This is a genomic window from Aquibacillus salsiterrae (assembly GCF_028416595.1).
GTDB lineage: Bacteria > Bacillota > Bacilli > Bacillales > Amphibacillaceae > Aquibacillus_A > Aquibacillus_A salsiterrae.
The window spans coordinates 115343-230685 of record NZ_JAMQKC010000001.1 but is presented as its reverse complement, the minus strand read 5'-3'; the positions used below and the strand labels follow the sequence as shown (position 1 = coordinate 230685).

The window sequence follows — 115343 nt, the reverse complement described above, 5'->3', positions numbered from 1 at the left end:
CATTACAATCTATCAAGCCGCATTGATGTCAGAAAAGGTAATGGCTTAGCTATATTGAAAGAAAGTGAAGTAGAGCAAATCGTTATTGCTGGTATGGGTGGTAGTCTTATTACAACAATATTGGAAGAAGGAAAAGCGAAACTTGATAAGGTTAACCGTATAATTACACAGCCTAACGTTGATGCAAGTTCAATACGAACTTGGTTTTATCAAAACGGGTTTGATTTAGTCAAAGAGCGGATCGTTAAAGAAGACGGTCACATTTACGAAGTATTAGTTGCGGATAGGGGTAATGCCAATTCCAACTATCACCCAACCTTAGTAAAAAAACAATTACTATTCGGTCCATTATTGTTACAAGAAAAATCTGAACCTTTTATAGAGAAATGGCAAGTAGAGAAAGATAGAAAAGAACGCGCAGTTAAACAAATGATGCAGGCTAAAGAATTGGATCATGCTAAACTAGATTGTTTTAAGGAAGAAATACAAATGATAAAGGAAGTGCTATCGTGAGTGAAATCCAAGGTAAACGGTTAGTTCAGATATTCGAAGCTTGGGCACCAAAATCGCTAGCATACCAATGGGACAGCGTAGGACTTCAAATTGGGTCTTTGGACCGAACAGTTCAAAAAGTGATGGTCACACTTGATGTAATAGAAAGTGTGGTAGATGAAGCAGTTGAAAAAAACGTGGATCTGATCATTGCGCACCATCCTATTTTATTTAGTCCATTGAAACAGATCAATGTGGAAGATCCAAAAGGGCGTACAATTGAAAAACTTATCAAAAATAATATTACTGTTTACGCAGCGCATACGAATTTGGATATAACATCTGGTGGTGTAAGTGATATTATCATGGATAAACTCTCGATTCATCCGACCAAAGTGTTAGTTAAGTCCGCAACTATGAAATTATTTAAATTGATTGTGTATGTCCCTGAGTCTCATGCGTCTAACCTTATTGAAAAGTTAGGAAATGCCGGGGCAGGACACCTTGGTAACTATAGTCATTGCTCCTTTACGTCTAAAGGTGTAGGTGCATTTAAACCATTAAAAGGTAGTAACCCTCATTTAGGTGAGATAGACAGTCTCAAAAAGGTGAACGAGGTTAAAGTTGAAACGATTATTAGAGAAGATCAAATTTCCCATTTGCTTACTGTCATTACCGATGTTCATCCTTACGAAGAAGTGGCATACGACCTTATTCCACTATGGAACAAAGGGAATGATATTGGGGCCGGCCGCATTGGGCAATTAAAGGAACCGATTAGCTTAAAAGAGTTTTGTCAATTTGTAAAGGATCGTTTAGACTTACCAGCAGTCCGTGTAATAGGTGATTTGCATGAAACAGTCAAAAAAATTGCTGTGCTTGGTGGAAGTGGAGAAGATTTTATTGAAACTGCAATTAGTCATGATGTAGATGTCTATCTAACGGGTGATTTAACATTCCACGATGCACAAGATGGATGGCAAGCAGGGCTAAAGATGATTGATGTAGGCCATTATGTGGAAAATCATCTAACACATGCAGTTAAGCACTATTTAGAAGAAAAATTAAATGGTGAAGGGGAAACGATCGAAATTATTGTTTCTTCGGTTAACACTGATCCTTTTCAATTTTTATAGGAGTCTAGGAAAGCTTGCATTTTAAAGCATAGGAAAAGCGCAGGCGCACGGAGCTAGACAACTCTTGGATCTTTTTATACTTTCTTATCTTTTAAAAATGATTGCCCACACCTATTCTGTAAGTTGGTGGTGGGCAATTTTTTGTCAACGTTTAGGCTAATTGTTACTTTTTCACCTTAACTTTTGGTAAAATTTTTCTTCTATCAACTTTTGATGTCGTATCCCAAGAAGTCTCATCCTGGTCATTATAAGCTTCAATAAACGTTATCACTTCTTTAGTAATAGGTGTAGGTGTAGAGGCACCTGCAGTAATAGCAACCTTGTTTACCCCTTTTAACCAATCAAGTTTAATTGCAGAAACATCGGCAATTCGGTAAGCTTTTGTGCCAGCAATTTCCTCAGATACCTGTGCAAGCCGGTTGGAATTGTTACTTCTTGGGTCGCCAACAACTAAAGTTAAATCAGCCTCTTTCGCTTGTTCTGCAACGGCTTCTTGTCGAACTTGTGTTGCCATACAAATTTCTTGGATCATTTCTGTTTGAGGATATTTTTCTTTTACTGTCTGCATCACATCATAAACATCCCATTGACTCATTGTCGTTTGGTTCGTTACAAGTATTTTTTCATTGGTTAAGTTTAATTTTTTCACGTCTGCCTCTGTTTGGACTAAATGAACATGACCAGGGGCAACACCAACGGCGCCTTCTGGTTCAGGATGTCCTTTTTTTCCAATATAGACGATTTCATAATTTTCTTTTACTTTGTCTCTTATTAAGTCATGGGTTCTTGTTACATCGGGACAAGTTGCATCTAGTACAGTAAGTCCCTTTTGTTTTGCGCGTTCCTTCACTTGTGGTGATACACCATGAGCGGTGAAAATAACTGTTCCCTCATTTATTTCTTCTAGTAATTCTTCTCTATTTTTACCATCAAGTGTAATGACACCTTCGTTTTTAAATGCATCTGTTACATGAGAGTTATGGACAATCATTCCTAAAATATAGATCGGTCTAGGCAAGTTTTTATCTTTGATTGCATTTTGAGCAATTACCATCGCGTCAACTACGCCGTAACAATAGCCTCTCGGTGCAATTTTGATAACTTCCATTGTAATTCCCCCTTTGGTGATGGTGAAAGTTTAGAGTTTGCAATGTTTAGGCATTAGTTTCATTATAAAGGTAAAACTATTAGTTGACAAAGATAATTAATTAGCTGGATGTGCAATTTATGTGTTTCTAACCTATAATAGAAAATGGACCATGTCTATAGAGGAAAAAGGAGTATTATAATGAATAATCATCAATTTAAACAGTACGCATTAACATCTACGATAAATCAGGTTATTGACCAATTAGGTTTTCATGAACCAACACCTATACAGCAAAAAGTTATCCCTGCTGCACTTCGAGGTGAAAGTATTATTGGTCAATCCCAAACAGGCTCAGGTAAAACCCATGCCTATCTTTTACCGTTATTGAATTCGTTAGATGAATCTAAGAAGGAAGTTCAATTTGTTGTAACTGCACCTACGCGAGAATTAGCTACACAAATTTACAACGAGGTTAAAAAAATTATTGAATTTGCAAAAAAAGAACAAGAGTGGCATGCAAAGCTTTTTATTGGTGGAACCGACAAAAAAAGAACAATTGAGAAATTAAAGGAGCAACCACAAATTGTAATTGCAACGCCCGGACGGTTGTTAGACCTAGTCCAGGAAGGTGCTCTTGATTTATTTTCTGCTAAGGCCTTTGTTATTGATGAAACAGACCTCATGCTTGACTTAGGATTAATCAAGGAAGTTGATCAAACATTAGTTAAAATGAATCATGATGTTCAAGTTATGGTGTTTTCTGCAACGATTCCAGAACGTTTGCAACCTTTTTTAAAGAAATACCTTGAACAACCTACGTATATTAAAATAGAAGACCATTTATCTCCGGAAACAATGGAGCATCGATTAGTTCCACTCAGACATAAATCCGTGTCACAGGTTGTATTCAACATTACTCAGACCATCCAACCATATTTAGCTATCATTTTTACGAATGGTAAAGAACTGGCTAATGAACTAGCTGCTGAATTAAACGAAAAGGGCTTAGAAGTGGGGTTGATCCATGGTGGATTGACACCAAGAGAAAGAAAGCGCGTCTTAAAAGATATTCAAGCTCTTAAGTATCAGTTTATTGTTGCAACTGATTTGGCAGCAAGGGGTATTGATATAAAGGGAGTTAGTCATGTAATTAACGCTCAATTACCTAAAGAGGAAGAATTCTATATTCATCGTGTTGGTAGAACTGCACGTGCTGGCGCAGAAGGTACAGCGATTAGTGTCTATAAGGATGAAGATATAAGGCTGATTGAAAAGTTAGAAACAAAAGGTCTCTCCTTTGAAAGTTATGATATTAAAAATGGGGAATGGGTTGAATCGAAGGCTTGGAACGAAAGAAACTTGCGATTGAAAAAAGATAATGAAGTCGATAAGGAAGCATGGAAAAAAGTCAAAAAACCAAAAAAGGTTAAACCTGGATATAAGAAAAAAATGAAATTTCAGCAGGAAAAAATCAAGAAACGTTTACAAAAAAATGTTAAACACAAAAAATAATAATTTGTATGTTATAATTATTATCATAAGATAGAAAGAGGTGTTATCAATTGAAAATTGGATCACATGTTTCCATGAGTGGTAAAAAAATGCTACTTGGCTCTAGTGAGGAAGCAAAAACATACGGAGCGAATGTTTTTATGATTTATACAGGAGCACCTCAAAATACGAGGAGAAAACCAATCGAAGAACTCAATATCGAAGAAGGTATAAAACATATGAAGAACAACGGATTGGAAGAAATTGTTGTTCATGCACCTTACATTATTAATATTGGAAATACAAATAAAAAGGAAACCTTTGAATTAGGTGTGAATTTTTTACGTAGTGAGATTGAACGTTCAGAAGCAATTGGTGCCAATCAGATTGTTTTACATCCAGGCTCACATGTTGGGGAAGGTTCTGATAAAGGTATCGCTAAAATTATTGAAGGATTAAATGAAGTGTTAGAATCAAATCAGAATATCCAAATTGCTCTGGAAACTATGGCTGGAAAAGGTTCTGAGATTGGAAGGTCCTTTGAGGAATTAGCTGAGATTATAAATGGAGTGACGAACAATGACCGTTTATCTATTTGTTTAGATACGTGCCATATTCATGATGCTGGCTATGATATAATCAATGATTTCGATGGGGTTTTAGATCAATTTGATCGTATTATTGGGATTGATCGGCTTAAAGTTATTCACGTTAATGATAGTAAGAATGAACGTGGTGCACATAAAGACCGACATGAAAACATTGGCTTTGGTCATATAGGGTATGATGCGTTAAGGTATATTGTTCATCATCCACAATTAAAGGAATTACCTAAAATATTAGAAACCCCATATGTTGGTGAAGACAAGAAAAACAAAAAACCTCCATATCGGTTTGAAATTGAGATGCTTCAGGGAGAAGCCTTTGTTTCAGATTTGAAAGATCGAATTCTTAGTCAATAACGTAATTTTATTTGTGTTCTAAGCAATCACGGCTATTTACCCAGCACGGTCCTAAGGCAAGCTTCTTCAAGAGGGGCTTGCCTTAGGTTTGCTAGCGACAAGGAACACTTCCAAGAATCTACACTGTGCTTTTCTTATTTAAACCACGATTCGACTCCGTATTCCTTGACCAATTTTGCAAAGAGTTTTTGTGCTTTTTGTGCTGTTTTCAGGTCAGTAATTTGAGCAAGTTTTTTGAATAATTTTAAACGATCCTTTTCTTCCATTGGATTTAGTTTTGTCTTACTTAAGTAATTAGTAATTTCTTCAGCCTGTTGTTTAGTAATCGAAATTCCGTATTCTTTACTGTAGCCTAAAAGCTCATTAGGCGTAATGCTTCTTAATTTTTTGATAACCATCTGTTTAACAATATTACTCATTTGAAAACTCCCCGTTACCTGATTTATCAGTACTGAATGGACATATTTAGTCTATGCTCCAATTTGCTAAATTGTTCTTAATAGTTACTTTTTTTATAAGATAAGAAAAAATGAAGCTTGTCGGGGGTGGGCACTAAGGAACACTTCTAAGAATAGACATCGCAGAAACAAGTGGTTTGCTTGTTTCGAAGGCGCGACTTGCGCTTTTCTTATATAAAATGGATGAATGTTCCTTGTAATATTTTTAAATAATTCCATAAGATAATAGTGCACCTCGAAAAAAGAAAGTGAGGGTTCTAACTATGGACGAATCGTATCGTAAGGAACGAAGCGCCGAAATAGAAGAAGCCCCAAAAATTGGGGAAGAAGAACCTACTGTCGCTACATCTAGGCAGGATGAAGAAGTATATTCTTTAGATGAAGCCTATAAGCGTAAGCGTGATACAGAAATAGCACAAGAAATGACTGCTACCGAATTTGACCGCCCTATTGAAGCGACCGATCAAGAAACGGAAATGAAATCAGAAGTAAAAACTGGTTTCGGTTGGCTTGCGCTGATCCTTTCCGTATTATCTTTCTTTGTAGCTCCAATCTTATTGGGTGCAGCAGGTATCATTTTCGGGTTTATTTCAAAAAATAGAGGTGCAGATACTCTTGGTAACACAGCTATTACAGCAGGTGCGATTTCCATTATTATCACTTTGTTTATTGCTCCATTTGTATAAAGAAAAAGAGCCTGGCATATGCTAGGCTCTTTTTCTTATTCGCTAATTTTTTCGTAATATTCTTGTGCAATTTTATCTACTTCTTTTTTCAGTTCATCTACCATGGTTTCTTCCGGTACTTTACGGATTATTTCCCCATGTCTAAAAAGTAAACCTTCACCACGTGCTCCCGCAATACCGATGTCGGCCTCGCGAGCTTCACCAGGTCCATTAACCGCACAGCCGAGGACAGCTACTTTTATGGGGGCCTTGATTGTTGAGATGTATTCTTCCACCTCGTTGGCAATTTTGATTAAATCAATTTCGATACGACCACATGTTGGACAAGAAATTAATGTGGCGGCATTGGAGGCTAGGCCAAATGTTTTTAACAGCTCACGTGCAACCTTCACTTCCTCGACAGGGTCTGCACTTAGTGAGATTCGCATTGTACTTCCAATTCCTTTGCTTAGTATCGCACCCATCCCAGCAGCACTTTTTATACTACCTGCAAATAATGTGCCTGACTCCGTAATACCTAAATGAAGTGGATAATTTATCACCTCAGCTGCTTTTTCATAAGCTTCGATAGCGAGTCTAACATCTGATGCCTTTAATGATACAATAATGTCATGAAAATCCAAGTCTTCTAGAATTTTGATGTGATGTAAAGCACTTTCCACCATGCCTGCTGCTGTTGGATATCCGTATTTTTCTAAAATATGTCGTTCTAGGGAACCAGCATTTACACCGATTCGAATAGGGATTCCTTTGGCCTTTGCTGCATTGACGACTGCTTCAACCTTATCACGTTTACCGATATTTCCCGGATTAATTCTAATTTTGTCTGCTCCGCCTTCAATTGCTTTAAGTGCTAATTTATAATTAAAATGAATATCAACAACTAAAGGAATATTTATTCTCTTTTTTATTTCTGGGATTGCGTTTGCTGCACGTTCATCTGGACATGCTACTCGAACAACTTGGCATCCAGCTTCTTCCAATCGTTTAATTTCTGCAACTGTTGCTTCTACATCATGTGTCTTGGTGGTTGTCATCGATTGAATCACGACTTCATCGCGCCCACCAATGATGAGGTTACCTACTTTAACAGGTCTCGTATCTTTTCTATGGGTTAACGCCATTCTCTATATCGCTCCTTTATAAATCGCGAATAATCTATCCGTAGTTGCCACTGTCCATTATAAAGCTAATGGATTAAAATTAGAAGTGACAAACACTATTTTTTTACAAGATACAAAAGTGAAAAAGATCCAAGAGCTGTCTACTCCTCTCCTTAGCCCCTCGGGTCTTGAGCAAGGCGCTTTCGCTTTTCTTAGTTATCATAGATGGGAAACAAGTAGGATTCATTCGGTATAATTTGATGCGGATTGACACCAGGGTTTAATGTTTTGAAATCTTCAATTAATTGAGTTATCTCCATAGAGGGGATATTCGGATTAATTGTTTCAATAATGGTTAAGACAGTATCTCCTGGTTGTATCATTATCCTTGTTACTGTATATCGGTCGGATATGGCTTGCTCATCTGGGAAAGAATTCTCAGTCTTTTCTTCGTTATCCTTATTATCCATTTCCTTGTCGCGGGGCATATTGTCCTGAACAGATACGGATTCAGATGGTTGGATAATCGTCCCGACGGTTAAATCTTTAAATATGCTAATAACAAACAGAATAAGAGCAAGTGTTAGCACTACTTTTTTTATGAATTCCAACGTGAAATTCCTCCTTAAGGCACCCTTTAAATAGCCGTGCTGTCCTTAGCTGGAGCATTTTTTTAAACTTAGGCTTAACAAGGTGTCTTTTAGCTTTCTTAAATATTAGTTCTACATGATTTGCAATATCCTTTTTTTATTATGCAATTTTTGAAACGGTTTAGCTATTGTTATCGTATATACCATTATAGAGAGGGGCAAATAAAATGCTGTTAGCTGCAGATTGGCTCAGTTTTGTTATTGTTGGTTTTGGGACGTTATTTTTAATTGGTGAGCTATTCGTTAACATGAAAGGCTTTTTTGGCTTACTAGGAATTGCCTTTATTTCCGTTTACTTTTTATCTTATTTAGACCCAAGTATGTTTTTCATGATGATTCTTCTTTATTTTTTAGGAATCCTGTTTATTGTTATCGACGGAAAATTATTAAATGATGGAACGTTAGCAACTATAGGAGCTTTATGTATGATTGTTTCTGTTGGGATAACTGCCCCTAGTTGGGTTTCAGGAACGTACGCAGTTATAGGAGTTCTAATAGGAGGTATAACTTCATTAGTCTTTTTAAAAGTCTTTCCTAAAAGACGAATGTGGACCAAGTTAGCGCTGTTAGATAGGTTAACGAAAGAAGCAGGGTACAGTACAATGAATCAAACCTATGAAGCATTAACTAACAAAATTGGGATAGCAGTAACTGATATGCATCCTGTTGGGACAATTACTATTGATGGAACAGATTATAGTGCCATTTCTGGTGGCCAGTGGATTCCGAAAAATTCAACAGTAATTGTAAAACAGGTAGATGGCACAAAAATTCTTGTATCAAAAGTTGAAAGTTAATTAATTAATCGTTAAAAGTATTACTCATTTATAGGAGTAATACTTTTTTTCAAAATATAAGAAGGTATAAAAAAATCCAAGAGCTGTCTAGCAAGGCTCGACTTGCGCTTTTCTTATTTTCAGGTAAAAAGAGAACGAAAGAGTGGAATGGTTGGCTTGTTTTTAAGATGATGCTTATAAAAATATTGTAATAAATTAGCGAAAATTCTTTACAAACTCTTCACATTTCATTAATAATGAAAAAGGTGTTTTATTTTAATTTTTCAAAAAGACTTTTTAAACTGGGGTGAACATATGACTGAAGTAGATATTCAAACGATTGTTTTTGAATTTATCGGTGGTTTAGGTATATTTCTGTTTGGAATAAAATACATGGGTGACGGTTTACAGAAAACAGCCGGTGATCGATTAAGGGAGACTTTAGACAAATTTACTGGCAGTCCTCTCAAAGGTGTCTTAGCAGGTACATTGATCACGGCACTCGTACAAAGTAGTTCAACTACTACGGTATTAACTGTTGGATTGGTAAATGCTGGTTTCATGACCTTTAGACAAGCAATTGGTGTAATTATGGGGGCAAACATTGGTACAACCATGACAGCATTCATCATTGGGGTTGATGTAAAAGAGTATGCTTTACCAATTATTGCGCTAGGTTCCTTCTTAATTTTCTTCTTTAAAAACAAACGAGTTACCTATTTCGGACAAACTGTTTTTGGTTTAGGTTCATTGTTTTTAGGTCTTGAGATCATGGATGGTGGACTTAAACCATTAAGAGGATTAGAGGCATTTTCTGATCTCACCTTAAGTATGAGTGAAAACCCAATTTTAGGTGTAGTTATTGGTGCTGTTTTTACTGTTATTGTTCAAAGCTCTAGTGCAACGATTGGCATTTTACAAAGTTTGTATGGTGAGGGCTTACTGGAATTAAATGCAGCCTTACCAGTTCTATTTGGTGACAATATTGGAACAACGATAACTGCTGTACTAGCAGCAATCGGTACGAGTATAGCTGCTAGGCGTGCTGCTTTTGTTCACGTCACATTTAATGTGTTGGGTGCTACTATTTTCCTGTTTCTGTTAAAGCCTTATACCCTCTACGTAGTTTATTTACAAGACAAGCTTAATCTCGATAACGAAATGACGATTGCTTTTGCGCACGGCAGTTTCAACATTGCTAATACAGTCATCCAATTTCCGTTTATTGCACTACTGGCTTACTTAGTTACTAAATTGATTCCGGGTGAAGATACAATTGTTGAATATAAACCAAAGCACTTAGACCCGATATTCATTGAACAGTCTCCGAGTGTTGCTTTAGAACAGGCAAAAGAAGAAGTGATAAGAATGGGAGACTACGCGTATCAAGGTCTTGAGGCAACAGGTCAGTATTTGAATAATCGGCAAAGGAAAGACGCTGATTATGCATTACAAATCGAAGGGGCATTAAATAACCTCGATAAGGAAATTACCAATTACTTGGTTAAGTTGTCTGGAACTTCTTTCTCGGACTTTGAAAGTACAAAACATTCTGCACTGATGGATTCTGTTCGTGATATTGAGCGAATTGGTGATCATTTCGAAAATATCGTTGAACTTGTTGATTATCAAATTACAAATAAAGTAGATATTACAGAACAGGCACTTGAAGATTTGAATGAAATGTTTGATTTAACGCTTGTTACGGTAAAGCAAGCAATTGATGCATTGAATACAATGGATAGGGAGTCTGCATTAGCAGTTGTGCAGAAGGAAAACCAAATTGACCAGATGGAACGCACCTATCGTAAAAAACATATTATCCGCTTAAATGAAGGTGCATGCTCTGGAACTGCTGGTATCGTATTCGTGGATATCATTAGTAATTTAGAGCGTATCGGTGACCATGCCGTAAATATTGCAGAAGAAGTACTAGGTGAAAAACAGCCATAAAATATAACAGAGAAAGAGCATGAAACTTCACTCTTAGATTTATGCTCTTTCACTTTTTTGTCAGTTATTTAGTCCAGTAATGTATATTAAGTAAAGGTATGGAAAAAGCTTGAAACAAGCACGCTAAAGTGATATAGTGTTTTTGTTCCAAGATAAGAAAGTAAAAAAACAAGAGCTGTCTAGCTCCGACCGCCTCCCCCCGAGGTCTTAAGCAAATAAATAAATTTTTTGCTTAAGCTGGCGTTAGGGTGGGCAAGGCTAAATTTATACTTTCCTTATTCACTTTTGTTTGAACATTTTGTTGACAATTCGAATAGTACGTGTTATATTGTTATTCGTCGCTTGAATTATTTTCAAGAACTGTTCCACAGTAGCTCAGTGGTAGAGCAATCGGCTGTTAACCGATCGGTCGTAGGTTCGAATCCTACCTGTGGAGCCATGGCGGTGTAGCTCAGCTGGCTAGAGCGTACGGTTCATACCCGTAAGGTCGTGGGTTCGATTCCCTCCGCCGCTATATTTTTTCTTGGCGATCGTGGCGAAGTGGTTAACGCACCGGATTGTGGTTCCGGCATGCGTGGGTTCAATTCCCACCGGTCGCCCCAATGTAAGGACCCTTAGCTCAGTTGGTTAGAGCTATCGGCTCATAACCGATCGGTCGCAGGTTCGAATCCTGCAGGGTCCACTTTTATTAATGGAGGAGTACCCAAGTCCGGCTGAAGGGATCGGTCTTGAAAACCGACAGGGGCTTCACGGCTCGCGGGGGTTCGAATCCCTCCTCCTCCGCCATAATTACATATTTCTTTTAAGGAAGAGATTAAGGCTCGGTAGCTCAGTCGGTAGAGCAACGGACTGAAAATCCGTGTGTCGGCGGTTCGATTCCGTCCCGAGCCACTTTTTGAAAAAAACAAGCGATAAACGCTTGTTTTTTTATTTTTGTTAAATTCGACAACTAGTATTTAGCTATTAAATGAAAAAACTAAATCATTAAAAAAGTATAATTTTGGATGCATAACAGTTGCATCCAACCATCCGCTTTGATAATCTTGCCTTAATAGATAGTCAGCTAATGTAGTTGACTTCTTAAATAAATAATCAAAGGAGGAATTATACATGGCAAAATTTGAATTACCAGAATTACCTTATGCATATGATGCATTAGAACCTCATATTGATAAGGAAACGATGAATATCCATCATACTAAACACCACAATACGTATGTGACTAAACTTAACGGAGCTCTAGAGGGGAAAGCAGATCTTGAAAACAAATCACTTGAAGAGTTGCTTTCTAACCTTAACGGTGTTCCCGAAGATATTCGTACTGCAGTAAGAAATAATGGTGGTGGACATGCTAACCACAGTCTATTTTGGACAATTCTTTCTCCAAACGGTGGAGGTTCGCCATCAGGAGAATTAGCAGATAAGATTAATGCAAAGTTTGGTAGTTTCGATAAGTTTAAAGACGAATTTGCAGCAGCAGCAGCTGGTCGCTTTGGTTCTGGTTGGGCTTGGTTAATTGTTGATAATGGTGAATTAGCAATTACAAGCACACCTAACCAAGATACACCGCTCATGGACGGTAAGACTCCTGTGTTAGGTCTTGATGTTTGGGAGCATGCCTATTATTTAAATTACCAAAACAGACGCCCGGATTATATTTCAGCGTTTTGGAATGTAGTAAACTGGGAAGAGGTTTCTAGGCGCTACGAAGCAGCAAAGTAAGCCAATCCTATTGTGAAAAAGCCTTTGACTTATAGTCAAAGGCTTTTTTTAAGATAAGAAAGTATAAAAAATTCCAAAAGCTGTCTAGCAAGGCGCCCTGCGCTTTTCTTAGCAATCCAGGAAATTATATCCACTTGTTGTAATATATGTAAAATCAGATGCTTTTATTCCTTTCATAAAACATTTGCCTGTCTTCTGAATAAGTCTACGACATCCTGAAAAGACTAAAGAATAGACTTAAAAAGGAGACAGGAGATATGAAAAAATTACAGTCAATGCTTGGAGATATTGAGATAGATCGTGATTTAAAGCTCTTGTTAACAATAGGAGGCTTGTATGCATTAGCAACATTCCTTTCTAACACATTTGTCAATATATTTCTTTGGAAGCAATCTGGACAATATGTTGATATTGCTTTGTATAATATTTCCGTCTATATCATGCAACCATTAGTTTTTATATTAGCAGGACGCTGGGCAAAAAAAGTAGACCGTGTCATCGTATTACGTCTAGGGGTAATATTTTTTGCAGTATTTTATTTGACGGTGTTGTTAGTTGGTGAACAAGCTTCCACCTATAATATTATGTTAGGTGCTTTATTAGGGATAGGATCTGGCTTTTACTGGCTTGCCTTTAATGTTTTGACCTTTGAGGTGACTGAGCCAGAGACAAGAGACTTTTTTAATGGGTTTCTTGGGTTAATGCAATCTTTTGGTGGGATGATAGGACCGATTTTGGCTGGCTACGTTATTTCACGTATGGATAATTTTCAAGGATATACGATAATTTTCACTATTTCCTTTTTTCTTTTTGCGTTGGCAGTTGTAAGTTCTATGTTCTTAAAAAGAAGGTCTGCAGAGGGAAGTTTTTCGTTTAGAAGAATATTAATGGAGAGAAAAAATAACCATGATTGGCGAAAAATGCTCTATGCACACACCTTTCAAGGTTTAAGGGAAGGGGTTTTCTTCTTTGTCATTTCAGTTTGGATTTTTATTGCAACCCAAAGTGAATTTGCTTTAGGAACATTTAACCTTATATTTTCTGGTTGTTCATTAATAGTGTATTTTCTAGCAACAAGGTTAATAAAGCCACACATGCGAAAATGGGCAATCTTTATTGGAGGATTATCCCTTTATATGGCTATCTACTTAATCTTGATCCATACAAGTTATACGACACTGTTGATATATGGTGCAATCATCGGGATTTCTTATCCAATTTTTACTGTGCCATATGTATCAATGACTTTTGATGTAATTGGAAATGCATGGAAGGCAGGAGAGATGCGCATTGAATACATTGTCGTCAGGGAGTTGTTCGTTAATATGGGGAGGGTGGCGTCCATAGCTATCTTCTTAATTTCGGTGAATTTGTTTCCGGCAGAAACAGCTATCCCGTATTTACTTATGGTACTTGGGGCTGGACACTTCATTGTCTATTTCTTTGTTAAGGATATTAAATTACACGGTGTTACATCAAAGAGCATTAATGAAACCAATTCTGTAAAGGAACTCGCTGATCAGGAAAACAGATGATTGTTGCTTAAATAGGTGTTATAATAAAACAAAAGCAGCATACACTGCTTTTGTTTTATTATGGGGGAAAATACATATGGAAAAGAAAAAAAAATCATCACTTCCATTTCGATTAAACATTTTATTTATAGTAGTATTTGGATTGTTCTGTTTACTTATTTTACAGTTGGGAGTTGTGCAGATCTTAAATGGAGAGGAAGCACAAGAAGAAATTAACAAGACTGTTAACACAACAACAAAGCTATCAGTACCTAGAGGCAAAATGTTTGACAGGTATGGCAGAATTATTTTAGACAATGAACCTGTTAGTGCGATTACGTACACACCGCCAAAGGGTGGAGATACAGCAAAAGAGCGGTTAGACTTAGCAGAAAAATTAGCAGAGTATATCACAATGGATAAAACCGAGGTTCTAAAAGAGGTTGTCACTAGCAGAGATCGGAAAGAATATTGGTATTTGTTAAATGCGGATGAGGCTGCAAGCAGATTGACCGCTAAAGATAAAGAAAAAAGTAATGCCGAACAATATCAAATTATGCTTGACAAAATTACTCAACAAGATTTAGATACCATTAATTGGACGGGATCACGTCTCAATATTATTGCCATTAAAAAGGAATTAGATAAAGCGTATGAGTTGTCACCGTACGTAGTGAAAAAAGAAAATGTAACAGATGAAGAATTTGCCAAAGTTGCTGCTCATTTATATGAGTTACCAGGAATTGATGCCACGAAAGACTGGGATAGACTAAATGTTTACGGCAATACTTTTGGTAGTTTTATCGGAGGAATTACATCTTCAGAAGAAGGAATTCCTAGTGAAAACAGAGATTTTTATTTAACGAGAGGATATAGTCGGAATGACCGGGTGGGTGAAAGTGGTTTAGAACAACAATATGAGAGTATTTTACGAGGTACAAAGGAAGAAATCCAATACACTACTGATAAGTCTGGGAATATTGTGGGAACAGCAGAAACAGTTAAGGACGGAAAGCGCGGAAGTGACTTAGTATTAACGGTTGATATCGAATTCCAACAAGCTGTTGACCAAATTGTAAAAGAAGAATTAGAAACTGCAATTAAAAAAAATCCAGAAACAAACAAATATTTGACTGATGCTCTTGTGGCAGTCATGAATCCTAAAACGGGTGAGGTATTGGCACTCTCAGGGATTCGTTATGATCGTGATGAAGATCAATATAATGATGAGTCTTTTCGGGTCATCTTTGATGCAAATCGTCCAGGCTCAGCAGTCAAAGGAGCATCGGTGTTATCTGGACTTCAATCGGGTGTGATTAAACCAGGAGAAACAATAGAAGACAAATGTATAAGAATTGCTGCAACACAGCCAAAGTGTTCGTGGAAAAACTTAGGAGTATTAAACGATATTGATGCATTAAAACGCTCATCGAACGTGTACATGTTTCAAATCGCAATGCGAATTGGAGAAGCAATTTATCGACCGGAAAAAAGTTTAGTTGGTTATGATCCAAGCAATTTTCAAAAGATGAGAAATTATTTCAGTCAGTTTGGTTTGGGTGTTGAAACAGGTATCGACTTACCTTATGAGGAAAACGGATTTAAAGGAAGTAATTTAAATGCTGGTTTTCTAATGGACTTTGCCATCGGCCAATATGATACCTATACAACGTTGCAACTAGCACAGTACGTGTCAACCATTGCTAATGATGGATACCGTGTAAAGCCGTATTTAGTTAAACAAATTCGTCAACCTGTAGCAGCCAAAAATGACTTAGGCCAAGTTCAAAAGGCGTATAATCCGGAAGTATTAAACAAAATTGTCATGAATGATAGCTATCTAAGCCGTGTCCAAGAAGGATTTAGACGAGTAATGCAAGAACCACAAGGTACTGGTCAAGCATACTTTGGTGATGCTCCCTACAAGCCTGCAGGTAAAACGGGAACTGCCCAAAACGAAATATATGAAGATGGAAAGCTCATTGCAGAAACAGAGAACCTTACCTTAGTCGGCTATGCACCATATGATAATCCAGAAGTTGCTTTTGCTGTTATGGTGCCTAACACAGGAATTGTTTCGTCAGGCACTAAATACCCAATCAATCACATGATTGGTAGAAGAGTACTTGATAAATACTTTGAGTTAAAAAAACAAAGAGGCTTAAACGGTATAAATACGAATCTTGAAAAGGATAATAAAGAAGAAATTCTTCGTAAGGAAGACGTTATAGTAGAAGAAAACATGAACGAGCAAGAAATCGATTAGTGCAAATCCTTTAGCCTTAATTAGGCTAGAGGATTCTTTATTGTAAAGGAATTATAACATCCGCTCGACGTGGTTAACACTAGGCTTGTCTCATGCTTTTCTTATTGACACTACCTTTTTCGACAAAAAAACAAAAAATTTACAAAAAGTTAACATTAATTTAACAATAAATTTAAAAAAAGACGTTAGACTATACATATAGAAATAAATGATAAACAGGGGGGCAAAACTAATGAAAAAAATAGTAACATTCCTTCTAATTGTTTTAACAATTGGATTGGTAACTGCTTGTGGAGCTAATAATCAAGAGGGTGGTGGGGATAATGGTGGAAATAACACTGTTTTAATCTCTGGATCAAGTGCTATGCAACCACTTGTTGCTGGTGCGGCTGAAGAATTTATGGCGCAAAACCCTGATGCGGATATTCAAGTAAATGCTGGCGGGTCTGGAACTGGGCTAAGTGAAGTAGATAGTGGAGCAGTAGATATAGGTAATTCTGATGTGTTTGCTGAGGAAAAAGAAGGTATAGCTGCAGAAGAATTAGTTGACCATAAAGTGGCAGTCGTAGGAATGACGGCGGCAGTGAGTAGTAATATTGGGATAACAGATATTTCAAAGCAAGATTTAATAAAAGTATTTACTGGTGAAATTACTAATTGGTCAGAATTAGGTGGCAAAGACCAAGAAATAACTCTTGTTAATCGACCGGACTCATCTGGTACTCGTGCAACATTTGTCCAATTTGGTTTAGACGGAGCAACTCCAGCAGAAGGGATTACCGAAGACTCTTCCAACCGAGTGAAACAAATCATTGAGGAAACTCCAGGGACAATAGGATACTTAGCATTCTCTTATTTTACAGATGATGGTGCTGTCATCCCTCTTGCAATCGACGGAGTTGAAGCAACTGATGAAAATGTTATTTCTGGTGAGTTCCCGATTTGGGCATATGAGCATTCCTATACAAAGGGTGAACCTACAGGTGCTGTCAAAGATTTCCTTGATTTTCTACTAAGTGATGACATTCAAAAAGGCTTACTTATTGAACAAGGATATATTCCTGCAACTGATATGAAAGTAGAACGAGACGCAGAAGGAAATCAAACTAATTTATAAAAAAATTTCAAGAGTGGAAAATAGTGGCAGGGTAAGAGCTTCTTATGCTCTTTACCCTGTATCCTTTTTTAGGGGTGTAATTGATGGAAAAGCAAACAACACTATCAGCAAAACAACGATTAATAAGATCATCAAGTAAAAATCCGGGTGAGACACGTGGGAAAATCCTCGTTAGTCTATGTGCGTTAATTATCATTATTGCTACCTTGTCCATCACCTTGTTTTTAGCGATAAAAGGGTTGCAATCTTTTATTGTCAATGGGTTAAATCCGTTAGAATTCTTGTTTAGTTCTGAATGGAATCCAACCAGTAGCGATCCTCAGTACGGGGCACTTCCGTTTATTCTTGGATCACTTGCTGTAACATTGTTATCAGCCTTAATTGCCGGACCTTTAGGAATTGGTTGTGCTATTTTCATGACAGAAATTTCGACATCGATAGGTAAAAAAGTGTTACAACCGGTAATAGAACTGTTAGTTGGTATTCCGTCTGTTGTTTACGGATTTATCGGCTTAACGGTGTTAGTTCCTTTTATTAGAAATACCTTTTCAGGGTCTGCTACAGGGTTTAGTCTTCTAACCGGTACAATTGTATTATCTGTGATGATTTTACCAACTGTTACAACGATTGCAACAGATGCAATGAGTTCTTTACCGAATAGTTTACGGGAAGGGTCTTTAGCATTAGGTGCAACTAGGTGGCAGACAATTAAGAAAGTGTTAATTCCAGCAGCACTGCCATCGTTAATGACGGCTATTGTACTTGGCATGGCCCGGGCGTTTGGAGAGGCGTTAGCTGTTCAAATGGTAATCGGAAATGTTAGGGATCTACCAGGTTCTTTACTCGACCCATCGGCAACACTGACAACGATTATCACACTAAATATGGGTTATACAACATATGGAAGCGTGGATAATAACACTCTATGGTCCATGGGATTAATTTTGCTCATTATCTCGTTTATTTTTATCCTAATCATAAGGTATCTATCGGCTAGGAGGAAGATTTAATGAATAGTAAGGTTGCTGATCGAATTGCAACAGGCGTTTTTATCGCAATTGCAACGATCATTGTATTGGTATTAATAGGTTTATTTTCGTTTATTTTATTCCGAGGTGTTCCGCAAATTTCTTGGGATTTTATTACTACAACTTCTAGCACCGTTCGTGAAGGTGGTGGAATAAGGGACCAGCTTTTTAATTCCTTTTATATTCTGTTTATTACGATGTTAATCACGGTTCCTTTAGGTGTATTAGGTGGAGTATATATGGCGGAGTATGCAAAACCAGGTAAAATCACCAATTTCATTCGTTCTTGTATTGAATTGCTTGCCTCCCTTCCATCAATTGTTGTTGGTATGTTTGGACTACTTATATTTGTTAATTCAACTGGTTGGGGGTACACCATCATTGGTGGTGCATTAGCGTTAACCATTTTTAACATTCCTGTTATGGTGAGAGTAAGTGAAGATGCAATTAGATCTGTTCCAAACGTTCAGAAAGAAGCAAGTCTTGCTTTAGGAATTAATCACTGGCATACGATAAAAACAGTCATTTTGCCATCAGCTTTTCCAGGAATTCTTACTGGTGCCATATTGGCGTCAGGTCGTGTTTTTGGAGAGGCAGCTGCATTACTTTTTACGGCTGGACTATCGACGCCGCGACTTGATTATATGAACTGGAATCCATTTTCTACTACGTCACCACTTAATATTTTTAGACCTGCTGAAACATTATCTGTTCACATTTGGGCTGTAAATACAAATGGAATCATGCCAGATGTTGAAGCAATTGCAGACGGATCTTCGGCCATCTTGGTGTTATCTGTACTTTTTTTTAATTTAACAGCGCGATTTGTTGGGAGTGCAGTTCATAGAAAAATAACTGCAAGTAAATAAGAGGAGGCATGCTCGGTGGGAATGCTTAAAGAAAAGGTTGATAAAAGTAAACAAAAGACAAGTGATAAAAAAGAAGAGAAGGATCAATCAGAACTAATCCTACGTGTTAATGATTTAAGTATTTATTATGGCTCCAATCAGGCCGTCAAAAATATTTCTTTCGACATTGAAAAAAATTCTATCACTGCATTAATCGGACCATCAGGTTGTGGGAAATCTACTTTTTTACGAAGTGTAAATCGGATGAACGACTTAATTCCAATTTCTCATAATCAAGGAGAAATCATTTATGAGGACTTAAACATATTGGATAAAAACATAGATGTCATAGCCTTAAGGAAAGAAATCGGGATGGTTTTTCAAAAGCCAAATCCATTTCCAAAGTCCATTTATAACAATATTACGCATGCACTTCGTTTTTACGGCATAAAAGGAAAGAAAAGATTAGATGCGATTGTTGAGGAAAGCTTAAGGAAGGCAGCACTATGGGATGAGGTGAAAGACAGGCTAGATCAATCAGCCTTTGCACTATCTGGTGGACAACAGCAACGACTTTGTATCGCTCGTACACTTGCCATGCAACCAAATATTTTGTTATTGGATGAACCTGCTTCAGCACTCGACCCTGTATCAAATGCAAAGATTGAAGAATTAATATTTGAATTAAAGAAGGATTATACGATTGTGATTGTTACGCATAATATGCAACAAGCTTCTAGAGTTTCAGACAAAACCGCTTTTTTCCTTAACGGGAGAATTGTGGAATATGATGATACGGAAACAATCTTTACCAATCCATCGGTAAAAGAGACAGAAGATTATATTTCCGGTCGATTTGGCTAGAGGGGGTTTTAGGGATGCAACAACAAATGGTAGAAAAAAGAAATTCGATATTTGATGTAGTTGATTTAAATTTGTGGTATGACGATTTTCACGCCTTAAAAAACATAAATTTAGAGATGAACGAGAAGGAAGTAACAGCGATTATCGGTCCCTCAGGCTGTGGAAAATCAACTTTTATCAAGACAATGAATTTAATGATTCAGATGATACCTACTGTAAAAATGTCCGGGCAAATTAATTTTGAAGGTTCGAACATCATCGAAGGAAAAGTAGATCTTGTTTCTTTACGTAAGCATGTAGGTATGATATTCCAAAAAGGGAACCCTTTTCCACAATCAATTTTTGATAACATCGCTTATGGGCCAAGAATACACGGGATAAAAGATAAAAAGAAGTTAAACGAAATTGTTGAGTCCAGTTTAAAGGATGTTGCTTTATGGGATGAGGTAAAAGACCGGTTAAACAGTAGTGCAATAGGGTTGTCTGGCGGACAACAACAACGGTTATGTATTGCAAGAACATTAGCGACCAAGCCAGAAGTAATTTTAATGGATGAACCGACTTCAGCATTAGATCCAATCTCAACATTGAAAATTGAGGAACTAATTACAGAATTAAAAAGTAAATATACAATTGTAATTGTTACACATAACATGCAGCAGGCAGCGAGGATATCTGACAAAACAGCTTTCTTCCTTAATGGAGAAGTAATTGAGTATGACCAAACCGACATCATTTTTTCGAATCCTAAAGATAGACGAACAGAAGATTATATAACAGGAAGATTCGGATAAATTGTAATTTTAGAATAGGCGGCTATCTCTAGTGAAATTGTGTGTTAGATCTATCGATAGTTATGGCAGTTAAACCCTTCCTACATTTTTTTTGTTTCTACAGCTTTGTTGTTGGGACCCGCTGTCAGTTATCTCGGGACAAAATCAGAGAAATGAGGAATGTAAATGGTTAGAAGAGAACAGTTTCATGTTGAATTGGATAAAATTAAGGAAAAAATAATTGAAATGGGCTATGGCGCAGAAAAGTTGCTGAGCCAAGCTGTAGATGCATTGTACAACTGTGATGTTACGTTTGCAAAACAATTAATCCAGGATGATAAATGGTTGGATAAAAAAGATATGGAAATTAATGATGCTGCAATCCTTCTCATAGCTAAACAGCAACCCGTTGCATCCGATTTACGACGGTTAATTGTAGCGATCCGGATTGCAACAGATTTAGAGCGTATGGGAGATAATGCAAAGAATATTGCAAAGGCAACACTACATCTTGGTGAAGACCACGGGATTAAAGTCCATCCCGTACTGAATGATATGAAAGATATAGCATCAAAAATGCTTGACTTATCGATTAAGGCTTTTGATAACGAGGATATAACGTTAGCGCGAAAACTAGCTGAATTAGACGACCAAGTAGATGAAATGTACGGGAAGGTTGTTAGAGAATTATTGGAGGAGACAGCAACGAACCCACAAATGATTCAACATATCATGCAAATGGCTTTTAGTGCTAGATATATTGAACGCTTTGCTGATCATACGACAAACATTGGAGAAAGCATCCTTTATTTGGTCAAGGGAGAGTCGTTTGACCTTAATAGTTAAACGAATAGTGGTGTAAGTAGTCAATTCCTTTAAGAAAGAAGTCCGATACAATTAGTATCGGACTTCTTTCTGCCTTTTTATCCATTTGTTATAGTCTCAACGATTTGTTGAACGGACATGTCACTAGTCAACTGGTATTCACCGATTTGGATAGACGAGTGAAGGTTATAGTCGTCTAGGAAATCGTTAAATGCTTTGGCATCACTAATTATTTTTGTTTCAAGGAGAATGGAACCAACTTCATCGGAAGTCATTCCAGGCTCAATTATGAGTGTATAAACGATTGTTTCTTGCTCAGGGGAACGTTTTGGACTTTCCGTTTCCTCTGGGTCCTGATTATGTTCATTCACAGCATTCGGCCATTCAACTACATATCCTATTGATTCAAGATAGTTTATCTTGGTTTGAATGGATTCGTCTGTTTTAGGTTGTGTTGTCTCCTCAATACTTATATAGAAAACAATAGCAAATATACTAGTTGCAGTTAACATACCAAGTGAAAAAGCTTGAACAATTTGTCTCATCCAATCCCTAACTTTCCTTGTTAAATTGATTTAGAACCGAACGAATATCATATTCACTTAAGTTTGTTTCGTTAGCAATGGTTTGGATAGAAGCTCCGCTTTGAGAAAGATGAATTATTTTTCTTAGTAGTGGTGTCTGAACAGTTGTTTTGGTAAAATCAGTTTCCATTACATCATCGGTTAGCAGTTCCTCTTCTAAAATCTTTATTTTTTTCTTTAGTTGGTAGCTCTCCTGCATTGTAGACAAGGATAGTTGTTCAATCTGTTCTTCCATAACTTTAAATTTATTGGACATGAAAAAAGAAAGAGTAAACAGCAAAATTCCAATGGATGTTAAGATTATTATTGCTTCAGTCATAAGCAATCCTCCAATAAAGTGTTGATGCTTCTTCAGTATTCAAATAATATGCTAAAGCTTTGAAACATTCTACTTTATAGTTATAACACAGGTGAATGAGTTAAGAAAACATTCTTTGGATGATATCTTTGAAAAGTTCACTAATGGATGCTTGAAATGAACCTATTTTTTTGGTAATATTATAAAGTCTGATGATGAGAACATTCGTGAACCAAAATCTTGGTCCACCTGATGAAAATTTTTTGTGTAGAAAGACTGGAGGGATAAACATGCGTGTTAATATTACACTAGCTTGTACAGAAACTGGCGATCGTAATTATATTACTACTAAAAATAAACGTAAACACCCAGAGCGTTTAGAATTAAAGAAATACAGCCCACGTCTAAAAAGACATACCGTACACCGTGAAACAAAATAATCAAGTCATTTAACTCTTACCTATTACGGTAAGAGTTTTTATTTATAGAGAAAAATAAAAAATCCATGCGAATAGCATCCACTCCCAGTTTCACCGCTTTTGTTCAAGGATGAGAAAGTATAAAAAGATCCAAGAGCTGTCTAGCTCCGGGCGCCTACCCTCTCGGGGGCATAAATCTAGCAAGGCGCGCTGCGCTTTTCTTAGCTGTTAAGGGCTATGTACTAATTATTATAGTGAAGGAGAGATATTGTTTGAATAAGGCTACACAAAGGGAACAGTATAGGGCCTTGCTTAGGAAGATGGATAGTCAAAGCAGGGGACAAATAGAACGGAAGATCCAAACCAATCTAATCCGGTCTTCCTACTGGGAGAAAGCACAAGTCATTGGCGTAACAATTTCCGGAACATATGAAATAGACACAAAACCAATTATTGAACTAGGCTGGTCCCAAGGAAAGACGATTTGCGTACCAAAATGCTATCCTAAAGATAACATGTTAGTATTTTATCGACTCATCTCTTATGAGCAATTGGAGAAGGTGTATTCTAACTTACTAGAGCCAAGACCAATCAAGGAGATGATCGTTAAAAAAAGTGACATGGATTTGTTAATTGTTCCTGGTATGGTGTTCGATCGTAAAGGCTATAGAATTGGATTTGGCGGTGGATATTATGACCGATTTCTGAAAGGATTTAGCGGGATTAGCCTTTCTCTGGCCATGAATGAGCAAATAGTTGATTGTATTGAAAGGGAACCACATGATCTAGCTGTCGACCACATCCTTACCGAAACAGGTCTGATTTTGTAAATAAATGTTGTGATTGTGGTTAAGCTAACTACATACTTGGAATAAGGAGTGATTTTTTGTGAAATTAATTCTAGGTATCAGTTCTTTCGTGTTAGGACTTAGCCTTGTTTTTAAAAAGCGTTATCAAGTTCTAAATACTTTGTTAGCTGTTAGGGTTATTCGCAAATTACTCGTTGCCGTAACCATGAAATTGCCTAATGTTAGACAAAAAATATTACCAAGTATTCTAGGACGTTCAGCTTCTTAAAGCTGAACGTTTTGTTCTAGATAAGAAAGCATAAAAACCTAAGAGCTGTCTAGATCCGGGCGCCTACCTCGCCTGAGGTCTTAAGTCTGGGCAAGTGCTTTTCTTAGCTTGAGATAAATTACCTAGCTTTTTTTAACGGGGGTATAGTTGGACTAATTGTTCTTTTTGACCTTTTTCATTTTCAAACAGTACCATCAGCTGTTCTCCTTCCTTGTCAAATAATACTAATGGTACGAAGCTCTTTACTGGTTTCTTGTTACTAGATAGTGGAATAATGTAATTTTTGTAGATACCCTCCCACAATTGACCAATTACTCGATCTGTCTGTTGTTGATTCAAGGTTGGAATTGGTGTTTGCTGGTATTTACCGATGTCGGTTAAAGGGACAAATTCATACTTGTTTTCAGGGATTTGAAAATAGTCTATTAGTTGTTTCCAGTAATAACGAAGCTGCTGATTGGTTGCTCGATCTAACGTATTTTTCCATTCTTTTTGAGAATAGTTTGTAGGCTGATCAAATGATTCGAGTGCACTGTATGGTGAATCTATCACGTATAGTTCATCTGAAGACATGGCTTGTATACTTTTTATTTTATCATCAGGATAATGCAGTTCACCATGATGAAAGGTAATTGTCTGGTAATGACTGCTGTCCTCCCCGTGGACCATCGATTGAAGTTTGATGTTTTGTTCATTTTCTTTCCACTTACTTAATATTCCCATCAAACGACCATCAGCATAGAGAAGTGATACGTCTTGCCTTAAGTAAACCGGTTTATCGAGCAAGGAATAGCTTGACCATTTTATATCATATTCATCTTGATCTGTTTGACGTAGCATATTCAGTTCCGTTCCGTAACTAGTAAAAGATACAGTTTCATCAATCGGGAAGTATTTTAACACGCTCGTTTGTTTATCTTCTAGGAACCATTGTGCCACAAAAAACGAACTAAATATTAGAATGACACTTATTACATAGATCTTTTTCAAGTGACTTCCCTCCTTACTGATTCATTACTAGACTATATGAGGCTTGTTCGACTTATATGAAGAAGTAACATTAAATTTATCTGTAGATTGTGAATGGAAATTAGGTAATGGCACAAACTAGTTGTCAGAACAAATGTAAGGGTGAGAAGATGGAAAATCAGTCTAAACAACCTGTTTTTCAAAATTACGATCGTAATATTGATTTCATGAAAAATCAACTGGGCGTGGACAAAAGCTTTGACATTGTCCAATTGGATTTAGAGTATGCTGGTCGAAAAATGGCTTTATTTATGATTGACGGATTTGTTAAAGACGATATTTTACATCTGTTAATGAAGTTTCTTGCTAAACTAAAGCCTGAACAGCTTGAACCTGAACCATTGGAAAAACTCTTAAAGACATATATCCCTTATGTTGAACTAGAAAGTGTCGATGACTTAGAAGAGGCGTCACAGGCTGTTTTAGCCGGTCCTACGGCATTAGTCGTTGAAGGTATCGATAAAGTCATTATGATTGATGCCAGAACCTATCCGGCAAGAGGACCAGAAGAACCAGATTTGGAGAAAGTGGTACGAGGTTCTCGGGATGGGTATGTAGAAACGCTTGTCTTTAATACGGCTTTGACAAGACGAAGAATCCGAGATCGGTCGTTAAGGATGGAATATTCATCAATTGGAAGAAGGTCTAAAACAGACATCTGTGTATGTTACCTAGAAGAATTAGCCGATCCTGAGAAAGTAAAAACGCTCAAACAACATTTGGAAAAAATTGACACGGATGGTTTACCAATGGCCGAAAAAACAGTAGAAGAATTTTTAGCTGGACGTCATTGGAATCCCTACCCAACCATCCGGTATACCGAAAGACCGGATACAGCTGCTGCACACTTATATGAAGGTCATATTATTATTATGATTGACGGGTCTCCAAGTGTGATGATTACACCAGCAACTTATTGGCATCATATGCAGCATGCGGAAGAGTATCGGCAAAAACCATTAGTTGGGGCATATCTACGGTTTGTACGATATATCGCAGTTATAGCGTCCTTGTTTATTTTGCCACTGTATTATTTACTTTCTGTTAATCAAGATCTTTTGCCAAGCCAATTGGAGTTTATCGGACCAGCAGATGCGGGGTCTATTCCTTTAATCCTACAGTTTTTAATTGCTGAGATTGGAATAGATATGCTAAGAATGGCTGCCATTCACACTCCCACAACACTCGCAACGGCTCTCGGCCTTGTTGCAGCCATCTTAATGGGGCAGGTTGCTGTTGAAGTGGGGTTATTTTCCAATGAGGTCGTATTATACTTGTCCATTGCTGCAATTGGCACATTTGCTACACCAAGTTATGAAATGAGTCTGGCTAATCGGATTGTTAGAATTGTTCTGTTAATAGTAACAGCTAGTTTCGGTGTTGTCGGTTATGTTGTTGGTATTACTGCTTGGGTGTTTTATTTAATGAGAATGGAATCATTTAAAACAGGCTATTTGTGGCCATTTATTCCGTTTGATCCTGGTGCATTTAAAGATATATTAATCCGTACACCTGTACCACTTAAAAGATATAGACCGACATTTCTTGACCCGCAAGATCCTGATCGTTAGTACTGATCAGGATCTTTCCTTAATTAAAGGGGCAGGAGAAAGATGTTACAATACATTCTACTTCAAATAGTTATCTTTTTCTTTATTTTTGTTCAGACATTGGTATAATAAACTTGGTGATAGAAAATGAAAACAATTTATGATGTACAACAGCTTTTGAAAAAATTTGGAACAGTTATTTATATTGGAGACAGACTTGCTGATCTTGAATTAATGGAGGAAGAGATAAAAGAATTGTATCAATCCCAGTGTATCTCTTCCTATGATTACCAAATGGCAATTTTATTACTTAGACAAGAAGCGTCTAAGAATAGAAAGAGTATAGAGACTTCCAATTAATTCTGTTGCAAGGAAAACTAGTAAAAATGGGTAAATGTGAGTAATAATTACATTGTGTTGTTTATTGCTATCAACTATAATGAATAGTGCTCATGCTTTCTTCAGTGAAGATATAATAAAATCTTGAGAAATAAATCCTTACCTTATAGTGTTGTTCAACAGAGGATAAGAAGGACCGAGAAGTTCGAGATAGCGAAACTTTTAGGAGCAAAAACGTGTGCGGGTAATACGTAAGCAAGACTCCATCACCGAAATCCTTCTTTGTGGCCTTGCACCGAGGAATTAACTTCCCCGAATGAACGTGAGACACAGGTGCACAAGAACTTCGGAAAAGTAAGCTAACGAAGAAATTCAATGTGTCATTTTTACCTGACTTTTTTGAACAACCTCTTATAGGGTTTATTTTTTTTGAATAGATAAGCGTTAAATGAAACATAATCTGATTATAAACGTCTAAGTTAAATAGAAAGTGAGGTTAGTTGTTTAATTATTATTCTTAGTGGAATAAATAACTATAATAACGTTTTTGTAAAGGTTGAGAGTAGAATGGAGGAAACACCCTGTGAAGGATAGATCATACAACGTACCACTTTATTTGCTAGCAAGTATTCTGTTTGGGATAAAGACCTATATTGTTTACCGGTTTATGTTCAATATTTCGTTAGATAACATAATGCAAGAGTTTATCTTGTTTATCAATCCGTTTGTGTCCTCGTTTGCGTTTTTTGGGATTGCTGTTTGGTTTCAAAAAAAGCGACAAACGAAATTTTTGCGTTATTTTTCATTGTTAGGAACACTTATTTTGTATTTTAATCTTATTTTTTATCGTAACTTCACAGATTTTCTAACTATCCCTGTCTTGTTTCAAGGGAGTAATGCATCAGATTTAGGGTCGAGTATTCTTGCGTTAATTCATCTTCCTGATTTATTATTATTAGCCGACGTAGCAATTATTTGGTTTCTAAGTAGCAAATACCAAGATACTGTAATTGTTAATTACAGAAGACGATCAAAGTCATTAGTTCTAACGCTATCTGTTGCCTTGTTACTTGGTAATTATATATTAGCTGAAATCGAAAGACCCCAATTACTACAGCGTACATTTGATCGCGAATATTTGGTTAAGAATTTAGGACTTTTTAATTATCATATTTATGATGTTGTCCTCCAATCAAAAACAAAGGCACAACGTGTATTTGCAGATGGAAATGAAATGCCAGAAATTGAAAGCTATATTCAAGAAAACAGACCTAGTAAACTATCTGAACTGTTTGGAATAGCAAAGAATAAGAATGTAATCTTTATTTCGATGGAGTCGTTACAAAGCTTTGTCATTAACAATACCGTTAATGGGGAAGAGATTACACCTTTTCTGAACGATCTAATCGATGAAAGCTATTATTTTAATAATTTTTACCACCAAACTGCCCAAGGTAAGACATCAGACTCTGAATTCTTGGTTGAGAATTCTTTATATCCACTACCGAGTGGTGCTGTTTTCTTTACTAATGGACAAAATGAATATAATGCAACTCCTGAAATTTTGAAAGAGAAGGGGTATTATTCAGCAGTATTTCATGCTAATAATAAGAGTTTTTGGAACCGTGATGTAATGTATGACAATATTGGTTATGATAACTTTTTTGACCAAACTGCTTTTCAAATTACAGAAGAAAATTCAATTGGATGGGGCTTAAAAGATAAGCCATTTTTTGAACAATCAATCAAATACTTGCAATCTTTACCACAGCCGTTTTATACAAAATTTATTACGTTAACGAATCACTATCCATTCGAACTTGGTGAAGAAGATGCATCGATTGATCCATACAATTCTAATTCAAAAACGCTTAATCAGTATTTTCCAACAGTTCGTTACGCAGATGAAGCATTAAAATTATTTTTTGATCAATTAAAACAAGCGGGTCTGTATGAGGATTCCATCATTGTTTTAATGGGGGATCACTATGGAATAAGTGATTTTCATGATAAAGCAATGAGTATGTATTTAGATAAAGAAGAAATAACACCATATGATCATATTCAATTACAGCGAGTACCATTTATTGTTCACATACCTGGTGAAAAAGGCAAGGTCATTTCAAATATTGGTGGACAAATAGACGTGAAACCGACGTTACTTAGTTTGTTAGGTGTCGATACATCAGATGATATTGCATTTGGTACAGACTTGTTTGCAGACGATCGAAAAGATTTTGTTGCATTAAGAGACGGAAGCTTTGTTAGTGATCAGTACATCTATACGAAAGAGCAGTGTTATGACAGAGAAACAGGAGAATTACTTTATCCATTAAGCAATTCCGTCATTGAACCAGATGTGACGAATAGTGATGGTGAAGAAAATGTGTGTAAACCAATAAAGTCAGCAGTAGAAAATGAGTTAGCCTATTCTGATAAAATCATCTACGGCGATTTATTACGCTTCTATAACCAAAGTAATGATAATGAGGAATAGTTGTTTCTATAAGGAAGGTTGTCGACTTTAAAAGAGTCGACAACCTTTTTTAACAGATAAGAAAACCACGATGGCTTTCTGCAGCCACCGATTGTATTTATTAATTTTCGAATTTTTGTTTCATAAAAAAAATCCCTTGAATGAACAAGGGATTTAAACATTCCAAAAAGGTTAAAACAATTCTGACATAATTGTCATTACTGAAAACCAACCAAAAACAAGTGTTGAAATACCAGCAAAGGCAACTGCAAATAGATTTTTTGTTTTAAGTTCTCTAAACACAGCAGTTGCACACAAAATTGCAACTAACAATAACATAATTGCTAATTCCATTATCACTTAACCTCCTTGTTATTCAGGACCTGTTGAATAGGATATCTTATTATACTAATATGTAATAGACAGATTCTTCTCATACATTCTAAAACAAAAAGAATGTTTTGTCGAGGTAATTATCACTATTTTAGCAAATTATCGGGAGGTAGCAAAATGAATATAAGCAGCTTGTCTTTGGGTCCACTTGGCACGAATTGTTATATCGTCGATCAAGACAGTAAGGCAATCATATTTGACCCTGGTGGGGACAGTGAAGAGCTATTGGCGTGGTTAACAAGAAAGAACCTTCAACCATTAGCTATCTGTTTGACGCATGCCCATTTTGATCATATCGGTGCAGTTGACGCAATTAGAAATCAATATCATATTCCGGTTTATCTTCATCAATTTGAATCAAGTTGGCTTAGCGAGCCTAAGTTAAATGGATCCGCTCTTTTTCCTGGCCCGCGTATATCAATAAAAGAGGCAGACTATACCCTTAATCCTGGGAAGCTAAAGATAGACATCTTTGATTTCGAGGTGGCTCATACACCTGGTCATTCTCCTGGTGGGGTATGCTTTGTGTTTTTCGATCATCAACTAGTAATTGGTGGAGATAGTTTATTCTATGAGGGGATAGGCAGGACAGATTTACCCGGTGGTGATAGTCAGCAACTAATCAATAGCATTAAAACAACTTTTTTCTCTTTACCTGATCAGTTTGTTGTCTATCCTGGCCATGGTAATTCAACGACAATAGGTCATGAGAAAAAGTCTAACCCGTTTGTATCAGAATAAGAAGAGCGATCGGAGCTAGACAATTTAGAAAAGCGAAAGAAGCCTTGCCACCCTGAATAGCGTGAGACAAGCCGCGAATTGGTCAGCCTAAGGTAAGCTTAATTTTAAAAAAAAGACCCTTCTGACATAGAAGGGTCCCTTATGGGGGATGTGCTCTGCTTTTTGGTTAGGGATAAAAGTTAAGCTACTAATTAGTATGATACATTCATGGAGAAATGTTGTCAATATAAAAATCTGAAAATAAAAAATATTCATCCAATTTCATAAATTGCCTGAAAGGACTTTATTTTCATAACATTTCGAACGTGTATCACAGCTTTTGTGTTCTTGTTAAAAAGACTTTGATCTTAAGTAAGATCAAAGTCTTTTTAACTACTCTCCAAAACCAGGGACTAAAATGAAATTTGAATAGTAAGTGAATCCAATAAAAAACACCGTACAATAGGCACCAAATAAGTACATATACATGCGTTCGGATAGATTCAAAAATCCAACTCCTAGGAAAAAGACAGTCTGTGCTAAAAATAGAAAAGCAAGACTGTAGATTTCTCCGACATAAAACATGACGGTAAAAATACCAGTCCAAAACGAAAGCACTCGAAACATTCTGCCCATTTTTTCCCCTCCTTTGTGAAAGGTATGTATCAACGTTATTATATACGAGGAATGTTAGATTGTAAATTATTCTTATCACAATTTATAGTCTGATAAAGGTAAATGATAATATCTTCTAATATGTTTTTATCTTTATAAAAATGACTGGGCTAGCTGGATTCGAACCAGCGAATGACGGAATCAAAATCCGCTGCCTTACCGCTTGGCTATAGCCCATTTACACTAATTAGAATGAACAGATAATGTCTGTTTTATACATGGTTTTTAGAGAAATTTTCAATTAATTAAGTCAGTTATAATTGCTAATTGACTATTTTGATCTGTAATAGCTCTTAAGACGATTAAATTGTTTGGTTGCACCGATACGGAAACTTTTCCATACGGGTAGTAATAGGATTTTGTTTGTTCGGAAACTGGATATTCTTCACGAAATTGGGCTTTTGCCATTTGGATTAATGTCTCAAGTCTAAGTTGTTCTGTTTCTAATTTTGTTATTTCTAGATGATTTTGATATACGGAAATACTCGCAGTTACGGACATCAAACCAACTAGTAAAATAAACATAAAATAAGGGAGAAGGATTCCTTGTTGGTTTGTTATGTGCTTCCTATAAACTAAATGTTTTCTCATAAGTATTTCCCTCCACCGTAGTAACTGATAATTTAAAACCATACTGTATTGTTGTATATCGATTGGTTTTAATGTCTCTAATTAGGATTTCATGACCTTTTCCCGACACTTGTCTTCTCACTACGTCATTATATTGTTCAATTATAACTTGCTCACCAGTTAATTGGTTGAACACTAATTGATTGCCGCTTATGCTAAATGATTTGGAACGGTAAATCTCTGACTGAATAAAATGAAAATATTGCTGTACAGATAATTGCTCTGAATAGTCAGAGGGAATAAAAGAAGTATAGATGATTGGTATCATCGGTAAGGTAATAAATAGTATGGAAAAGACGAGTAGAAGGGAGATAAGAGTGTAGCCACCCTTATTTACTAGGGTATCCATAGAGACAGGTCCTTTTTGTTGTTTTGTCCTCATTTTGCCACTCCACACACCCTTCCAATAGGTTGTCCCTTTGGTTTATTGTAAAATATGCTTCTTTCATTTTGACTTTTTTACTAATCGTGATTGGCAACGTAATATCACGATATGCCCAAAGGTAATATTGTAATTGGTCATGAAGCTCTAATTCTATTTCCCTTTTTAAGCTTAGCTGATATTCATCCATTCGTACTTGTTTAATAATAGGAATAAGTGTGAAAATAATAATCGAAAATATGCTAAGGCAGACGAGAACCTCTGTTAATAAAAACCCTTTACAATCAAACTTCAACAACATAACACCTTCCTTTACCAAAAGGAAAGTAAAGTTTGTACGATTTATTAGCAGCTTTAATTGTCATCACTCCTGGATTCTTTATCGTACCATTGGTTGTGAATGCAATTGGCATTGCTAAGGTATTTAACTGTATTTCCCAGTCGGTGGGTAATTGTCGTGTTATCAAGATTTTCCCTAACCCTCCTTGTTTGATCTCGTAGGTTTTCGTCTGGGGATAAATATACATTTGGATATTTTCATTCTTTACAATCGAGCGTTTTTGCAATAAAAGTATGTCGTCTTGGAGTAGGCTTAGTGCATGTTCGGTTTGATATTTACCAATTAATTGGTGTTGAAATAATCCGAAAATGGATAGCATTACTGAAAATATACTTAATACAATTACCAGTTCAATCATTGTGAAGCCTGCTTGTTTATGGTTGTGTAGCAGCATCAACTTTGACACCTTCTGTAGTTAAAGTTATTTTTTTCGTATTGTTTGCGCACTTATCTGTTTTTAAATAATTGCCATCAATTAAAGCTTGAATGGTAAGGGGACTAGAGCCAGTGTCGATTTTATAGGCTTGAATTTGGCTTTCAGCTAACTGTAATAATGCGTCACATCCTTTTGTTTGCATGGCAGTATTTTTATCGGCTAGATTTGGAATAAGTAAGATCAGTAGGGTACTAATGACGGTCAACACGATTAGCATTTCAATTAAGGTGAAACCATTTTGTTTTTTCATAGTAAATTGCCTCTTTTCCTTTTATAAATGATTGATTAACTGAAACATCGGTAACATTAATGATAAGTAAACCAATATAATCAAGACACCGATGATGATAAAGAATACTGGTTGAACATAATTTATTAGCCTTTTTATTTTAGCTTCCATAGACTCAATTAAAAATTCAGCAAAAATAGTTAAATCTTTCGCTAGTGCTTCATTGGATGAGTTTTTTGTGAAAATAGCTGTAAATTGTGGAGAGAGAAGGGAACAATTCTTTAATGCTTGTGGAATGGAATGTCCTCTTTCTAACTGGTTAACAAGGATGTATGTGTTATAGGAAATAATAGGTAGATGTGCTTGTCGATTTAAAATACTCAAACTTTCTCTTAACGAAATTCCAGTTTTAAGTAATGAACTAAGGTGAAGGGCAAATAAGAATGAGTTATTAACAATAATGACAGAACGTATAATTGGGACTCGATTGTAAAAAGAGACTAAGGTTGGGATCGGGATTTTTTTTCTTATTAATAGCCAACCAGTGAGAAGGATTGCCACGAACACAATTAGGAAAATGGATGTCTTAAACAATATATCGATTGAAGTAATAGCAACCATTGTTATTTGTAGTGTATCAGCAGTGGATTCAAATAATTGGAGGAATGAGGGATACACCGAAGTCTTAATAAACAATAGCAATGTCAGGAAAAATAAGAAGAGTAATAACGGATAGCGAGTAGTAACTTTTAACTTATTTCCCAACGTAATTTGTTGATTTAACATTAAACAGCAATGATTTAGAGCAGATGGTATATCTCCATCTGCCATTGCAAAAAACATAAAGGAGATAACGGTTTTATGGAATTTAGCATTTTCTAACGCTACGTCTAAGCGTTGACCATTTTTTAATGTCTCTGAAATAACTTGTACATGTGGCTTCCATTTGTTATCCCATCCAAGCATCTCAAGTGCATCGAGTAATGGATACCCTCCTTCGATCAGACGTGCTAATTTCTTTAAAAACTCCATTTGTTGGATTTGTGATAGTTTCGGTTTAGAATCGGTCAAAAATCGTTTGGTCAGTATAGCCGTATGCAAATGCCTTCCTCCTTAGTTGTTCAAATGAATATAAGTGGTTCTTGACAGTGTCAGAATTACCTTGAATAACATCCTTTAACAGTTTACCATCCAGCAGTTCTAGGATAGCAGCTCTTGATTTCATTTGGTAATTCATATTAATTGGAATTAACTGAAGGGATGCAACGGCAATTAGACATTGGTCAAGCTCTGTTTCTTTAATCCCCATTTCAATTAGTCGATGGATTGTTCCAATGGCATTTTTTGCATGTAAGGTACTTAATACCAGATGGCCGGTCAATGAGGCTTGGAATGCAAAGTGGGCTGTTTCTTGATCGCGAATTTCTCCAACCATGAGTATATCGGGGTCATGTCTTAGCGCTGCTTTCAAGCCAACATTATAGGTGATTCCAGCTTTTTCGTTAACTTGAACTTGTAATATGTTACCCATCTCTTTCTCGATAGGATCTTCAAGGGTAATGGCTTGGAATGAATGATCGATTAATAACGATTGCAATAATGCGTAGAGAGTAGTGGTTTTCCCACTTCCGGTTGGACCGGTGAACAGTATTATTCCAGAGCGATGTGAGATCCATTGTTTGATTTTGTTTAACTGGTTGGGAAATAGAAATAAATGCTCTAAGGAAGGTGATTGATTTTGAGGCAATATACGGATAGCTAAGCTCTCTAGTTTATTGACAGGGAGTGTTGATAAGCGTAAGGAATATTTCTGGTGTTGGAATTGGTAATGGATAGTCCCATGTTGAGGTTTTCTTGTTTCACCGATATCCATTCCAGATGTGAATTTGTAATAAGTCAAGAGTGTTTCATATTCCTCGTGCGAGATAAATTGATGGAATACTCGTGTTCCTTGAATTCTGAAAAAAATTTCAGCATTTGAAAGGGAAGGGCAAAGATGAATGTCGGATGCGGACTTTTGGATAGCAGAGAACAGGAGACTACCTGAAAGTTGTGCTGCTGTATTCAAAGACGAACTCACCTCACTAGTTATTATGTTGTTTAGTAAATTCGACAAATTTTGCTGTTCTCCTGCTATGTTTTAAAAATTTTTTATAAAATATGTCGCGGTGGATACACTAGTAAGGAGAGGTGAGCGTTATGTCTGGTAATGATTATGTCAAATTTATGACTCAAGAAATTGTTAAGTATATGGATATGCCCCAAGAAGAGAGGAAAAAGCGAAAGCAAAATCGAACTGAGCAGGAATATCATCTGTCAAACAAATGGTTTGGTATCCTCCCGTTTGCTTTTAAACTTCTTGTTAAAAAGAAAAGTAGCAGCTCAAGTTAGCTGCTACTTATTTTTATGGTTTAAATAATAATCCGGTTCGATTTTAATTGTGATAAGTAAAAGAGCCCGCCATTAATTACTTCTATATTAATATGTGGTTTAAATCTTGCTTCTAGGTCCTTTAGTTCGTGTTCAAATCTGTTTTCAAACTCACTGTCTTCCGATTCAAAATAAAATCTTTCCAGTAATATCTTTTCTTCTTCTAGGTGATCCCACGATTCCCGAGCCCACGAATGATCAACGGTTTCGAGATAGTTAGCAAGGTAATTATTAATGCGCTGAAAACCACTTCTTAGCCGAATAATTGGGGTCAACGTATAACAAAAATCTGAAATAGAATTTTGAAATGGAATGTTTGTTAGCTCATCCATCATTTTTGTATGCATCGCCCCATTAATTAGCTGGAGCCCAATGGAGATTACTTCGTCTTTTTTATGCTTGCCGTTATAGCTTATTTTCACATTAACGACTAACCAAGGAATCATTGCCGTGCGCTGTCCACCTGTTACTTTTTCAAATAACTTGGTGAATTTTCCTTGGCTGGTTAGTGTGTTAAAGATTTGATGAATTCTTGGACTTCCGAAATGAATCCATTCACCATCTTCTTCTGTTCGTTCGGGATTAGTAATAAATGTGACCTTCATCGGTTCACCAGGGTAGCCTAATTTTTTCACATATTGCCAATAAAATGGACGGTTCATTAACAACTCATCCATTTTATCTGTTAATTGAATAAGTAACTTCCCGTTTTGATTTTCGATAATTTCACATTGATTAGCTGTAAAATAATCAGTTAAGAAATCATGAAGATTCTCGATTGCCATCCCAATTCTCCTCTCCATAATTCTGTTGTGCGTAAGAGATAACTGATGATAGGTTTTCAAGCTTTATCTTTGCTTCACCAACGCTACCGGATTCTTTAAAAATAGACTGAATTTCTTCTTCAACGTCATCTATTTTAAGGTCTGCCAAAATAGCATCGAGATTTCCGACGACACGTTCGAATAATTCGATCTTCTCATATAATAGGTTTAGGACATGTTCTTCCATCGTGTTTTTAATGGCAAAATTAAATATATTAACATCTTCCTCTTGACCAAAACGATGAATTCTTCCGATTCGTTGCTCGAGCCTCATTGGATTCCATGGTAGGTCATAATTAATCATGTTATTACAAAATTGTAAGTTAATTCCTTCACCGCCTGCTTCAGTAGCAATAAGCACTTGAACATTGTTTTGAAAGAGCTGTCGCATCCAATCCTTTTTCCCTCGCTTAAACCCACCTCTAAATGGTACAGATGTGATTCCATGCTGTTGTAAGTACCATTGTAGGTAAAGTTGGCTCGCCCGGTATTCGGTGAAAATGATAAACTTTTCATCCTTGTCCTTAATTAAATCAACTACTTTTTCCGCTTTTGCATGATGGGGGAGTTGTTCTATCGTTTTAAGAAACTCTATATAGTCGTCTTTGTTTTGAATATTTTCGTTTTCAGCAATCAATTTTTTAAGTGATAAATAACAAGCTTCACGTGAGGAACAAAGTTCTCGTGTGAAGGTGATTGATGAGAAGTTAGACGTATCGCTAGTAATCTGATTTAATTGATGATAGGCCTCTAGTTCTTTCTCGGAAAACTCAATCCAGACTGTTTGTACATTTCGTTTGGTCCACTCAATGCCTGTATCTTGTCTTCTGTTTCTAACCATGACTTTTTGGATGAGTTGTTTTAAATGGGCATCGTTAAATAGTTTCTTCCGGTCTCTGCCAAATTGCGTGGTAAATTCGTCATAATTACCTAGATAACCAGGCTTTAAAATCGAGACTAGATTAAAAATATCAGTTAATTTATTTTGAACAGGTGTTGCTGTTAGGAGTAAACAATATTTTTTCTTGAGAGACCTAACAAATTGATAGTTCTTTGTTTTATGGTTTTTTAGTTTGTGAGCCTCATCAATTAACACGAAGTCATACTCTTGTTCTAGGATAATGTCACTGTGTTGTGGTCGCTTCGCTGTATCAATCGATGTAATGACAATATTGTTTTGATCCCAGACAGGCCGTTTGCGATGAGAGATGGCTGGAATATAAAACTTTTCTCTGAGCTCTTTGACCCACTGGTTCACTAAGGAGGCTGGAACGAGGATGAGTGCTTTTTTGACTAATCCTCTTATCATATATTCTTTTAAAATGAGTCCGGCTTCAATCGTTTTACCAAGGCCTACTTCATCTGCAAGTATTGCTCTGCCACTCATTTCTTCGACTACTTGTTGAGCACATTCTAATTGGTGATCTAAGAAATTGACATGTGGAAGTCTATCCGGCGCGGTTAATCCCTTGAATTCAGTTGTAACTGTTGCAAGACACGACTGATAAGACATTTTAAATAAATCCCAAGAGCTAAAAGGGCCATCCTGGTTTAGTTTTTCATCTAATTCGTTAATAAATTGTTCGTCGTAGTTTAGTTGGATGTTCACTTTTTAACCACCTTTCTGTAAGCAGTTGTAATCAAGATTTATATTTAAAAAAGTTGTTTTAAATGGGAAAAGATATGGATTGTTTTTCGCTATAGGTGCTAGCTAGTATACCCACATTTTCTTTAATTAAAAGGAAAATAAGTGGATATACAAAGGGGAAAGCGAATTACTCGCCGGACGTGGTTGTCGCTGAATGTTATCCATGCTTGGATTTTTTTATACTTACTTATCTTTCAAAAAAAAGAGAAGGCGTTTTGCCTTCTCCCATCGACTTAATATTGTAATTTTTTTTCTTTCTTAATTTTTCCGCCCCATTTTTTAAAGCCACCTTTAAGGTGATAAAGTTGCTTGTATCCTTTTTTGTGAAGAACCATAGCAGCACGAGCAGACCTCGTTCCACTTTGACAATAAAGGTAAACAGGCTGGTCTTTTCTTAATTCAATAAGCCTTTGGCGCAATTGTGTTACTGGAATGTTGCGCGCACCTAGAATGTGCCCACCTTCGTATTCTTTTGGTTCTCTAACGTCAATTAGTTGTGCTTTTCGATAACCTTCACGAAATTGTTCTTCTGTTAATGTCTTTAATATTTTTGTCTGTTTGATGTACCTGTAGACACTAAATATAATGAAGGCAGCAACGATTGCTAATAAGAAAATTAAATCCATGATAACTCCCCCGCTCTTTATTTTGTCTTTACGTGTAAGTATATGATGATTATAGCATCTTTAGTAGGTTTAGAAAATAATAAGCTAGTTTCGAGTTATTCTTTGTATGTCGAATTGTGTCGGTGACTACGCTTAGGAAGTGATCTGTCTGCAAACGTGAAAAAAATCGTTTTTGAAAACATATTGTCATTTATCCTTTATTTATCTTTCGAAATCATAGTTTTTCAAAGGATTTTATTATTGACAAAACGTGATGATGTTGTTCTTTTTACAAGATGTAGTATTATTTCTTTTTTTGAATACAATATATTGTTATATTCTGTCCGAGTGTGGTAAATTAGATACTATCAACTAACAATGATATTACATAGATATAATATCTATTTTTTAAGGGAGAGATGTTTTGATGGGAGCCGTGACTGAAATCCAAATGGAGATTAATGTCGAAAAATTGAACAAGGATATTGGCTTATTCCCGCAGGTTCACCCAATAACTAGTGATATGAAACTGACGCATAAAGGTGTTTCAAGACTAGTCATGCTTGATCGATATTCCTTTAAAGATACTGAAAAAACAACCCTTTCTGAAGGTGACTTCGTTGTATTGACAGTAAAAGCAGATCCGAAATTCCCTGCAAGAGGTCTAGGGTTTATTCAATCGATTGACTGGGTTAATAAAAAGGCAGATGTTCAAGTAGATAAGGAATTTATATCCGTATTAGACAATGCCAAAGAGGCGGAAACAGGGATCATTACCCGTTCACTAGATGTAATAGAGAAGCCATTAGAAGTATTTTATGAACAAATCGCGATGCGTAATGCAACGGGACTTGCTGAAGTTGAAAAAGATGATGAAAAGAAACAAACATGGTTTAAAAAATTCTATGACGAGTTATCAAGCTTAAACTTTATTCCTGCAGGGAGAGTACTATATGGAGCGGGGTCTGGTACAGAAGTAACTTACTTTAATTGTTACGTGATGCCTTTTGTTAAAGATTCTAGAGAAGGTATCTCAGAACACCGGAAACAAGTTATGGAAATCATGAGTCGTGGTGGTGGTGTTGGCACCAATGGTTCGACACTACGCCCTAGAAATACACTTGCTCGTGGAGTAAATGGGAAATCTTCCGGCTCTGTCTCGTGGTTGGACGACATTGCTAAATTAACACATCTTGTTGAACAAGGTGGCTCAAGACGTGGAGCGCAAATGATTATGTTAGCCGATTGGCATCCGGACATTATTGAATTTATAATTTCTAAAATGCAGAATCCACGTATTTTGCGCTTTTTAATTGAAAATACCAAAGATGAACAGATTAAAACGCTAGCTAAAGAAAAATTAAAATTCACACCATTAACAGAGACTGAACGAGATCTATATCAAGGTGTTGTTAATTACAAAAATATGCCAGGTTTAGGTGGGTTCCCGGAAAAAGCAATTCAGGAAGCAGAAGAAAAATTAATAACTGGTGGAACGTATAGTGTCCATAATCCTGAATTTTTAACGGGTGCAAACATCTCTGTATGTTTAACAAAAGAATTTATGCAAGCTGTTGAGAATGATGAAGAGTACGAGCTTCGTTTTCCGGATGTTGAAAACTATACGACTCACGAAATGAAGGCCTATAACGAAAATTGGCATGAATATGGCGATGTTCGTTCGTGGGAGAAAGAAGGATATGGAGTTCGAGTTTATCGTAGAGTAAAAGCGAAAGAACTTTGGAATTTAATTAATATTTGTGCGACCTACTCTGCCGAACCGGGTATTTTCTTTATTGACAATGCTAATGATATGACTAATGCCAAAGCGTATGGCCAACAAGTAGTAGCGACAAATCCGTGCGGGGAACAACCACTTGCACCATATTCTGTTTGTAATTTAGCGGCAGTAAACCTAGCTTCTGTAGCTGATAAGGCGAATAAAAAGGTTGACTTTGAAAAGCTAAAGCAAACAGTTGAAACTGGTGTGCGTATGCAAGACAACGTAATTGATGCAACACCATATTTCCTAGAGGCGAACAAAAAGCAAGCATTAGGTGAACGTCGCGTTGGACTAGGGGTAATGGGGTTACATGATTTGTTAATTTATTGTGAAACGGAATATGGTTCAAAAGAAGGAAATGAACTCGTTGATCAGATCTTCGAAACGATTGCAACGACTGCATATCGTGCATCGATTGAACTAGCGAAAGAAAAGGGGAGCTTTCCTTTCCTTGTTGGAGAAACAGATGAAGAAACAAACCAACTGCGTGAACGCTTTATTAGTACAGGCTACATGAAAAAAATGCCGGAAGATATCCGTCAAGGAATACGTAAATATGGTATTAGGAATTCACACTTATTGACGGTTGCGCCTACGGGGAGTACAGGTACAATGGTTGGTGTCTCAACCGGATTAGAACCTTATTTCTCCTTCTCTTACTATCGAAGTGGCAGATTAGGCAAATTTATTGAAGTGAAAGCAGAAATTGTTCAAGAATACTTGGTTCAACATCCAGAACAAGACCCGAACAATCTACCAAAATGGTTTGTAACAGCAATGGAATTAGCACCAGAAGCACATGCGGATACACAATGTGTCATTCAACATTGGGTTGACAGTTCTATTTCAAAAACTGTAAATGCGCCAAAAGGCTATTCTGTTGAACAAGTGGAAAATGTATACCAACGCTTGTACAAAGGTGGGGCTAAGGGCGGAACCGTCTATGTTGATGGTAGCCGTGATTCACAAGTGCTAACACTAAAAGCTGAAGAGAATAGCTTTGATCAAGAAGAAATAAAAGCGAACCACTCGAATAAGCCACACGTCGTTTTATTAGATACAGTTCAAGAACTTAAGCAGACAAAAGTGACGATTGGCTCTGAAGTTGGCGACACATGTCCTGTATGTCGAAAAGGTACGGTTGAAGATATTGGTGGCTGTAATACATGTACAAACTGTAATGCCCAATTAAGGTGTGGATTGTAATCAGTCGACAATGGGGCGTTTGAGGACATCTTTAGATTACTTATTTTTCTCGTTAAAAAAGCGACTAACTTAGTCGCTTTTTTAAATGCCTTTAAATCGTAATTGGCTTGTTTCATACTACAAACTGGTGTATTCTTTTTATGATAGTATTTTACTGCCTTAAGAAATGGAGGAATACAATGCCTACACCTAGCATGGAAGACTATATCGAGCAAATATATATATTAATTGAAGCAAAAGGGTATGCGCGTGTATCCGATATAGCTGAAGCACTGCAAGTTCATCCATCCTCCGTAACAAAAATGGTTCAGAAATTAGATAAAGATGATTATTTGAATTATGAAAAGTATAGGGGATTGATTCTTACGCCTAAGGGGAAGAAGATAGGTAAACGATTAGTTTACCGCCACGAACTACTGGAACAATTTCTTGAAATTATCGGTGTTGACAAAGAAAACATATATACAGATGTAGAAGGAATTGAGCATCACTTAAGCTGGAACTCGATTGACCGGATTGGTGACTTAGTTCAGTATTTTGAAGAAGAACCAAAACGAATTGCAGAATTAAAAGAATCCCAACAGAGTAACTAATTTCTCTAGTAAACACTCTTATACATAAGAAACCCGGCTCTAGGCTAGTTAGAGAGGCGTTTTTGCGCCTTTATGAGATGGAGTGAACTTCGCATGACCACATTTGACAGAGAACCAATAAACCTTGCAAAGCAAAAGGCAGGGTTTATTTTTATAGTTCTAATTTATTTCTGCTTCACTTATAGTATTATAGCTTCTTGTTTTTTGGGGGGGTACTTGTGAAAATAGATGCTGTGTTTTCTGGTGGTGGTGTGAAAGCTTTTGCCTTGTTAGGTGCACTGATTAAACTCGAAGAGAAACAATACTCATATGAAAGAGTTGCAGGAACATCGGCGGGAGCAATTATAGCAGGACTCCTTGCTTCGGGTTATACGAGTAAAGAAATGGAGCGCTTGTTTTTAGACTTAGACCTAGAGAAATTTAAAGATAGCTCAAAGTATGGTAAATATTTTCCATTTATTAAATGGTTTAAGCTTTATTTTACTATGGGGCTTTATAAAGGGGATTATTTAGAAAGATGGCTAGATGACCTTTTAGTGAAAAAAGGTGTATTCACCTTTGCGGATCTACCTGTAGGTACTCTAAAGGTAGTTACGACCGACTTGACCCTTGGAAAAGTGGTCGTGCTTCCAGATGATTTAAAGGAATTTTACGATATTGATCCAGCCACTTTTCCTGTTGCTAGAGCTATCAGAATGAGTGTCGGGATTCCTTTGTTTTTTAGACCATTAAAGTTAAGAAATAAGCAAAATACAAGTAGTGTATTAGTAGACGGGGCATTAGTTAGTAATTTCCCTATTTGGGTTTTTAATGAAACAAATAAAAAGAAAAAGAGGCCGACCATCGGCTTAGAATTAACCGAAGCACCAGCTCCACCTCCTTCAATGAAAATTATAAATACGTTAGATTTATTAGGTGCGGTGATTGATACATTAACGAAGACGTATGAATCAGCCTATACTTCTAACAATAACAAAGAAATCCTCTCCATCCCAGTAAACGGTGTTGATGCAACAAGTTTTGATCTAGATCACGAAAAAAAAGTGGAATTAATCCGCAATGGCTACAAACAGGCAGAAGCTTTTCTGAAGCGCTGGCCATAACAACAAAAGGTAGAAAGTGCTAGACACCCTCACTTTCTAATTTCGGCAAAAAAAATCGAGCAATCTTAAAAGGATGCTCGATTTTTTCTTTTATGCTTATTTCCTTCAATTACTCGCAAGTGGGTCGCCCGGTTTTTCATGCCTTTTTGTTTACTGATCACGGGTGATTGTTTCTTGGTTGCCTGGGATAATGATTTATGGACCTGATCTTGTTTGTATTTCATTTTTGATTGTTTTACTGCTTTTTTATACTTTTTAATATCATTTGGGGTTCTTTTATTCAGGAAGAAATAGTAAAAAACACCATAAATGACAGCGCCTAAGGCAACCATAATTAGAAAGTTAGCAAGAAGTGAAGCCGTGTTGTTGAAAAGTTGGAATCCAAATCCCAATAATGCAAGGCCAAACAACAAATAAATAAATGGTGATAACTTGCTTCGGAACATAGACAAAATCCTCCTTTCCCTACCTATCGCTAGAATCGTAAACTAACAACTTACCCCAATAGTACCATCCTAATATTTTTATGTCTTTATAAAGGATATTTTGAGTAAGCTTCTCATGTGTCTCTAAAAGGTTAAACAATAATTAATCATTCATCGTTACACTAAAAATTATTTCCAGTCCAAACAAAATTATTCAGTGGAAGATTTTTTTTACAAGATAAGAAACCACCATGGCTTTCTGCAGCCGCCATCTATGATGAAAAAGGATAGTATTTATTAATTTTTGAGTATACTGTAATTTTTTGGGTATACTTATTAATTTATACGCTGCTTACAATGCCTTTTTTCATACAAAAGTATAAAAAAATCCAAGAGCGCCGTCTAGCTTATAGGCGCCTTCCGCTTTTTTACAGACATAAAAATATGCTAATTGTTCTTACTTATCATTTTACTAAAAAAATCTTTATTTCACTAGCAAATAATTAAAAGATAACAGAGAATATATCGTTGGAAAAATTAATGGGGATGGATGGAATCATTCGTAGTTGGATATTCTATTGGTGGAGGTGTCTTGATGGAAAAGGATAAAAGTTTAGAGCAAAATCAACGCGCAAAACCTACATCTCTGATAGGTAATACGATTATAACAGGTCTTGTAGGTGGTCTATTGTGGAGTTTCTTTGGTTTTTTGTCATCCTTTTTTAATTTTTCCAAAGTTTCCCCAGCATCCTTTATTTTAAGACCTTGGCTTGTGACTGGTTGGTCGGACGGTTTCTTAGGTCAATTAATCTCGATAGTTGTTATTGGTATATTGTCGATCGCAATTGCGATCATTTATTATTTGCTATTTAAGCATCTAAAAGGGATATGGCCAAGTGCTGTGTTTGGAATCGCCTTATGGTTTATTGTCTTTTATTTATTACAACCAATTTTCCCTAATATTCCACACATGACGAAACTAGATAGTGATACAGTAGTTACAACGATTTGTTTATACTTATTGTATGGTACGTTTATCGGGTATTCGATATCGTATGCCTACCTTGACAAAAAAAGGATGAAAATATATAATTTTCGGTCTATAAAGAGTAAAAATTAACCAACTATGATAAACTTAAAACAGGTGAGATTTAGGGTGAGGAGTCTCTATCTTTTTATGTTTTTTAAGGAATATATACTTTGGAAAGGATGGTTATAATGGGGAAACTAACTCAACTCCGGGAGTCTTTAAAGGAAAATGGATTGGACGGCCTACTTATTACTAGTACCGTCAACCGCCAATACATAACAGGATTTACAGGTACTGCTGGGGTTGTTCTTATAACGGAAAAAGAAGCCCTACTGATAACAGATTTCAGATACATAGAACAAGCAACTGAGCAGGCAAAAAGCTTTAAAATTATCGAACATAAACAGCCAATTGGGCTTGAGATTAGTGATCAAGTAAAAAAGCTATCGATTAGTCGCTTAGGGTTTGAAAAAAATGACATAACCTATGCCACCTATGAACAATATAAGGAAGAGATCCCTACTGAACTTATCCCTACTAGTGGAATAGTTGAAAAAATACGCTTGATAAAGAAGGAAGATGAGATTAATATATTAAAGGATGCAGCAAAGATAGCAGATGCTGCTTTTGATTATATTCTTACTTTTATTAAACCGGGTGTAAAGGAAATTGAAGTTTCAAATGAGCTAGAGTTTTATATGAGAAAACAGGGTGCAACCTCATCAAGCTTTGACATTATTGTTGCATCTGGTCATCGCTCTGCGTTACCGCATGGTGTCGCATCTGATAAAGAGATAAAATCGGGTGAACTTGTAACCCTTGATTTCGGAGCCTTATATAAAGGGTATTGTTCAGATATTACTCGAACGGTTGCAGTTGGTAAAATCGATGAGCAGCTTCTAACCATCTATCAAACCGTTTTAGAGGCCCAGATGAAGGGTATGGCTGGTATAAAGGCAGGAATAAGTGCAAAGGAAGCAGATGCATTAACTCGTGACCATATTGAGGAAAAGGGTTTCGGACAGTATTTCGGGCACTCGACAGGCCATGGAATTGGTTTGGAAGTACACGAAGGTCCTGGCCTTTCCTATCGTTCAAATCAATTGTTAGAACCGGGTATGGTTGTTACTGTTGAACCAGGAATTTATATCCCAGGTGTTGGTGGATGTCGGATCGAAGATGATACGGTTGTAACAAAAGATGGTAATGAGAAGCTTACTTTCTCACCAAAAGAACTTATTACATTGTAGGACAATGGAGAAGGAGGACTACTAAATGATATCAGTAAACGATTTTAGAACAGGCTTAACCATTGAAGTCGATAATGGGATTTGGCAAGTAATCGACTTCCAACACGTAAAACCAGGGAAAGGTGCTGCGTTTGTTCGTTCTAAACTGCGAAACCTTAGAAACGGTAGTATTCAAGAAAAAACGTTCCGAGCTGGTGAAAAAGTTAATCGTGCCCATATCGAAAATAGAAAAATGCAGTACCTTTATGGTTCTGGTGATACCCATACTTTCATGGACAATGAATCTTTTGAACAGATCGAATTACAAACGAGTCAGATTGAAAATGAACTAAATTACTTAAAAGAAAATATGGAAGTAAATATTATCACTTACCAAGGTGAAACATTAGGGGTAGACCTACCAAATAATGTTGAGCTTACAGTAACAGAAACAGAACCTGGCATTAAAGGTGATACTGCAAGTGGCGGCACAAAACCTGCAACGGTAGAAACAGGACTTACTGTTCAAGTTCCTTTCTTTGTCAACGTTGGTGATGTACTGGTCATTAGTACTAGTGACGGTAAATATGTATCTCGAGCTTAATGAACAAACAACTAGCAAAAAAAGTGTGTTAGCGTCTTCTTTCATGAAGACCTAACACGCTTTTTTTTTGGGGATACCATCTAGCGGCAGCCACGTCCAGCGCAGGCGACTTGCGCTTTTTCTTATTGTCTATGTCCATACTGGTGCGAAAGAGTAAACCACATTCATGACTCTCACTGTTTTAGAACACCACTTTTTACTATCCTCTAGCACAGTCTATTAAATTATTCAGTTACTAGTCATATAAGAGTCAGACAAGCATACATATACATTAGATGTTTTTATAAAGAAGTGGATAGGAAGATGTGATGTATGGATGAAATATTAAGACTGTTCTCACCGAACTTAAAAAAAGAAATAGAAGCTTCACTCGCAAATAAATGGACTACCCTTCAAGAGATTAGAGTAAGGTTAGCACAGCCAATCGAGTTAATATTTGATGACCATGAGACATGGTTAACAAATCTAATCCCAACAGAAGAAGATGGAATGTATCTATTAAATCAATTAAGTCAATTTTCACTTTACCGGCTCGAGGACGAGTTACGGGAAGGGTTTATCACGATTGAAGGTGGGCATCGAGTCGGGCTTGCTGGTAAGGTAAATACGTTAAACGGTTCTGTCAAAGCAATTAAACATATTTCCTTTTTTAATATTAGAATTGCTAAAGAAAAGGTTGGAATATCAAGAAGGTATATTCAATACCTATATAAGTCGTCTTATTTAAATACGTTAATAATTGGTCCACCACAAACGGGAAAAACGACGCTATTGAGGGATTTTGCGAGAATTATTTCAACTGGGTGGCAAGACGTAAAACCATTAAAAACTGGAATAGTCGATGAAAGGTCAGAAATCGGGGGAAGTATTAATGGGATTCCCCAACACCAGTTAGGTCTAAGAACAGATCTTATGGATGCTTGCCCTAAAGCTGAAGGATTGATGATGATGATTCGCTCGATGTCACCAGATGTATTAGTTGTCGATGAGATTGGAAATTCCGATGATGTTAACGCCTTAATGGAGGCGATGCATGCAGGAGTACGAATTTTGTGTTCTGTTCACGGGGAATCACTAGAGCAACTGAGGAAACGGCCTTCCTTAAAAGTTTTATTTGATCATGAGGTGTTTGACAGATTTGTTATTCTTTCACGAACAAAGAGGCCTGGAATGATTGAAAAAATTGTTACAAAGGAAGGGCAAAATATCTTTAAGAAACCGAGGTGCGAATCAAATGAAATGGATCGGAGCACTTCTATTATTAAGCGCCACCACGTGGGTGGGGTTTGAATTAGCTAGCAAATTAAATGAACGACCAAAGCAGATTAGACAATTAAAGAGTGCGTTACAAATATTAGAAGCAGAAATTCTATACGGACAAGCACCATTAATAGAGGCTTGTATCAATGTTTCTAAACAATTACCACATCCAATTTCATGGTTTTTTAAAGCAGTAGGTGACGACTTAGCGAGGCAATCAGGTCATTTATTCGATGTTTGGGAAAAGAATTTAAATCTATTTTGGCCATTAGTCGCATTAGGGAAAAATGAAAAAGAAATTTTGCGCCAATTCGGCCGAACTTTGGGACAACATGATTTCACACACCAACAGAAACATATTCAATTAGCCTTAACACACTTAGAAAGGGAATTACAAGAAGCCCAAGATTATCAATTCCGGTACAGCAAGATGGTAAAAAGTTTGGGCTTTTTAACAGGACTTCTTTTGATACTACTCTTGATTTAGAAAGGAGTAAGTTAAATGCTCGGCGATGCATCAGTTATCTTTCAAATTGCTGGTATAGGGATTGTGGTTGCTATGATTCATACCATCCTCAAACAAATGGGGAAAGAAGAATATGCCCAATTCGCAAGTTTAGTAGGTTTTATCATTGTGTTGATCTTTGTCATAAATGGAATTTCAGATTTATTCCAACAAATTAAATCAGTCTTTTTGTTCCAGGGGTAGAGATATGGAGATTATTCAAATTGTTAGCATCGGCATTGTTTCCAGTTTGCTTGTTTTAATTTTAAAAGAACAAAAGCCATCCTTTACATTTTTTATTATTTTATTAACAGGTATCTATATATTCTCATTTATTGTTAAAAACATTGGGGATATATTTCAGTTAATTAACTATTTGGGGAACAAGGCAAATGTGGATGGAGTATATGTCGATACTATTTTACAAATAATTGGGATTGCTTACATCGCTGAATTTGGAGCCCATATAACAAGAGATGCTGGCTTAGGATCTGTTGCAGCTAAAATTGAACTCGCTGGCAAAATCCTTATCCTAGTCCTTGCTGTGCCGATTTTAACTGCTGTCATCGAAACTATCGTAGGGTTGATCCCCGCCTGAGCTTAAGAAAGGAGAATGGTTTAGTGAATGAGCCAACTATTAAAATATTTAATGATGATAACCATATTAAGCGTAATCACCTATTTTTCCTTTCCAGTAACAGCTACGGCTAGCCCTGACAATTCAAGTCAAACCGCTTACGAGGCGCTTGACTTGGAAAAGATCTCTTTTGATGAAGTAAAAGGCTATTGGGATGAGGTTGTAACAGAGTATGGTGGTTACCTACCAGGAATTGAGAAAACAACTTTCATAGAATTTTTAAAGAACCGCGGAGAAGTTTCTGTTAAAGAATGGGTTGTTGGATTGTTTGAGTTTTTACTTTTTGAATTAGTAATGAACGGGAAATTGTTAGGGACATTAATCATGTTAACGCTTTTCTGTACAATTCTTCAATCGTTGCAATCTGCTTTTGAGAAACAGGCTGTCAGTAGAGTCGCTTATGCCGTTGTATATCTGGTCTTAATGATCATTGCCTTTAATAGTTTTCAGCTAGCATCAAGTTATATTAATGAGACTATTTCAACGATGAGTAGTTTTATGGTTGCCTTATTACCACTCATGCTTGGGTTAATGGCTTCATTTGGTAATCTAGTTGCTGTTAGTTTCTTTCATCCAGTAATCGTGTTTCTTATTCATACGAGTGTACTTGTTGTGTCGAATGTAGTTATTCCATTATTTTTTCTATCGGCATTATTGAGCATTGTCAGTACTTTGCATGACAATTTTAAAGTAACGCAGCTCGCTAATCTATTGAAAAACATTGGACTAGCAATATTGGGTACCTTTCTGACAATTTTTCTTGGTGTCATTTCAGTCCAAGGGGCAGCAAGCGCAATTCAGGATGGCGTAGCAATGAAAACGGCAAAATTTGTGACAGGTAACTTTATTCCGGTTGTTGGGAGAATGTTTACGGATGCAGCTGATACCGTAATGAGCGCATCGTTGCTGTTAAAAAATGCAGTTGGGATTGTTGGTGTAGTTATTTTACTTGCAATCGTTCTATTCCCAGCGATGAAAATTTTTGTAATATCGATCATTTACAAACTAACGTCAGCCTTACTTCAGCCTATTGGTGATGGCCCAATTATAAAATGTATGGATATTATTAGTAAACATATTTTGTACATATTTGCTGCTCTATTAGTTGTTTCATTTATGTTCTTTCTAGCTATCGTAATTATAGTTGCATCAAGTAATCTAGCACTCATGTTACGATAAGTTGCTGACAGATTGGGGGGACATTTGACAATGGGGTTTCTTATCGATTGGGTTACCCAAATTATTTTATTTTTGTTATTAGCAATGATTATTGATCTTCTTTTACCTAACTCTTCGATGAAGAAGTACATCAACATGGTAGTTGGCCTATTGTTGATTCTCATTTTCTTACAACCCTTGTTTCAATTATTTCAAATTGATGTCCAAGAGATAGTAAGTGAAGTGACGCCAGCGCTTGACACCTCCATCGACGAAAAAAATATGAAAAATTCAATAGAATTGCAGAAAAATGAAATACAAGCCCAACAAGATGCATACATTTTAGAAGAGATGGCTGTCCAAATGAAAAATGATGTGAAAGAGGGGTTGAGAGAAGACTATGATGTGCAAATAACTAATATCTCCTTTACTTTCAGTGAGGGAAACGAGATGTCTTTAGATTCACTTGAAGAAATTGATGTAAATCTAGTGGATTACACCGAAGAGGAAAAGCGGGGCGTAGTAGAAGAAGTAGTCATTGATGTTTCAGGAGAAGAGAATGCTGAAGAAAACAGTGAAACGAACCCTGAGACAGAAAAAATAAAAAAATATTTGTATGATATGTGGCAGCTAGATGATCAAAAAATAAACCTTAGGTGGGAGGGAGGGGTATAGTGGAAAACCCATTAAAGAAACTTTTATCGTATTTACACTTAGAAACAGGTGAAGGTAAAAAACCGACCAAAATGGGATATGTTCTCGTCATTGCATTAGTTGGGATCCTTATTTTAATTACAAGTAGTATGTTCAGTGAAAGTAAAGATAATAATCAAATGGTTATCAAAGAAGACACAGAGAATGGAGTGGACGCAGATGAGGCTGTCTCCTTTACTTCTAAGGATGAAAATAAAGATTCAGCATTGAAGGATACCGAGGATCAATTTGAAAAGGATCTCGCTCAATTACTCGAAAAGATCACTGGGGTGTCAGAAGTAGAAGTAATGGTCAACATAGACTCTTCTAAACAAAAAGTCTATGAAAAGAATTTAATCATTGGTGAACAATCTACTGAAGAAACTGATCAAAATGGCGGTGAACGTTACGTGAAAGATACAACCAAAGAACAACAAGTCGTCATTGTAAGACAAGGTGATAAGGAAGTTCCATTGGTTGTTGAAACGAAAAAACCCGATGTAAGAGGTGTTTTAGTTGTCGCAAAGGGAGTTGATCATGCACAGGTCAAGCAGTGGGTAGTTGAAGCGGTATCAAGGGTCTTGGATGTCCCATCATATAAAATTTCAGTAATGCCAAAAAACTAAGAGGAGGATTCTTATGTTAAAAAAACAAACAGTTTGGTTACTTACCATGTTAAGTCTAATGATTGTGTTAAGTGTGTATTATATGAGCTCGCCGAATGGTGATGAATTAGCCTTTGTGAACGATCAGTCAGTCGATGGGGAACAGTTACCAACTAGTGAAATGTCTTCAGACGTTGAGGTAACGGAAGCAGAGGGAACGAGTGATGCAGAAGGTGAAGCAGTTTCATCATCAACTTTTTCCTCTGATGAACTTTTCGCTACTATCCGGATGGAAATGGAAGACGAAAGAAGTAAGCGCCTAGATCAATTAGATGATATTGTTGCATCAAGCTCTGCTTCTACAGATGACATTAACAAAGCATATGATGAGATGAAGGAAATTGAAAGTGTATCAACAAAAGAAAGTATTTTAGAAGAAAACATAAAAGCAGAGAATGGTTTTCCAGATGTCTTGGTACGCAATACAGGTGGAGATGTAGTCGTTACTGTTAAAGCTGATGAGTTATCACAAACAGTTGCAAATAATATTATGCAAATGGTTAGCGATGAATTCGGTAGAGTACAAGTTGAGGTGAAATATCAACCAGTATCCAAGTAACTGGTATAGTTAGGTAGTACAATCTACTGACTCTTAGGTAAGCCAAAAGAGTCAGTTTTTTCTTTTCTACTTTTTTGTAAAAGTAAATGGTAAGATGAAAGGAAAGAGGAAATTTGCTTTCAGTAATACTATAAAGACTTGCAGATTCTTATTCGTTTTCGTAGAATGTTAAAAGGAGTTATTAGTACCTGATAATATTTTTTGAAAATTCAAAGGGGTGCAAAACATGTTAAAAATCGAAGAAATCCATGAATTAATTAAACGGATTGATGAATCATCGATCGATGAATTTACGTTTGAGTCAAATGGAACGAAAGTGTCTGTAAAGAAAAATAAACAAGAAGCTACACTGGCAAGTCCTGTACAAGTTCAAGCACAGGCACCTGTTCCAACACAAGTCCAAGAACAACCAGTAACAAAACCACAAGAAACGAACAATCAAGTTGACGAAAATGTGAACTCAGAGCAGCAAGTAAATTATGACTATGAAATTGTATCCCCGATGGTAGGAACATTTTATAGTGCACCATCTCCTGATAAAGATGATTATGTCAAGATTGGAGATAAAGTAAGTGCTGATACTGTTGTTTGTATTGTAGAAGCAATGAAGTTATTTAATGAAATTGAAGCAGATGTAAATGGAGAAGTTGTAGAAGTACTTGTGGAAAGCGGAGAACTAGTAGAATATGGACAACCACTATACCGAGTTAAGAAAATGTAAGGGGATGACAACGTGATTAAGAAGCTCTTAATTGCTAACAGAGGAGAAATCGCAGTAAGAATTATTCGTGCGTGTAAAGAATTGGGTATCGAAACCGTAGCGGTATTTTCAGAAGCTGACCGTGACGCACTACATGTTCAATTAGCGGACGAAGCTTATTGTATTGGGCCAAAGTTAAGCAAAGATAGTTATTTGAACTTTACAAACATCATGAGTGTAGCGACATTAACAGAGGTTGATGCGATTCACCCCGGCTATGGGTTCTTAGCAGAAAATTCTGATTTCGCTGAAATTTGTAAGGCTTGTAACATTACATTTGTGGGACCAAGTCCGTACGCCATTCAAAAAATGGGCACAAAGGACGTTGCTCGCGAAACGATGAAACTAGCGGGGGTTCCAATTGTACCAGGATCCGATGGTATTATTGCTGATGAAACTCAAGGAATTGAAGTTGCCGAGGCGATTGGATATCCGGTCATTATTAAAGCAACTGCCGGTGGCGGTGGTAAAGGGATTCGTGTCGCTCGTAATCAAGAGGAACTCATCAAAGGAATTAGAGTGACACAAAATGAGGCGGAAAAAGCGTTCGGAAATCCGGGTGTTTACATAGAGAAATTTATTGAAGATTTCCGCCATGTAGAGATTCAAGTGTTAGCCGACAATTTTGGAAATGTCATCCATTTAGGTGAAAGAGATTGTACCGTCCAAAGGAGACTGCAAAAATTAATTGAGGAAACACCTTCCCCTGCAATAACTCCTTCTATTAGAGAGCAAATGGGGGAAGCGGCAGTGAAGGCTGCTCAAGCAGTTGAGTATTCTGGCGCTGGGACGATTGAGTTTATTTTTGATAAAAATGAAGAAACCTTTTATTTTATGGAAATGAATACTCGTATTCAAGTAGAACACCCTGTGACAGAAATGGTTACCGGTGTTGATATCGTTAAAGAACAAATTAATATTGCAAATAATAATCACCTTTCCTATAAACAAGAGGACATTACATTTGAAGGTTGGTCGATTGAATGTAGAATTAATGCAGAGGACCCGTATAAGGATTTTATGCCATCTGCAGGCCAAATTACTATGTACCTACCACCAGGAGGCTTCGGTGTCCGAGTAGATTCTGCTGCCTATCCAGGTTACAAAATTCCGCCATTTTATGATTCTATGATTGCTAAATTGATCACTTATGGTAAGACTAGAAAAGAAGCGGTAGAACGAATGAAACGGGCGTTGGATGAATTTGTAGTGGAGGGTGTATCAACTACCATTCCTTTTCATAGTAGGATGATGGAGCATCCAGTATTTGTCGAAGGCGATTTTAATACAAAATTTTTAGAAAAGTATCCTATTATGAATAAAGAGTAGAGTAAGGATAAGGTATAATAGTAGATATAAATCCCCCTACCCAAATTATGTGTGAGGGGAAAAAAGGAGTGAGCCATTTGAGTGAAAACTCTTTATTGAACGTGAGTGAAGATTCTGGTCTTGGTAAGGTTGAAATTGCTCCTGAAGTAATCGAGGTAATTGCAGGGATTGCGACAACGGAAGTTTCTGGTGTTTCCTATACAAGAGGAAACTTTGCTACAGGTGTGGTTGAGCGCCTTGGTAAAAAGTCACACGGGAAGGGTATTAAAGTTGAGTTAACAGAAACTGGTGTAATCATTGATGTATTTGTCGTGATTGATTACGGTACTACCATCCCTGACGTTGCACAGAAGATCCAGTCAAATATTCGTCAAGCGTTAAAGAACATGACTGCTCTTGATGTTAATGAAGTAAATGTCCACGTTGTTGGTGTTCAAATGGAACAACCTAAGGAAGAGCAATTAGAAACGGAAAAGTAATAAATTATTGCATTGGCCCGGGAGAGACTTCACTCTTCTGGGTTTTTTTGTTTCGAAGGCGCGACTTGCGCTTTTCTTGTGTAAGAAGATGGCGTTGTTCGTTGGAAAATGTTATCATTTGTAACAGACAAAAGCTATTATAAGTTTTAATCTTGGGATAGACTAGGGACAATTCAAAATTACGCAGTACATTGTTGGTAAGGAGAATTTTATGATGAATCGAAGAACAGCTAGAGAAAAGGCATTTCAAATCCTGTTTCAAATGGATATAAACGATACTGAACCAAAAGAGGCAATTGATTATGTGTTAGATGAGGAAGCGCCAGATAATTTTTTGAATCAATTAGTTTATGGTGTAACTGAAAATCGACAAGAAATTGATAAGAAAATTGAGAACAATCTCGAAAACTGGAAATTTGACCGCTTACCTTCCGTTGAAAAGGCATTGCTTAGAATCTCTACGTATGAAATGTTTTATGGTGGAGAAACACCACAAGGGGTTGCTATTAATGAAGCAGTAGAATTAGCAAATATTTATGGGGAGGAAAAGTCTGGTAAGTTTATTAATGGTGTATTATCAAAAATGATAAAGTAATGATGAAAAGGGGAGAAATCACATGACAGCTCAAGTTATTTATGGAACAGAAATTGCCGAACAATTACGCGCAGAAATGAAACAAGAAGTGGAAGGTTTAAAAAAGCAAGGGATCATTCCTGGATTAACAGTTGTATTAATCGGCGATGACCCTGCCTCCCATTCGTATGTCAAAGGTAAACAAAAAGCTTCTGATCAGGTTGGGATAAATTCCGATTTAATTACGTTACCAACATCAACTACAGAGCAAGAACTGCTTACTATTATTGACAAGTTAAACCAAGATGAAAAAGTTCATGGTATTTTAGTTCAGTTACCACTTCCTGATCATATACAAGAACAGGTGGTAATTGAAGCGATTGATCCGGCAAAGGATGTCGACGGATTTCATCCAATTAATATCGGAAGAATGATTGCAGGTAAAGACACCTTTTTCCCTTGTACACCGTTTGGGATTATTCAAATGTTAAAACGGAAAAACATCGAAATAGAAGGTAAGAATGCAGTAGTTGTTGGAAGAAGTAATATTGTCGGTAAACCAGTTGGACAACTTCTATTAAACGAAAATGCCACAGTCACGTATTGCCACTCTAGAACGAAAGACATGCAAAAGTTTACGAAAGAAGCGGATATATTAATCGTTGCTGTCGGTAAACAACATTTTCTAACTGGTGAAGATATTAAAGAAGGGGCAGTTGTCATTGATGTTGGTGTAAATCGGATGGACAATGGAAAGTTAACAGGGGATGTTGAATTCGAATCAGCAAAGGAAAAGGCTTCATATATTACACCAGTACCTAAAGGTGTCGGCCCAATGACGATAACGATGTTGCTCCATAATACAATAAAATCTGCGAAGAAATTCCATCAATTATAATTTATAATGAAGGTGGATAATTTGGAACAAAATTACTTAACTGTCACAGCACTAACAAGGTATATGAAGCGTAAGTTCGAGCTTGATAAGAATTTAAATGATGTTTGGATTAAAGGAGAAATATCTAACTTTAACCAGCATAGTCGTGGCCATATGTATTTTACAATAAAAGATGATTATTCAAGAATTCAAGCAGTCATGTTTGCTGGAAATAACCGTTTCTTAAAATTCAAACCTGAAAATGGGATGCGTGCACTTATCCGTGGTGATATCAGTGTTTATGAGCCACAAGGACAATATCAATTATATATTAAACAAATGGAGCCAGATGGGGTTGGGTCTTTGTTCCTTGCTTATGAACAATTAAAAGAGCAATTAAGCAAGGAAGGCTTGTTTGATTCAAGTAGAAAAAAAACAATTCCTCGTTTTCCAAACCATATTGGGGTTGTAACCTCACCGACTGGTGCTGCTGTCCGTGATATCCTTATAACAATCAAAAGAAGATATCCGTTACTTAAGGTTACAATTCTTCCTGTGTTGGTCCAAGGGAGTAATGCACCGTCTTCCATTGTAAAAGCAATCCAATTTGCAAATCAGTTGAACCTTTTTGATGTGCTCATCGTCGGACGAGGTGGTGGGTCAATTGAAGAACTATGGAGCTTTAATGAAGAAATAGTTGCACGGGCAATTGCCACCTCCACGATACCTATTATCTCAGCTGTTGGACACGAAACAGATTTTACGATTAGTGACTTAGTCGCAGATGTTCGGGCTGCTACACCAACGGGAGCGGCAGAGCTTGCTGTTCCCTCAAGCGAAGAGCTAATGAATCATGTAGGCGCCTTATATAAGTCGTTAAATCGTGCCCTATCTGAAAAGATGAAACAATCTAGCGAACGATTAACAAAACTTAACAAATCGTATGCGTTTCGCTACCCAGAACAACTCATTGTTCAAAAAGAACAGCAACTTGATCGTAATCTAGACCGATTGACAAGGTCGTTACGAACAATAAGTATGTCTAAGCATGAACGAGTGAACCATCTCTCAAAAAGGCTAATGCAAAAGCACCCTTCGAAGCTTCTTAATCAATACAAAGTAGACTTAGCAAATCTTGTTAATAAAAATCAACAAATGTTTAACATGATTTATCATAAGCAGGAGACGACATTTGAAAGATTAGTTGACAAGCTTACCCTTTTAAATCCTTTAAATACAATGAAAAGGGGATATTCGATTAGTTTTACTAAAGATGGAAAAGTAATTCAGTCTACCAAACGAGTACAACTAGGTGAGCAAATAACAGTGAAATTAGTTGATGGATCGCTTGATTGCCAAGTTTTGGGGATGGAGGAGGAGAAGAAAAATGGAGAAAACGGATCTAACGTTTGAAGAAGCGATGAAACAATTAGAACTAATTGTGGAGAAATTAGAAGAAGGCGATGTACCGTTAGAAAAAGCAATCAACTATTACCAAGAGGGTATGAAGCTTTCCAAACTTTGTAGTGATAAATTGTCCAATGTAGAACAACAAATGACACAAATCGTAAATGAACAAGGAGAGTTCAAACCTTTTGTTATTCGGGAGGATGAATGAGTGGTTGTAGCACTGACTGATTATTTACAAGAAAGACAGGAGCAGTTTAACAAGGAACTTGTCAAAGTAATGGAACAAGTGAAAGCGCCAGAAAGGTTAAGAGGCTCAATGATTTATTCGTTGACAGCTGGTGGTAAACGACTTAGACCAATATTAATGATGGCAAGTTGTGAATCCTTTGGGGGCAATTTGTCTTTAATCACATCCTCATCTATTGCAGTAGAACTCATCCATACGTATTCACTCATTCATGATGACTTACCTTCAATGGATAATGATGATGTACGAAGGGGCAAACCTACAAATCATAAAATGTTCGATGAAGCTACAGCCGTTTTAGCGGGTGATGGGTTGCTTACTTACAGTTTTGAACTGATTGCTAGTGATGATTCACTTACCTATGACCAAAGGGTGTTTTTGATCAATCAGTTAGCACATGCAGCAGGACCAATGGGAATGGTTGCTGGCCAAATGGAAGACATGAAAGCGGAGAAGGAAGAGGTAGATTTATCAACTTTAGAACAGATTCATGCATTGAAAACGGGCCAATTAATAAAATTTGCGATACTAGCAGGTGCATACTTAGGTGGTGCCACGAATCAACAATTAACCTCAATCAATGATTTTGCATACTATTTAGGTTTAATCTTTCAAGTACAAGATGATATTTTAGATGTAACTGGAGACCCTGAACTAATCGGTAAGCCAGTAGGTAGTGATGAATCTAACTCGAAAAGTACATTTCCTAGTTTGTTAGGTATGGACGGTGCAATAAAGCAAAAAGAAAAGTATGTCAATCTTGCCAAACAATCATTAAAGAAAGCTGGGATTAGACACTCTGTATTAGAAGAATTAACGGATTATCTGAGTAGTCGGAATCATTAAATACAGGCAATTACCGATTGAGGAAACGTGAAAGATATGTTATATTTAAACTAATAAAGGAATGGTGCAGTATTCTAGTCAGCCCTCCGATTCTGAAGGCGGGCCTAAAAATCCGCCAAAGGGCACATCGATGAAGTTCCTTGTGCTGGCTTGAGGCGCCCAGCCTTGGGTTAGTGCTGGGAGTTAAGGTTGCAGGGCGATCCACAAAGGCATGTGGGCGAGGACCCTGTTTCCGCGGAGGCCCATCTCTGTTGTGGTTACTAAGCCTAGTAACCGTGATGGAATGGGGTATGAACCTACGTAGGTAGGGGTGTGAAAATCTCTATCCGTAGCGTAGCCTGCCTTGAGTGGTATAGAGGGGATTGCGGTACAAGTAAAAAGTTAGATGGCCACTAGCTTTTCTGCTTTCATCCGCATGAAATCTATACTGCAAAAGAGGCTAAGAATCGGTTAAAGGCTGCTGAGGAAAACTCCTAGACTGTTCTAAAAGGACATTTATCAGGAATTATAGTGCGGACTAAGTGGTAATCCAGTCCAACATACGGAGACGGTGTTGAGTCGGGTTTAAAGGGAAACCGCCAGAATGGTGACATTCGGTACCCGGCTGGGAAAACCTACTGGACCTAAGCCGCAATTTTTACTTGATAGATGACCATTCCTTTCCATACATAATGATGTTAATTGAGGGGCATAAATGAAGAATCAAATAAAAAAGTCGTTAAAATTTAGTATAAGTATCGCCGTTATCACTTTTGTGTTAGCGGCTATTTTTTCAGTTATTTCTTCCTCCATCTTAAGTGGCGTAATCTGGGTTATTGGCTTAGTCATTGTACTGATTATCGTGTTAATTGGTGTTGTCTTTGATATGCTAGGGACGGCGTCAGCCGCTGCCCAAGAACCTCCCTTTCATGCAATGGCTGCGGAAAAGGTTACTGGTGCACGGCAATCGATTGTAATTGTTCGAAATGCGGAACGAGTGGCAAGTTTTTGTAATGACGTTATCGGCGATATTTCAGGTATAATAAGTGGTACAGCTTCAGCTGTAGTCGTCATTCAAATTAGCAATATGCTCGGCCATTCAGAAGGTTCAAGTGTCCAAATCATTGTCTCGGTCATTTTAACGAGTATTGTAGCTGCTTTAACGGTTGGTGGAAAGGCATTAGGCAAGTATTTTGCTATTCATTCATCAACAAGTATCGTATTGTTTGCTGGAAAAGTTATTGCATTCACTGAAGAAAAATTAAAAATTAATATAATATCGGAAAGGAAAAGTCCTAAGAAAAGGAATAAATAAGCTAATAATAGTGATAGAATGAAAAAAAAGGGTAAATACAAGAGAAGTTACTTACCATGAATAAATGAAGGAGGTGTAACCTGGATCTGAATTCTATTTGCTTCGCTGTCAAAATTAAAACGATGATCTTAGACTAAAACTAGTCTAAGCAAGTCGTAATATATTTAGTGAAGCCTAGGTTGAATAGTCTTTAGTAACCAGGACTCCCTTATGGATCTTACTACAATCAAAGATCCTTCGTTTTTAAAAGCAATGTCAAACGAAGAATTAGAAAATTTATCATACGAAATAAGGCAATTTTTGATTGAGAAACTATCAGTAACTGGTGGACATCTTGGTGCTAATTTAGGTGTAGTTGAGTTGACGCTTGCTTTGCATAAATACTTTGATAGTCCAACTGACAAATTAATCTTTGATGTAGGTCACCAATCGTACATTCATAAAATGCTAACTGGTAGAACTAGCCAATTTGAAACCTTAAGGCAATATAAGGGGTTATGTGGATTCCCTAAAATGAGTGAAAGTGAGCATGATGTTTGGGAAACGGGGCATAGCTCTACATCGTTATCTGCTGCAATGGGAATGACTATTGCACGTGATTTAAAAGGGGAAAAGAACTTTGTTGTGCCAATCATTGGTGATGGTGCATTGACTGGCGGGATGGCGCTAGAGGCTTTAAATCATATTGGTCATGAAAAGAAAAATATTATTGTTGTGTTAAATGATAATGAGATGTCAATTGCTAATAACGTTGGTGCACTACACAATGCACTCGGTAGAATGAGAAGTGCAGGTAAATATATTCGAGTAAAAGAAGAACTTGAATGGTTGATGAAAAAAATTCCAGCTGTCGGTGGAAAATTGGCTCAAACAGCTGAGCGAATAAAAGATAGTATGAAATATTTCATGGTACCAGGTATGTTGTTTGAAGAGTTTGGCTTTACGTATTATGGACCAGTCGATGGTCATGACTTCAATGCCCTTCAAGAAAATTTGCAGTATGCTAAAAAAACAGAAGGTCCAGTTCTTGTCCATGTTATCACCCAAAAAGGGAAAGGGTATTATCCCGCAGAAAGCGATAAAAAGGACAAATGGCATGGAGTTGGTCCCTATAAAATCGATTCAGGAGAATTAATTAAACCACAAAGTGCGCCACCTGCATGGAGTAGTGTTGTGAGTGGTACATTGCAAAAAATTGCTAAGCAAAACGAGCGTCTTGCGGTTATTACTCCGGCAATGGTTCTCGGCTCTAAATTAGACAAGTTCCAACAAGAGTTTCCGGACAGACTATTTGATGTAGGAATTGCAGAGCAGCACGCAACAACAATGGCAGCTGGACTTGCAACCCAAGGAATAAAGCCGTTTTTAGCAATTTATTCTACTTTCTTACAAAGAGCTTACGACCAAGTGCTTCATGATGTTTGTCGACAAAATCTTAATGTAGCATTCGGAATTGATCGAGCTGGGTTAGTGGGTGCAGATGGAGAAACCCATCAAGGCGTTTTTGATATTTCTTTTTTAAGACACATGCCAAATATGGTCATCATGATGCCAAAGGACGAAAATGAATGTCAACACATGGTTAATACGGCAGTCCAGTATAATCAAGGTCCAATTGCTGTTCGTTTTCCAAGAGGAAATGCCTTGGGAGTCCCAATGGAAGCGGAGTTAAAGACTATTTCGATTGGAACCTGGGAAGTATTAAAAGAAGGAAAAGATGCGGCAATCTTAACATTTGGAACAACGATTGAGATGGCGCTACAAGCTCGCGAGCAGTTACAGGAAAGCGGAATTCAAGCAAAAGTTGTAAATGCGCGGTTTATTAAACCCCTTGATGAGAAAATGCTTGAAGAGTTATTTACAAGCGGTCTTCCTATCTTAACAATAGAAGAATCAGCACTTCAAGGTGGTTTTGGTAGTGCCATTCTTGAATTTGCCGAAACCCACGGTTATCCAATCGAAAATATTAGACGGTTAGGTATTCCTGATCAATTTATTGAGCATGGTAAGGTAGAAGAACTTTTAGCAGAAATCGGTTTAACAACTGAAGCTGTGGTAGAAACTGTATCTAAAATGGTGCCGAGTAAAAAATTGAGAGCTTGAGGTATATATGAGTAAAAAAGTAAGGCTAGATACATTGTTAGTTGACAGGGAACTAATTGAAACACGTGAAAAAGCAAAGCGAACAATAATGGCAGGACTTGTCTATTCTGGTACGGTTCGATTGGAAAAACCTGGAATAAAAGTTGACGAAGACATTCCTCTAACAGTAAAAGGGAAAGCCATTCCCTATGTTGGTAGAGGGGGTCTTAAATTAGAAAAGGCATTAAAGGTTTTCAACCTCGACATGACTGACAAGATAATGCTCGATGTTGGTTCATCGACAGGTGGCTTTACGGATTGCGCTCTGCAACACGGGGCAAGCTTAAGCTACGCAATTGATGTTGGTTATAATCAATTAGATTGGAAGTTGCGAAATGATGATAGGGTCATCGTAATGGAAAGAACAAATTTCAGATATGTCACAAAGGATATGCTGGAATATGGCGATCCGAACTTTGCATCCGTTGATGTTTCCTTTATTTCCTTAAAATTGATTTTACCTGTTTTAAAAACATTGTTACTTCAAAAAAGTAAGGTCGTCGCTTTAATCAAGCCGCAGTTTGAAGCAGGTAGGGAACAAGTAGGAAGAAAAGGGATTGTCCGTGAACCACAAACTCATCAGCAAGTTTTATCTGACGTATTAACTTTTGCGCAAGTAGAAGGATACCGAATAATTGATTTAACTTACTCACCTATAACAGGTGGCGATGGGAATATTGAATTTCTAGCTTGTTTAGAAGTAAATGATGACAAAGAAGCAGGAAATTTCGCGATTGATGTCGAAATCGAACAGGTAGTAAAAGCAGCACATAACGAACTGTAATACAGAAACCAATCGAGGCTACGCATGTAGCCTTTTTTGCAAGACAAAAAAGTATAAATAAACCAAGAGCTGTCTAGCTTCGGGCGCCTATCCCACGTCGAGGCTTGACTTAAGATTGCCTTAGGCTGGGCAAGGCGGCTTACGCTTTTCTTAAAAAAGGAGGGCTGATCAAAATTGAATAAAGCGCAAAGACATATCAAAATTAGAGAGTTGATTACGAACAATGATATTGAAACACAGGATGACTTAGTCGATCAGCTAAGAAATTTAGGTTATAACGTGACCCAAGCAACCGTATCAAGAGATATTAAGGAACTACACCTTGTTAAAGTACCAATGATAGATGGGCGATATAAATACAGTTTACCAGCCGATCAACGCTTTAATCCGTTGGAGAAGCTGAAAAGATTAATTATGGATGCTTTTGTTGGAATTGATACGGCTGGACACTTTATCGTGCTTAAAACGTTGCCTGGGAATGCGAATGCTGTTGCTGTATTAATTGATAATTTAGACTGGTCAGAGATATTAGGAACTATTTGCGGGGACGATACCATCTTAATAATATGTCGCTCGGAGGACAAAACAGAAGTAATTAAAGAAAGATTATTGGACATGCTTTAGTTTTAAATTAGGTTGATAGGCTACACAATAAAAATGAGACAAATCTTAAAAAAGAAACAACCTCGTATAATAAAATTGGGGTGAACAGGAATGCTTACCGAGCTATCCATTAAAGATTTTGCAATTATTGAAGAAATAACGATTACTTTCAACGAGGGATTAACTGTATTATCCGGAGAAACTGGTGCTGGGAAATCGATTATTATTGATGCGGTTGGACTTTTATCTGGCGGAAGAGGGTCAGTTGAATTTATTCGGTACGGAACAAAAAAAGCTATGCTAGAAGGGCTATTCACCGTTCCAGTGGGACATGCTGTTTTCGCAAAAGGAAAAGAATTCGGAATTGATATTGACCTAGACGGCATGGTTGTTTTGCATCGAACGATAACTTCTAGTGGGAAGAGTATATGCAGAGTAAATGGTAAGTTAGTAACACTAGGTATCCTAAGAGAGTTTGGCAAGACGTTGATCGACATCCATAGCCAACATGAAACACAGTCACTAATGGACACCGACCGACACATAGAATTATTGGATGGGTTTAATCATGATCAAATCAGCCAAGCAAAACAAGCATATGATAAAGAATATCGACAGCTTCATTCTTTAAAGAAACGTTATAAGGAATTAAGTGAAAATGAGCAGGAAATGGCGCAGCGTTTAGACTTGTTACAGTTCCAATTAAGTGAATTAGAAAATGCTAATTTAATTCCAAACGAAGATATAGAGCTTACAGAAGAACGAAATAAATTAGCTAATTATGAACGGATCTTTGCTGGGCTAAAGGATGCGTATAATGCTTTGTACGGAGAACAAAAAGGTCTGGATTGGCTTTCATTGGCGTTAAATGGACTAGAAACAGCAAGTACTTACGACGATCAGCTTCAAAACAAAAAAGAATTACTTACGAACCATTATTACTTAATTGAGGAACTGACATTTGAGCTTAGAAATTATCTTGACGGCTTAGAATTTGATCCAGAAAGACTAAATAGTATTGAATCTAGATTGAATGAAATAAATCGTTTAAAGAAAAAATATGGCAAAACAGTAGAAGAAATTTTAGAGTACGCATCAAAAGTTGAAGAAGAGATTGATCAAATTAAAAATCGAGATTCGCATTTGCAGAAATTGCAAGAAGATGTGGAAGGGAAAAGTGCTGATGTATTGTTAGAAGCGAAGCATCTCCGTGAGACGAGAATAAAAGCTGCACAAATACTTACAGTCCAAATCCACCAGGAATTAAAAGACCTTTATTTAGAAAAGGCTATATTTGAAGTCTCGGTTGAGTTGAAAAAAGGAAACACGACAGACCCTGTTTTAGGTGGAGTGCCAGTACAATTAACGCCTATTGGATGTGATGTCGTCAAGTTTTTAATAACTACAAATCCAGGAGAGCCTCTTAAAGAAATCAGTAAAGTTGCTTCAGGTGGAGAATTATCAAGAATAATGCTTGCACTTAAAAAGATTTTTGCAAAACACCAAGGGGTAACCAGTGTTATTTTTGATGAAGTTGATACTGGAGTTAGTGGAAGAGTTGCTCAATCTATCGCCGAGAAAATTTATGGGATTTCAACTAAATCCCAAGTACTTTGTATTACGCATTTACCACAAGTAGCGTCAATGGCTGATACCCATTTGTTAATTGAAAAGCATGTGAAAGATAGTCGGACAAACACGACAGTAAAGGATTTATCAGTAGAAGAACGCGTGATTGAATTGGGACGGATGATTACTGGATCTGAATTGACCGAAACTTCTATGGACCATGCGCGTGAATTAATTCATTTAGCAGAAAAACTCAAGAAAAAGCATAACTGAAAAATGCGAGTCTGTATCATCAGGCTCGTTGCTGTGATACGACGCTCTCCAAACCCCGAAACCCTGATTGTAATCAAATGGTACCTGCCACTTCTACCTCCACTTAGTCTGAATGGTTGACCTCCAAATAGGAATAATAATCTTATCAGCATTTATACAAGGAAATTAATTGACAATGGAGGAAAAGTTACCCCTTATAAGAGAACTTTTCAGGGTTTAAAAAGTGTGAACTAAGGTCAAATTAGAAGTACAGATAAAAAAATATGGGTTAGGAACGAGGAGAGTGAAAACATGTATAAGGCAATTCGAAATGGAATAGGCATATTGCTCCTTGTTGCTTTCCTGTGTATTCCATTCATTACACCTGTACAGACTTACCTTTCAATACCGAATCAAATTACTACGTTTAATTCAAACAACCCAATAAGTGTTCCTGCAATGGGAAGAAACGTTAAAGTTAAAAGTTCAAATTCAAATGAAGTAATTCAAGCAATGAACTCCTCTGAGTTTGAAACAGTTGCAAACGGTGAAAGTAATATAGTGTATGAACTGGCTGGATTACCAATAAAGAAAGTTAATGTGGATGTTCTCGAGGATTTCAAAGTGATCCCAGGTGGACAATCAATTGGAGTTAATTTACAAACGTTAGGCGTTTTAGTTGTAGGCCATCACCTTGTTAAGACAGATGAGGGAGAAGTATCTCCAGGCGAAGATGCAGAGATTAAAGTTGGTGATACAATATTGAGCATTAATGATCAAGAAATCAGTAGTATGAAAGACGTTGCCCCGTTTGTTAAAGAGGCTGGTGAAAAAGGTGAATCGCTTTCGGTAGAAGTAAAAAGAGGAAAAGAAACTTTTACAACCGATTTGAAACCGTATCTTGATAAAAGAGATAATGAATACCGAATTGGGTTATATATTCGTGATTCAGCAGCAGGTATCGGAACAATGACTTTTTATGATCCAAAATCGAAAAAGTATGGTGCACTAGGACATGTTATTTCCGATATGGATACAAGAAAGCCTATCGAAATAAATGATGGTACGATTGTACGATCTACAGTTAAATCGATTAATAAAGGTTCAAATGGTACCCCTGGAGAAAAAAGAGCAGAGTTTTCAGCAAAAGAAGGAGTTATCGGTAATATCACAGAAAACACACCATTCGGGGTATTTGGTAAACTAAATAAGCAAATATCAAATGGTAAGTGGAACAAACCAATGCCGATAGCATTATCAAACGAAGTGGAAGAAGGTCCAGCGAAAATACTAACCGTTGTTGAGGGAGAAAAAGTTGAAGAATTTGACGTGAAAATAATCAATAGTGTTCCACAAAAGTATCCCGAAACAAAAGGGATGATTGTTAAAATCACCGATAAGGAACTTCTTGAGAAAACAGGTGGAATTGTTCAAGGGATGAGTGGTAGTCCGATTATTCAAAATGGCAAGGTTATTGGAGCAGTTACACATGTTTTTGTAAACGATCCTACGTCTGGTTACGGTGTTTTCATTGAATGGATGTTAAATGAGGCAGGAATCGATATTTATAAGGACCAGCAACAAGCAGGCTAAGAAAAAGGTAACCCAATATTTTGGGTTACCTTTTTCTTTGCAAGATAAGCATGGATAACATTCAGCGACAGCTACGTCCAGCTTCATATTATTGTCTTAGGACTTTTCTGCTAAGTATGTTAAAATAAGGTAAAGATTATTCGACAAACTTGTCTTGTTGTTTGTCAAAATTAATCGAAATTAAGAGTAATTTAGAGAAAATCAAAGCAAAAGAGGATAAATATAAGTTTTTTTCCGGAAAAGAAGGAATTATTGAACTTGTGTCGAATTTGTAACGTGGAACCGAGGAGGAACTACATGAAGGAGGAACAAAAAGTGGAAAAAATTAAAGTGTGTTTAGTCGATGACAACAGAGAATTAATTCAAATGATGGTAGAGTACTTAGATGACCAATCAGACCTTGAAGTTGTCGGGACAGCATATAATGGGAAAGATTGTTTAGAATTATTAGAAAATATCGAACCAGATGTCTTGGTTCTTGACATTATTATGCCACATGTGGATGGATTGGCTGTTTTAGGTAAAGTGAAAGAGCTTGAAAGAGCCAAGCATCCAAATGTCATCATGTTAACTGCTTTTGGACAAGAGGAAGTTACAAAGAAAGCCGTTGACTTGGGTGCTTCTTATTTTATTCTGAAACCATTTGATCTTGAGAACTTAGCTGAGCAAATTAGACAAGTCCATGGAGTTGCTCCATCAATTGGTACAAAATCAGCAAAAACTAAAGTAGCTACGGAGAATAGAAAGCATGATTTGGAAGCAAATATTACACATATCATTCATGAAATTGGTGTGCCCGCACACATTAAAGGCTACATGTACTTAAGAGAGGCAATAACGATGGTATATAAAGACATTGAATTACTTGGCTCGATTACGAAAGTTCTTTATCCAGACATTGCCAAAAAATACAATACTACTGCTTCGAGAGTTGAGCGGGCAATCCGTCATGCTATTGAAGTGGCTTGGAGCCGTGGTAATATGGATTCCATTTCATCCTTGTTTGGATATACGGTTAGTATTTCAAAAGCAAAGCCGACCAACAGTGAATTTATAGCGATGGTTGCCGACCGACTGCGATTGGAGCACCGGGCTAGCTAACCTTTAGGTATATCAAGGTTTATAATGGTTAGTAAAAATTATAAATGAGAAGAAAACACCGATAAATATACAAAAAGTAATGGTAGGGATGATAAATCCCCTTTGTTCGTTATGATGTAAATCATGATGGAAAAAGGGGGTTTTTTACGTTGAATGAAATTGCAAATTATTTGGCAATATTCGAGTCTTTTTTACTAGATAAGAAAATATAAAAAATGCAAGAGCTGTCTAGCTCCGTCAATATAGGCTGGTTATTTTTTATGAGCAAACTTAGATTCAATCTTTAGGTGATGATTCTGGTGGAAGGATAATTACTTATAGCATTTTTATTGGGGAAAAGGACAAGTGCTAAGCAGGACGTGATTGTCACTGAATGTTGTCTGCGTTTGGGCTCTTTTAGACCTTTTTATCTAAATACAAAAATGAATAGTCTAAAGTACCTTTTTTATATTAGCATCTCTGTTACCTCCTTTTATTTTAATATTCTAACTTTACAAGAATATTTGAAACAAATAGAGGGATTTTAATGAGTGAGGAGGTAATAAAAAATGAAAAAAATAATGTTTGTACTAACTGTTGTTCTGGCACTGATTGTTCCGACATCAACGTTCGCTGCAAGTACTTATATTGTCCAACCAGGGGATAGCATGTGGAAGATTTCGGTAAAATATAAAATTGGTTTATCTGAAATTATTGATGCAAATCCACAAATTAAAAATCCGCGATTGATTTATCCGAAGCAAAAGTTAACGATACCGAATATTGATGAGATTAAATCAATTGAAAACCAAGTTATCAAATTAACGAACCAGGAACGAGCTAAATACGGTCTTCCTGCATTAAAACAAGACTGGCAATTATCAAGGGTTGCAAGGTATAAGTCACAGGACATGCGTGATAAAGGATATTTTTCGCACACGAGTCCTACTTACGGTTCTCCATTTACCATGATGACTAATTTCGGCATCAACTACACTAGTGCTGCTGAAAATCTTGCTAGAGGTCAACAAACACCACAAGAAGTTGTTTCGGGCTGGATGAAAAGTGAAGGGCATAGAAAAAATATCCTAAGTCCAAAATATACACATATTGGTGTCGGCTATGTAAAGAATGGAAATTATTGGACGCAAATGTTTATAAAGAAGTAGAAAAGAAGAGTGAACCTAAGGGGCTAGGCGCTGAAGCTAGACAATCGGGTGTGCTTATTGTAAAAGATAAAAAAACCGAAGAGCTGTCTAGCTAAAGGCACCTACCCCGCCTGAAATCTTGAGCTGGGCAAGGCGGCTTTTGCTTTTCTTAAAAGAAACTTTGTTATTGTATTGTTTCCAGGGGAATAGCCACATATTTTAACAAATGAACAGGATTAACTAAAGTTGCTTGCTTATTCGCTATATTTGTTGGTTATGGTACAATGTTTCTGATAACAATTTTTTTGGAAGTGTGTTAATATTTTGAATGATACAGAAATTTATAAATGGAGAGGTTAAATTACAATGAAAGTAGCAAAATTCGGAGGGAGTTCAGTTGCTAGTGCTGAACAATTAAGAAAAGTTGCTAACATAATCATGGACGATTCAGACCGTAGGGTAATTGTTGTTTCGGCACCTGGTAAACGATCGAAAGAAGATACCAAGGTAACTGATTTACTCATTGCTTTAGGAGAAGCATACAAATCAGGTAATGACTATGAATTGCAATTAAAACTAGTATTAGAGCGTTTTAAAAGTATAACGGATGAGTTAGGTATATCTGATCAAGTGACAACTGAAATAAGACAAGATGTCGAAAGTGTATTTTCATCTAACTACAGTGACGCACTTAAGCTTGATGCGATAAAAGCTATTGGCGAAGATTCTCTAGCAAAGGTTCTTAGTGATTACTTGATATCGCTTGGACTTGAGGCTACTTATTTAAACCCTAAGGATGCAGGGATTTTTGTCAGTGATGAACCGGGAAGTGCACAAATTCTTGAAGAAAGCTACGAGCACTTGTATAAACTTCGTGAACGAAAAGAAATTGTTGTCATCCCAGGCTTCTTTGGCTATACGAAGGATGGGAAATTAGTAACATTTTCTCGTGGTGGCTCAGATATCACTGGTTCGATTGTAGCAGCTGGTGTAGATGCAGACCTATACGAAAACTTTACCGATGTTGATTCTGTTTATTGTGTTAACCCAAATATCGTTGAGAATCCTAAAGAAATTACGTCGCTAACCTATAAAGAAATGCGTGAGTTGTCTTATGCAGGTTTTTCTGTCTTTCACGATGAAGCACTTATTCCGGCATTTAAGGCAAGTATTCCTGTTTGTATTAAAAATACGAATAATCCACACGGACTTGGAACAATTATTGTTGCGAAGAAGGAAACAAGTGAAAATCCTGTCGTTGGAATAGCAAGTGATAGTGGTTTCTTAAGTCTTTATGTAAGTAAATACTTAATGAATAGAGAGTTAGGATTTGGGCGTAAGTTATTGAATATTCTGGAAGATGAAGGTATCTCCTTTGAACATACGCCATCGGGAATTGATGATTTATCAGTCATTATTAGAGAAAGCCAACTAACGCCAACGAAAGAAGAAATCGTAATTAGACGGATTAAAGAAGAACTTGATCCAGACACAGTTAATATTGAAAGAGGACTTGCGTTAATTATGATTGTTGGTGAAGGTATGAATAGTACAATTGGTATTGCAGAAAAAGCAACGAGAGCGTTTACTCATGCGAACGTTAACTTGGAAATGATTAACCAAGGTTCCTCAGAAGTCTCATTGATGTTTGGCATTAAAGCAGAAGGTGTTAATGCTGCTGTTAAAGCACTATATCAGGAATTTTTTGAATAATTGCTAATCTTATAAAAGCTTTAAAAAACGCTCTTATACTTAGAGCGTTTTTTTAATAAGATAATAAAGTATAAAAAAGATCTAAGAGCTGCCTAGCGCAGGGCGCCCTTCGCATTTCTTAATAAGTTATCCAATCAATCGTTAAAGAGGTTGTTCAAAAAGTCACCAAATAGGAAAAAGGAAACTGCTTTTTCCCTGATAAGCTACGCATCTCTTCGTTGGATTGTTCTTCCGGTCCTCATGTAGGGAAAGCCTACATTTCGGTCCTCAGAACTGCACCGCCTCGACCTGCTTGCTTCTAATTCGTCGACTTTTTGAACACGCACTTAAAGGTTAACTTCTATTTCTTCGTTTGAACCTACCTTTTGCTAGGTTCCTCTTTCTATCTCTATGTAAGATAAAACCACCAATAAAGGCCAATCCTGATATAAATAACAAAATGCCGATAAGTGATTGTATTGCCCAGTGGAAGAAATACGGGTAAATGTCATTGAACACGGCATCCCGAATTAATTTTACCCCCCACGTAGCGATAATCCCTGGGATAACTAATAGTATTAGTGCAACGATTCTCATTTTGTTCACCAATTCCTCTCAGACATAAGTATAGCAAAGCACCTAGAAAATGAAAACCTCCCTCATCTTGCCAAAATATGCATAAAAAGGTAAGATTAATACGTGTGAAATAGTGCAGGGTGTGATAAAAATGACAGAGTATTGTTCATGCCATTCATCATCTAAGCTACCAAAGATAAGAAACGACCATGGCTTTCTGCAGCCACCATCTAGGATAAAAAAATTCAAGAACTGTCTAGCTCCGGGCGCCTACCCCGCCTGAGGTCTTAAGCATAAAATCTTTGTGTCAAAGAACGACACATAGATTGCTTGTCGGTGGTGACCAAGGCGCGCTGTGAAAATGGATCATTCATGCTGTACTGGAGAAAATAACCGAAATAAAACAAAAACAGCAGATAAGTTAGCGTTATCTATTAGAAGTCTATATTACTAAATGGAGAAATATGGATTGGATTAATTTCACTCAAGCTGTGAATAAATCAGATTTCTTAAACGTATCAATCAAACAAAAGCATATCAATGGAAAAAACGAACGGCAGCGGTTTAGTATATCTAGGTGGTGGTTGTTTTCGAAGAAATAAAACGAATTCTAGTATTTAATCCTAGTTAAAACTCAACAAAAAGGGCTGTATTTGAAAATGATAAGCTTATTGTTTGAAATGTTAATATTGCATAACAAGGATGAGCTTGCACCATATCACCACGTGATTGACGAATACGCATTTCGGACAAAAGTTATATTAAATGAGTTGCATAAAGAAGGAATAAACCTATCAAAATTCACAGCGATATGTGGACGGGGAGGGCTTATCAAACCCATTCCTGGTGGTCGGGCTGGAACCATTCCTACTGAAAATCTGATAGAAATGTGTTTTTCTGGGGTGTATACCCGTGAACAAATGGTGAAAAAATGACAAACCAAGGAGGTTTAAAAGCCTACTTAGGTACTAATAACATAGAAGAAATAATAGACAAAGTGAACAATGGGGACATTTATGCAAATCGCGTCTATCAAGCGATGGCATACCAAGTTGCTAAAGAAATTGGTTCCATGAGTGTTGTGCTAAACGGGGCAGTGGATGGAATTATTCTAATAGGACCAATTGCTTTTGATCAATCATTTGTCACAATGGTATCACATAGAGTTGACTGGATAGCTGATATCTTTGTTTATCCTGGTGATAATGATGTAATGTCACTTGCAATGGGCGCCCTTCGTGTATTAAATGGAGAGGAACAAGCAAATGTATATTCACGTTGAGAAAAGAGAGGAGTGGGCAAATGGCTAAAGAATATGATTTAGTGATCCTTGGTGGGGGAACTGGAGGATACGTTGCAGCAATCAGGGCATCGCAATTAGGTCTTAAAACAGCAATTGTTGAACGGGATAAGTTAGGTGGAACTTGTTTACATAAAGGTTGTATTCCTTCTAAATCTTTATTAAGAAGTGCAGAAGTACTGCGACAATCAAAGGAATCAGACACTTTCGGTGTCGAAATAGAGAATATCTCACTAAATTATACAAAGGTCCAAGCTCGAAAAAATGCCGTTGTTGAATCGTTACATAAAGGTGTCCAAGCACTAGTCAATCAAGCAAAAGTTGATGTTTTCTATGGCAATGGTACAATCCTCGGTCCATCGATTTTTTCTCCTAACGCTGGTACGGTTTCTGTACAATTAGCTGGCTCCAACGACAATGAGCTGTTAGTACCAAAATATTTACTTATAGCTACAGGATCTAAAGCTAGAGGTATTCCGGAACTTGATGTAGACGGAGACAGGATAATTTATTCTGATCATGCACTCGATTTGAAAGAACTTCCTCAATCAATCATTATAGTAGGAGGGGGAGTAATAGGAATAGAATGGGCGTCGATGCTTTCAGATTTTGGTGTAGAGGTAAGTATTGTTGAAGCTGGCAGTCGTATTTTACCATCAGAGGACAAGCATATTGCTAAGGAAATGGATAAAAGGCTCAAGAAAAAAGGTGTATCTATTTTTACTAATGCAACATTAGATCAAGCTACAGTCGAGATTACGACTAACGTGAAGGCAGAGGTAGTAATAGAAAAAGGTAGACAGTCGATCGAAGCAGACAAACTACTAATTGCAATAGGTAGAGAACCAAATACTAGTAACGTTGGAATTGAGAATACTGATGTTAAACTTGATTCGAATAGGAATATTGAAACGAATGAATTCTATCAAACAAACGAGGAACATATTTATGCTATAGGCGACGTAATAGGTGGCATGCAACTAGCACATGTGTCGACTAAGGAAGCTTTAATAGCTGTGGAACATATAGCAGGTCTTCATCCATACCGGTTGGATTATTTATCTGTCCCTACATGTGTATATGCACATCCGGAAATAGCTAGAGTTGGTTTGACAGAGGAAGAAGCAAAAGAAAAGGGCTACCAAGTCAAGACAGCGAAAGTTTCCTTCCAAGCAATTGGTAAAGCTCTTGTATATGGTGAATCAGATGGTTTTGTGAAAATGATAGCTGACGTCGACTCCAATGATTTGTTAGGGGTCCATATGATTGGTCCACACGTTACAGACCTCATTTCTGAAGTTGGATTAGCGAAGATTCTTGATGCATCGCCTTTTGAAATTAGTGAAAGCATTCATCCTCATCCGTCACTGTCAGAAATAATTGGGGAAGTTGCCTTTGCAATAGAGGGAAAGAGATTACATGGTTAAGTAAGTATAGGAGGGTAAAATATGGAACATACATCTGTTGGTTTAAGTGATGAGCAAGCCATTGATATGTATAAAACGATGTTACTTGCAAGAAGAATTGACGAGAGAATGTGGTTACTGAACAGATCTGGAAAAATCCCCTTCGTCGTTTCGTGCCAAGGTCAAGAAGCTGCACAAGTTGGTGCTTCGTTTGCTTTAAATAGATCGGTTGATTATGTGTTACCGTATTACCGGGATGTTGGTGTTGTTTTGGCCTTTGGTATGACAGCAAGAGACCTAATGCTGCAAGGATTTGCAAAAGCAGAGGACCCGAACTCTGGTGGAAGACAAATGCCTGGACATTTTGGTCAAAAGAAAAATCGGATTGTTACCGGGTCATCTCCTGTCACAACCCAAGTACCACATGCGGTTGGTATTGCTTTAGCAGCTAAAATGGAGAAAAAAGAATTGGTTAGTTTTGTTACGCTTGGTGAGGGATCTTCAAACCAAGGGGACTTTCATGAAGGAGCAAACTTTGCTAGTGTTCATAAGCTTCCAGTTATTTTTATGGTTGAAAATAACCAATATGCTATTTCTGTCCCACTAAGTAAACAGGTAGCTTGTGAAAAAATATCTGATCGTGCCATAGGGTATGGGATGCCTGGGATAACGGTTGATGGTAATGATCCACTTGCGGTCTATGATGCTGTTAACAAAGCGAGAGAAAGAGCGATCAAAGGCGAAGGACCGACATTGATTGAGACGGTTTCTTACCGATTAACACCGCATTCTAGTGATGACGACGACTTATCTTATCGAAAGAAAGAGGAAGTAGACGAAGCTAAAGCAAAAGACGGCGTTTATGGGTTCGCAAATTATTTAAGGGAATTGAATCTACTTACCGAAACGGTAGAGCAACAAATAGAGGAAGAGTTAAAAGTGTTAATAGACGAAGCAACAGATTATGCGGAAAATGCTCCATATGCAGAACCAGCTAGTATATATAAGCATGTTTATGCAGAGTAGGGAGGGGATTAGATGGCAGTAATATCTTATATACAAGCAATAACGATGGCTTTACGGGAAGAAATGGAACGGGATGAAAAAGTGTTTGTCCTCGGGGAGGATGTGGGTGTCCGTGGCGGAGTGTTTCGTGCTACAGATGGTCTATACAATCAGTTTGGTGAATTAAGAGTAATGGATACGCCACTAGCAGAGTCTGCTATTGCAGGGGTTGGAATAGGTGCTGCCATGTATGGGATGAGACCTGTTGCCGAGATGCAGTTTGCTGATTTTATTATGCCAGCAGTTAACCAAATTATTTCAGAAGCAGCTAAAATTAGATATCGATCTAATAATGATTGGTCTTGTCCAATAACTATTAGAGCGCCTTACGGTGGTGGTGTACATGGGGCGTTATACCATTCCCAGTCAATTGAAGCTATTTTTGCAAATCAACCAGGCTTGAAAATTGTCATGCCTTCAACCCCATACGATGTAAAAGGATTACTAAAAGCAGCAATTCGGGATGATGACCCTGTACTGTTTTTAGAACATAAGCGTGCTTATCGGGCTATTAAGGGTGAGGTTCCAGATGAGGATTACACGTTACCAATTGGAAAAGCTGACTGTAAACGAGAGGGTACAGATATCACTGTAATTACTTATGGGTTATGTGTTCATTTTGCACTTCAGGCTGCAGAAAAGTTAGCAAAAGATGGGATTAGTGTCCATATTTTAGACTTAAGAACAGTATATCCGTTAGATAAAGAAGCTATCGTAGAAGCTGCAGCTAAAACAGGTAAGGTATTACTTATCACTGAGGATAACAAAGAAGGTAGTATCATTGGAGAAGTTGCCGCTATTATTAGCGAACATTGCCTGTTTGATTTAGATGCTCCGATCAAGCGGCTTGCTGGTCCAGACGTACCATCCATGCCCTATGCGCCAACGATGGAAAAGGAATTTATGATGAATCCAGACAAAGTAGAAAAAGCAATGCGTGAGCTTGCTGAGTTCTAGATTAAGGAGGCAAATTTCTTGGCTATAGAAAAAATTACAATGCCCAAATTAGGAGAAAGTGTAACAGAAGGAACAGTAAGTAATTGGTTAGTTAAAACAGGGGATTTTGTAAATAAATACGATCCAATTGCTGAAGTAATGACTGACAAAGTGAATGCGGAAGTACCTTCTTCTTATGCTGGTACAATCCAAGAAATCGTAGCGGTTGAGGGTGAGGCCATTTCAGTTGGTGAGTTGATGTGCTACATCGAAACAAATCAAACAGAACAGAAAAGTGTACAACAGTCACACGAAAGTTTTACTACTGCTACTACCAAAAATGCTTCCGATAATTCGATGAAAACGAGGTATTCACCAGCAGTGTCAAAGCTTGCTCAAGAAAATAATATTGATTTGCAGCAAGTAAAAGGTTCTGGTCGAGGTGGGAGGATTACACGTAAAGACATCGAAACGGTGATCGCTAATGGAGGAATTGCTACCTTAGCAACTGACAAGCCTAAAGAAACGAATAACAAACCAAGTATGACTAGTTCGGTGGATTATAAGCCGACAATGTGGATTCCGCCTAATTATGAAGGGATTAAAACCAATGAGGGAGATAAAGAAATTTCGATAACAGGAATAAGAAAAACAATAGCTCAAAATATGGTCCGTTCGATGACCGAGATTCCCCATGCATGGATGATGATTGAAGTTGATGTAACAAATTTAGTAAGGTATAGAAATTCACAAAAAGACGCCTTCAAGCAAAACGAAGGGTATAACTTATCTTACTTTGCCTTTTTCCTTAATGCCGTTGCAAAAGCATTAAAGCAGTTCCCACAATTAAATAGTTCTTGGGCCGGAGATAAAATTATCCAACGAAAGGAAATTAACCTTTCCATCGCTGTCGCTCATGATCAGGAGCTATTTGTACCAGTATTAAAAAATGTAGATGAGAAGAGTATTAAAGGGATTGCTAAAGAAATACATAGCTTAGCAAACAAAGCAAGAACAGGTAGTCTTTCGCAAAAAGACATGGAAGGTGGTACCTTTACGGTTAACAATACAGGCTCGTTTGGTTCTGTCCAATCCATGGGAGTTATCAATTATCCGCAAGCAGCCATTCTACAAGTTGAGTCTATCGTGAAACGTCCGGTCATCATTAACGATATGTTTGCTGCCAGAGATATGGTGAATTTATGTCTATCGCTTGACCATCGTGTTTTAGACGGAGTAATTTGTGGACAGTTTATGTCGCATATTAAAGAGATATTAGAAAACATCTCGATCGATACAACACCGATTTATTAACTATGTGTAGCACCTTCATTCCTCACGTGTGGTTTGAAGGTGTTTTTTTGTTTGTGTAAACAAGGCCTGGTGCATTAGGCAGTTGTCAGAATGATAGTTTCTGTTGCCAATCTAGGTCTTATGATTCAAAAGCTACAGCAACCGTTCCCATATCGAACAGTTAACATAAGATATAATTAATTAGAATCAATGTAACAAGGGGAGGGAGCAAGCAAGTGAAGTTTACGATTCAATATGTTCCACTAAAAAAGATAACAAATAATCAGCCAGTAGACGTGACAGATAAAATACGGTATTTGAGAAAAGTAATGTTGGACTGTTTATATTTATTGGTTGTTAAGAAGAATAAAAAAGAAGACAGTTATCAAGTGTTAAGTGGACATAGTAGGCTTGACTTTCTCAGCAAACATACCAACTTGAAATATGTTCCATGCCTCATTGCCGATCAACATGCAAATAGTTCGAAGGCTGCTTTGTTAAACAAGATGAACGATAACAACTCATCTAGCTTTCAAATTATTAAACGATTTATCAAAGAGGAACCAGAGTATAAAAGCTTAAATCTCTTCCAAAAAATAAAAATACTAATGATAGGACTGAATTATAAACGGACAGTCATTTCAGTAATGAAGTCTCAAGTGAATCAATGGAAATAACAACGCAAGTAAGTTTATGTGAATTAGTTCTCTGTCAAGAAAAAAGGAGGTTGAACGGCTCAACCTCCGAGAAGTTTTATTCAGTTAAAAGTTTGTCTTCTAGATCATCTAGCATGAGGTTAGCTGCAATAACACCGCCAGCTGTGTTCCATATCGTATCACTGACTTCATAAGCTTTACCTGCTTTAACAGCACTCAAATTATTCCATAATGGGTCATTAATCCACTCATCTTGAACCTGCTTACCTTCGCCTTTTTCGTTTTCATATGTGAAATAGAAAACAACATCTCCATCCATTTCGTTAATTCTCTCTTTTGTTACCCCTTTAGCGGCGAAATCATCGACATCCTGCGCTTCTGGTCGTGCGAGTCCTATTTCTTGTAAAATAACACCAGAGAAGGAATCTTTATGATAGATACGAACGTCGTTAGGCATGAAACGCACCATGGACACCTCTGTATCTATCTTATCTCCCAAATTAGCTGTTAAATTGTTAACTCTCTCATTATATGCATCTAGTATCTCTTGACCCTTTTCTTCTTTATTAACAGCTTTTGCGATTAGTTCAAAATTAATCTTCCAATCACCGCGAAGTGTTTCCTCAAATACTGTAGGGGCAATTGCGGATAACGCCTCGTATTGCTCCTCTTGTCTCATTTTGTTACCTAAAATTAAATCTGGTTTTAAAGCGGCAATTGCTTCAAGATTAATATTACTTTCTACCCCAACTACTTCTACACCTTCCATTTGATCTGAAATATGATCATACCATGGATCTCCTGTCCAGGATTGTACTGCTCCAACCGGTGTAATTCCTAAAGATAGAAGGGCTTCCGTTCCGTGGTTGGTTAAGACTACAATTTTCTTTGGTGTTCCTTCAATCGTAGTAGTTCCCATCGCATGTTCGATTTCGTAGGATTCCGTCGAAGTAGATTCTTCTTCAGTTGTTTCAGACGACGTTTCTTCCTGTGCATTTACCTCTGGTTCTTCACCATTTGCTGTGTTTTCACTTGAACCGCAAGCAAAAAGCACGACAGACACCAATAAAGCAATGAGTCCTAATACTATTTTCTTAGTCATAATTCTCCTCCTATGTAAAACATTTTAAATGATAATGATTTTCATTACCATTTAAAATGATAATCGTTCTCAACTATTATGTCAATATGAAAAAAGAAAAAGTGCTTTTAATGAAACTAATTCTCAATTCAATTGACAATGATTCTCATTTTTACTAGACTTATATCGATAGATAAAAAGACTTCTAGTGCTGGGAAGGTAAGAATTTATGATTAAAAGCAGTTGGACAAAGTGGATTGGACTTATCATCGGCGTACTACTAATTATTGTTTTTATGTGGGCTAGTGTTATTTTGGGTCTTACAAAGATTTCAACGCAAATGGTTTTTGACTCATTTTATCAATTTGATGGATCAAATGAACATATTATAATTCAGGATACTAGAATTCCTCGTGCACTTATCGCCGGTGCTGTTGGGGCAAGTCTCGCAATTGCCGGTGCTATCATGCAAGGACTTACAAATAATCCACTAGCATCTCCTAGTGTATTTGGTGTGAATGCAGGTGCAAGCTTTTTAGTTGTTGTAGGTATTAGTTTTTTTGGGATTACATCATTGGGAACACTTAAGTGGTTGGCTTTCCTTGGAGCTTTAATTACCGTTGTCATTGTCTATGTGTTAGGTTCGCTTGGTAGGGATGGAATTACACCGATAAAGTTGACGTTAGCTGGTGCGGCTATTGCAGCCTTATTTTCTTCCCTTACGCAAGGTGTTCTAACATTAAACGAACAGGCGCTTGATCAAGTTTTATTCTGGCTTGCGGGATCCGTCCAAGGAAGAGAACTAGAGCTACTGACAAGCGTGTTTCCCTATTTCCTAACGGGATGGTTATGTGCTATTATCATTGGACGCCAAATGAATGTTCTATCCATGGGAGATGATGTGGCGAAAGGATTAGGACAGCGTACACTCTTGGTCAGGATATTTGGTGCTGTATTAGTTATTTTGTTGGCTGGTGGAGCTGTTGCAGTTGCTGGTCCAATTGGATTTATTGGCATTGTTATTCCTCATATTGCAAGATGGCTAGTGGGAATTGATTATCGCTGGATCATTCCGTATAGCGGTGTTTTAGGTGCGTTATTATTGCTGTTCGCTGATATTGGCGCAAGGTATATTATCATGCCGAGCGAGGTACCAGTAGGAGTAATGACAGCTTTTATTGGGACACCGTTCTTTATTTACATAGCCAGAAGGGGGATTAACGAATGAGTAAATATATCCCTGTTCGGCTTGGTAAAATATCTTTTTTGTTAGAAAAGCGATCACTGGTGCTATTTGTTAGTTTGTTTGTCCTTATGGCAATTTTAATTGTTATTAGTCTAGGGCTTGGCCAAATGAAAATCTCTCCACTAAACGTCGTTCGATCTATTTTAGGGATTGGAACCGAAATGGAGCAGTTAGTTGTTTTGTCTTTCAGGATGCCTAGAATATTAATGGCTGCTATTGCTGGTATTGGTTTAGCTCTCTCAGGCGCGATCTTGCAAGGAATCATAAGAAATCCGCTAGCATCACCCGATATTATTGGTATCACAGGCGGCGCAGCTTTCACAACAGTTGGATTTTTAGCATGGTTTAGTGATCGTAGCAACACACTTACTGTGAGTATTAGTTGGTTACCCCTTGCTTCTTTATCAGGAGCCATTATCATGGGTCTACTTGTTTATTTTTTAGCATGGAACAAACAAGGAATTACGCCAATACGTCTTGTTCTTATCGGTGTTGGGTTATCGGCAACTGTTCAGGCATTGACAACAATGACGATGTTACTCGGTCCGATTTTTACTGCGTCAAGAGCAAATATATGGATAACAGGTAGTGTTAATGGTACTAACTGGTCAGAAGTAGTTACTGTTATTCCGTGGATGATGGTTTCTATCCTTATTTTGTTTATATTTACTAGGCGTTTGAACATTCAAGAATTAGGTGAAGAACTTGCGACAAATGCAGGGGGATTAGTGCAGAAAGATCGGTTTGTGTTACTACTCTTAAGTACCGCACTTGCCGGTGGTGCAGTTGCTTTTGCTGGTGGGATTGGTTTCGTTGGATTAATGGCGCCGCATATGGCGAGAAAACTTGTCGGATCAGCGTTCGGTGTTTTATTACCTGTGTCGGGCTTAATTGGTGGGATAATTGTTTTACTAGCTGATTTAATTGCTAGAACTGCATTTGCGCCATTAGAGGTTCCGGCGGGTGTACTTACGTCTGCAATTGGTGCACCGTACTTTATTTATCTATTATACCAGAGTGGTAAAAAATAAGTTTGCTCTCAACAACGGAAAGGGGATGGAAGAGATGGATGCAATTTCGACTAACTCACTTACACTAGGTTATGGGGAAGCGAAAATTATTGAAGAACTAGATTTAGCGATACCAAAAGGGGAAATTACAGTATTTATTGGTAGTAACGGTTGTGGGAAATCTACCTTACTTCGGTCACTGGCTCGGTTATTAAAGCCGCAGAAAGGGTCAATTGTCCTTGATGGAAACGAAATTGCTCATATGCCAACGAAAAAAATAGCTAGGAATTTAGCTATTTTACCACAATCCCCGACTGCACCAGAAGGTTTAACTGTTTTACAATTAGTAAAGCAAGGAAGATATCCTTACCAAAATTGGTTGCAACAGTGGTCGAATGAGGATGAAAATGCCGTAATTTCTGCACTTCAGGCCACTGGAATGAGTGAACTTGCTGAGCGGAAAGTTGATTCCCTTTCCGGTGGACAGCGGCAACGGGCATGGATTGCGATGACCTTAGCTCAAGATACAGACATCATTTTGTTGGATGAACCAACTACTTACTTAGATATGACCCATCAAATTGATATCTTAGATTTACTCTATGATTTAAATCAAACAGAACACCGGACAATTGTGATGGTTTTGCACGATTTAAATTTAGCTTGTCGGTATGCAGATCATATTGTCGCCATTCAGGATAAACAAATATACAAACAAGGTGAACCAGATGAAATTATTACTCCTGAGTTAGTTCATGCTGTTTTCGGTTTACGTTGTCAGGTAACTTGTGACCCTATTTGTGGCACCCCATTATGTGTACCTTTTAGTAAGGGGCGGCATTTGAAGGGGGTTAATCATGGTAAATCGCTTGTTAGATAGTGAATTAACCTATTTGGTTGATCATTTTAGGGTTGTCTATCACACAAACCAACCTAAAATACGAATCGAACAATTATTAGACAATGCTACCTTATATGCATACATTAATAACTTAAAGGCTGATTTTCAGACAGATAATATGTTTATAGTCGCTTCTCAATTTATGAAGCGAATAGGTTATCTCCTCGTTGTACCAGCTTTGTATAGTATGACGAGGTTTGAAAAGAAATTAATTATTTCACCTAGTTCTAAAAGAGAGGGAATTTGTGTGTATTTAACAATAAAAGAAACGGCCGAATATTTATCGATGAAGGAAACAACAATAAAACAAATGATAATGGAAAAGAAAATTAGAGCTGTTCATGACGGAAACCAATATGTCATTTATAAAGACCAATTTAATACCCACATCGACCAGATTGAAAAGTACCAAAAATTGATTCAAGACTATTTAAACGAACCAATTCCAGAAGACCTTGATGTAAAGGATGAAGATTAAAGATGTCTAGGCCACATAAGCAAAAGTATCTTACTGAAAAAAATAACATTAAACTCGATCACGCTGAGAAATACCGAGTTAAAGAACCGAGTGAGTTATTGACTTTTTTATTAAATGTTTCAAATAAGGGCAGAAATGCAGTTAAAGCGCTGCTTTCAAGAGGTCAAGTACTTGTCGATGATCAAGTGATTAGTCAATTCAACCATCAACTAAAACCGAATCAAATGGTAACCATCATCAAAGATACCGTAGCGCGAAATCTCAACTTTTCAGGATTGCAAATTCTCTACGAAGATAATGATTTAATTATTATTGATAAACAATCAGGATTACTATCGATTGCATCTCCAAAAGAAAAACAACTAACAGCTTATCGTCAATTGTCCGACTACGTACGTAGTAAAAATCGTAACAACCGGATATTTATTGTGCATCGTCTTGACAAAGATACATCTGGTGTAATGGTGTTTGCTAAATCGGAAAAAATGAAGGTAGAGCTCCAAAGTGATTGGAAAAAGGTAGTTAAAGAGCGCAGTTATATGGCATTAGTAGAAGGTGAACTATCTAAACAAGCTGGTAAAGTTGAGTCATGGTTAAAGGAAAATAGTATGCATAAAATGTATTCGACTACAGAGCAGCATGGTGCGAAAAAGGCAGTTACCCATTATCAAACCATTCAATCAAATGGACAGTTTTCCTTGCTCGAATTAAAGTTAGAAACTGGTCGAAAAAACCAAATTAGAGTACACATGAGTGACTTAGGGCACCCAGTCGTAGGTGACAAAAAATATGGTGCAACGAGTAACCCAATTAATCGACTTGGCTTACATGCAAAGAAGCTTGTATTTACACACCCGAATACCGGTAAGCTACTACAATTTGAATCGAACACTCCACAGCTCTTTTTTACAAAATCAAAACCTGATTGAACGTGATGTCCCCCATCCTTTTTTATGTCTATTGGCAAACAAAAAGGACGGGGTTAAGGTTTTTCTAATTCACAATTTCTTTTAATACATCTTCTAAATTTTGCAAAACTCGCTTATCCGTTGTACTAGGCTCATCGGTTTCAATAGTCCATTGTTGATTTAGTAACGCTAATTGGTTATTTTCTTTTTTGTAGGGTTGGTTGATGAAGAATTCTTTGTCATCCTTTTTAACTGTATAACCTACATAATAGTTGCTGTCTTGTCCTTCCTCTTCAAAGATACCAATAGCATCAATGTCATAAGTTTCAATAATTGTTTCAAATGTATCTTGTAATTCAGTAATTAGTTGTTGTCTTGTACGAGCTATCATTTTGATTCCTCCATTACGCTTTTTTTCTAGTATGAAGTATTAGTAAGAAATTATTACCTTGGCTTAATTAATCTTTCTTTCATATGCTAACCTAGTGAAAGGAGTGTTTAATAACGTGAAAAAGAAAAAAATAAGAAATTATACGAGCGTTGGTACAGTTGACCCTCGTGGTATAGAACACCAAATTACTTACCCAGGACAAAAGGAGTTTAACCTAAGGAATGTATCATATTCCCCAGGAGAAAATGATTATTTAAACGAAAATGGTGATCAGGCCACGGAAAGATAATTTTTCCTGTTTGATCTACTTAACTTGTCTACTTGGATTACAATGAATAAATCTACTAAAATCAAGGGAGAGGGCATAACCATGAAAGATATTGTTCAATATTTTGTTGTTAACGGTGATTTAACCATGTCACCGGGTAAAGTGGCTGCCCAAGTGGCTCATGCTGCTACACAGTCTGTCTTTGCCTATCACAAAAATGCAGATTATGCCGAATGGTTGGAATCAGGACAAACAAAAATAATTTTAAAGGCAAACGAAGCAAGTTTAATCAAGCTAAAGGACGATTTCATCGCCATCCGAGACGCAGGAAAAACTGAAATTGAACCAGGGAGTTTGACAGTTGTTTGTTTGCCACCAATGGAAAAAGAAAAAGCAAAGGTCTATACGAGTAAGTTCTCGCTTTATAAATAATCTGTCGATTGACAGACTGGATAATTGAAACGGGCAGATAAAGTTGGTACTATTAACTACATAGTGATTAGAAATATATAGGAGATGATTGAAAATGGATTTTAACTTATTCATGGGAGATATAGTGGATGCTGCACGAAAGGACATTACAGAAGCTGGTTACGAACAATTAACAACACCAGAAGAGGTTGACCAAGCTCTAAATAAAAAAGGTACAACATTAGTGATGATTAATTCCACATGTGGTTGTGCTGGTGGGGTGGCAAGACCTGCAGCTGCTAATGCAATTCATTACGACAAGCGCCCAAATCACCTTGTAACAGTCTTTGCTGGACAAGACCGCGAAGCAACAGAAAGAGCAAGAGATTATTTCGAAGGATATCCACCGTCTTCACCATCTTTTGCATTATTAAAAGATGGCAAAATTGTCACTATGGTCGAACGCCATGACATTGAAGGGTTTAGCCCAGTTGATGTCGTAAATCGTTTACAACATATATTTGATGAAAATTGTGAAGAAGTTTAATATCGAGCTGTTCTTTAAAATCCCTTGTCCTTTTAACTAAGGCAAGGGATTTATTATCAGATAAGCCCTTTAGCTTTTGTTATACGATAAATCAGTGTTTAGGAGTTTATCCATGAAAATAGGCTACCGTACAATAAAAACGGCTATTGGGACACCTCTAGCCATTTGGATTGCAGAATTGTTTCAACTAAATAACTATGTATCAGCAGGTATAATAACACTGCTGTGCATCCAACCGACTAGAAAGAAATCGTTTCTAAGCTCTTGGCATCGGTTCGGTGCATGTGTTTTGGCGATTGTTTTTGCATTTGTTCTATTTGAAGGAATTGGTTATTATCCATATGTCATTGGTTTATTGTTACTACTCTTCATTCCAACTACGATTAAGCTACATGTAACACCAGGAATTGTTACAAGCTCTGTCATCCTGCTACATCTTTATAGTTCACGTGAGATAACAATGAAACTTATCGTCAATGAACTCTATTTAATTATCATAGGAATTGGTATTGCATTATTACTTAATTTGTATATGCCAAGCCTTGATCAAAGATTAATTCAAATGCAAGAGAAGATAGAGGAAAATTTTAAAGCGATATTAAAAGAAATTGCCATTTACCTTCGTGAAGGGAAGCAAACTTGGACGGGTAGTGAAATAACAGAAACTGATCAATTGTTGGAACAAGCCGAAGCTATGGTGCTTCGAGATATTGAAAATCATGTACTAAGGGAACAACATTCTTTTTACGATTATTTTACAATGCGAAAAAAACAGTTTGAATTGTTAAGAAGAATGTTGCCGCTAATCAGTCAAATGGACTCGTTTCACGAACAATCCTTCCAGATGGCAGATTTTTTTGATGACCTTTCCGAATCCGTACACCCAGGAAACACAGCGACAGTCCATTTGAATACCCTGCATCACTTAAAACAAAGCTTCAGTGAAGCCGAGCTGCCAGCAACGAGACAAGAATTTGAAACAAGGGCAAATCTATTCCGTTTACTACACGAAATAGAGCAATATTTATTATTAAAGAAACGATTAATTAAATAGGAACATCACTCATTAATTTGGGTAAATAGGGAATGGTAAAAGAAAAGATAAAGCAAGGAGGTCTGACATGAAAGTTTTACTCTCCGCTATCTTATTCTTTACTCTGGGCATTCAAGCAACAGAAGCCAGTTCATCGTTTATCATTGTAAACAAGGAAACGAATCAGTTAGCATATTTTAAAGAAGGGGAAGTAGTTGAAATATTTACCGTTGCTACCGGTGCAACCAATGATTTAACACCAACCGGAAAACACAAAATCGTTGTCAAGGCAGTAGACCCTTATTATCGCAAAAAAAATATTCCAGGAGGTTCGCCAAATAACCCGCTTGGTAGCCGGTGGATGGGAATTGATGCTTTAGACACGGATGGTCGAATTTATGGGATTCACGGGACGAATAGACCTGATTCTATTGGGAAAAGTGTCTCAGCAGGCTGTATTCGAATGAAAAATGAAGAAATCGAGAAGCTGTATTCCAATATACCAATAGGAACTACAGTCTATATTACATCGTCAGAAGAAGACTTCGCGACGATTGCAAAAAAATTAAATGCACTCTAAAAAAGCAGGCTGCTCGGAAGTTGTGCAGTCTGCTCGCAGTTATTTAAATAAACATTGCTAAACCATATGTGAATGTAGATAAAATCATTAAAATGACCATTACATAGACAATGATTTTCATGCGGCGTTCGCGCTTTGAAGGCTTTCTTTTAACGGGCTGGTTGTTTTTGTTAGTCGCCATGAACATAACTCCTCCTTCACGTCTCTCATTAATAGTATTTTACATGTAATTCATCATTAGGACAACCCTATTGTACAAGTATTATTTGTAAAGGAAAGGAAAGGAAAGAAGAGATTAAATAACGAACTAATTATATACATGAAAAAGGAGGAAATAAGGATGGTTAAACAAGAAAGGTTAATTAACGAGTTTATCCAACTTGTTACGATTGATTCAGAAACAAAGCATGAAGAAAAAATCGGAGAAGCACTAAAGGAAAAATTTGAACAGCTTGGTTTAGATGTTTTTGAGGATGATAGTAAAACAAAGACTGGCCATGGATCGGGAAATCTTATTTGTACGTTAAAAGGAAATAAACCTAATATCGATCCAATCTATTTTACTTCACACATGGACACCGTTGTTCCTGGTATAATGATTAAACCAAGCGTGAAGGACGGATATATTGTTTCTGATGGAACGACCATTTTAGGTGCAGATGATAAAGCTGGCCTAGCTGCGATGTTAGAAGCAATCAGACTTTTGCAAGAAAATAATGTAGACCATGGTGACATTCAATTTATCATTACTGCCGGTGAAGAGTCGGGGCTAGTAGGGGCGAAAGAACTAGATATGTCGTTAATTGATGCGAAATTTGGTTATGCCATTGATAGTGATGGGCCAGTCGGCGATATTATTGTTGCAGCTCCAACTCAAGCCAAACTTATTGCTATTGTACAAGGTCGTACTGCCCACGCTGGGGTAGCCCCTGAGAAGGGTGTTTCAGCAATAACTATCGCTGCTAAGGCAATAGCTAAAATGCCTCTAGGCAGAATCGATGAAGAGACAACTGCAAACATAGGACGGTTTGAAGGTGGAACACAGACAAATATTGTTTGTGATCATGTTGAAATTTTAGCAGAAGCTAGGTCGTTAGATGCAAATAAATTGGAACAACAAGTAGCTAAAATGAAACAAACATTTGAGAACGTTGCAAAATCGATGGGTGGAAGTGTAGATGTTCAAATGAAAGTCATGTATCCTGGATATAAAAAAAGTGAAGACGACCATTTAGTGCAAGTGGCAAAACGTGCTGCTGCAACGATTGGAAGAAAGAGCGAGTTAAGACAAAGCGGCGGTGGCAGTGATGCAAACGTCATTTCAGGTCATGGTATACCAACCGTAAACTTAGCTGTCGGCTATGAAGAAATACATACTACTAATGAGCGTATCCCGGTCAATGAATTAGTAAAAGTCACTGAATTGATTGTTGCTATTGTCAAGGAAGTAGCAAAATCCTAAATTAGAAGCAGATGAGTTTTTATTTTTATTTCATCTGCTTCTTTCGATTTTAGGAAATGATTAAATTTCGATAACCTATAATGTCAGCCACATTCACTCTAAGTTCTTGAAGCTTTTGGTGTGAAGCTAATCTTTTAGTAATAAAAATGACTTATGCTATAATAAGCACAACTATAGGAACGATTGTTCTCCAAGAAGGAAGATGAAACATGTCTAAATGGTATCCAAAAAAGGGCAGAGTTATACTCCACGTTGATATGAACAGCTTTTATGCCTCGGTTGAAATGGCCTATCAATCATCACTGAAAGGTAAACCTCTTGCCATCGCGGGAAATCCTGAAGAACGGAAAGGGATTATCATTACAAGTAGTTATGAAGCGAGAGCCAAAGGAGTAAAGACAACGATGCCGCTATGGGAAGCAAAGAGGCTTTGTCCCGAATTAATTGTCATGCGGCCAAATTTTGACAGATACCGTATTGCTTCTAAAGAAATGTTTAAAATTTTATATGAAGTAACTCCCTATATTCAACCAGTGTCGATTGATGAAGGGTATATGGATATTACCAGTTGTGAAGACCAGGGGTCGCCTCTTGCCATTGCAGAGAGAATTCAAACAAAAATTTTATCACAATTAGACCTCCCTTGTAGTATTGGGATTGCGCCGAATAAGTTTCTTGCCAAAATGGCCTCCGATATGAAAAAACCTTTAGGAATAACTGTTTTACGCAAGCGAGATCTACCGTATAAACTGTGGCCATTGCCTGTGGCAGAAATGTATGGAATTGGGGGCAAAACCGCAGACAAACTTAAAGGGATTGATGTAGAAACAATTGGAGATTTAGTCGAAGCCGATCTCTTTCAATTAAAACGGTTGTTGGGGATTAATGGGGAAAGGTTGCAAAACAGGGCAAAAGGAATTGACCCTAGTCCTGTTGATCCGGATGCTATTCACGATTTTAAAAGTATTGGTAGCTCAGAAACCTTACCACACGATACAACTGACGAAACAGAAATAAAAAAATTATTACGGCACCTTGCTAGAAATGTAGCAAGGCGCGTAAAAAGAAAGCATGCTGTTGGTCAAACAGTCCAATTAATGTTACGGTATCATAACCGTAAGACAGTAACTAGAAGTGTCAAACTTCCGGATTACATCGAAAATGAGGAGGATCTATTCCAAACCGGGGTTGATCTATTTGAACATAATTGGAATGGCGAGCCAATCAGGTTGTTAGGAATTACACTACAAGACGTAGCGGAAAAGAAAGATATTGCAAAGCAACTGGATTTGTTTACGTATGAAAAGGAAGCGAGTAAAGAAAAGTTATACGTAGCGATTGATCAATTAACTGAAAAATACGGAGAGAATCCATTCAAACGGATAAAGGAACAAGAAGAAGAGCCAAGAACTAGCTTTCAAAAAGATTTTTTAGACGACTATTTTCATCAATAAACAAGGGTATATCACCAAAATTGATACACCCTTGTTTATTTTTTCTATATTCCTCTGTTAACTCATCAAAAAAGGAAGAGGGTCCTGTTCTCTATTTTACTGTTTCGATGGGATGTCTGCTTCAAAAAAGTCATAGGCAATGGTACTATTTTTAAAAATTTGTTTTGCTTCGTCGAGTAGTGTATCAACTTGTTGGTACCTAGACGATATATGGGTAAGGAATAACTGTTTGACATTTGCCTCCATTGCAATGGTTGCTGCTTGTTTAGTAGTGGAATGAAAATAACGATGAGCTAAATCATCCTCATTCCCAGAAAAAGTAGCTTCGTGCACTAAAACGTCTGCCCCTTCAACAAATCCGACTACTTCTGGTAAATATCTCGTATCCCCTAGTATAGCAACAATTCTTCCTGGCTTATCAGGGCCAATAAAGTCTTTTCTGTACAATACGGTTCCATTATCTAGTGTCAATGTCTCTGCTTGTTTGATTTTTTGATAAATAGGACCAGGCTCAATTCCATAAGCTTTAAGCTTTTCTGGTAAAAGCTGTCCTGGTAAATCCTTTTCAACAACACGAAAGCCAAAGCTAGTTATTCCGTGAGCCAATTTTTTGGCAACTACTTTAACAGAATCATCCTCAAAAATAGTGCCGTCCGTTATTTCGTTGATATGTAATGGATAGGTTAAATTTGTCCCACTAACACGAAGGCTAGTCATTACATATGCTTCAATTCCTGCCGGGCCGTAAATGGTTAGCGGTGTTTCCCCGTTTTGGAACGAACGACTGCTTAAGAAACCAGGCAATCCATAGATATGGTCTCCGTGTAGATGACTGATGAAAATTTTATTTACTTTTCTAGGTTTTATGGGGGTTCGCAATATTTGATGTTGGGTTGCTTCCCCGCAATCAAATAACCATGTACTATTTTGCTCTTGTTGCATTTCTAAAGCGATGGAGGATACGTTTCTTTCTTTTGATGGAACTCCAGCACCTGTTCCAAGAAATACTAATTTCATTGCTGCCACTCCTTAGGAATTACGCCAGCCCCGAACGTATTGTGTTGGCGCTTCTAATGGATAGTTTAGTTCGTCTGCTGCTTGTTTTGCCCAATACGGATTACGAAGTAGGGCTCTGGCTACAAATACTAAATCTGCACGATTATTTTGAATGATTTCTTCAGCTTGTAATCCAGTCGTAATTAATCCAACTGCACCGGTAGCTATGTCAGCTTCTTTTTTTAATGTCTCAGCTAATGGGACTTGATACAAAGGATAGGTGGTGACCGGAGCTGGAATAACACCTCCAGAACTACAATCAATTAAATCGATTGCTTGCCTTTTTAATTGTTTTGCGAAGTAGATGAAATCGTCCATAGTATTACCGTTTGGGTCGTATTCATTGGCAGAAAGTCTAACAAAAATAGGTCCAGTCCAGACGGATTTTACTGCATCTATGACTTCGGAAAGAAACCGGTATCGATTTTCCCTTGGACCACCGTATTCATCCTGCCTTTTGTTTGTTAAAGGTGAAAGGAACTGGTTGATTAAATACCCGTGTGCTCCATGTATTTCAAGAATATCAAACCCTGCTTGCTTTGCTCTCGTTGCACCGTCTTTAAATGCCTTTATTGTTTCTGTTATCTCTTTTGTCGTCATTTCATTAGGAACATGATAGTCTTTGCTAAAAGCTAACCCGCTTGGGGCAAAGATAGGCTCTGCTAACGATGCTTTGCGACCAGCATGGGCAAGCTGGATGGCACTTTTTGCTCCGTTGGCGTGGACTCTGTTAGTGATCTCCTTCAATCCTTCTACATGGAGGTCATCCCATATCCCTAGATCTTCATAAGAAATGCGACCTTGTGGCTGGACTGCGGTAGCTTCCACCATGACTAACCCAACTTGGCCAACAGCCCTAGATTCGTAATGGGCAATGTGAAAGGGTTGCACCGTTCCATCCATTGGCTTACAAGAATACATACACATCGGCGACATCACAATTCTGTTCTTTAATGTCACGTCACCAAAATGGATAGGACTAAATAATTTGTTATCCATACTCAAATCCTCCATTACTAGTTGTTAAGAGAGCATATCTCTCGTTTGTTTTGCGATGTTTGGGACATCTGTAAAAATAGCATCACAGCTTAACCTAAAACAACGTCTTAGTTGAATTGGTCTATTGACAGTATAGACAGCTACATACAAATTATTAAGATGTGCTTCTTTAACTATAGACGGATTTAGCATCCGATACTTTATGTGTAACCCTCTAGCACCTTGGTCTTTAGCAAAATCAATTAAATCCTTTATCTTTTGCGATGTTAAAAATCCTGTCGTAACCGATTCATCAATCAACCCTACTTGATGGATACTTGCCGAGTTAAAGCTTGATATCACCGTACGGTCAAGTAAGTTAAAGGCTTCTAGGTGGTCATAAACAATTTTTTCTAAATCCTTGTAATCTATAATATTATTTTTAAGTTCTAAATTAATTTTGATATGTTTATCTTGAACCCACTGCAAAAATTCATGTAGGGTTGGGATGGAGGTACCTCGGTATTGGTCAGAAAACCAAGACCCTGCATCTAGCTGTTTTAATTCTGCTAATGTATAATCAAGCAGAAATCCTGTACCGTTTGTTGTTCGTCTTACGTTTTCATCATGAATTAAAACCGGGACGTTATCTTTTGTTAACTGAACATCCGTTTCGATACCTTCTGCCCCCATCTTGTAGGCAAGCTCAAATGCCGGCATCGTATTTTCCGGTGCTAGTTTACTAGCTCCACGGTGTGCATAGATAATTGTTTTCAGATTCACTCACCTCTTTACATAGGTATTCTTCATTGATTGTGGTACAATTTTACACAAAAGTCAATTTGTAAGGGGAAAAGAAGGATGCTAGACATAAATTTAGCTTGTCCATCAACAGGCCGATATCAATCGGTAAAACAACTACATGCATTATAAAACTAATAAACTTCTTATGGGTGATAACTATGACATTAATTAAAGATAACAAGATTATCATTACCGGAGCATCTTCTGGTATTGGCGAACAACTAGCGAAGCAAATTGCAAAACACGGCGGGATCCCAATTATGTTAGCTAGAAATGAACAAAGGTTGGCGAAGATTCACCAAGAAATATGGGATGACTACCAAATTGACTGCGAGTATTACGTTGTTGATCTAACGAATCTAGACTCTTATCGTCAGGCGCTAGATCATTTGTTGGAAAATAATAATCAAATCGCTGCCTTAATAAATAACGCAGGGGTTGGCAAATTCGATTATGTAGACGAAGCAAAGAACGAAGACAACGAAATGATGATACAGCTAAATGTGCTTGCAATGATTGAAGGGGTTCGAGTAATGTTACCACACTTTGTCTCAAATAAATGGGGGCATATCATTAATATTGGTTCACAAGCTGGTAAAATTGCGACACCAAAATCAGCCGTGTATAGTGCGACAAAACATGCAGTAATAGGTTTTAGTAACGGACTCCGCTTAGAAGTTCAAGATAAAGGTGTTTTCGTTACTACGGTAAATATCGGTCCTGTCAAAACTAATTTCTTTTCAGTAGCAGACCCATCAGGCAATTACCAACAGGCAGTAAAAAGATTTATGTTAGACCCGGAAGACGTTGCAATAAAAGTGGTTGATGCGCTGTTCACCCCAAAAAGAGAAATTAATCTGCCGAAATGGATGGATGCGGGTAGTAAGCTGTATCAGTTATTCCCTGGTTTGATGGAGCGGTTTTTAAAGAAACAATTTAATAAAAAGTGACACCTTAACATCCCATAAGATAAATAAAAAGGTGGTGAGAAGATGGAACTAATAATTACCCAAAAGGCAAAAGAAGTTATCAAGCAGTGGAAGTCGCCTCATCATAAATACCTTTGGTTGTATTGGGATACAGAGGATTGTGGTTGAGCACTTAGTGGAGTTCCATCCGTTAGGTTAACGGATAAAAAGAAAGAAACATTCGATGTCGTAGAAAACGATGATTTTCATGTGATTGTTCATCGTCAACAAGCAACATTTCTTGCTGAAAAAATGAAGCTCGATTACACGAATCAAGCTTTTCGGTTATCAAGTCCTGAAGGTGTATTAAATCCAATAATCCCAGTTGGTGATTTAGTAAAAGGTGATAAGAATGAAAAAGAAGAAAAATAAAGAAGAAACTGAAAATACATTACGTCATTTGTTAAATGATGACGTTTTGGCTAAACTTTCTTCAAAAAAGCAAACATTAAAACAACGAGATGAGCAACAAAAAGAACAAGAACGTAAAGAGCGAATCGAAGAAAGAAAGCGAAAGGAAAAAAATAAAAGCTTTGAAGAACTATTTAATGAAAGTGAAATGGACTGGAGAAAATTCAAATAGAAAAGCGCAAGTCGCGACTTGCGCTTTTCTTGTTTGCGTGGGGGAGAATACTAGGGGCTTTTCCGTGTGTAAGTCCCTGGTATTCTCCCCAAAGGTTAGTTAAACTTGCTCGCACGATTATCTGTGTTGCTCATATTTATTTGCTTTCGTAATTTGCTGTAATAATTCAACCTGTTCCTGCTGTATTGGTTCCGCTTGCAGGTAATTTAAGTTATTTGTCAACTGTTCAACAGAGCTTGCTCCAAAAATGGCGCTTGCTACGACTTTTCGGTTAAGGACATAGTTTAACGACTGTGCTGTCATCGACACTTCATTCGGTGTGGAGGCGGCTAATTTTTGTTGGATAGATAACAATTCTTGATACGAGTAGTCTAAGTATCCATTTATCCCTTTTTCTTTCACGGCTTTCTCGCTTTGGTCACTTAACATGCCCTTAGCTAATGGCCCCCTAGCAACTACGCTAATATTATTCTTTTCTAACAAGTCTAGTGTTTCTTCTTCTGGTCGTCGGTCCAATAAACTGTATTGTGTCATGACACTAACGATGTTTGACTTTCTAACATATTCACGAATAACATTAGGTCTTATCGACGAAATGCCATAATAACGAATAACTCCTTCTGCAACAAGTTCTTCAAACGCTTCGATTGTCTCATCGATTGGGTCTTCCGTTGCCCCTCCGTGGAGCTGATATAGGTCAATATAATCCGTTTGTAGACGACGAAGACTATTTTTGACTTGGTTTTTAATATAGTGTTTAGACGGGTCCCAAAACCATGTGCCATCTTCCTTTAAATGGTTACCTACTTTCGTCGCTAGGATGATTTGATTGCGGTTGCCTTTTAATGCTTGTCCAATAATTTCTTCATTTATCCCATGGTCATATAGATCAGCTGTATCCAAATAATTAATTCCTGCATCAAGCGCTTGGTCAATGATTTCACTTGCTGTATGTTGGTCAGTTCCAAGTGACATACAGCCTAGTCCTAACTCTGACACATATAACTCAGAATTTCCTAATCTATTTTTCTTCACGAGTAAAATCATCCTTTTTTAATTAGTTTCCATTTCCATTGTAAAAATAACGAATGACAAATACAACAAATGTGAATCATAACCAATTGTAGTAGCCTATTTGATAGATAAGAAAATACATTAGTTGCCTACTCCACTTTCTAGCCCGCTTAAGCTTGCCTTAGACTGACCAAGGCGCTTTTGCTTTTCTTAATAGTTAGTTAGAAAAATGGTAAAATAAATGGGTGTTACAAGTAGAGCAGGAAAAACAAAGACATATGGAGGGTTTGATAATGGCCAATTTTGAAGAAAAAACCATTAATACAAAATCGATTTATCAAGGAAAGATTATCAATGTACAAGTAGATGAGGTAAGCCTTCCTAATGGGAAAACTTCCAAGCGCGAACTAGTGAAACATCCAGGTGCCGTTGCTGTCATTGCAATTACAGATGAAAATAAAATTATTTTTGTGGAACAATTTCGTAAACCACTCGAGAAAAATTTAGTCGAGATCCCAGCTGGGAAACTTGAGCCTGGTGAAAAACCTGAAGTATCGGCAAAGCGCGAGCTTGAGGAAGAGACAGGCTATACAACCGATAAGTTAGAGTTGGTGACAAGTTTTTATACATCACCAGGCTTTGCAGATGAACTTATATATATCTATTATACAGACAAATTAATTCCACTTGATACACCAAAAGGATTGGATGAAGATGAATTTGTCGAACTAGTAGAGCTTTCTTTACAAGAAGCAGAAAGCTATATGGAACAACAAAAAATTCATGATGCCAAAACAGCTTATGCGATAAATTATTTAAAGCTTAAAGGAATGAGGTAACGTGAAAGTTTTCTTTGCTGACCTTCATATCCATATTGGAAGGGATCAAAATGGAAAGTCAGTTAAAATTACTGGTTCTAAATCACTGACATTGACTAACATTCTAAAAGAATCAAGTAGGGTAAAAGGACTTGAATTAATTGGGGTGATTGATTGTCACGTTCCGGCTGTTCAAGCAGAAATAGACACACTACTAGCAAGAGGTCATGCAAGGGAGTTACTAGATGGTGGGATTAGGTTTGAACAGGTAACACTGTTACTTGGGTCCGAAATAGAAATTTATGATGACCAATGCAAAGGGCCAATTCATGTCCTTTGTTTTTTACCTACATTAAAACAAATGAAGGTTTTCACCAACTGGCTGTCAGAACGAATGACAAATATAACGTTAAGTTCGCAACGCTACTATGGAACAGGGAAAGAGCTACAATACAAAGTGAAAGAGTTAGGTGGCTTATTCATTCCAGCGCACGTGTTTACCCCGTATAAGAGTTTGTTTGGAAAAGGTGTTACTGCTTCTGTCAAAGAGGTGTTTGATCCGGATTTAATTGATGCAATCGAACTTGGCCTTAGCTCTGATACGTCGATGGCCGACAAAATAAGTGAACTGCACCGCTATTCTTTCTTGACTAATTCGGATGCACATTCTTTACCGAAGATTGCCAGGGAATATCAAAAATTAATGATGCAGGACGCGACTTTCAAAGAACTTGAGTGGACGCTTCATCACGTAAATGGCAGAAAGATTGTCGAGAACTATGGTATGAATCCGTTATTAGGAAAATATTATACAACCGTGTGCAAGAAATGTGAAAAATCAAGACAAGACTGTTTGTGTCCGACAAAAAGCTGGATAAAAGGAGTAGCCGATAGAATTACCGAACTAGCAGATGGCGTACAAGCGCCCAGTGACCGTCCGCGTTACATCCATCAAGTTCCGTTAGAGTATATCCCGACACTTGGTCCCAAAACGTATCAACGTTTAATCGATCATTTCAAAACCGAAATGAATGTGATTCATCGTGCCTCCGAACAGGAAATCAGTGGGGTTTCAGGTGAGAAAATCGCTAAGGCAATTGTAGCGATGCGAAAAGGGATTTTGCCAATTGCTGCAGGTGGTGGAGGGAAGTACGGAAAGGTAACAGACGATTAATCACTTTTTTGTGGTCTATTTATTGTCTATATCTCATAGATTCTAACTAATACCGATAGTTTTATTAGTAGAACGGGGGATATCAATGTACAAAAGTAGTCATAGTATTCAGGACCATTTAACTAAGCATGCATCCATTTACTTTTTTATGATAATTTTATTTTTAATTGGAATAATTTTCGGAGCAATTATTGTTAACAGTATGAACTTTGTACAAAAGGAAGATTTATTCTTTTATTTAGATAGGTTTTTTGGTCAAATTGTTGATGGAACAACCGTAAGCAAACAAGAAATGTTAAAGAATACCTTCTTCTATCATTTCAGTTATCTTATGCTGTTGTTTGTCCTTGGATTATCGATTATCGGGTTACCGATTATTTGGATATTATTATTTGTCAAAGGTCTTGTGGTTGGCTTTTCTGTTGGCTTTTTTGTAAACCAAATGGGTTGGCAAGGATTAATTTTTGCTACAGCATCAATTGCACCTCAAAATTTAATTGTTATTCCAACGTATTTAATTGCAGGCAGTTTGGCGATGATTTTTTCTTTATCTCTTTTACAAAAACTTTTTAGCAGAAAGATGCATCAACCAATTATTCAGCCTTTCGTCCGTTATATGAGTTTGTTCATTTCCTTAATTGGTCTTGCTGTTATTGCCTCGATGATCGAAGCATTTATTTCTAATGAGGCGATGCAAATCGTTATTAATTGGATATACAAATAATGATTATTTTTTAATAATGATTATTGTATATAGTTTATAATTATTGTAATTGACACTTGTTTGAAGTCTCTTTATAATGAAAGTTGGATTATGAGGGAGGTTTCTATCCATGGAGCATCGAATTGACCGGATAAAAAAACAACTGCATGCACAAAGTTATAAGCTTACACCACAACGAGAAGCGACCGTGCGAGTGTTACTAGAAAGAGAAGAAGACCACTTAAGTGCAGAGGATGTTTACCTCCTCGTCAAAGAGAAAGCACCAGAAATTGGATTAGCAACTGTTTATCGCACGTTAGAGCTTTTATCTGAACTGAAAATAGTTGATAAGATAAATTTCGGTGATGGTGTATCAAGGTATGACCTGCGCAAAGAGGGAGCTACCCACTTTCACCATCATTTAGTTTGTACCGAATGTGGTTCTGTCGAAGAAATCGTGGAAGACTTATTAGAAGATGTCGAGAAATTAATCCAAGATGACTGGGGCTTTAAGGTGAAGGATCACCGTTTAACGTTCCACGGAATTTGTAGACAATGTCAAATACAAGAAGCTGTAACAACATAATAGTTAATTAAGAAGCCTTTTCCATTGATGAAGGGCTTTTTTCGTTTTTTTCGTTATAATAGTTTATAGTGGATAATTACAAAATGATGTATAAACCACTAGCTTTTTGGCATATCTTTGTACTAGAAATGTTATATTTTTACTTAGGGAGATATGCTATGAAGTCAATCTTTTATTTACTAAAGGATACATTAAAGATTTTTATTGTTTTCACATGTTGTACATTATTATTTTACTTTGGCTTAAGAGCAATCCATACAGAATACGAAGATTATCGTCGTTACGACCCACCAAAAAGCAACGCTGTCAAAGTATTTAATCCCAATAGTCAAGATTTGGTGGATCGGTTGTCTTTATTTTTTCGTTTAGGGGAGTAGGAAAATGAAAGATGCATTAAAGGATTTTTTGCATTATTTGCAAATTGAAAGGGGATTGTCCGATAATACCCTGCAGTCGTACCAGAGAGATTTAAAAAAGTATTTACATTTTTTAGAAAATGATCTTAAGATCGAAATGTTGGATGAAGTTTACCGGACACATATTCTTCAATATCTATATACCCTTAATGACATGGGGAGGAGTACGGCTACTGTTGCTAGAACACTTTCCTCTATCCGTTTGTTTCATCAGTTTTTGGTGCGAGAATATAACATTAAACAAGATCCAAGTCTACATATTGAAACACCAAAAAAGGAAAGAAGGTTACCAAAAGTATTGTCAACTAGTGAAGTGGACAAGTTATTAACGATTAAAGCAGTCGATCCACTTTCTCATCGAAATAAAGCAATGCTTGAGATGTTATATGCAACTGGCTTACGTGTAACGGAGCTCGTCTCCCTAAAGGTTAGTGATCTACATTTAACAATGGGATTTATCCGTTGTTTTGGAAAAGGCTCGAAGGAAAGGATTGTACCGTTAGGAGAGTTAGCAAAACAAGCAGTGGAAGCTTATTTGTTGTTGGGGCGGGAAGCGTTATTAAAAGGGGAAAGCACGGACGTATTGTTTTTAAACCATTTAGGAAAACCACTAACGAGGCAAGGCTTTTGGAAGATTTTGAAGGGGTTAACGACTGACGCTGGGATTAACAAGGTGATTACACCGCATACGTTACGACATTCGTTTGCGACCCATTTACTAGAGAATGGTGCAGATTTGCGTGCAGTCCAAGAAATGTTAGGTCATGCTGATATTTCAACAACACAAATCTACACACATGTTTCTAAAGCAAGGTTGAGGGATATATACCAATCCTATCATCCACGAGCTTAAGCTTAAAGAGCTTCATGATTTCGGCATAAAGATAGTAGAAATAGGGAAAGTAATGTGGTAGGAGGATGATAGAATGACTACTTTCAAACGTGTTTTTTTAATTGTGATGGATTCTGTTGGGATAGGGGAAGCAAAGGATGCAGAAAGTTTTAATGACCAAGGTGCTGATACGTTAGGGCATATTGCAGAAGCTATGGATGGAGGTTTGAGTCTCCCTACGCTTTCTAAACTAGGACTTAGTAATATTCGTCAAATTAAAGGGGTGGATAAAGCAGACCGACCAATGGCACACTATACAAAAATGCAAGAAGCATCGAACGGGAAAGATACGATGACAGGCCATTGGGAATTGATGGGTTTACATATACAAACACCATTTCGCACCTTTACCCAATTTCCTGATGAGTTAATCGAGCAATTGGAGAAAAAGACTGGCCGAAAGATAATTGGAAATAAACCTGCCTCTGGTACAGAGATAATAAAAGAATTGGGTAAGGAACATATCGAAACAGGTGCATTAATTGTTTATACTTCGGCAGACTCTGTTTTACAAATTGCAGCCCATGAAGAAGTTGTTCCGATTGAGGAGCAATATCGAATTTGCGAAATTGCCAGAGAACTTACTTTGGACGAAAGATACATGATTGGAAGGGTAATTGCCCGACCGTTTATCGGAGAACCGGGTGCTTTTGAACGCACCTCGAACCGTCATGACTACGCCTTAAAGCCGTTTGGTAGAACAGTCATGAATGAGTTGAAAGACAGTGGTTTTGATGTTGTTGCCTTAGGCAAAATATCTGATATTTATGATGGGGAAGGTGTAACAGAATCGATTCGAACCGTTGATAATCAGGATGGTATGGTGAAGCTAATGGAGTCGATAGACATGGCTATCCATGGGTTAAGCTTCTTAAATTTGGTTGATTTTGATGCCAAATACGGCCACCGCAGGGATCCAAAAGGATATGGTGAGGCGTTAGAAGCGTTTGATGGACAACTAGCGGGCGTGCTTGACAAGCTTAAACAAGAGGATTTATTAATCATTACTGCTGACCATGGCAATGACCCTGTCCATCATGGAACAGACCACACGCGCGAATATGTACCATTACTCGTCTATCATAAAGGTATAGACAAGGGTAAGGAACTTTCAGTGCGAAATACGTTTGCAGATGTCGGGGCTACTGTTGCCGATAATTTCGGTGTGAAATTACCTGAATTTGGTGCAAGCTTTCTAACGGAGATAAAATAGGGGGATTATGATGGACGCATCCAAAATCAAAACAGCAGCATCCTTTGTTGAACAATATGTCACTAATACTCCAGAATTAGGGTTGATTTTGGGGTCAGGGTTAGGAGTGTTAGCTGAACAAATCGAAAATCAGGTGCAAATTCCTTACCAGGAAATTCCACACTTTCCTGTTTCGACTGTCGAGGGACATAAAGGGCAGCTAGTGATAGGGGAACTAGAAGGGAAAGCTGTTATGACGATGCAAGGGCGGTTTCATTTTTATGAAGGCTATTCCATGGAGCATGTAACGTTTCCTATTCGAGTAATGAAACAACTCGGTGTTAGCACGCTTATTGTTACTAATGCGGCTGGAGGAATAAACGAGTCGTTTACACCAGGAGACTTAATGATTATTAAAGACCATATAAACAATATGGGAACGAATCCGTTAATTGGACCTAATGACACAGAGCTTCTTGGCCCTAGATTTCCAGACATGTCTTTAGCATATGACAAAAAGCTTATTCAGTATGCCAAGCAATCCGCTAAAGACTTGGGTTTAACAGTTAAAGAGGGTGTTTATGTTGGGAATACAGGGCCGTCTTATGAAACAGGTGCAGAAATAAAAATGTTGCGAATCGTTGGTGGTGATGTTGTTGGAATGTCCACTGTTCCAGAAGTTATCGTCGCTAATCATGTTGGGATGCGTGTACTCGGAATCTCGTGTGTTTCCAATATGGCTGCTGGAATATTAGACCAACCACTTTCGCATCAAGAGGTTATCGATACAACGGAAAAAGTGCGAGAAGATTTTCTTTCGTTTGTGAAACAAATCGTTAAAACAATTCCTAAGAGTGAAAGAATATAGGTGAATTCTCATGCGAATGGTAGATATCATCAAGAAAAAAAGAAACGCATTATCGCTAACAGAAGAAGAAATTCGTTTTTTTGTCAATGGATATACAGATGGGAGGATTCCAGATTATCAGGCTTCGGCATTGTTAATGGCCATTTATTTTAATGGGATGACCGAACAAGAAACTGCTTTGTTAACGAAAATGATGGTTGAATCAGGTGATACGATTGATCTGTCTGCAATTAAAGGGCACAAAGTGGATAAACATTCTACCGGTGGTGTCGGTGACAAAACGACGCTTATTGTTGCTCCATTAGTTGCTTCTGTTGGTGTTCCTGTGGCGAAGATGTCTGGAAGAGGGCTCGGCCATACAGGAGGTACACTTGACAAGCTAGAGTCAATCGAAAACTTTAAGATTGAGTTAGATAACCAGCAGTTTATCGATCATGTTAATAACTATAAAATCGCTGTGGCTGGACAAACGGGTAATCTTGCCCCGGCCGATAAGAAATTATATGCACTTCGAGACGTGACAGCGACAGTAGATTCGATACCGCTTATTGCTAGCTCAATCATGAGTAAGAAGCTAGCCTCTGGTGCAGATAGCATCGTTCTCGATGTGAAAACTGGGACTGGTGCGTTTATGAAGACACTAGAAGATTCAGAAGCTTTAGCGCAGGAAATGGTGAAAATCGGCAATAATTTAGGGAGAAACACGATTGCTGTCATTAGTGACATGAATCAACCATTAGGCTATGAAATTGGTAATGCTAACGAGGTAAGAGAAGCAGTTGAAGTGTTGCAAGGGAAAAATGTCTATGACCTTAAACAGCTTGCATTAGAGCTTGCCACCCAGATGACATTATTAGCAAATGTATTTTCGACCTATGACGAGGCATACGAAGCACTGGAACAAAATTTAAAAAATGGTAAAGCCTTTTCGATGTTTAGGCAATTTGTTAAGGCACAAGGTGGGAATGTAGCAAGAATTGATCACTTAGATACATTGCCAACCGCATCCTATCATATAAAAGTTAACTCCCCGACAGACGGCTATGTAAATGCAATTGATGCAGAAGCTATCGGGATTGCGGCTATGTATTTAGGGGCAGGGAGAGCAACAAAAGAAGATACGATTAATTATGGCGTTGGGATTACCCTTAGTAAGAAAATTGGTGATCAAGTTAAACAGGGGGAGCCCTTAGCAATCTTGCATGCTGATAGTGAATTACCAAAAGATGCGATAGCGACAGTGCTCAAAGCCTTCCGAATTACGGAAAATGAACCAACTAACATTAAACTGATCTATAAAGTTATCCCTAACTAACAATAAGGGTGGATAAAGAAAGTAAGATTCTTTATCCATCCTTATTTTTTTTGTTATAAAAATTTCATTTCATGGAAAAAATATGAATACTACAAGATATGGAGGTATTTACAATGAAGAGATATATCTTATCGATACTTGCGATAATTGCACTAGTCATGTCTACCAGTTTCCTAAGTGTAACTGCTAAAGAAACGAAGAAGGATGATAAAAATAATCAAGAAAGCAAAGTTAACCTTGCAGATAATTCCAAATCAGCCATACTGCTTGAGCGAGATACTGGAAAGATTTTGTTTAAAAAAAATGCAAATGAACAACTTCCACCCGCTAGTATGACAAAGATAATGACCATGTTGCTTGTGATGGAGGCGTTAGAGGATGGGAAAATTAGCTTAGATGAAAAAGTTCGTGTCAGTGAATATGCAGCCTCCATGGGTGGTTCGCAAATTTTCCTTGAGCCCGGCGAAGAAATGACGGTTAACGACTTATTAAAAGGAGTTGCTGTGGCGTCTGGAAACGATGCGAGTGTTGCGCTAGCTGAACGAATTGCTGGCAGTGAAGAGGCATTCGTTCAAATGATGAACCAAAAGGTAAAGGAGTTAGGGTTAGAAAATACCAATTTTGTTAATCCAACAGGTTTACCTGCAAAAAATCATTATAGTACTGCTTATGACATGGCGGTAATGGCGAAGGAGTTGTTAAAACATAAACAAATTACAAATTATACAAGTATTTATGAAGATTATTTAAGAAAAGGCACAGAAGATGAATTTTGGTTAGTTAATACGAACAAGCTCGTAAAGTTTTATGATGGAGTAGACGGTTTAAAGACAGGTTACACAAATGAAGCAAAATATTGTTTAACAGCTACTGCTGAAAAAGAAGGCATGCGGACGATTGCGGTTGTAATGGGGGCTGAAACGACGAAACAGCGAAACAGCGATGTAACTAAAATGCTTGATTATGCTTATTCTCAGTTTGCAACAAAACAATTATTTGAAAAGGCTCAACCAGTTACCAAGTTAAATTTAATGAAAGCAGACAAAGACGATGTTGATATTGTTACCGGCGATTCTGTTTCCGTGGTGTTCTCTAAAGGCGACAAATTAGATGGAATTGAGACAAAGGTGTCTGTAAATCAAAATATCGAGCTTCCATTAAAAGCTTTCGATGTAGTTGGTAAGCTGGAAGTAATCAAGAATGGTGAAATATTATCCGAAACGAAATTAGTAATAAAAGAAGACGTGAACACAGCAAGCTTATTCCAATTATTTAAGCGGTCAATGGATCAAATGGTTAGATAGCAAATAATTCATGGGTTGGTGCTGCAAACTTTCGCTAATTTGTTCGAATATCCACTTCTTTTGTCGAGAGGGAGGAATTTAAAGAGCAAAAGGAGAAAAGGTTCACTACAGAAATATGTAAGGAGGAATCTGTAGTGAGTCTTTCCGTTCAATTAACAACGAAAGAAGATGTACTTTTAGTAAGACTCTCTGGTGAGCTTGATCACCATGAAGCTGAAAATTTAAAGCAAGAATGGCAATCTGCAATGAAAAAAAGTAATTTAAAACATGTCATCCTTAACTTAGAGAGTTTATCGTTTATGGATAGTTCAGGATTAGGAGTTATTCTGGGGCGATATAAAGAAGTAAAACAAAACAGCGGAGAAATGGTAGTATGTTCTATTTCTCCAGCAGTAAAACGGTTGTTCGATATGTCTGGGTTGTTCAAAATTATCCGTCTGGAAGAAAGTGAAGAATTTGCATTAATAAGCTTGGGGGTGGCTTCATGAGAAATACAATGAATCTTGAATTCTCAAGCTTAAGCCAAAATGAATCATTTGCTCGTGTAACAGTCGCTTCATTTGTTTCTCAATTAGATCCAACGATGGATGAGCTAACGGAAATTAAAACAGTAGTTTCCGAGGCAGTGACCAATGCGATTATCCATGGGTATGATAATCAAACCGACCAGAAGATCTATATTTCCTGTACGTTGGATGATGACTCGGTGGAATTGGTGATTCAGGACTTTGGAATAGGTATTGATAATATCGAAGAAGCAATCCAACCGCTATATACCTCTAAGCCTGAATTGGAAAGATCTGGGATGGGTTTTACGATAATGGAAAACTTTATGGACAAGGTTGAAATAAATTCCGTGCCCAATCAAGGAACGACTGTAAGATTAGTCAAACAATTTAAAAAGAGTAAAACCTTATGCAACTAAGGGGATGCCTATGGGAATAGAATTAAAAAAATCAAAAAAAGAGGAGCAACTGACTGATAAAGAAGTAAAACAATATATTCAATTAAGTCAAGAAGGAGATCAAACCGCTCGAGATATGCTCGTTGAAAAAAACGTTAGACTCGTTTGGTCAGTTGTTCAACGCTTTATTAATCGAGGGTATGATCCTGATGATTTGTTTCAAATAGGGTGTATCGGATTACTAAAATCAATCGACAAGTTTGATTTATCTTATGACGTTCGTTTTTCGACTTACGCTGTTCCAATGATTATTGGAGAAATTCAGCGTTTTATCAGGGATGATGGTAGTGTGAAAGTTAGTCGATCTCTTAAGGAAATAGGAAATAAAATAAGGAAAAAGAAAGACGAATTAACCAAGGATTATGGTAGAGCCCCTACAGTAAATGAACTGGCGCAAGCGTTAGAACTTACCCCTGAAGAGGTTGTCCATGCCCAAGAAGCATCACGATTACCTCATTCTATTCATGAAACAGTATATGAAAATGACGGTGATCCTATTACCCTTTTAGATCAGATTGCTGACCAAGATACAAAATGGTTTGATAAAATAGCCTTGGAGGAAGCGATTAGAGAGTTGGACGAACGGGAACGTCTCATTGTGTATTTAAGATATTATAAAGATAAAACACAATCAGAAGTTGCTGAAAGACTTGAAATTTCACAGGTTCAAGTTTCGCGTTTGGAAAAAAGAATTTTACAGTTTATAAAAGATCAAATAGGTATGTAATCATGAAAAGAATCTACCCCAATATTGTTATTGGGGTAGATTTTTTTTAGTGATTAACTAGTATGAATCAATTTAGTTCGTCCCATACTAGTTATAGAACTCCGAAATGAGGGGGATAACTATGGGGGAAAGTATGTATGTAAGGTTAAGGAAAAATATTACGGTTAAGCAGAATAGTGAGATAAGGCTTAAAGATATCGCGTTTGTAACCGGAAGTCCTAATATCGTTAACCGTCTTGGCAATACGTTTATTTATCAAATTTCCAAAAAAGACCAAAGCGTTTCTGTGATTGATGGGTTTGTTGTCATCCAACAACTTGTTGACAAATTTCCACAGCTGGATATCCAACTTATTGGACAAAATCAAACAATTGTGACCATTGAGCAAAAACAAAAGAAACCATCAATATTCCTTGTTTCTGTGATATGGTTATTACTTTTTATTGGTTCTGCTATGGCGATTATGAATTTTCATTACGACGTTAGTATGCAAGAGGTTCAGCAGAAACTTCATTATCTTCTAACCGGAGACAAAGTAACGAATCCTCTGTGGATGCAAATACCTTATTCCCTAGGTTTAGGTGTGGGGATGATTTTATTTTTTAACCACTTGTTTAAGAAACGATTTAATGATGAACCAAGTCCATTGGAAGTCGAGTTATTCAAGTACCAACAAGACCTAGACAGCTATGTTACCTATCATGAAAATAACTTAAATAGTAAACAGAATGATGATCAATAAATTATCTGAAATCTTCATTGGTTTCGCTTCAGGTCTTGTCGTAGGTACTGGTTTTGTAGGTTTTCTTACTGTGTTAGGTATCATTCCACGATTGGTCCAGCTTAGCAAAAGTATTGACTACGTAAAACCATATGAAACAGGAGTTGTCTTAGGTGCTCTATTTGGGGTTTATTTATCGTTCACTGGGGCAACGATGAATGTCTCTCCGTTGTTTATCTTGATTTGGGGAAGCTTTCATGGTGTGTTTGTTGGAATGTTAGCTGCAGCTTTAACGGAAGTATTAAATGTATTTCCGCTGTTGGCTAAAAGAGTCGGAGTTGAACAACAATTGATTTGGTTGTTAATGGCGATTGTATTTGGCAAAGTCTTTGGTTCTCTCTTTCAATGGATCTTATTTGAACAATAACAAACAGTGTTGGGGTTCAAGTCATAATTTTTAAAGCATACCCTTTTCGTGTGGAAAGGAAAGATTTCATGGGTAAACAGAAAAAAGTAATCATTATCACAGATGGTGATGAATATGCAAGAAAGACAATTGACTACTTAGCCAACCAATTGGGAGGTACTAGTCTGTCGGAATTAACAAATAATCCTTCTAAAGTACCACCTGAGAAGGTATTACAAGCCGTGCATGAAGCAAAGCAAGAGCCTGTTTATGTATTAATTGATGATGCAGGTGTCCAAGGTGTCGGGTTCGGGGAAAAAATTTTATCTTCCCTTGCAGAGGACCCGAAGATTGAAATCATTGGAGCCATTGCAGTTGCAGCCCATACTAAAAATATGGAATGGTGCAGGTTCACGTTTGCGATCGATAATGAAGGCAATCAAATACCATATGGTGTTGACAAAAAAGGGATCCCTATTCCAGAAGTAGGGAGGATTAATGGGGATACCATTTATTTACTTGACCAGTTAGACCTTCCACTTGTGATTGCAATTGGAGATATCGGCAAAATGGATGGGAAAGACGATATAAAGAAAGGTTCCCCGGTGACAAGAAAGGCATTAGAAATTATTTTTGAGAGAGGTGGATTAACTTGAGAAATACAAAGAATAAACGACCGATCTCAGACAAACTTAAAGAAAATCAATCGTATATGAAGGATAGAGTTGGTGTTGGAACTTCTTTTGATGTCGGCTATCGAAAGTTATCGCTATTAAAAAAAGAAACTGATTTATATTATTTAACCGGGCTATGTGATTCATCTTTAATTGTAGAATTGATAAAAAAACTTGTTGAAATAAACGACAATGAATCAAATGTTAGGAAACTCGCTGATATAGTAGAAAACCGGCTTGTTCATCAACAAGTGACTAGAGTTAAAACAATGGATGAGGTAGTTGATCAATTGCTATCCGGGCTTATTGTTATTTTTGTTGATGGAGTAGACGAGGCATTTATCGTTGATGTTCGTAGCTACCCAGGCAGAAGTCCTCAAGAACCCGATACAGAAAAAGTAGTTAGGGGCTCTCGGGATGGTTATACCGAGAATATTATTCAAAATACAGCACTGACTAGACGAAGAGTTAGAGATGAACGCTTACGCCATGAAATTGTTCAAGTTGGTGAAAGATCGAAAACAGATATTTGTATCTCTTTTTTGCAAGATGTCGCCGATGAAGGTTTAGTTAACCTTATAAAAGATGAGATTAAAAATATTGAAATAGATGGTATTTCGATGGCTGACAAAACAGTAGAAGAATTCCTTGTCAAACAAGGTTTTAATCCATTCCCGCTAGTTAGGTATACAGAAAGACCAGACGTAGCCGCCAATCATCTACTTGAAGGGCACGTTTTAATCATGGTTGATACGTCACCAAGTATGATCATTACACCAACTACATACTTCCATCACGTCCAGCATGCAGAAGAGTACAGGGAATCACCTGTGGCCGGGACGTTTATTAGGTGGGTACGGTTTATGGGTATTTTAATGTCTGTTTTTCTACTTCCTTTATGGTTGCTAATGACGATGGACCCTTCGTTATTGCCCGAGAAATTACAATTTATTGGACCTAATGAAGAGGGAAACATTCCTATTGTGCTACAGATACTCATGGCTGATATTGGGATTGAATTCTTAAGGATGGCTGCTATTCACACACCGACACCACTATCAACTGCAATGGGGTTAATTGCAGCGGTATTAATCGGTCAAATCGCAATTGATGTCGGTATGTTTAGTGCAGAAGTTATCTTATATGTTGCTGTTAGTGCAATCGGCTCATTTGCAACACCAAGTTATGAACTAAGCGTCGCAAATAAGATAGCAAGAATGTTATTAGTGATTATTACAGCTATCTTTTCTGTCAAAGGCTTAGTGATAGGTTTTTCCTTGTATTTGTTGCTTCTTACAACGACAAGATCATTAAACACCCCTTATTTATGGCCATTTTTACCTTTTGATTATAAGGCGATGATTCAAATCATATTCCGTGTTTCTGTACCACTCAATAAAGTGCGTCCAAGTATTGTACACCCTCGCAATGCTTATAAACAACCAAAAGATTGAAAGTAACCAGTTAATATAGTTGAAGAGTACTATTGATTATGGTAAATTTACTTTATCTATTGTACTCAAGCATTGACAAATCCCTTGTCTCCGTCACAAAGGAGGGTGGTAAGGGATTTTCCTTTGCCTTATGACAAGTGTTATGGATGGCTTTGATAAAGAAACAAGGATGGAGGTGGTATTTCTTGAATCCACTTGAAATAAATCAACAGGATCATCTAATGGTTAATGGCCAAGATACTACAGAATTGGCAAACAAATATGGTACGCCTCTTTTTATTTATGACGTCAACAAAATACGCAATAATGCGAGAGCCTTTGTTCATACGTTTGAGAAATTAGGTGTAAAAGCACAGGTTGCTTATGCCAGTAAAGCATTCTCCTCAGTTGCGATGCTACAAGTAGCAAAGCAAGAAAAGCTAAGTTTAGATGTTGTTTCACAAGGGGAACTTTATACTGCGCTTAAGGCAGATTTCCCTGTAGAAAAAATTCATATGCATGGCAATAATAAAAGTGCACAAGAATTAGAAATGGCCGTTTCACATAAAATAGGCTGTATCGTAATCGATAACTTCTATGAGATTAAATTGCTTGATGACATTCTAGCAAACTATAAAACAGAAATGGACGTTTTAATTCGGGTAACACCAGGGATCGAAGCACATACCCATGATTATATTTTAACGGGTAACGAGGATTCTAAGTTTGGGTTTGATTTAGCTAATGGACAAGCTGAAAAAGCGTTACAAATGATCAGCGAAAGCAAATGGATTCAGTTAAAAGGACTACATTGCCATATTGGATCACAAATATTTGAAACAGATGGGTTTGTGATGGCTATTAAACGGTTGTTTAGTACGCTTGAAGAATGGAAAACGAGACACGCTTTCGTCCCAAAGGTATTAAATTTAGGTGGAGGGTTCGGGATTCGTTATACAAGCGAAGATGATCCATTACCACTAAGCGGCTATGTTGAAGCATTAGTAAGCGAAGTAAAGGTGCATGTCAATCGAATTGGCATTCCATACCCAGAAATATGGATTGAGCCTGGACGTTCCATTGTTGGTAATACAGCAATTACGCTTTATACGGTTGGATCGAAAAAGGTGATTCCAGGCGTCCGTAATTATGTAGCAGTAGATGGAGGAATGACTGATAACATTCGTCCAGCCCTTTATCAAGCGAAGTATGACGCTGTGCTTGCAAATAAGGCAAGTCAAAAAGTTGCAGAAACTGTTTCGATTGCTGGGAAGTGTTGTGAATCCGGAGATATGCTGATTTGGGACCTTGACCTACCAACTGTTGAGCACGGAGATTTGTTAGCTGTGTTTAGTACAGGTGCTTATGGTTATTCCATGTCCAGTCATTATAACCGGTTTCCGAAAGCAGCTGTTGTATTTGTTGAAAATGGAAAAGACAAGCTAGTGATCAAAAGAGAGACATATCAAGATCTTCTTAAAAATGATTTGTCTTACGAATAAGCTCGAGATTCAATCAAATGATAAAATAGATTAGTTATCAATGAGTTACTAGGAGGAATTATTGTTATGAAAAAAGGTAGTATTGTAATGGAAAATGGTGAAAAAATCCTGATTGATTTTTTTGAAGCAGATGCACCAAACACAGTAAAGAATTTTGAAGAGTTAGCTAACAAAGGTTTTTATGATGGACTTACTTTTCATCGTGTCATTCCTGGCTTTGTTTCACAAGGGGGCTGTCCAACGGGAAATGGTACCGGTGGCCCAGGCTACACTATTAAATGCGAAACAGAAGGTAACCCAAATAAACACGAAGTAGGTTCACTTTCCATGGCACACGCCGGGAAGGATACGGGCGGTAGTCAATTCTTTATCGTTCATGAACAGCAGCCACACTTAGATGGTGTTCATACTGTCTTTGGCAAAGTAACAGAAGGAATAGATACTGCTCTGAAAATGAGAAATGGTGATGTGATGAAAGAAGTTAAAGTTTGGGAAGAATAGAAAAAAGTAGAGGGATTTATTCCTCTACTTTTTTTCTATTACTGCAAACGCACCCTAGTCCAAGCTTAAACGGAATAGAAACGTGTTTATTTATCTAGTAATTATTTTGTAATATAATTGTCTTAAAAATATTATCTGATAATCATGACTTTTTTTGTGAAAAGTAGTATCATTTTAACTAAATGAGGTATGATGTATAAAGTTATGATGTTTTTTCTTATTAATAATGGAACACGCGGTGACAAGTTATATAGTTAATGAGGGGTAGTTATGTTAATTCGTTATAAGAAAACATTTGAAAAGATTGCCATGGGTTTATTGTCTTTTATGCCTGATGAAAAAGATGTTAAGAAACTCCAACAAACGATAAAAGAATATGAAGTGAATCCCGATTGGCAATTGTTTTTATGGAAAGAAGAAGATATTCTTGGGGCAATTGGCGTGCGAATTGATAATGAGCATTCTGCTATTGTTCAACATATTACTGTAAACCCATCACATCGAAATCTGGGAATTGGTAAAAAAATGGTTAATGCTGTTAAAGATGTATATAAAGATCAGTACTTAGTTCTATCAAATGAAGATACGAAAGCTTTTTTTGAAAAAGTGTAGAGTTATGTAACGGTTTAGTAAAATCAATCAATTAATCCTTCCTAACTAATTAGGAACAAACCTTTATAGTTTACTCCGCTTAAACTAAGGGAGGAATTGCAGATGATGCACCAAACCTATCAAGTAAAGCTTGATACTTTTGAGGGGCCACTGGACTTATTATTACATCTAATAAATCAATATGAGATAGACATTTATGATATACCAGTTGCTAAAATTACAGAACAATACTTACTCTACATTCGTACGATGCAGGAGTTAGAATTAAACATAGCTAGCGAATATTTAGTAATGGCCGCAACACTACTAGCTATTAAAAGTCAACAATTGCTACCTAACCAGGAATTAGCAATAGAGGATGATCAGTACGAAGAAGACCCAAGAGATGAACTAATGAGAAGATTAATTGAATATCGAAAGTATAAGGATGCAGCTAATCAATTAAAAGAAAAAGAATTAGATGCAAATCAAATATATACACGACCGCCAAAAATATTTGACGAGATGGAGAAAAAACATCCAATGAAACAAGGGGATGTCTCGATTTACGATATGATTGCAGCGATGTCGAAAATTTTTGAACGAAAAAAGTGGACACAACCTTTAGAAACGAAAATACAACGATCCGAAATTCCAATCAAACAACGGATGGAAGAAGTGCTTACGCTGATTAGACAAACAAAAGACGGTGTTAGCTTTTATCAACTCTTTCCTGTTCCCTCCCGCTCTCATATTGTTGTCACCTTTATTGCAATTTTGGAATTGATGAAAACAAAGGAAATATACTGTGAGCAAGAGAATCACTTCGATGAGATTATTGTTTACAACATGGGGGATTACAATTGCAAATAAAAGAATTAAAAGCTGTGGCAGAAGGATTGTTGTTTGCTTCAGGGGATGAAGGGATAACGAAGAAACAATTAGAGCGATTGTTGGAAGTCGACTTAAAGACTGTTGAGCATATCATTAATGAGCTGAAATACGATTACGATCATGCGGAAAGAGGCATTACTATTATGCAGTCGAATGATACCCTCCACCTAACAACAAAACCAGAGCATACCTCCTATTATCAGAAACTTATGGAGTCTCCTCAGTCATCAAGGCTTTCCCAGGCAGCTTTAGAAACTTTAGCGATTATTGCTTATCAACAACCAATCACAAGAGCAGAAATAGAGGATATACGTGGGGTGAAAAGTGATCGACCTGTTCAAACGTTATTAAATCGTTTGTTAATTGAAGAAGTTGGTCGTAAAGAAGGAATTGGTCGTCCAATCTTGTTCGGGACAACAAAAGACTTTTTAACTTACTTTGGATTGAAATCGATTGAAGAATTACCACCTTTACCAACAGATATAGAGGAAGCCGATGTCGAACAGGAAGCGGATTTATTTTTTGAAAGGTTTCAAGAACAGATAGACAAAAATAGTGACAGCTAACCAAGAAAAGAATATTTTTTTTGATAAATTTGGGGGATTTCATTCATATGCATGTCCTTTCCGCATAAACTTGTACAGACACAGGGAAGGTTGGGAGGAAGCATCTTGAAACGACTACTAATTGTATTGGTTTGTACTAGCTTACTGGCAACGATGATACCAACACAAGTAATGGCCAAACCACAAGTATCTGCCAGAAATGCAATCTTAATTGAGCAATCGACAGGAAGAGTGTTGTATGAGAAAGCCGCAAATGATAAACATCTTATTGCAAGTATTACGAAAATCATGACTGCTATTTTAGCTGTTGAATCTGGAAAATTAGATGACACGGTCACTGTAAGTAGAAACGCAGCCTATACAGAAGGGTCCTCTATTTATTTAAAAGAAGGCGACAAGATGAAATTAAGAGATTTAGTCTATGGACTAATGCTAAGGTCCGGAAATGATGCAGCAGTCGCCATTGCCGAGTATGTGGGAGGTAGTGTAGGTGGTTTTACTTATTTGATGAATGACAAGGCAGCATGGTTAGGTATGAACAATTCACAGTTTGACAATCCCCATGGATTAGATTCAAAAACCCATTATTCCACAGCCTATGACATGGCTTTATTAATGCGCTATGCAATGAAAAATGATATTTTCAAAGAAATTACTGGTTCCACCTCCTATAAAGCTGAAAACAGAAAGTATGCGTGGGGAAATAAAAATAAATTACTTACTCGTTACTACGACTATTCAACGGGTGGAAAAACAGGATATACACGGGCAGCTGGACGAACATTAGTCTCAACTGCTGAAAAAGATGGGATGGAACTAATTGTCGTAACTTTAGATGCGCCGGATGATTGGAAAGATCACATGAGGTTGTTTGAATGGGGTTTTGACAATTATGAGATGACGAAAGTTCAAAACAAGGGCATGGAGACATTCAAAATCAAAGGTACCGACGAAACTGAAAGTGGCTTCTTTAATAAGGACATAGTTGTCCCGTTAACTAAGGATGAAAGAGACCAATTACAAATTCAAACCTATTTTAAGAAAGAGCAAAACAACCAGACGGTAAATGATGTAATCGGTAAAAAGGTATTTAAACTGGATAATGAGTTAGTTGCTGAAGCCTCAATTTACCGGGAATCAGAACAAGAAAACGAGGAGAAAAACCAGACTTTCGTCAGTGATATGTTGCAAATTTTCCAACAACTAGTCGGGGTTGGTAATCCAAATGGTTAATCTTATTTGGGCATTTATGGCGATAATCGGAATTGTTTATGCCATGTTTAACGGTACAATGGATAACGTCAATCAAGCGTTGTTTGAAAGTGCAAATGAGGCAGTTACTTTGTCAATTGGATTGATCAGCGTACTAGTATTCTGGTTAGGACTGATGAGGATAGCAGAAAAAGCAGGGTTGCTACGTTCACTTACCACCCTATTTAAGCCATTGGTTACGAGACTCTTCCCGGAAATACCGAAGGATCACCCGGCGATGGGTTACATTTTATCGAACTTTACTGCCAACTTATTTGGACTAGGCAATGCTGCGACCCCAATGGGAATTAAAGCAATGGAGGAAATGAAGAAACTAAGTGGGTCCGATCATGCAAGTAGGTCAATGATAACCTTTCTGGTAATAAACACATCAAGTTTAACTTTGATTCCAACGACAGTAATTGCCATTCGTATGCAGTATGACTCAAGCGCCCCTACGGAGATTGTTGGCA

126 protein-coding genes, 7 tRNA genes and 2 pseudogenes (2 of these 135 running past the window's edge) are annotated in these 115343 nt (G+C 37.2%); 106 read left to right on the top strand and 29 right to left on the bottom strand.

Annotation, left to right across the window (positions count from 1 at the left end; all coding sequences use genetic code 11):
• A protein-coding gene (locus NC799_RS01290) for a tRNA (adenine(22)-N(1))-methyltransferase (RefSeq protein WP_272444502.1) crosses the window boundary here: on the top strand, positions 1 to 513 show its 3' portion. 192 nt of this gene lie to the left of the window's left edge; the window shows 513 of its 705 coding nt (coding positions 193–705); the start codon falls outside the window, past its left edge; the stop codon is at positions 511 to 513.
• Positions 510 to 1628 carry a Nif3-like dinuclear metal center hexameric protein gene (locus tag NC799_RS01285; RefSeq protein ID WP_334313835.1) on the top strand — a complete coding sequence of 373 codons (1119 nt, stop codon included), beginning with the start codon at positions 510 to 512 and terminating at the stop codon, positions 1626 to 1628. Before NC799_RS01290 ends, NC799_RS01285 begins: the two co-directional genes overlap by 4 nt.
• 163 nt (positions 1629 to 1791) lie before the next feature.
• Here the strand turns inward: NC799_RS01285 and NC799_RS01280 are convergent, their stop codons facing one another.
• A complete protein-coding gene (locus NC799_RS01280; RefSeq protein ID WP_272444501.1) occupies positions 1792 to 2736 on the bottom strand; it encodes a 4-hydroxy-3-methylbut-2-enyl diphosphate reductase in 945 nt (314 codons plus the stop codon).
• Between the two features lie 180 nt (positions 2737 to 2916).
• Between NC799_RS01280 and NC799_RS01275 the strand changes: the two genes are divergently transcribed.
• Positions 2917 to 4230, top strand: coding sequence for a DEAD/DEAH box helicase (locus NC799_RS01275; protein ID WP_272444500.1), 1314 nt, complete (start codon positions 2917 to 2919; stop codon positions 4228 to 4230).
• A 50-nt stretch (positions 4231 to 4280) separates the two neighbouring features.
• Positions 4281 to 5171 (top strand): deoxyribonuclease IV, encoded by an 891-nt coding sequence (locus NC799_RS01270; RefSeq protein WP_272444499.1) that lies wholly within the window; start codon positions 4281 to 4283, stop codon positions 5169 to 5171.
• A 134-nt stretch (positions 5172 to 5305) separates the two neighbouring features.
• Here the strand turns inward: NC799_RS01270 and NC799_RS01265 are convergent, their stop codons facing one another.
• Positions 5306 to 5590, bottom strand: a complete 285-nt coding sequence (locus NC799_RS01265) for a DUF2624 domain-containing protein (protein WP_272444498.1) — start codon at positions 5588 to 5590, stop codon at positions 5306 to 5308.
• A 302-nt stretch (positions 5591 to 5892) separates the two neighbouring features.
• Here NC799_RS01265 and NC799_RS01260 point away from each other — a divergent pair, with 302 nt between their 5' ends.
• Positions 5893 to 6315, top strand: coding sequence for a hypothetical protein (locus NC799_RS01260; RefSeq protein ID WP_272444497.1), 423 nt, complete (start codon positions 5893 to 5895; stop codon positions 6313 to 6315).
• A 35-nt stretch (positions 6316 to 6350) separates the two neighbouring features.
• Here NC799_RS01260 and ispG read toward each other — a convergent pair whose 3' ends face one another.
• Together ispG and NC799_RS01250 are read right to left on the bottom strand one after the other, a co-directional pair.
• Entirely contained in the window at positions 6351 to 7439 is a 1089-nt protein-coding gene (gene ispG, locus NC799_RS01255) for a flavodoxin-dependent (E)-4-hydroxy-3-methylbut-2-enyl-diphosphate synthase (protein ID WP_272444496.1), read from the bottom strand.
• A gap of 191 nt (positions 7440 to 7630) precedes the next feature.
• Positions 7631 to 8029 (bottom strand): hypothetical protein, encoded by a 399-nt coding sequence (locus NC799_RS01250; RefSeq protein ID WP_272444495.1) that lies wholly within the window; start codon positions 8027 to 8029, stop codon positions 7631 to 7633.
• Positions 8030 to 8235: 206 nt separating this feature from the next.
• Here NC799_RS01250 and NC799_RS01245 point away from each other — a divergent pair, with 206 nt between their 5' ends.
• The 17 genes from NC799_RS01245 (at position 8236) to phoU (ending at position 21775) form a co-directional block, all read left to right on the top strand.
• On the top strand, positions 8236 to 8865 hold the full coding sequence (locus tag NC799_RS01245; protein ID WP_272444494.1) for an NfeD family protein: 630 nt from the start codon (positions 8236 to 8238) through the stop codon (positions 8863 to 8865).
• Between the two features lie 294 nt (positions 8866 to 9159).
• A complete protein-coding gene (locus NC799_RS01240; protein WP_272444493.1) occupies positions 9160 to 10797 on the top strand; it encodes a Na/Pi cotransporter family protein in 1638 nt (545 codons plus the stop codon).
• A gap of 364 nt (positions 10798 to 11161) precedes the next feature.
• Positions 11162 to 11236: transfer RNA gene (locus tag NC799_RS01235), tRNA-Asn, on the top strand.
• A gap of 1 nt (position 11237) precedes the next feature.
• Positions 11238 to 11311 (top strand) — tRNA-Met (locus NC799_RS01230).
• Positions 11312 to 11323: 12 nt separating this feature from the next.
• A tRNA-His gene (locus tag NC799_RS01225) sits at positions 11324 to 11399 on the top strand.
• A 6-nt stretch (positions 11400 to 11405) separates the two neighbouring features.
• Positions 11406 to 11479, top strand: a tRNA-Ile gene (locus NC799_RS01220).
• 11 nt (positions 11480 to 11490) lie between these two features.
• Positions 11491 to 11583: transfer RNA gene (locus NC799_RS01215), tRNA-Ser, on the top strand.
• Positions 11584 to 11615: 32 nt separating this feature from the next.
• Positions 11616 to 11688 (top strand) — tRNA-Phe (locus NC799_RS01210).
• A gap of 219 nt (positions 11689 to 11907) precedes the next feature.
• Positions 11908 to 12519, top strand: a complete 612-nt coding sequence (sodA, locus tag NC799_RS01205) for a superoxide dismutase SodA (protein WP_272444492.1) — start codon at positions 11908 to 11910, stop codon at positions 12517 to 12519.
• A gap of 257 nt (positions 12520 to 12776) precedes the next feature.
• Positions 12777 to 14054, top strand: a complete 1278-nt coding sequence (locus tag NC799_RS01200) for an MFS transporter (RefSeq protein WP_272444491.1) — start codon at positions 12777 to 12779, stop codon at positions 14052 to 14054.
• Between the two features lie 76 nt (positions 14055 to 14130).
• Positions 14131 to 16299: a peptidoglycan D,D-transpeptidase FtsI family protein gene (locus tag NC799_RS01195; RefSeq protein ID WP_272444490.1), complete on the top strand. Its 2169-nt coding sequence runs from the start codon at positions 14131 to 14133 to the stop codon at positions 16297 to 16299.
• Between the two features lie 232 nt (positions 16300 to 16531).
• On the top strand, positions 16532 to 17416 hold the full coding sequence (locus NC799_RS01190; protein WP_272444489.1) for a phosphate ABC transporter substrate-binding protein PstS family protein: 885 nt from the start codon (positions 16532 to 16534) through the stop codon (positions 17414 to 17416).
• Between the two features lie 83 nt (positions 17417 to 17499).
• Positions 17500 to 18426 carry a phosphate ABC transporter permease subunit PstC gene (gene pstC, locus NC799_RS01185; RefSeq protein WP_272444488.1) on the top strand — a complete coding sequence of 309 codons (927 nt, stop codon included), beginning with the start codon at positions 17500 to 17502 and terminating at the stop codon, positions 18424 to 18426.
• Positions 18426 to 19313: a phosphate ABC transporter permease PstA gene (pstA, locus tag NC799_RS01180; protein ID WP_272444487.1), complete on the top strand. Its 888-nt coding sequence runs from the start codon at positions 18426 to 18428 to the stop codon at positions 19311 to 19313. The genes pstC and pstA overlap by 1 nt, the downstream gene beginning before the upstream one ends.
• Before the next feature lie 21 nt (positions 19314 to 19334).
• Positions 19335 to 20156 (top strand): phosphate ABC transporter ATP-binding protein PstB, encoded by an 822-nt coding sequence (gene pstB, locus NC799_RS01175; protein WP_272444777.1) that lies wholly within the window; start codon positions 19335 to 19337, stop codon positions 20154 to 20156.
• Positions 20157 to 20170: 14 nt separating this feature from the next.
• Positions 20171 to 20950: a phosphate ABC transporter ATP-binding protein PstB gene (gene pstB / locus NC799_RS01170; protein WP_272444486.1), complete on the top strand. Its 780-nt coding sequence runs from the start codon at positions 20171 to 20173 to the stop codon at positions 20948 to 20950.
• 165 nt (positions 20951 to 21115) lie between these two features.
• A complete protein-coding gene (gene phoU / locus NC799_RS01165; protein WP_272444485.1) occupies positions 21116 to 21775 on the top strand; it encodes a phosphate signaling complex protein PhoU in 660 nt (219 codons plus the stop codon).
• Between the two features lie 77 nt (positions 21776 to 21852).
• Here the strand turns inward: phoU and NC799_RS01160 are convergent, their stop codons facing one another.
• Positions 21853 to 22299, bottom strand: coding sequence for an MltG/YceG/YrrL family protein (locus NC799_RS01160; RefSeq protein WP_272444484.1), 447 nt, complete (start codon positions 22297 to 22299; stop codon positions 21853 to 21855).
• A 7-nt stretch (positions 22300 to 22306) separates the two neighbouring features.
• On the bottom strand, positions 22307 to 22657 hold the full coding sequence (locus NC799_RS01155; RefSeq protein WP_272444483.1) for a hypothetical protein: 351 nt from the start codon (positions 22655 to 22657) through the stop codon (positions 22307 to 22309).
• A 269-nt stretch (positions 22658 to 22926) separates the two neighbouring features.
• On the opposite strand from NC799_RS01155, the gene rpmG reads away from it, so the two are divergent.
• From rpmG to NC799_RS01140, 3 genes are all read left to right on the top strand, one after another.
• Complete coding sequence (gene rpmG, locus NC799_RS01150; protein ID WP_272444482.1) at positions 22927 to 23076, top strand: 50S ribosomal protein L33; 150 nt, start codon at positions 22927 to 22929, stop codon at positions 23074 to 23076.
• 251 nt (positions 23077 to 23327) lie between these two features.
• Entirely contained in the window at positions 23328 to 23885 is a 558-nt protein-coding gene (locus NC799_RS01145) for a 5-formyltetrahydrofolate cyclo-ligase (RefSeq protein WP_272444481.1), read from the top strand.
• A 58-nt stretch (positions 23886 to 23943) separates the two neighbouring features.
• Positions 23944 to 24132, top strand: coding sequence for a hypothetical protein (locus NC799_RS01140; RefSeq protein ID WP_272444480.1), 189 nt, complete (start codon positions 23944 to 23946; stop codon positions 24130 to 24132).
• A 132-nt stretch (positions 24133 to 24264) separates the two neighbouring features.
• Here NC799_RS01140 and NC799_RS01135 read toward each other — a convergent pair whose 3' ends face one another.
• On the bottom strand, positions 24265 to 25122 hold the full coding sequence (locus tag NC799_RS01135) for a hypothetical protein (RefSeq protein ID WP_272444479.1): 858 nt from the start codon (positions 25120 to 25122) through the stop codon (positions 24265 to 24267).
• Between the two features lie 149 nt (positions 25123 to 25271).
• Here NC799_RS01135 and NC799_RS01130 point away from each other — a divergent pair, with 149 nt between their 5' ends.
• The 3 genes from NC799_RS01130 (at position 25272) to NC799_RS01120 (ending at position 29547) form a co-directional block, all read left to right on the top strand.
• Complete coding sequence (locus NC799_RS01130) at positions 25272 to 26732, top strand: spore germination protein (protein WP_272444478.1); 1461 nt, start codon at positions 25272 to 25274, stop codon at positions 26730 to 26732.
• Between the two features lie 126 nt (positions 26733 to 26858).
• Positions 26859 to 27071 (top strand): YqgQ family protein, encoded by a 213-nt coding sequence (locus NC799_RS01125; RefSeq protein ID WP_272444477.1) that lies wholly within the window; start codon positions 26859 to 26861, stop codon positions 27069 to 27071.
• 562 nt (positions 27072 to 27633) lie between these two features.
• Positions 27634 to 29547 (top strand): LTA synthase family protein, encoded by a 1914-nt coding sequence (locus NC799_RS01120; protein WP_272444476.1) that lies wholly within the window; start codon positions 27634 to 27636, stop codon positions 29545 to 29547.
• Positions 29548 to 29718: 171 nt separating this feature from the next.
• Here NC799_RS01120 and NC799_RS01115 read toward each other — a convergent pair whose 3' ends face one another.
• Complete coding sequence (locus NC799_RS01115) at positions 29719 to 29880, bottom strand: DUF2759 domain-containing protein (RefSeq protein WP_272444475.1); 162 nt, start codon at positions 29878 to 29880, stop codon at positions 29719 to 29721.
• Between the two features lie 156 nt (positions 29881 to 30036).
• Between NC799_RS01115 and NC799_RS01110 the strand changes: the two genes are divergently transcribed.
• A complete protein-coding gene (locus NC799_RS01110) occupies positions 30037 to 30660 on the top strand; it encodes an MBL fold metallo-hydrolase (RefSeq protein ID WP_272444474.1) in 624 nt (207 codons plus the stop codon).
• Between the two features lie 372 nt (positions 30661 to 31032).
• Here the strand turns inward: NC799_RS01110 and NC799_RS01105 are convergent, their stop codons facing one another.
• The 9 genes from NC799_RS01105 to comGA all read right to left on the bottom strand — a co-directional run bounded on the left by NC799_RS01105 (position 31033) and on the right by comGA (position 35399).
• The gene (locus NC799_RS01105; protein ID WP_272444473.1) at positions 31033 to 31275 is read right to left on the bottom strand and encodes a DUF2626 domain-containing protein; all 243 of its coding nucleotides are present in this window, start codon (positions 31273 to 31275) and stop codon (positions 31033 to 31035) included.
• Between the two features lie 144 nt (positions 31276 to 31419).
• Positions 31420 to 31491, bottom strand: a tRNA-Gln gene (locus NC799_RS01100).
• Positions 31492 to 31551: 60 nt separating this feature from the next.
• A complete protein-coding gene (locus tag NC799_RS01095) occupies positions 31552 to 31905 on the bottom strand; it encodes a hypothetical protein (RefSeq protein WP_272444472.1) in 354 nt (117 codons plus the stop codon).
• Positions 31883 to 32326 (bottom strand): ComGF family competence protein, encoded by a 444-nt coding sequence (locus tag NC799_RS01090; RefSeq protein WP_272444471.1) that lies wholly within the window; start codon positions 32324 to 32326, stop codon positions 31883 to 31885. The genes NC799_RS01095 and NC799_RS01090 overlap by 23 nt, the downstream gene beginning before the upstream one ends.
• Positions 32274 to 32621: a hypothetical protein gene (locus NC799_RS01085; protein ID WP_272444470.1), complete on the bottom strand. Its 348-nt coding sequence runs from the start codon at positions 32619 to 32621 to the stop codon at positions 32274 to 32276. Before NC799_RS01085 ends, NC799_RS01090 begins: the two co-directional genes overlap by 53 nt.
• Positions 32611 to 33060: a competence type IV pilus minor pilin ComGD gene (gene comGD, locus NC799_RS01080; RefSeq protein WP_272444469.1), complete on the bottom strand. Its 450-nt coding sequence runs from the start codon at positions 33058 to 33060 to the stop codon at positions 32611 to 32613. The genes NC799_RS01085 and comGD overlap by 11 nt, the downstream gene beginning before the upstream one ends.
• Positions 33041 to 33352: a competence type IV pilus major pilin ComGC gene (gene comGC / locus NC799_RS01075; protein WP_272444468.1), complete on the bottom strand. Its 312-nt coding sequence runs from the start codon at positions 33350 to 33352 to the stop codon at positions 33041 to 33043. Before comGC ends, comGD begins: the two co-directional genes overlap by 20 nt.
• Positions 33353 to 33373: 21 nt before the next feature.
• On the bottom strand, positions 33374 to 34432 hold the full coding sequence (gene comGB / locus NC799_RS01070; protein WP_272444467.1) for a competence type IV pilus assembly protein ComGB: 1059 nt from the start codon (positions 34430 to 34432) through the stop codon (positions 33374 to 33376).
• Entirely contained in the window at positions 34389 to 35399 is a 1011-nt protein-coding gene (gene comGA / locus NC799_RS01065; RefSeq protein WP_272444466.1) for a competence type IV pilus ATPase ComGA, read from the bottom strand. The genes comGB and comGA overlap by 44 nt, the downstream gene beginning before the upstream one ends.
• A 131-nt stretch (positions 35400 to 35530) precedes the next feature.
• Between comGA and NC799_RS01060 the strand changes: the two genes are divergently transcribed.
• The gene (locus NC799_RS01060; protein ID WP_272444465.1) at positions 35531 to 35722 is read left to right on the top strand and encodes a YqzE family protein; all 192 of its coding nucleotides are present in this window, start codon (positions 35531 to 35533) and stop codon (positions 35720 to 35722) included.
• Positions 35723 to 35742: 20 nt separating this feature from the next.
• Here NC799_RS01060 and NC799_RS01055 read toward each other — a convergent pair whose 3' ends face one another.
• The 3 genes from NC799_RS01055 to NC799_RS01045 all read right to left on the bottom strand — a co-directional run bounded on the left by NC799_RS01055 (position 35743) and on the right by NC799_RS01045 (position 38859).
• Positions 35743 to 36546 (bottom strand): YqhG family protein, encoded by an 804-nt coding sequence (locus NC799_RS01055; RefSeq protein ID WP_272444464.1) that lies wholly within the window; start codon positions 36544 to 36546, stop codon positions 35743 to 35745.
• Complete coding sequence (locus tag NC799_RS01050) at positions 36524 to 38194, bottom strand: DEAD/DEAH box helicase (protein WP_272444463.1); 1671 nt, start codon at positions 38192 to 38194, stop codon at positions 36524 to 36526. Before NC799_RS01050 ends, NC799_RS01055 begins: the two co-directional genes overlap by 23 nt.
• Before the next feature lie 272 nt (positions 38195 to 38466).
• On the bottom strand, positions 38467 to 38859 hold the full coding sequence (locus NC799_RS01045; RefSeq protein ID WP_272444462.1) for a rhodanese-like domain-containing protein: 393 nt from the start codon (positions 38857 to 38859) through the stop codon (positions 38467 to 38469).
• 406 nt (positions 38860 to 39265) lie between these two features.
• Here NC799_RS01045 and NC799_RS01040 point away from each other — a divergent pair, with 406 nt between their 5' ends.
• The 3 genes from NC799_RS01040 to NC799_RS01030 all read left to right on the top strand — a co-directional run bounded on the left by NC799_RS01040 (position 39266) and on the right by NC799_RS01030 (position 43523).
• A complete protein-coding gene (locus tag NC799_RS01040) occupies positions 39266 to 41827 on the top strand; it encodes a vitamin B12-dependent ribonucleotide reductase (protein ID WP_272444461.1) in 2562 nt (853 codons plus the stop codon).
• A 179-nt stretch (positions 41828 to 42006) separates the two neighbouring features.
• Positions 42007 to 42420, top strand: coding sequence for a transcriptional regulator MntR (gene mntR, locus NC799_RS01035; RefSeq protein WP_272444460.1), 414 nt, complete (start codon positions 42007 to 42009; stop codon positions 42418 to 42420).
• Positions 42421 to 42638: 218 nt separating this feature from the next.
• Positions 42639 to 43523 carry a patatin-like phospholipase family protein gene (locus tag NC799_RS01030; RefSeq protein ID WP_272444459.1) on the top strand — a complete coding sequence of 295 codons (885 nt, stop codon included), beginning with the start codon at positions 42639 to 42641 and terminating at the stop codon, positions 43521 to 43523.
• Between the two features lie 65 nt (positions 43524 to 43588).
• Here the strand turns inward: NC799_RS01030 and NC799_RS01025 are convergent, their stop codons facing one another.
• Positions 43589 to 43969 carry an SA1362 family protein gene (locus NC799_RS01025; protein WP_272444458.1) on the bottom strand — a complete coding sequence of 127 codons (381 nt, stop codon included), beginning with the start codon at positions 43967 to 43969 and terminating at the stop codon, positions 43589 to 43591.
• 574 nt (positions 43970 to 44543) lie between these two features.
• Here NC799_RS01025 and NC799_RS01020 point away from each other — a divergent pair.
• From NC799_RS01020 to NC799_RS00885, 28 genes are all read left to right on the top strand, one after another.
• The gene (locus NC799_RS01020) at positions 44544 to 45068 is read left to right on the top strand and encodes a YqhR family membrane protein (RefSeq protein WP_272444457.1); all 525 of its coding nucleotides are present in this window, start codon (positions 44544 to 44546) and stop codon (positions 45066 to 45068) included.
• Between the two features lie 98 nt (positions 45069 to 45166).
• Positions 45167 to 46228, top strand: a complete 1062-nt coding sequence (locus NC799_RS01015) for a M24 family metallopeptidase (protein WP_272444456.1) — start codon at positions 45167 to 45169, stop codon at positions 46226 to 46228.
• Between the two features lie 25 nt (positions 46229 to 46253).
• Complete coding sequence (efp, locus tag NC799_RS01010) at positions 46254 to 46811, top strand: elongation factor P (protein WP_272444455.1); 558 nt, start codon at positions 46254 to 46256, stop codon at positions 46809 to 46811.
• Between the two features lie 312 nt (positions 46812 to 47123).
• Positions 47124 to 48101 carry a stage III sporulation protein AA gene (gene spoIIIAA, locus NC799_RS01005; RefSeq protein ID WP_272444454.1) on the top strand — a complete coding sequence of 326 codons (978 nt, stop codon included), beginning with the start codon at positions 47124 to 47126 and terminating at the stop codon, positions 48099 to 48101.
• Positions 48046 to 48558, top strand: a complete 513-nt coding sequence (spoIIIAB, locus tag NC799_RS01000) for a stage III sporulation protein SpoIIIAB (RefSeq protein WP_272444453.1) — start codon at positions 48046 to 48048, stop codon at positions 48556 to 48558. Before spoIIIAA ends, spoIIIAB begins: the two co-directional genes overlap by 56 nt.
• Before the next feature lie 15 nt (positions 48559 to 48573).
• Positions 48574 to 48780, top strand: coding sequence for a stage III sporulation protein AC (spoIIIAC, locus tag NC799_RS00995; protein ID WP_272444452.1), 207 nt, complete (start codon positions 48574 to 48576; stop codon positions 48778 to 48780).
• A gap of 4 nt (positions 48781 to 48784) precedes the next feature.
• Positions 48785 to 49174, top strand: coding sequence for a stage III sporulation protein AD (gene spoIIIAD / locus NC799_RS00990; protein ID WP_272444451.1), 390 nt, complete (start codon positions 48785 to 48787; stop codon positions 49172 to 49174).
• A 27-nt stretch (positions 49175 to 49201) separates the two neighbouring features.
• Positions 49202 to 50392 carry a stage III sporulation protein AE gene (spoIIIAE, locus tag NC799_RS00985; protein WP_272444450.1) on the top strand — a complete coding sequence of 397 codons (1191 nt, stop codon included), beginning with the start codon at positions 49202 to 49204 and terminating at the stop codon, positions 50390 to 50392.
• Positions 50393 to 50422: 30 nt separating this feature from the next.
• Positions 50423 to 51046 (top strand): stage III sporulation protein AF, encoded by a 624-nt coding sequence (spoIIIAF, locus tag NC799_RS00980; protein ID WP_272444449.1) that lies wholly within the window; start codon positions 50423 to 50425, stop codon positions 51044 to 51046.
• Positions 51046 to 51690 (top strand): stage III sporulation protein AG, encoded by a 645-nt coding sequence (gene spoIIIAG, locus NC799_RS00975; RefSeq protein WP_272444448.1) that lies wholly within the window; start codon positions 51046 to 51048, stop codon positions 51688 to 51690. Before spoIIIAF ends, spoIIIAG begins: the two co-directional genes overlap by 1 nt.
• A gap of 13 nt (positions 51691 to 51703) precedes the next feature.
• Entirely contained in the window at positions 51704 to 52288 is a 585-nt protein-coding gene (locus tag NC799_RS00970; RefSeq protein ID WP_272444447.1) for a SpoIIIAH-like family protein, read from the top strand.
• A gap of 226 nt (positions 52289 to 52514) precedes the next feature.
• On the top strand, positions 52515 to 53009 hold the full coding sequence (gene accB / locus NC799_RS00965; protein WP_272444446.1) for an acetyl-CoA carboxylase biotin carboxyl carrier protein: 495 nt from the start codon (positions 52515 to 52517) through the stop codon (positions 53007 to 53009).
• A gap of 12 nt (positions 53010 to 53021) precedes the next feature.
• Complete coding sequence (gene accC, locus NC799_RS00960) at positions 53022 to 54377, top strand: acetyl-CoA carboxylase biotin carboxylase subunit (RefSeq protein ID WP_272444445.1); 1356 nt, start codon at positions 53022 to 53024, stop codon at positions 54375 to 54377.
• Between the two features lie 77 nt (positions 54378 to 54454).
• Complete coding sequence (locus NC799_RS00955) at positions 54455 to 54856, top strand: Asp23/Gls24 family envelope stress response protein (RefSeq protein ID WP_272444444.1); 402 nt, start codon at positions 54455 to 54457, stop codon at positions 54854 to 54856.
• Between the two features lie 214 nt (positions 54857 to 55070).
• The gene (gene nusB, locus NC799_RS00950; protein ID WP_272444443.1) at positions 55071 to 55451 is read left to right on the top strand and encodes a transcription antitermination factor NusB; all 381 of its coding nucleotides are present in this window, start codon (positions 55071 to 55073) and stop codon (positions 55449 to 55451) included.
• 22 nt (positions 55452 to 55473) lie between these two features.
• Positions 55474 to 56328, top strand: a complete 855-nt coding sequence (folD, locus tag NC799_RS00945; protein WP_272444442.1) for a bifunctional methylenetetrahydrofolate dehydrogenase/methenyltetrahydrofolate cyclohydrolase FolD — start codon at positions 55474 to 55476, stop codon at positions 56326 to 56328.
• A 21-nt stretch (positions 56329 to 56349) separates the two neighbouring features.
• Positions 56350 to 57720 (top strand): exodeoxyribonuclease VII large subunit, encoded by a 1371-nt coding sequence (gene xseA / locus NC799_RS00940; protein WP_272444441.1) that lies wholly within the window; start codon positions 56350 to 56352, stop codon positions 57718 to 57720.
• Positions 57695 to 57925, top strand: a complete 231-nt coding sequence (locus NC799_RS00935; protein ID WP_272444440.1) for an exodeoxyribonuclease VII small subunit — start codon at positions 57695 to 57697, stop codon at positions 57923 to 57925. Before xseA ends, NC799_RS00935 begins: the two co-directional genes overlap by 26 nt.
• Positions 57926 to 58810: a polyprenyl synthetase family protein gene (locus NC799_RS00930; RefSeq protein ID WP_272444439.1), complete on the top strand. Its 885-nt coding sequence runs from the start codon at positions 57926 to 57928 to the stop codon at positions 58808 to 58810.
• Between the two features lie 694 nt (positions 58811 to 59504).
• Positions 59505 to 60104, top strand: coding sequence for a hypothetical protein (locus NC799_RS00925; RefSeq protein ID WP_272444438.1), 600 nt, complete (start codon positions 59505 to 59507; stop codon positions 60102 to 60104).
• 210 nt (positions 60105 to 60314) lie between these two features.
• A complete protein-coding gene (gene dxs / locus NC799_RS00920; RefSeq protein WP_272444437.1) occupies positions 60315 to 62207 on the top strand; it encodes a 1-deoxy-D-xylulose-5-phosphate synthase in 1893 nt (630 codons plus the stop codon).
• A 7-nt stretch (positions 62208 to 62214) separates the two neighbouring features.
• Entirely contained in the window at positions 62215 to 63030 is an 816-nt protein-coding gene (locus NC799_RS00915) for a TlyA family RNA methyltransferase (protein ID WP_272444436.1), read from the top strand.
• 174 nt (positions 63031 to 63204) lie between these two features.
• On the top strand, positions 63205 to 63654 hold the full coding sequence (gene ahrC, locus NC799_RS00910; protein ID WP_272444435.1) for a transcriptional regulator AhrC/ArgR: 450 nt from the start codon (positions 63205 to 63207) through the stop codon (positions 63652 to 63654).
• Between the two features lie 90 nt (positions 63655 to 63744).
• Positions 63745 to 65475, top strand: a complete 1731-nt coding sequence (recN, locus tag NC799_RS00905; protein ID WP_272444434.1) for a DNA repair protein RecN — start codon at positions 63745 to 63747, stop codon at positions 65473 to 65475.
• Positions 65476 to 65766: 291 nt separating this feature from the next.
• Positions 65767 to 67047 (top strand): SpoIVB peptidase, encoded by a 1281-nt coding sequence (gene spoIVB / locus NC799_RS00900; RefSeq protein ID WP_272444433.1) that lies wholly within the window; start codon positions 65767 to 65769, stop codon positions 67045 to 67047.
• Between the two features lie 315 nt (positions 67048 to 67362).
• Positions 67363 to 68148: a sporulation transcription factor Spo0A gene (gene spo0A / locus NC799_RS00895; RefSeq protein WP_272444775.1), complete on the top strand. Its 786-nt coding sequence runs from the start codon at positions 67363 to 67365 to the stop codon at positions 68146 to 68148.
• 548 nt (positions 68149 to 68696) lie between these two features.
• Positions 68697 to 69296: a SafA/ExsA family spore coat assembly protein gene (safA, locus tag NC799_RS00890; protein WP_272444432.1), complete on the top strand. Its 600-nt coding sequence runs from the start codon at positions 68697 to 68699 to the stop codon at positions 69294 to 69296.
• A 345-nt stretch (positions 69297 to 69641) separates the two neighbouring features.
• Positions 69642 to 70988 carry an aspartate kinase gene (locus NC799_RS00885; RefSeq protein WP_272444431.1) on the top strand — a complete coding sequence of 449 codons (1347 nt, stop codon included), beginning with the start codon at positions 69642 to 69644 and terminating at the stop codon, positions 70986 to 70988.
• 333 nt (positions 70989 to 71321) lie between these two features.
• Here NC799_RS00885 and NC799_RS00880 read toward each other — a convergent pair whose 3' ends face one another.
• Positions 71322 to 71564 carry a DUF2627 domain-containing protein gene (locus NC799_RS00880; RefSeq protein ID WP_272444774.1) on the bottom strand — a complete coding sequence of 81 codons (243 nt, stop codon included), beginning with the start codon at positions 71562 to 71564 and terminating at the stop codon, positions 71322 to 71324.
• Positions 71565 to 72123: 559 nt separating this feature from the next.
• On the opposite strand from NC799_RS00880, the pseudogene NC799_RS00875 reads away from it, so the two are divergent.
• The 6 genes and pseudogenes from NC799_RS00875 (at position 72124) to NC799_RS00850 (ending at position 78220) form a co-directional block, all read left to right on the top strand.
• Positions 72124 to 72825, top strand: a pseudogene (locus NC799_RS00875) (hypothetical protein).
• A gap of 20 nt (positions 72826 to 72845) precedes the next feature.
• Positions 72846 to 74270: a dihydrolipoyl dehydrogenase gene (gene lpdA / locus NC799_RS00870; RefSeq protein WP_272444430.1), complete on the top strand. Its 1425-nt coding sequence runs from the start codon at positions 72846 to 72848 to the stop codon at positions 74268 to 74270.
• A 21-nt stretch (positions 74271 to 74291) separates the two neighbouring features.
• The gene (locus tag NC799_RS00865) at positions 74292 to 75275 is read left to right on the top strand and encodes a thiamine pyrophosphate-dependent dehydrogenase E1 component subunit alpha (RefSeq protein ID WP_272444429.1); all 984 of its coding nucleotides are present in this window, start codon (positions 74292 to 74294) and stop codon (positions 75273 to 75275) included.
• 12 nt (positions 75276 to 75287) lie between these two features.
• Positions 75288 to 76271, top strand: coding sequence for an alpha-ketoacid dehydrogenase subunit beta (locus tag NC799_RS00860; protein WP_272444428.1), 984 nt, complete (start codon positions 75288 to 75290; stop codon positions 76269 to 76271).
• 18 nt (positions 76272 to 76289) lie between these two features.
• Positions 76290 to 77564, top strand: a complete 1275-nt coding sequence (locus NC799_RS00855; protein ID WP_272444427.1) for a dihydrolipoamide acetyltransferase family protein — start codon at positions 76290 to 76292, stop codon at positions 77562 to 77564.
• A 215-nt stretch (positions 77565 to 77779) separates the two neighbouring features.
• Positions 77780 to 78220, top strand: a complete 441-nt coding sequence (locus tag NC799_RS00850; RefSeq protein ID WP_272444426.1) for a hypothetical protein — start codon at positions 77780 to 77782, stop codon at positions 78218 to 78220.
• 76 nt (positions 78221 to 78296) lie between these two features.
• Here the strand turns inward: NC799_RS00850 and NC799_RS00845 are convergent, their stop codons facing one another.
• Positions 78297 to 79301: an ABC transporter substrate-binding protein gene (locus NC799_RS00845; RefSeq protein ID WP_272444425.1), complete on the bottom strand. Its 1005-nt coding sequence runs from the start codon at positions 79299 to 79301 to the stop codon at positions 78297 to 78299.
• A 208-nt stretch (positions 79302 to 79509) separates the two neighbouring features.
• Here NC799_RS00845 and NC799_RS00840 point away from each other — a divergent pair, with 208 nt between their 5' ends.
• The 5 genes from NC799_RS00840 to NC799_RS00820 all read left to right on the top strand — a co-directional run bounded on the left by NC799_RS00840 (position 79510) and on the right by NC799_RS00820 (position 83844).
• Positions 79510 to 80508: a FecCD family ABC transporter permease gene (locus NC799_RS00840; protein ID WP_272444424.1), complete on the top strand. Its 999-nt coding sequence runs from the start codon at positions 79510 to 79512 to the stop codon at positions 80506 to 80508.
• Complete coding sequence (locus NC799_RS00835; protein ID WP_272444423.1) at positions 80505 to 81557, top strand: FecCD family ABC transporter permease; 1053 nt, start codon at positions 80505 to 80507, stop codon at positions 81555 to 81557. Before NC799_RS00840 ends, NC799_RS00835 begins: the two co-directional genes overlap by 4 nt.
• 34 nt (positions 81558 to 81591) lie before the next feature.
• Complete coding sequence (locus NC799_RS00830; protein WP_272444422.1) at positions 81592 to 82416, top strand: ABC transporter ATP-binding protein; 825 nt, start codon at positions 81592 to 81594, stop codon at positions 82414 to 82416.
• Positions 82417 to 82684: 268 nt separating this feature from the next.
• On the top strand, positions 82685 to 82915 hold the full coding sequence (locus NC799_RS00825) for an excisionase family DNA-binding protein (protein ID WP_272444773.1): 231 nt from the start codon (positions 82685 to 82687) through the stop codon (positions 82913 to 82915).
• A 2-nt stretch (positions 82916 to 82917) separates the two neighbouring features.
• Complete coding sequence (locus NC799_RS00820; protein ID WP_272444421.1) at positions 82918 to 83844, top strand: RluA family pseudouridine synthase; 927 nt, start codon at positions 82918 to 82920, stop codon at positions 83842 to 83844.
• 64 nt (positions 83845 to 83908) lie between these two features.
• Here NC799_RS00820 and NC799_RS00815 read toward each other — a convergent pair whose 3' ends face one another.
• Positions 83909 to 84214 carry a DUF5634 family protein gene (locus NC799_RS00815; protein WP_272444420.1) on the bottom strand — a complete coding sequence of 102 codons (306 nt, stop codon included), beginning with the start codon at positions 84212 to 84214 and terminating at the stop codon, positions 83909 to 83911.
• A gap of 115 nt (positions 84215 to 84329) precedes the next feature.
• On the opposite strand from NC799_RS00815, the gene NC799_RS00810 reads away from it, so the two are divergent.
• The 5 genes from NC799_RS00810 (at position 84330) to NC799_RS00790 (ending at position 87053) form a co-directional block, all read left to right on the top strand.
• Entirely contained in the window at positions 84330 to 84503 is a 174-nt protein-coding gene (locus NC799_RS00810) for a hypothetical protein (RefSeq protein ID WP_272444419.1), read from the top strand.
• Between the two features lie 81 nt (positions 84504 to 84584).
• The gene (locus tag NC799_RS00805; protein ID WP_272444418.1) at positions 84585 to 84914 is read left to right on the top strand and encodes an aminoacyl-tRNA hydrolase; all 330 of its coding nucleotides are present in this window, start codon (positions 84585 to 84587) and stop codon (positions 84912 to 84914) included.
• Positions 84915 to 85008: 94 nt separating this feature from the next.
• A complete protein-coding gene (locus NC799_RS00800; RefSeq protein ID WP_272444417.1) occupies positions 85009 to 85440 on the top strand; it encodes a BrxA/BrxB family bacilliredoxin in 432 nt (143 codons plus the stop codon).
• 112 nt (positions 85441 to 85552) lie between these two features.
• Entirely contained in the window at positions 85553 to 86494 is a 942-nt protein-coding gene (locus NC799_RS00795) for an aromatic acid exporter family protein (RefSeq protein ID WP_272444416.1), read from the top strand.
• A 67-nt stretch (positions 86495 to 86561) separates the two neighbouring features.
• The gene (locus tag NC799_RS00790) at positions 86562 to 87053 is read left to right on the top strand and encodes a L,D-transpeptidase (protein WP_272444415.1); all 492 of its coding nucleotides are present in this window, start codon (positions 86562 to 86564) and stop codon (positions 87051 to 87053) included.
• A 43-nt stretch (positions 87054 to 87096) separates the two neighbouring features.
• Here the strand turns inward: NC799_RS00790 and prli42 are convergent, their stop codons facing one another.
• A complete protein-coding gene (gene prli42 / locus NC799_RS00785) occupies positions 87097 to 87234 on the bottom strand; it encodes a stressosome-associated protein Prli42 (RefSeq protein WP_272444414.1) in 138 nt (45 codons plus the stop codon).
• A gap of 159 nt (positions 87235 to 87393) precedes the next feature.
• Here prli42 and NC799_RS00780 point away from each other — a divergent pair, with 159 nt between their 5' ends.
• Together NC799_RS00780 and NC799_RS00775 are read left to right on the top strand one after the other, a co-directional pair.
• The gene (locus tag NC799_RS00780) at positions 87394 to 88515 is read left to right on the top strand and encodes a M20/M25/M40 family metallo-hydrolase (RefSeq protein WP_272444413.1); all 1122 of its coding nucleotides are present in this window, start codon (positions 87394 to 87396) and stop codon (positions 88513 to 88515) included.
• 209 nt (positions 88516 to 88724) lie between these two features.
• Positions 88725 to 89969, top strand: a complete 1245-nt coding sequence (locus NC799_RS00775; RefSeq protein WP_272444412.1) for a DNA polymerase IV — start codon at positions 88725 to 88727, stop codon at positions 89967 to 89969.
• A gap of 96 nt (positions 89970 to 90065) precedes the next feature.
• On the opposite strand, the gene rnz is transcribed toward NC799_RS00775, so the two are convergent.
• From rnz to NC799_RS00760, 3 genes are read right to left on the bottom strand one after another with little or no spacing between them, the layout of a single operon-like run.
• Positions 90066 to 90986 (bottom strand): ribonuclease Z, encoded by a 921-nt coding sequence (gene rnz, locus NC799_RS00770; protein ID WP_272444411.1) that lies wholly within the window; start codon positions 90984 to 90986, stop codon positions 90066 to 90068.
• 12 nt (positions 90987 to 90998) lie between these two features.
• The gene (namA, locus tag NC799_RS00765; RefSeq protein WP_272444410.1) at positions 90999 to 92024 is read right to left on the bottom strand and encodes an NADPH dehydrogenase NamA; all 1026 of its coding nucleotides are present in this window, start codon (positions 92022 to 92024) and stop codon (positions 90999 to 91001) included.
• A gap of 24 nt (positions 92025 to 92048) precedes the next feature.
• On the bottom strand, positions 92049 to 92786 hold the full coding sequence (locus tag NC799_RS00760; protein ID WP_334313834.1) for a glycerophosphodiester phosphodiesterase: 738 nt from the start codon (positions 92784 to 92786) through the stop codon (positions 92049 to 92051).
• A 179-nt stretch (positions 92787 to 92965) separates the two neighbouring features.
• On the opposite strand from NC799_RS00760, the gene NC799_RS00755 reads away from it, so the two are divergent.
• The 3 genes and pseudogenes from NC799_RS00755 (at position 92966) to NC799_RS00745 (ending at position 94358) form a co-directional block, all read left to right on the top strand.
• A complete protein-coding gene (locus NC799_RS00755) occupies positions 92966 to 93757 on the top strand; it encodes an SDR family NAD(P)-dependent oxidoreductase (protein ID WP_272444409.1) in 792 nt (263 codons plus the stop codon).
• 165 nt (positions 93758 to 93922) lie between these two features.
• Positions 93923 to 94147, top strand: a pseudogene (locus NC799_RS00750) (iron-sulfur cluster biosynthesis family protein); the annotation flags it as partial.
• Positions 94128 to 94358: a YqkE family protein gene (locus NC799_RS00745; RefSeq protein ID WP_272444408.1), complete on the top strand. Its 231-nt coding sequence runs from the start codon at positions 94128 to 94130 to the stop codon at positions 94356 to 94358. The pseudogene NC799_RS00750 and the gene NC799_RS00745, both read left to right, overlap by 20 nt.
• Positions 94359 to 94475: 117 nt before the next feature.
• Here the strand turns inward: NC799_RS00745 and NC799_RS00740 are convergent, their stop codons facing one another.
• Entirely contained in the window at positions 94476 to 95393 is a 918-nt protein-coding gene (locus NC799_RS00740; RefSeq protein WP_272444407.1) for an aldo/keto reductase, read from the bottom strand.
• A gap of 272 nt (positions 95394 to 95665) precedes the next feature.
• Here NC799_RS00740 and NC799_RS00735 point away from each other — a divergent pair, with 272 nt between their 5' ends.
• From NC799_RS00735 to NC799_RS00620, 24 genes are all read left to right on the top strand, one after another.
• The gene (locus tag NC799_RS00735; RefSeq protein ID WP_272444406.1) at positions 95666 to 96211 is read left to right on the top strand and encodes an NUDIX hydrolase; all 546 of its coding nucleotides are present in this window, start codon (positions 95666 to 95668) and stop codon (positions 96209 to 96211) included.
• A 1-nt stretch (position 96212) separates the two neighbouring features.
• Positions 96213 to 97364, top strand: coding sequence for an endonuclease Q family protein (locus tag NC799_RS00730; protein WP_272444405.1), 1152 nt, complete (start codon positions 96213 to 96215; stop codon positions 97362 to 97364).
• Positions 97365 to 97449: 85 nt separating this feature from the next.
• Positions 97450 to 98088, top strand: coding sequence for a stage II sporulation protein M (gene spoIIM, locus NC799_RS00725; RefSeq protein WP_272444404.1), 639 nt, complete (start codon positions 97450 to 97452; stop codon positions 98086 to 98088).
• A 109-nt stretch (positions 98089 to 98197) separates the two neighbouring features.
• Positions 98198 to 98653 (top strand): ferric iron uptake transcriptional regulator, encoded by a 456-nt coding sequence (fur, locus tag NC799_RS00720; protein WP_272444403.1) that lies wholly within the window; start codon positions 98198 to 98200, stop codon positions 98651 to 98653.
• A gap of 158 nt (positions 98654 to 98811) precedes the next feature.
• Positions 98812 to 99030, top strand: coding sequence for a YqzK family protein (locus NC799_RS00715; protein WP_272444402.1), 219 nt, complete (start codon positions 98812 to 98814; stop codon positions 99028 to 99030).
• Between the two features lie 4 nt (positions 99031 to 99034).
• Positions 99035 to 99922 (top strand): site-specific tyrosine recombinase XerD, encoded by an 888-nt coding sequence (gene xerD, locus NC799_RS00710; protein ID WP_272444401.1) that lies wholly within the window; start codon positions 99035 to 99037, stop codon positions 99920 to 99922.
• Positions 99923 to 99995: 73 nt separating this feature from the next.
• Positions 99996 to 101174: a phosphopentomutase gene (gene deoB / locus NC799_RS00705; RefSeq protein ID WP_272444400.1), complete on the top strand. Its 1179-nt coding sequence runs from the start codon at positions 99996 to 99998 to the stop codon at positions 101172 to 101174.
• Positions 101175 to 101184: 10 nt separating this feature from the next.
• A complete protein-coding gene (locus NC799_RS00700; protein ID WP_272444399.1) occupies positions 101185 to 102021 on the top strand; it encodes a purine-nucleoside phosphorylase in 837 nt (278 codons plus the stop codon).
• 10 nt (positions 102022 to 102031) lie between these two features.
• Positions 102032 to 103336 carry a pyrimidine-nucleoside phosphorylase gene (locus NC799_RS00695; RefSeq protein WP_272444398.1) on the top strand — a complete coding sequence of 435 codons (1305 nt, stop codon included), beginning with the start codon at positions 102032 to 102034 and terminating at the stop codon, positions 103334 to 103336.
• A 113-nt stretch (positions 103337 to 103449) separates the two neighbouring features.
• Complete coding sequence (locus tag NC799_RS00690) at positions 103450 to 104640, top strand: D-alanyl-D-alanine carboxypeptidase family protein (RefSeq protein WP_272444397.1); 1191 nt, start codon at positions 103450 to 103452, stop codon at positions 104638 to 104640.
• A 134-nt stretch (positions 104641 to 104774) separates the two neighbouring features.
• A complete protein-coding gene (gene spoIIAA, locus NC799_RS00685; RefSeq protein WP_272444396.1) occupies positions 104775 to 105128 on the top strand; it encodes an anti-sigma F factor antagonist in 354 nt (117 codons plus the stop codon).
• On the top strand, positions 105125 to 105565 hold the full coding sequence (gene spoIIAB / locus NC799_RS00680) for an anti-sigma F factor (RefSeq protein WP_272444395.1): 441 nt from the start codon (positions 105125 to 105127) through the stop codon (positions 105563 to 105565). The genes spoIIAA and spoIIAB overlap by 4 nt, the downstream gene beginning before the upstream one ends.
• Before the next feature lie 10 nt (positions 105566 to 105575).
• Positions 105576 to 106331 (top strand): RNA polymerase sporulation sigma factor SigF, encoded by a 756-nt coding sequence (gene sigF / locus NC799_RS00675; RefSeq protein WP_272444394.1) that lies wholly within the window; start codon positions 105576 to 105578, stop codon positions 106329 to 106331.
• A 121-nt stretch (positions 106332 to 106452) separates the two neighbouring features.
• The gene (locus NC799_RS00670) at positions 106453 to 107073 is read left to right on the top strand and encodes a stage V sporulation protein AA (protein WP_272444393.1); all 621 of its coding nucleotides are present in this window, start codon (positions 106453 to 106455) and stop codon (positions 107071 to 107073) included.
• Positions 107060 to 107479 (top strand): stage V sporulation protein AB, encoded by a 420-nt coding sequence (locus NC799_RS00665; RefSeq protein WP_272444392.1) that lies wholly within the window; start codon positions 107060 to 107062, stop codon positions 107477 to 107479. Before NC799_RS00670 ends, NC799_RS00665 begins: the two co-directional genes overlap by 14 nt.
• A 68-nt stretch (positions 107480 to 107547) precedes the next feature.
• On the top strand, positions 107548 to 108114 hold the full coding sequence (spoVAEA, locus tag NC799_RS00660) for a stage V sporulation protein SpoVABEA (protein ID WP_272444391.1): 567 nt from the start codon (positions 107548 to 107550) through the stop codon (positions 108112 to 108114).
• 56 nt (positions 108115 to 108170) lie between these two features.
• Positions 108171 to 109586: a spore germination protein gene (locus tag NC799_RS00655; protein ID WP_272444771.1), complete on the top strand. Its 1416-nt coding sequence runs from the start codon at positions 108171 to 108173 to the stop codon at positions 109584 to 109586.
• A 146-nt stretch (positions 109587 to 109732) separates the two neighbouring features.
• On the top strand, positions 109733 to 111067 hold the full coding sequence (gene lysA, locus NC799_RS00650) for a diaminopimelate decarboxylase (RefSeq protein ID WP_417006657.1): 1335 nt from the start codon (positions 109733 to 109735) through the stop codon (positions 111065 to 111067).
• Between the two features lie 66 nt (positions 111068 to 111133).
• The gene (locus tag NC799_RS00645; RefSeq protein WP_272444388.1) at positions 111134 to 111568 is read left to right on the top strand and encodes a peptidylprolyl isomerase; all 435 of its coding nucleotides are present in this window, start codon (positions 111134 to 111136) and stop codon (positions 111566 to 111568) included.
• A 270-nt stretch (positions 111569 to 111838) separates the two neighbouring features.
• On the top strand, positions 111839 to 112180 hold the full coding sequence (locus NC799_RS00640) for a GNAT family N-acetyltransferase (protein ID WP_272444387.1): 342 nt from the start codon (positions 111839 to 111841) through the stop codon (positions 112178 to 112180).
• A 105-nt stretch (positions 112181 to 112285) separates the two neighbouring features.
• Positions 112286 to 113032 (top strand): segregation/condensation protein A, encoded by a 747-nt coding sequence (locus NC799_RS00635; RefSeq protein WP_272444770.1) that lies wholly within the window; start codon positions 112286 to 112288, stop codon positions 113030 to 113032.
• Complete coding sequence (scpB, locus tag NC799_RS00630; protein WP_272444386.1) at positions 113023 to 113619, top strand: SMC-Scp complex subunit ScpB; 597 nt, start codon at positions 113023 to 113025, stop codon at positions 113617 to 113619. Before NC799_RS00635 ends, scpB begins: the two co-directional genes overlap by 10 nt.
• 105 nt (positions 113620 to 113724) lie before the next feature.
• Positions 113725 to 114852 (top strand): D-alanyl-D-alanine carboxypeptidase family protein, encoded by a 1128-nt coding sequence (locus NC799_RS00625; protein ID WP_334313833.1) that lies wholly within the window; start codon positions 113725 to 113727, stop codon positions 114850 to 114852.
• A protein-coding gene (locus NC799_RS00620; RefSeq protein WP_272444385.1) for a nucleoside recognition domain-containing protein crosses the window boundary here: on the top strand, positions 114845 to 115343 show its 5' portion. Its footprint extends 92 nt past the window's final position; 499 of the gene's 591 nt are visible here — the first part of the coding sequence; it begins with the start codon at positions 114845 to 114847; its stop codon lies beyond the right edge, outside the window. Before NC799_RS00625 ends, NC799_RS00620 begins: the two co-directional genes overlap by 8 nt.

Bases quoted from the DNA above. Each gene is read 5' to 3' on its own strand.
- NC799_RS01280 (WP_272444501.1), bottom strand. From the start codon at position 2,736: ATGGAAGTTATCAAAATTGCACCGAGAGGCTATTGTTACGGCGTAGTT.
- NC799_RS01275 (WP_272444500.1), top strand. From the start codon at position 2,917: ATGAATAATCATCAATTTAAACAGTACGCATTAACATCTACGATAAAT.
- NC799_RS01265 (WP_272444498.1), bottom strand. From the start codon at position 5,590: ATGAGTAATATTGTTAAACAGATGGTTATCAAAAAATTAAGAAGCATT.
- NC799_RS01260 (WP_272444497.1), top strand. From the start codon at position 5,893: ATGGACGAATCGTATCGTAAGGAACGAAGCGCCGAAATAGAAGAAGCC.
- ispG (WP_272444496.1), bottom strand. From the start codon at position 7,439: ATGGCGTTAACCCATAGAAAAGATACGAGACCTGTTAAAGTAGGTAAC.
- NC799_RS01245 (WP_272444494.1), top strand. From the start codon at position 8,236: ATGCTGTTAGCTGCAGATTGGCTCAGTTTTGTTATTGTTGGTTTTGGG.
- NC799_RS01240 (WP_272444493.1), top strand. From the start codon at position 9,160: ATGACTGAAGTAGATATTCAAACGATTGTTTTTGAATTTATCGGTGGT.
- sodA (WP_272444492.1), top strand. From the start codon at position 11,908: ATGGCAAAATTTGAATTACCAGAATTACCTTATGCATATGATGCATTA.
- NC799_RS01200 (WP_272444491.1), top strand. From the start codon at position 12,777: ATGAAAAAATTACAGTCAATGCTTGGAGATATTGAGATAGATCGTGAT.
- NC799_RS01195 (WP_272444490.1), top strand. From the start codon at position 14,131: ATGGAAAAGAAAAAAAAATCATCACTTCCATTTCGATTAAACATTTTA.
- NC799_RS01190 (WP_272444489.1), top strand. From the start codon at position 16,532: ATGAAAAAAATAGTAACATTCCTTCTAATTGTTTTAACAATTGGATTG.
- pstC (WP_272444488.1), top strand. From the start codon at position 17,500: ATGGAAAAGCAAACAACACTATCAGCAAAACAACGATTAATAAGATCA.
- pstA (WP_272444487.1), top strand. From the start codon at position 18,426: ATGAATAGTAAGGTTGCTGATCGAATTGCAACAGGCGTTTTTATCGCA.
- pstB (WP_272444777.1), top strand. From the start codon at position 19,335: ATGCTTAAAGAAAAGGTTGATAAAAGTAAACAAAAGACAAGTGATAAA.
- pstB (WP_272444486.1), top strand. From the start codon at position 20,171: ATGCAACAACAAATGGTAGAAAAAAGAAATTCGATATTTGATGTAGTT.
- phoU (WP_272444485.1), top strand. From the start codon at position 21,116: ATGGTTAGAAGAGAACAGTTTCATGTTGAATTGGATAAAATTAAGGAA.
- NC799_RS01160 (WP_272444484.1), bottom strand. From the start codon at position 22,299: ATGAGACAAATTGTTCAAGCTTTTTCACTTGGTATGTTAACTGCAACT.
- NC799_RS01155 (WP_272444483.1), bottom strand. From the start codon at position 22,657: ATGACTGAAGCAATAATAATCTTAACATCCATTGGAATTTTGCTGTTT.
- rpmG (WP_272444482.1), top strand. From the start codon at position 22,927: ATGCGTGTTAATATTACACTAGCTTGTACAGAAACTGGCGATCGTAAT.
- NC799_RS01130 (WP_272444478.1), top strand. From the start codon at position 25,272: ATGGAAAATCAGTCTAAACAACCTGTTTTTCAAAATTACGATCGTAAT.
- NC799_RS01125 (WP_272444477.1), top strand. From the start codon at position 26,859: ATGAAAACAATTTATGATGTACAACAGCTTTTGAAAAAATTTGGAACA.
- NC799_RS01115 (WP_272444475.1), bottom strand. From the start codon at position 29,880: ATGGAATTAGCAATTATGTTATTGTTAGTTGCAATTTTGTGTGCAACT.
- NC799_RS01110 (WP_272444474.1), top strand. From the start codon at position 30,037: ATGAATATAAGCAGCTTGTCTTTGGGTCCACTTGGCACGAATTGTTAT.
- NC799_RS01105 (WP_272444473.1), bottom strand. From the start codon at position 31,275: ATGGGCAGAATGTTTCGAGTGCTTTCGTTTTGGACTGGTATTTTTACC.
- NC799_RS01095 (WP_272444472.1), bottom strand. From the start codon at position 31,905: ATGAGAAAACATTTAGTTTATAGGAAGCACATAACAAACCAACAAGGA.
- NC799_RS01090 (WP_272444471.1), bottom strand. From the start codon at position 32,326: ATGAGGACAAAACAACAAAAAGGACCTGTCTCTATGGATACCCTAGTA.
- comGD (WP_272444469.1), bottom strand. From the start codon at position 33,060: ATGCTGCTACACAACCATAAACAAGCAGGCTTCACAATGATTGAACTG.
- comGC (WP_272444468.1), bottom strand. From the start codon at position 33,352: ATGAAAAAACAAAATGGTTTCACCTTAATTGAAATGCTAATCGTGTTG.
- NC799_RS01060 (WP_272444465.1), top strand. From the start codon at position 35,531: ATGTCTGGTAATGATTATGTCAAATTTATGACTCAAGAAATTGTTAAG.
- NC799_RS01055 (WP_272444464.1), bottom strand. From the start codon at position 36,546: ATGGCAATCGAGAATCTTCATGATTTCTTAACTGATTATTTTACAGCT.
- NC799_RS01045 (WP_272444462.1), bottom strand. From the start codon at position 38,859: ATGGATTTAATTTTCTTATTAGCAATCGTTGCTGCCTTCATTATATTT.
- NC799_RS01040 (WP_272444461.1), top strand. From the start codon at position 39,266: ATGGGAGCCGTGACTGAAATCCAAATGGAGATTAATGTCGAAAAATTG.
- mntR (WP_272444460.1), top strand. From the start codon at position 42,007: ATGCCTACACCTAGCATGGAAGACTATATCGAGCAAATATATATATTA.
- NC799_RS01025 (WP_272444458.1), bottom strand. From the start codon at position 43,969: ATGTTCCGAAGCAAGTTATCACCATTTATTTATTTGTTGTTTGGCCTT.
- NC799_RS01020 (WP_272444457.1), top strand. From the start codon at position 44,544: ATGGAAAAGGATAAAAGTTTAGAGCAAAATCAACGCGCAAAACCTACA.
- NC799_RS01015 (WP_272444456.1), top strand. From the start codon at position 45,167: ATGGGGAAACTAACTCAACTCCGGGAGTCTTTAAAGGAAAATGGATTG.
- efp (WP_272444455.1), top strand. From the start codon at position 46,254: ATGATATCAGTAAACGATTTTAGAACAGGCTTAACCATTGAAGTCGAT.
- spoIIIAA (WP_272444454.1), top strand. From the start codon at position 47,124: ATGGATGAAATATTAAGACTGTTCTCACCGAACTTAAAAAAAGAAATA.
- spoIIIAB (WP_272444453.1), top strand. From the start codon at position 48,046: ATGAAATGGATCGGAGCACTTCTATTATTAAGCGCCACCACGTGGGTG.
- spoIIIAC (WP_272444452.1), top strand. From the start codon at position 48,574: ATGCTCGGCGATGCATCAGTTATCTTTCAAATTGCTGGTATAGGGATT.
- spoIIIAD (WP_272444451.1), top strand. From the start codon at position 48,785: ATGGAGATTATTCAAATTGTTAGCATCGGCATTGTTTCCAGTTTGCTT.
- spoIIIAE (WP_272444450.1), top strand. From the start codon at position 49,202: ATGAGCCAACTATTAAAATATTTAATGATGATAACCATATTAAGCGTA.
- spoIIIAF (WP_272444449.1), top strand. From the start codon at position 50,423: ATGGGGTTTCTTATCGATTGGGTTACCCAAATTATTTTATTTTTGTTA.
- NC799_RS00970 (WP_272444447.1), top strand. From the start codon at position 51,704: ATGTTAAAAAAACAAACAGTTTGGTTACTTACCATGTTAAGTCTAATG.
- accB (WP_272444446.1), top strand. From the start codon at position 52,515: ATGTTAAAAATCGAAGAAATCCATGAATTAATTAAACGGATTGATGAA.
- nusB (WP_272444443.1), top strand. From the start codon at position 55,071: ATGAATCGAAGAACAGCTAGAGAAAAGGCATTTCAAATCCTGTTTCAA.
- folD (WP_272444442.1), top strand. From the start codon at position 55,474: ATGACAGCTCAAGTTATTTATGGAACAGAAATTGCCGAACAATTACGC.
- NC799_RS00935 (WP_272444440.1), top strand. From the start codon at position 57,695: ATGGAGAAAACGGATCTAACGTTTGAAGAAGCGATGAAACAATTAGAA.
- NC799_RS00925 (WP_272444438.1), top strand. From the start codon at position 59,505: ATGAAGAATCAAATAAAAAAGTCGTTAAAATTTAGTATAAGTATCGCC.
- dxs (WP_272444437.1), top strand. From the start codon at position 60,315: ATGGATCTTACTACAATCAAAGATCCTTCGTTTTTAAAAGCAATGTCA.
- NC799_RS00915 (WP_272444436.1), top strand. From the start codon at position 62,215: ATGAGTAAAAAAGTAAGGCTAGATACATTGTTAGTTGACAGGGAACTA.
- recN (WP_272444434.1), top strand. From the start codon at position 63,745: ATGCTTACCGAGCTATCCATTAAAGATTTTGCAATTATTGAAGAAATA.
- spoIVB (WP_272444433.1), top strand. From the start codon at position 65,767: ATGTATAAGGCAATTCGAAATGGAATAGGCATATTGCTCCTTGTTGCT.
- safA (WP_272444432.1), top strand. From the start codon at position 68,697: ATGAAAAAAATAATGTTTGTACTAACTGTTGTTCTGGCACTGATTGTT.
- NC799_RS00885 (WP_272444431.1), top strand. From the start codon at position 69,642: ATGAAAGTAGCAAAATTCGGAGGGAGTTCAGTTGCTAGTGCTGAACAA.
- NC799_RS00880 (WP_272444774.1), bottom strand. From the start codon at position 71,564: ATGAGAATCGTTGCACTAATACTATTAGTTATCCCAGGGATTATCGCT.
- lpdA (WP_272444430.1), top strand. From the start codon at position 72,846: ATGGCTAAAGAATATGATTTAGTGATCCTTGGTGGGGGAACTGGAGGA.
- NC799_RS00865 (WP_272444429.1), top strand. From the start codon at position 74,292: ATGGAACATACATCTGTTGGTTTAAGTGATGAGCAAGCCATTGATATG.
- NC799_RS00860 (WP_272444428.1), top strand. From the start codon at position 75,288: ATGGCAGTAATATCTTATATACAAGCAATAACGATGGCTTTACGGGAA.
- NC799_RS00845 (WP_272444425.1), bottom strand. From the start codon at position 79,301: ATGACTAAGAAAATAGTATTAGGACTCATTGCTTTATTGGTGTCTGTC.
- NC799_RS00840 (WP_272444424.1), top strand. From the start codon at position 79,510: ATGATTAAAAGCAGTTGGACAAAGTGGATTGGACTTATCATCGGCGTA.
- NC799_RS00835 (WP_272444423.1), top strand. From the start codon at position 80,505: ATGAGTAAATATATCCCTGTTCGGCTTGGTAAAATATCTTTTTTGTTA.
- NC799_RS00830 (WP_272444422.1), top strand. From the start codon at position 81,592: ATGGATGCAATTTCGACTAACTCACTTACACTAGGTTATGGGGAAGCG.
- NC799_RS00820 (WP_272444421.1), top strand. From the start codon at position 82,918: ATGTCTAGGCCACATAAGCAAAAGTATCTTACTGAAAAAAATAACATT.
- NC799_RS00815 (WP_272444420.1), bottom strand. From the start codon at position 84,214: ATGATAGCTCGTACAAGACAACAACTAATTACTGAATTACAAGATACA.
- NC799_RS00805 (WP_272444418.1), top strand. From the start codon at position 84,585: ATGAAAGATATTGTTCAATATTTTGTTGTTAACGGTGATTTAACCATG.
- NC799_RS00800 (WP_272444417.1), top strand. From the start codon at position 85,009: ATGGATTTTAACTTATTCATGGGAGATATAGTGGATGCTGCACGAAAG.
- NC799_RS00795 (WP_272444416.1), top strand. From the start codon at position 85,553: ATGAAAATAGGCTACCGTACAATAAAAACGGCTATTGGGACACCTCTA.
- NC799_RS00790 (WP_272444415.1), top strand. From the start codon at position 86,562: ATGAAAGTTTTACTCTCCGCTATCTTATTCTTTACTCTGGGCATTCAA.
- prli42 (WP_272444414.1), bottom strand. From the start codon at position 87,234: ATGGCGACTAACAAAAACAACCAGCCCGTTAAAAGAAAGCCTTCAAAG.
- NC799_RS00780 (WP_272444413.1), top strand. From the start codon at position 87,394: ATGGTTAAACAAGAAAGGTTAATTAACGAGTTTATCCAACTTGTTACG.
- NC799_RS00775 (WP_272444412.1), top strand. From the start codon at position 88,725: ATGTCTAAATGGTATCCAAAAAAGGGCAGAGTTATACTCCACGTTGAT.
- rnz (WP_272444411.1), bottom strand. From the start codon at position 90,986: ATGAAATTAGTATTTCTTGGAACAGGTGCTGGAGTTCCATCAAAAGAA.
- namA (WP_272444410.1), bottom strand. From the start codon at position 92,024: ATGGATAACAAATTATTTAGTCCTATCCATTTTGGTGACGTGACATTA.
- NC799_RS00755 (WP_272444409.1), top strand. From the start codon at position 92,966: ATGACATTAATTAAAGATAACAAGATTATCATTACCGGAGCATCTTCT.
- NC799_RS00745 (WP_272444408.1), top strand. From the start codon at position 94,128: ATGAAAAAGAAGAAAAATAAAGAAGAAACTGAAAATACATTACGTCAT.
- NC799_RS00735 (WP_272444406.1), top strand. From the start codon at position 95,666: ATGGCCAATTTTGAAGAAAAAACCATTAATACAAAATCGATTTATCAA.
- spoIIM (WP_272444404.1), top strand. From the start codon at position 97,450: ATGTACAAAAGTAGTCATAGTATTCAGGACCATTTAACTAAGCATGCA.
- fur (WP_272444403.1), top strand. From the start codon at position 98,198: ATGGAGCATCGAATTGACCGGATAAAAAAACAACTGCATGCACAAAGT.
- NC799_RS00715 (WP_272444402.1), top strand. From the start codon at position 98,812: ATGAAGTCAATCTTTTATTTACTAAAGGATACATTAAAGATTTTTATT.
- xerD (WP_272444401.1), top strand. From the start codon at position 99,035: ATGAAAGATGCATTAAAGGATTTTTTGCATTATTTGCAAATTGAAAGG.
- deoB (WP_272444400.1), top strand. From the start codon at position 99,996: ATGACTACTTTCAAACGTGTTTTTTTAATTGTGATGGATTCTGTTGGG.
- NC799_RS00700 (WP_272444399.1), top strand. From the start codon at position 101,185: ATGGACGCATCCAAAATCAAAACAGCAGCATCCTTTGTTGAACAATAT.
- NC799_RS00695 (WP_272444398.1), top strand. From the start codon at position 102,032: ATGCGAATGGTAGATATCATCAAGAAAAAAAGAAACGCATTATCGCTA.
- NC799_RS00690 (WP_272444397.1), top strand. From the start codon at position 103,450: ATGAAGAGATATATCTTATCGATACTTGCGATAATTGCACTAGTCATG.
- spoIIAB (WP_272444395.1), top strand. From the start codon at position 105,125: ATGAGAAATACAATGAATCTTGAATTCTCAAGCTTAAGCCAAAATGAA.
- sigF (WP_272444394.1), top strand. From the start codon at position 105,576: ATGGGAATAGAATTAAAAAAATCAAAAAAAGAGGAGCAACTGACTGAT.
- NC799_RS00670 (WP_272444393.1), top strand. From the start codon at position 106,453: ATGGGGGAAAGTATGTATGTAAGGTTAAGGAAAAATATTACGGTTAAG.
- NC799_RS00665 (WP_272444392.1), top strand. From the start codon at position 107,060: ATGATGATCAATAAATTATCTGAAATCTTCATTGGTTTCGCTTCAGGT.
- spoVAEA (WP_272444391.1), top strand. From the start codon at position 107,548: ATGGGTAAACAGAAAAAAGTAATCATTATCACAGATGGTGATGAATAT.
- NC799_RS00655 (WP_272444771.1), top strand. From the start codon at position 108,171: ATGAAGGATAGAGTTGGTGTTGGAACTTCTTTTGATGTCGGCTATCGA.
- lysA (WP_417006657.1), top strand. From the start codon at position 109,733: ATGGCTTTGATAAAGAAACAAGGATGGAGGTGGTATTTCTTGAATCCA.
- NC799_RS00645 (WP_272444388.1), top strand. From the start codon at position 111,134: ATGAAAAAAGGTAGTATTGTAATGGAAAATGGTGAAAAAATCCTGATT.
- NC799_RS00640 (WP_272444387.1), top strand. From the start codon at position 111,839: ATGTTAATTCGTTATAAGAAAACATTTGAAAAGATTGCCATGGGTTTA.
- NC799_RS00635 (WP_272444770.1), top strand. From the start codon at position 112,286: ATGCACCAAACCTATCAAGTAAAGCTTGATACTTTTGAGGGGCCACTG.